The 112,832-nt window shown below is 69.0% G+C and carries 68 protein-coding genes, 1 tRNA gene and 1 pseudogene (1 of these 70 only partly in view); 33 read left to right on the forward strand and 37 right to left on the reverse strand.

Annotated elements, in window-relative coordinates:
* The 3 genes from KRR26_RS19735 to KRR26_RS19745 all read left to right on the forward strand — a co-directional run.
* Positions 1–833 carry the 3' portion of an esterase/lipase family protein gene (locus KRR26_RS19735; RefSeq protein ID WP_236068848.1) on the forward strand. The gene continues 217 nt to the left of window position 1, outside the view, so 833 of the gene's 1,050 nt are visible here — the last part of the coding sequence; its start codon lies off the left edge, out of view; it ends in the stop codon at positions 831–833.
* On the forward strand, positions 830–1,105 hold the full coding sequence (locus tag KRR26_RS19740) for a hypothetical protein (RefSeq protein WP_217080545.1): 276 nt from the start codon (positions 830–832) through the stop codon (positions 1,103–1,105). Before KRR26_RS19735 ends, KRR26_RS19740 begins: the two co-directional genes overlap by 4 nt.
* A gap of 118 nt (positions 1,106–1,223) precedes the next feature.
* Positions 1,224–1,604, forward strand: coding sequence for a hypothetical protein (locus tag KRR26_RS19745; protein ID WP_217080546.1), 381 nt, complete (start codon positions 1,224–1,226; stop codon positions 1,602–1,604).
* A 9-nt stretch (positions 1,605–1,613) separates the two neighbouring features.
* On the opposite strand, the gene KRR26_RS19750 is transcribed toward KRR26_RS19745, so the two are convergent.
* The 4 genes from KRR26_RS19750 to eno all read right to left on the reverse strand — a co-directional run bounded on the left by KRR26_RS19750 (position 1,614) and on the right by eno (position 5,725).
* Positions 1,614–2,528 carry a class I SAM-dependent methyltransferase gene (locus KRR26_RS19750; RefSeq protein WP_217080547.1) on the reverse strand — a complete coding sequence of 305 codons (915 nt, stop codon included), beginning with the start codon at positions 2,526–2,528 and terminating at the stop codon, positions 1,614–1,616.
* A 147-nt stretch (positions 2,529–2,675) separates the two neighbouring features.
* On the reverse strand, positions 2,676–3,566 hold the full coding sequence (locus tag KRR26_RS19755; RefSeq protein ID WP_217080578.1) for a peptidoglycan DD-metalloendopeptidase family protein: 891 nt from the start codon (positions 3,564–3,566) through the stop codon (positions 2,676–2,678).
* A 65-nt stretch (positions 3,567–3,631) separates the two neighbouring features.
* Positions 3,632–4,420 (reverse strand): 5'/3'-nucleotidase SurE, encoded by a 789-nt coding sequence (gene surE, locus KRR26_RS19760; protein ID WP_120203403.1) that lies wholly within the window; start codon positions 4,418–4,420, stop codon positions 3,632–3,634.
* A gap of 3 nt (positions 4,421–4,423) precedes the next feature.
* Positions 4,424–5,725, reverse strand: a complete 1,302-nt coding sequence (gene eno / locus KRR26_RS19765; protein ID WP_120203401.1) for a phosphopyruvate hydratase — start codon at positions 5,723–5,725, stop codon at positions 4,424–4,426.
* Between the two features lie 79 nt (positions 5,726–5,804).
* Between eno and KRR26_RS19770 the strand changes: the two genes are divergently transcribed.
* Entirely contained in the window at positions 5,805–6,875 is a 1,071-nt protein-coding gene (locus KRR26_RS19770; protein ID WP_120203399.1) for an ADP-ribosylglycohydrolase family protein, read from the forward strand.
* A 95-nt stretch (positions 6,876–6,970) separates the two neighbouring features.
* On the opposite strand, the gene KRR26_RS19775 is transcribed toward KRR26_RS19770, so the two are convergent.
* From KRR26_RS19775 to KRR26_RS19810, 8 genes are all read right to left on the reverse strand, one after another.
* Entirely contained in the window at positions 6,971–7,150 is a 180-nt protein-coding gene (locus tag KRR26_RS19775; RefSeq protein ID WP_120203398.1) for a hypothetical protein, read from the reverse strand.
* 335 nt (positions 7,151–7,485) lie between these two features.
* A complete protein-coding gene (locus tag KRR26_RS19780) occupies positions 7,486–7,911 on the reverse strand; it encodes a type II toxin-antitoxin system RatA family toxin (RefSeq protein ID WP_120203396.1) in 426 nt (141 codons plus the stop codon).
* Positions 7,912–7,944: 33 nt separating this feature from the next.
* On the reverse strand, positions 7,945–8,910 hold the full coding sequence (glpX, locus tag KRR26_RS19785; protein ID WP_120203394.1) for a class II fructose-bisphosphatase: 966 nt from the start codon (positions 8,908–8,910) through the stop codon (positions 7,945–7,947).
* A gap of 59 nt (positions 8,911–8,969) precedes the next feature.
* Entirely contained in the window at positions 8,970–9,371 is a 402-nt protein-coding gene (locus KRR26_RS19790) for an acyl-CoA thioesterase (RefSeq protein ID WP_120203393.1), read from the reverse strand.
* A 223-nt stretch (positions 9,372–9,594) separates the two neighbouring features.
* A complete protein-coding gene (gene nadC, locus KRR26_RS19795; RefSeq protein WP_120203391.1) occupies positions 9,595–10,479 on the reverse strand; it encodes a carboxylating nicotinate-nucleotide diphosphorylase in 885 nt (294 codons plus the stop codon).
* 8 nt (positions 10,480–10,487) lie between these two features.
* Positions 10,488–14,078: a valine--tRNA ligase gene (locus KRR26_RS19800; RefSeq protein WP_217080548.1), complete on the reverse strand. Its 3,591-nt coding sequence runs from the start codon at positions 14,076–14,078 to the stop codon at positions 10,488–10,490.
* A gap of 56 nt (positions 14,079–14,134) precedes the next feature.
* Positions 14,135–15,385, reverse strand: coding sequence for a response regulator (locus tag KRR26_RS19805; protein ID WP_217080549.1), 1,251 nt, complete (start codon positions 15,383–15,385; stop codon positions 14,135–14,137).
* A gap of 116 nt (positions 15,386–15,501) precedes the next feature.
* Entirely contained in the window at positions 15,502–16,317 is an 816-nt protein-coding gene (locus KRR26_RS19810) for a chemotaxis protein CheW (protein WP_120209747.1), read from the reverse strand.
* A gap of 53 nt (positions 16,318–16,370) precedes the next feature.
* On the opposite strand from KRR26_RS19810, the gene KRR26_RS19815 reads away from it, so the two are divergent.
* Entirely contained in the window at positions 16,371–17,741 is a 1,371-nt protein-coding gene (locus KRR26_RS19815; RefSeq protein ID WP_120209866.1) for a GGDEF domain-containing protein, read from the forward strand.
* 2 nt (positions 17,742–17,743) lie between these two features.
* Here KRR26_RS19815 and KRR26_RS19820 read toward each other — a convergent pair whose 3' ends face one another.
* On the reverse strand, positions 17,744–18,130 hold the full coding sequence (locus tag KRR26_RS19820) for a demethoxyubiquinone hydroxylase family protein (RefSeq protein ID WP_120209748.1): 387 nt from the start codon (positions 18,128–18,130) through the stop codon (positions 17,744–17,746).
* Positions 18,131–18,290: 160 nt separating this feature from the next.
* Here KRR26_RS19820 and sinK point away from each other — a divergent pair, with 160 nt between their 5' ends.
* Positions 18,291–19,805: a hybrid histidine protein kinase/response regulator SinK gene (sinK, locus tag KRR26_RS19825; protein WP_158611567.1), complete on the forward strand. Its 1,515-nt coding sequence runs from the start codon at positions 18,291–18,293 to the stop codon at positions 19,803–19,805.
* Positions 19,802–20,938 carry a signal integration modulator SinM gene (gene sinM, locus KRR26_RS19830; protein ID WP_120209749.1) on the forward strand — a complete coding sequence of 379 codons (1,137 nt, stop codon included), beginning with the start codon at positions 19,802–19,804 and terminating at the stop codon, positions 20,936–20,938. Before sinK ends, sinM begins: the two co-directional genes overlap by 4 nt.
* 73 nt (positions 20,939–21,011) lie before the next feature.
* On the opposite strand, the gene groL is transcribed toward sinM, so the two are convergent.
* Together groL and KRR26_RS19840 are read right to left on the reverse strand one after the other, a co-directional pair.
* Complete coding sequence (gene groL / locus KRR26_RS19835; RefSeq protein ID WP_120209750.1) at positions 21,012–22,658, reverse strand: chaperonin GroEL; 1,647 nt, start codon at positions 22,656–22,658, stop codon at positions 21,012–21,014.
* A gap of 157 nt (positions 22,659–22,815) precedes the next feature.
* Positions 22,816–23,172: a response regulator gene (locus KRR26_RS19840; RefSeq protein WP_120209751.1), complete on the reverse strand. Its 357-nt coding sequence runs from the start codon at positions 23,170–23,172 to the stop codon at positions 22,816–22,818.
* A gap of 93 nt (positions 23,173–23,265) precedes the next feature.
* Between KRR26_RS19840 and KRR26_RS19845 the strand changes: the two genes are divergently transcribed.
* Together KRR26_RS19845 and KRR26_RS19850 are read left to right on the forward strand one after the other, a co-directional pair.
* The gene (locus KRR26_RS19845) at positions 23,266–24,342 is read left to right on the forward strand and encodes a metallopeptidase family protein (RefSeq protein ID WP_120209752.1); all 1,077 of its coding nucleotides are present in this window, start codon (positions 23,266–23,268) and stop codon (positions 24,340–24,342) included.
* A 65-nt stretch (positions 24,343–24,407) separates the two neighbouring features.
* The gene (locus KRR26_RS19850) at positions 24,408–24,674 is read left to right on the forward strand and encodes a hypothetical protein (protein WP_233577420.1); all 267 of its coding nucleotides are present in this window, start codon (positions 24,408–24,410) and stop codon (positions 24,672–24,674) included.
* Between the two features lie 15 nt (positions 24,675–24,689).
* Here the strand turns inward: KRR26_RS19850 and KRR26_RS19855 are convergent, their stop codons facing one another.
* Positions 24,690–27,044, reverse strand: a complete 2,355-nt coding sequence (locus tag KRR26_RS19855; protein WP_120209753.1) for a DUF3857 domain-containing transglutaminase family protein — start codon at positions 27,042–27,044, stop codon at positions 24,690–24,692.
* A 173-nt stretch (positions 27,045–27,217) separates the two neighbouring features.
* On the opposite strand from KRR26_RS19855, the gene KRR26_RS19860 reads away from it, so the two are divergent.
* The 7 genes and pseudogenes from KRR26_RS19860 (at position 27,218) to KRR26_RS19895 (ending at position 33,066) form a co-directional block, all read left to right on the forward strand.
* Positions 27,218–27,316 (forward strand) — tRNA-Sec (locus KRR26_RS19860).
* A gap of 229 nt (positions 27,317–27,545) precedes the next feature.
* Positions 27,546–28,586 carry a hypothetical protein gene (locus KRR26_RS19865; protein ID WP_217080550.1) on the forward strand — a complete coding sequence of 347 codons (1,041 nt, stop codon included), beginning with the start codon at positions 27,546–27,548 and terminating at the stop codon, positions 28,584–28,586.
* 54 nt (positions 28,587–28,640) lie between these two features.
* Complete coding sequence (locus KRR26_RS19870) at positions 28,641–29,408, forward strand: AHH domain-containing protein (protein WP_217080551.1); 768 nt, start codon at positions 28,641–28,643, stop codon at positions 29,406–29,408.
* Positions 29,409–29,414: 6 nt separating this feature from the next.
* Complete coding sequence (locus tag KRR26_RS19875) at positions 29,415–29,999, forward strand: imm11 family protein (RefSeq protein ID WP_217080552.1); 585 nt, start codon at positions 29,415–29,417, stop codon at positions 29,997–29,999.
* Positions 29,996–30,796: an immunity 49 family protein gene (locus KRR26_RS19880; RefSeq protein ID WP_217080553.1), complete on the forward strand. Its 801-nt coding sequence runs from the start codon at positions 29,996–29,998 to the stop codon at positions 30,794–30,796. Before KRR26_RS19875 ends, KRR26_RS19880 begins: the two co-directional genes overlap by 4 nt.
* A gap of 12 nt (positions 30,797–30,808) precedes the next feature.
* A complete protein-coding gene (locus tag KRR26_RS19885) occupies positions 30,809–31,879 on the forward strand; it encodes a hypothetical protein (RefSeq protein ID WP_217080554.1) in 1,071 nt (356 codons plus the stop codon).
* 164 nt (positions 31,880–32,043) lie between these two features.
* Positions 32,044–33,066, forward strand: a pseudogene (locus tag KRR26_RS19895) (IS5 family transposase).
* Positions 33,067–33,525: 459 nt separating this feature from the next.
* Here KRR26_RS19895 and KRR26_RS19900 read toward each other — a convergent pair.
* On the reverse strand, positions 33,526–35,805 hold the full coding sequence (locus KRR26_RS19900) for an RCC1 domain-containing protein (protein WP_236068850.1): 2,280 nt from the start codon (positions 35,803–35,805) through the stop codon (positions 33,526–33,528).
* A 304-nt stretch (positions 35,806–36,109) separates the two neighbouring features.
* On the opposite strand from KRR26_RS19900, the gene folD reads away from it, so the two are divergent.
* From folD to KRR26_RS19915, 3 genes are all read left to right on the forward strand, one after another.
* Positions 36,110–36,994 (forward strand): bifunctional methylenetetrahydrofolate dehydrogenase/methenyltetrahydrofolate cyclohydrolase FolD, encoded by an 885-nt coding sequence (folD, locus tag KRR26_RS19905; RefSeq protein WP_120209755.1) that lies wholly within the window; start codon positions 36,110–36,112, stop codon positions 36,992–36,994.
* A 475-nt stretch (positions 36,995–37,469) separates the two neighbouring features.
* Positions 37,470–39,716, forward strand: coding sequence for an RCC1 domain-containing protein (locus KRR26_RS19910; RefSeq protein WP_233577422.1), 2,247 nt, complete (start codon positions 37,470–37,472; stop codon positions 39,714–39,716).
* A gap of 67 nt (positions 39,717–39,783) precedes the next feature.
* Positions 39,784–40,047, forward strand: coding sequence for an acyl carrier protein (locus KRR26_RS19915; RefSeq protein ID WP_120209757.1), 264 nt, complete (start codon positions 39,784–39,786; stop codon positions 40,045–40,047).
* A 27-nt stretch (positions 40,048–40,074) separates the two neighbouring features.
* Here KRR26_RS19915 and KRR26_RS19920 read toward each other — a convergent pair whose 3' ends face one another.
* The 13 genes from KRR26_RS19920 to KRR26_RS19980 all read right to left on the reverse strand — a co-directional run bounded on the left by KRR26_RS19920 (position 40,075) and on the right by KRR26_RS19980 (position 86,898).
* Positions 40,075–42,906, reverse strand: a complete 2,832-nt coding sequence (locus KRR26_RS19920) for a type I polyketide synthase (protein ID WP_217080556.1) — start codon at positions 42,904–42,906, stop codon at positions 40,075–40,077.
* A 21-nt stretch (positions 42,907–42,927) separates the two neighbouring features.
* Positions 42,928–48,462, reverse strand: coding sequence for a type I polyketide synthase (locus tag KRR26_RS19925; RefSeq protein WP_217080557.1), 5,535 nt, complete (start codon positions 48,460–48,462; stop codon positions 42,928–42,930).
* A 9-nt stretch (positions 48,463–48,471) separates the two neighbouring features.
* Complete coding sequence (locus KRR26_RS19930; RefSeq protein ID WP_120209760.1) at positions 48,472–50,496, reverse strand: RiPP maturation radical SAM C-methyltransferase; 2,025 nt, start codon at positions 50,494–50,496, stop codon at positions 48,472–48,474.
* 20 nt (positions 50,497–50,516) lie between these two features.
* Entirely contained in the window at positions 50,517–53,354 is a 2,838-nt protein-coding gene (locus tag KRR26_RS19935; RefSeq protein ID WP_217080558.1) for a KR domain-containing protein, read from the reverse strand.
* 90 nt (positions 53,355–53,444) lie between these two features.
* Positions 53,445–53,876 (reverse strand): hypothetical protein, encoded by a 432-nt coding sequence (locus KRR26_RS19940; RefSeq protein ID WP_120209762.1) that lies wholly within the window; start codon positions 53,874–53,876, stop codon positions 53,445–53,447.
* Complete coding sequence (locus tag KRR26_RS19945) at positions 53,873–54,946, reverse strand: ArsA family ATPase (protein ID WP_217080559.1); 1,074 nt, start codon at positions 54,944–54,946, stop codon at positions 53,873–53,875. The genes KRR26_RS19940 and KRR26_RS19945 overlap by 4 nt, the downstream gene beginning before the upstream one ends.
* A gap of 46 nt (positions 54,947–54,992) precedes the next feature.
* A complete protein-coding gene (locus KRR26_RS19950; RefSeq protein WP_120209764.1) occupies positions 54,993–56,093 on the reverse strand; it encodes a patatin-like phospholipase family protein in 1,101 nt (366 codons plus the stop codon).
* Complete coding sequence (locus KRR26_RS19955; protein ID WP_217080560.1) at positions 56,093–60,403, reverse strand: non-ribosomal peptide synthetase; 4,311 nt, start codon at positions 60,401–60,403, stop codon at positions 56,093–56,095. Before KRR26_RS19955 ends, KRR26_RS19950 begins: the two co-directional genes overlap by 1 nt.
* Entirely contained in the window at positions 60,400–65,877 is a 5,478-nt protein-coding gene (locus KRR26_RS19960) for a type I polyketide synthase (protein ID WP_217080561.1), read from the reverse strand. The genes KRR26_RS19955 and KRR26_RS19960 overlap by 4 nt, the downstream gene beginning before the upstream one ends.
* A gap of 7 nt (positions 65,878–65,884) precedes the next feature.
* Positions 65,885–71,425, reverse strand: a complete 5,541-nt coding sequence (locus KRR26_RS19965) for a type I polyketide synthase (RefSeq protein WP_217080562.1) — start codon at positions 71,423–71,425, stop codon at positions 65,885–65,887.
* 7 nt (positions 71,426–71,432) lie between these two features.
* On the reverse strand, positions 71,433–80,339 hold the full coding sequence (locus tag KRR26_RS19970; RefSeq protein WP_217080563.1) for a non-ribosomal peptide synthetase/type I polyketide synthase: 8,907 nt from the start codon (positions 80,337–80,339) through the stop codon (positions 71,433–71,435).
* The gene (locus KRR26_RS19975; RefSeq protein ID WP_217080581.1) at positions 80,336–84,700 is read right to left on the reverse strand and encodes a type I polyketide synthase; all 4,365 of its coding nucleotides are present in this window, start codon (positions 84,698–84,700) and stop codon (positions 80,336–80,338) included. The genes KRR26_RS19970 and KRR26_RS19975 overlap by 4 nt, the downstream gene beginning before the upstream one ends.
* Positions 84,700–86,898 carry a beta-ketoacyl synthase N-terminal-like domain-containing protein gene (locus KRR26_RS19980; protein ID WP_217080564.1) on the reverse strand — a complete coding sequence of 733 codons (2,199 nt, stop codon included), beginning with the start codon at positions 86,896–86,898 and terminating at the stop codon, positions 84,700–84,702. Before KRR26_RS19980 ends, KRR26_RS19975 begins: the two co-directional genes overlap by 1 nt.
* Positions 86,899–87,038: 140 nt before the next feature.
* On the opposite strand from KRR26_RS19980, the gene KRR26_RS19985 reads away from it, so the two are divergent.
* Both KRR26_RS19985 and KRR26_RS19990 read left to right on the forward strand, forming a co-directional pair.
* Positions 87,039–88,172, forward strand: a complete 1,134-nt coding sequence (locus KRR26_RS19985) for an acyl-CoA dehydrogenase family protein (protein WP_120209870.1) — start codon at positions 87,039–87,041, stop codon at positions 88,170–88,172.
* Positions 88,169–89,662, forward strand: a complete 1,494-nt coding sequence (locus KRR26_RS19990) for an amino acid adenylation domain-containing protein (RefSeq protein WP_120209771.1) — start codon at positions 88,169–88,171, stop codon at positions 89,660–89,662. Before KRR26_RS19985 ends, KRR26_RS19990 begins: the two co-directional genes overlap by 4 nt.
* A gap of 22 nt (positions 89,663–89,684) precedes the next feature.
* Here KRR26_RS19990 and KRR26_RS19995 read toward each other — a convergent pair whose 3' ends face one another.
* Genes KRR26_RS19995 through KRR26_RS20005 form a run of 3 tightly spaced genes read right to left on the reverse strand, consistent with a single transcriptional unit; the run spans position 89,685 to position 94,811 of the window.
* On the reverse strand, positions 89,685–91,070 hold the full coding sequence (locus KRR26_RS19995) for a family 2B encapsulin nanocompartment shell protein (protein ID WP_217080565.1): 1,386 nt from the start codon (positions 91,068–91,070) through the stop codon (positions 89,685–89,687).
* A gap of 3 nt (positions 91,071–91,073) precedes the next feature.
* Positions 91,074–92,486 carry a family 2B encapsulin nanocompartment shell protein gene (locus KRR26_RS20000; RefSeq protein ID WP_120209773.1) on the reverse strand — a complete coding sequence of 471 codons (1,413 nt, stop codon included), beginning with the start codon at positions 92,484–92,486 and terminating at the stop codon, positions 91,074–91,076.
* Between the two features lie 48 nt (positions 92,487–92,534).
* The gene (locus KRR26_RS20005) at positions 92,535–94,811 is read right to left on the reverse strand and encodes a family 2 encapsulin nanocompartment cargo protein terpene cyclase (RefSeq protein WP_120209871.1); all 2,277 of its coding nucleotides are present in this window, start codon (positions 94,809–94,811) and stop codon (positions 92,535–92,537) included.
* A gap of 169 nt (positions 94,812–94,980) precedes the next feature.
* Here KRR26_RS20005 and KRR26_RS20010 point away from each other — a divergent pair, with 169 nt between their 5' ends.
* From KRR26_RS20010 to KRR26_RS20025, 4 genes are all read left to right on the forward strand, one after another.
* Positions 94,981–97,038, forward strand: coding sequence for a lipoxygenase family protein (locus KRR26_RS20010; protein WP_120209774.1), 2,058 nt, complete (start codon positions 94,981–94,983; stop codon positions 97,036–97,038).
* A gap of 164 nt (positions 97,039–97,202) precedes the next feature.
* The gene (locus KRR26_RS20015; protein ID WP_120209775.1) at positions 97,203–97,691 is read left to right on the forward strand and encodes an RNA polymerase sigma factor; all 489 of its coding nucleotides are present in this window, start codon (positions 97,203–97,205) and stop codon (positions 97,689–97,691) included.
* Between the two features lie 100 nt (positions 97,692–97,791).
* On the forward strand, positions 97,792–99,396 hold the full coding sequence (locus KRR26_RS20020; protein WP_147423067.1) for a vWA domain-containing protein: 1,605 nt from the start codon (positions 97,792–97,794) through the stop codon (positions 99,394–99,396).
* A gap of 196 nt (positions 99,397–99,592) precedes the next feature.
* Positions 99,593–101,443, forward strand: coding sequence for an SBBP repeat-containing protein (locus tag KRR26_RS20025; protein WP_217080566.1), 1,851 nt, complete (start codon positions 99,593–99,595; stop codon positions 101,441–101,443).
* A gap of 325 nt (positions 101,444–101,768) precedes the next feature.
* Here the strand turns inward: KRR26_RS20025 and KRR26_RS20030 are convergent, their stop codons facing one another.
* The 4 genes from KRR26_RS20030 to KRR26_RS20045 form a co-directional block, all read right to left on the reverse strand.
* Entirely contained in the window at positions 101,769–102,464 is a 696-nt protein-coding gene (locus KRR26_RS20030; protein ID WP_217080567.1) for a leucine-rich repeat domain-containing protein, read from the reverse strand.
* A gap of 356 nt (positions 102,465–102,820) precedes the next feature.
* The gene (locus KRR26_RS20035) at positions 102,821–104,161 is read right to left on the reverse strand and encodes a S41 family peptidase (protein ID WP_217080568.1); all 1,341 of its coding nucleotides are present in this window, start codon (positions 104,159–104,161) and stop codon (positions 102,821–102,823) included.
* 256 nt (positions 104,162–104,417) lie between these two features.
* Entirely contained in the window at positions 104,418–104,843 is a 426-nt protein-coding gene (locus KRR26_RS20040) for a hypothetical protein (protein WP_217080569.1), read from the reverse strand.
* Complete coding sequence (locus KRR26_RS20045) at positions 104,840–105,499, reverse strand: hypothetical protein (RefSeq protein ID WP_233577423.1); 660 nt, start codon at positions 105,497–105,499, stop codon at positions 104,840–104,842. The genes KRR26_RS20040 and KRR26_RS20045 overlap by 4 nt, the downstream gene beginning before the upstream one ends.
* A gap of 290 nt (positions 105,500–105,789) precedes the next feature.
* Between KRR26_RS20045 and KRR26_RS20050 the strand changes: the two genes are divergently transcribed.
* From KRR26_RS20050 to KRR26_RS20085, 8 genes are all read left to right on the forward strand, one after another.
* Positions 105,790–106,392: an RNA polymerase sigma factor gene (locus KRR26_RS20050; protein ID WP_120209781.1), complete on the forward strand. Its 603-nt coding sequence runs from the start codon at positions 105,790–105,792 to the stop codon at positions 106,390–106,392.
* On the forward strand, positions 106,379–106,762 hold the full coding sequence (locus KRR26_RS20055) for a hypothetical protein (RefSeq protein WP_120209782.1): 384 nt from the start codon (positions 106,379–106,381) through the stop codon (positions 106,760–106,762). Before KRR26_RS20050 ends, KRR26_RS20055 begins: the two co-directional genes overlap by 14 nt.
* Positions 106,759–107,502: an ImmA/IrrE family metallo-endopeptidase gene (locus KRR26_RS20060; protein ID WP_217080570.1), complete on the forward strand. Its 744-nt coding sequence runs from the start codon at positions 106,759–106,761 to the stop codon at positions 107,500–107,502. The genes KRR26_RS20055 and KRR26_RS20060 overlap by 4 nt, the downstream gene beginning before the upstream one ends.
* Positions 107,489–108,655 carry a hypothetical protein gene (locus KRR26_RS20065; RefSeq protein ID WP_321202796.1) on the forward strand — a complete coding sequence of 389 codons (1,167 nt, stop codon included), beginning with the start codon at positions 107,489–107,491 and terminating at the stop codon, positions 108,653–108,655. The genes KRR26_RS20060 and KRR26_RS20065 overlap by 14 nt, the downstream gene beginning before the upstream one ends.
* 173 nt (positions 108,656–108,828) lie before the next feature.
* Positions 108,829–110,874, forward strand: a complete 2,046-nt coding sequence (locus KRR26_RS20070; protein ID WP_328707175.1) for an ATP-binding protein — start codon at positions 108,829–108,831, stop codon at positions 110,872–110,874.
* Between the two features lie 147 nt (positions 110,875–111,021).
* On the forward strand, positions 111,022–111,429 hold the full coding sequence (locus tag KRR26_RS36910) for a hypothetical protein (protein WP_236068852.1): 408 nt from the start codon (positions 111,022–111,024) through the stop codon (positions 111,427–111,429).
* Positions 111,430–112,053: 624 nt separating this feature from the next.
* The gene (locus KRR26_RS20080) at positions 112,054–112,215 is read left to right on the forward strand and encodes a hypothetical protein (protein ID WP_217080572.1); all 162 of its coding nucleotides are present in this window, start codon (positions 112,054–112,056) and stop codon (positions 112,213–112,215) included.
* 78 nt (positions 112,216–112,293) lie between these two features.
* Positions 112,294–112,818, forward strand: coding sequence for a hypothetical protein (locus KRR26_RS20085; RefSeq protein WP_217080573.1), 525 nt, complete (start codon positions 112,294–112,296; stop codon positions 112,816–112,818).
* Positions 112,819–112,832 lie beyond the last annotated feature (14 nt).

The following is a 112,832-nucleotide window of genomic DNA, read 5'->3' on the forward strand; positions in this document are numbered from 1 at the left end:
CGCTCCAGCGCGCCTATCCGCGCGCGACGGGGCGGCTGGCGCTGTGGGTCCACGGCCTCGCGGTCACCGAGTCCATCTGGGCCTTTCCGGGCGACGCGACCCGCACGTACGGCGCGATGCTGGAGCGCGACGCGGGCCTCACCCCGCTCTATCTCCGCTACAACACCGGGCTCCACGTCTCCGAGAACGGGGCCGCGCTCGCGCGCCTGCTGGAGACGCTCGTCACCGAGTTCCCGGTTCCCATCGAGGAGTTGGTGCTGGTGGGGTACAGCATGGGCGGGCTCGTGGTGCGCAGCGCCTGTCACGTCGCCGCGCGGGACACGCTGACGTGGCTCTCGTACGCGCAACGCGCGCTCTATCTCGGCGTGCCCCACCTGGGCAGCCCGCTGGAGCGCGTGGGCAGCGTCGTGTCCTGGGTGCTGCGCACCATCCCCAATGCGTACACGCGGCTGGTGGCGGACGTGGCGGACCTGCGCAGCAACGGCGTGAAGGACATGGGCTACGCGAACCTGCTGAGCGAGGACTGGCAAGGAGCCGACCCCAACGTGCCGCTCCAGAATCGCCGGCACCCCGTTCCGCTGCTGCCCACCATCGCCCATCACCTCATCGCCGGAGCGCTGTCGAGTGACGAGCGCAACTGGGTCTCCCTGCTCTTCGGCGACGGCATCGTCCCCGTGTCGAGCGCGACGGGCCGCGCGAAGCCCGAGGATCGCAGCCCCGTCTTTCCTCAGGAGAACGTGAAGGTGGTGAGCGCGATCGACCACGTGGCCATCGCCCACCACGAACAGGTGTATGTCCTGATTCGGGAGTGGTTCGCTCCGGAGGCCCCATGAAGCGCTGGCGAGGATTGAAGGACCTGGTGCAGGACGCCGTGGACCACGGCGCGACGGCCATCGAGAAAGTGCACCGCACCAGCGCGGCGACCCCGTTCCAATTGCTGGAGCAGGTGCCCGGCCTCGAGCGGCCCGCGCGCGTGGCCCACGGCCTTCATGACCTGGCCCTCTCCGGCTCGTACGGGATGGTTCGGCTCGTCACGCGGCAGGTGGGCAAGGCGATCGATCAGGTGCTCGACGTGATGGAAGCGCCCTCGGCGTGCGAGCCCTGAACGCCATTACCTCGCGCGTCATCGCGGCGGTTCGGCCTCCTGCGTACAAGACCCCCATCGGCGCGACGGAAAAGACCGCGCGCCGAAGCGTGAACCTTGTCACCCGAGGACCCTCCCCATGACCACCCACGAGCTGACGCAGATCATCGACCTCTACTTCACCGCCTGGAACGAGCTGAACCTCGAGCGACGCGCGGTGCTGATCGCCCAGGTCTGGGACAAGGAGGGCCGGCTCATCGATCCGCCCCTCGCGTCGAGCGGACACATCGGCATCAGCGAGCACATCAGCGCGCTGCACTCGAAGTTCCCGGGCCACACGTTCCGGCGCTCCAGCGGCATCGACTCGCACAACGGGCAGATCCGCTTCGCGTGGGAGCTGATGACACCCCAGGGCACCGCGATGCTCACCGGCATGGACGTGGGCGAGCTCACGTCCGAGGGCAAGCTGCGCCGGGTGGCGGGCTTCTTCGGCCCGCTGCCTGAACTCACCCAGGCGTGAGCCCCACGCTCACGCGACGACGGCCGCCGCGAAGTGACAGTGATCGAACGCGCGGTAGCCGTCGGTCCGCCCCGCGAAGTAGCGCTCCTGGATATCGGCGGGCGTGAGCTGCTCGCGCGCCGTCAGCCCCACCGCGCGCAGCAGCGCAGGCAACTCCGCGGCATCCAGTCCCGTCCGCATCGGCTCGCCCGCCTGGCGCACCGCCGCCAGCAGGCGCTGCGCCCGCGCCGAGGCCCGCTCCGGCACGAAGGCGTCCGTGTCCAGATGATCGAACACCACCGTGCTGCCCCGCGCCGCCACGGTGGCGATGGACCGCAGGGTCCGCAGCACGCTGTCGCGCGACAGATAGTAGGTCACGCCCAACCAACTGAAGAACGACGGCACGCGCGAGTCGAAGCCCGCCTCGCGCAGCACGTCCTCGAGCGCGTCGCGCGAGAAGTCGATGGGGACGAAGCGAAGCAGCGAGGGCACAGTCCATCCGGCCCGCGCCACGCGCCGCCGCATGTCCGCCTGCGTGACGGGGTGATCCACCGAGAACACCATCACGTGGCTGGCGGACTCGGGGCACCGGAACGCGAACGTGTCCAGCCCCGCGCCCAGGATGACGTACTGCGAGATGCCCTGGGGCAGCGAGGCCAACAGGAGCGACTCGGTGTAGCGCGCCCGAGACAGGGTAATGGAGGCACCGAGCGCCCGCATCGAGCGAGCCAGCGCGACGGACGGATCCATCCCGGGCACCCACTCCTCCGGCGCGAAGAACGCGACCGCCGAGCCCAGGTGCTGGCTGAGGGTCCCCCACTCCTCGGGCGCGAACAGCTGCGCCGCCAGGGAGTCATCAAAGATGCGGGGCGTGTCGTTCCGGGCGTGGTGCGCGCGGGTGAATGCGCTGATGAGCGCCGTGACGCTCGGCGTGGATTCGCTCATGGGTCGGCTCCTCGGGAGCGCGAGACAGGCCTCGCGCAGGCACCTTCGAGTAGCACCCGGACTTCGAGCAGATCAACAAAACATCAATAATTTCGACACCTTACACCACTCGACCCCATCCTGTCAAGCCCGCCCCGGACGAGGCGCTCACGACGGCGGCATCGGCCCCAGGTAGTCGAGCGGCTCCACGGGCTTGCCGTCCACGCGGACCTCGAAGTGGAGGTGCGGCCCGGACGTCTTGCCAGACTCGCCCACCGTGGCGATGACCTGGCCTCGACGCACCTTCTGCCCCGTGCGCACGCGCAGGTCGCGGTTGTGGGCGTACAGGGTGATGAGCTGTGCCGAGTGCTCGACGATGGCGATGAGCCCGTAGCCCTTCTGCTCACCCGCGTAGAGCACCGTGCCTTCCTGCGCGGTCTTCACGGGTGTACCCGCGGGCGCCGCCAGGTCCACGCCGTCATGCGGCTCCTTGCCCTTCTTGCCGAAGCGGCCATACAGCACGCCCTTCAGCGGCCAGTCGAGCAACCCTTGGGTCGCCACGCGCGGACGCGCGGACGCCGAACCGGGCCGCCCCGACAGCACGCGCCCACGCGCGGGCGGGGGATCCTCTCGCCGCGCGACTGGAGGACGCGCACGACGCGGAGAGGACACCGGCGCGGTACCGGGCGAGGACAGCACCAGCTCGGGCTCCTCATCCGAGTCCACGTGGCCCGAGGACTCCATCTCCACCGGGCCAGACTCGGTGCCGGGGATGGTCAGCTCCTGCCCCACCGAAATCGCGCGCGCGTCCGAGATGCCATTGGCCTTGGACAGCTCCTCCACCGTGAGGCCGTACGTCTTGGCGATGCGGTACATCGTCTCGCCGGGCGCCACGGTGTGGCGCATGGCCACCAACTCGGGCTCCACGTGCGCGGGACGCAAGGCGAAGGGCAGCGGCGCCCCGGTCGCCCGCATCCCCTTCCCCGACGCCTCAGTCGCCTCGGGGAGGACACCGTCCCCCAGTCCACTGGAGGCCCGGGTCCCCGCGCAGCCGCCCATGAGCGCGGCCACGAGGAGGACCCGGAGCACGTGCTCCGTGCGACTGGTGCCCCGCCCCGGCAAACTCAGGCACCGTCCGGGTCGTGCCGCTGGAAGCCGTCCAGCGTCCAACTCGTGAGGCCTGCAATGCGCCCGTGGTCGGTCAGGTCCAGGTGCAGCGGCGTCACCGACACGCGCTTGTCCAGGTGCACGGCATTGCAGTCGCTGCCCTGGATGTCCTCGTGTTGGTAGTCCGTGCCGCCAATCCAGTAGTACTTCCGGCCGCGCGGGTCCTCTTTCTCCACGACGTCATATCCGTAGGAGTGACGGCCCAACCGCGTGACGATGTAGCCGTCCGGCTCCACGCCGCCGGGGATGTTCACGTTGAGGAGCATCCGAGGCGGCAGCGGGCGAGACAGCGCGGACTGCGCCAGCGACCGGGCGAAGCGCGCCGCGGGCCCGAAGTCGAACGGCCCCCGGGACACGAGGCTGAACGCGATGGACGGCACCCCGAGCTGGGCCGCCTCCATCGCCGCGGCCACCGTCCCTGAATAAGTGACGTCGTCCGCCAGGTTCGAGCCGTGGTTGATGCCGGAGACCATGAGCTGAGGACGAGCATCCTTCAGCAGGTGCACCAGCGCCAGATACGAGCAGTCCGTCGGGGTGCCGTCCACGGCGAACCACCGCTCGCGCACCTGCTTGATGCGCAGCGGCCGGTGCAGGCTGATGGCGTGGGACGCGGCGCTCTGCTCGCGGTCAGGCGCCACGACCCACACTTCCCCCAAGGGGCTCACGGCCTCGACGAGCGCATGGAGTCCCTCAGAGAAGTAGCCGTCGTCGTTGGAGACGAGGATGCGAGGAAGAGGAGCGCTCACGGCTCACTTCTTCTTCTTGGCCAGGGAGCGCATCGCGCCCATGCCCGCGTAGCGCGCACCGGCGCCCAGCTCCTGCTCGATGCGCAAGAGCTGGTTGTACTTGGCCACGCGATCCGAGCGCGACGCCGAGCCCGTCTTGATCTGCCCGCAGTCGAGCGCCACGGCCAGGTCCGCGATGGTGGTGTCCTCGGTCTCGCCCGAGCGGTGGCTCATGATGGACGTGTAGCCCGCCCGGTGCGCCATGCGCACGGCGTCGAACGTCTCGGTCAGCGAGCCAATCTGGTTCACCTTCACCAGGATGGAGTTGGCCACGCCGCCCGCGATGCCACGCTCCAGGCGCTCCACGTTGGTGACGAAGAGGTCATCGCCCACGAGCTGCACCTGATGGCCCAGCGCGTCCGTGAGCTTCTTCCAGCCGTCCCAGTCGTCCTCCGCCATGCCGTCCTCGATGGAGACGATGGGGTAGCGCTCGGCGAGGCCGCGGTAGTACTCCAGCAGGCCCTGGGCGTCGTACTCCTTGCCCTCGCCCTTGAGCTTGTACTTCTTGGACGCCTTGTCGAAGAACTCACTGGCGGCCACGTCCAGCGCGAGGAACACCTGCTCGCCGGCCTTGAAGCCCGCCGCGTCGATGGCCTCCATGATGAGCTTGAGCGCCTCCTCGTTGGCCGGGAGGTCCGGGGCATAGCCTCCCTCGTCGCCCACGCCCGTGGCCAGCTTGCGCGCCTTGAGGATCTTCTTGAGCGCGTGGAACACCTCGGCGCCCCAGCGCAGGCCCTCGGCGAAGCTCTTCGCGCCGGCGGGCACCACCATGAACTCCTGCACGTCCACGCGCGTGTCCGCGTGCGCGCCGCCGTTGAGGATGTTCATCAGGGGCACCGGCAGCGTGCGGGCCTGCAGGCCGCCCACGTAGCGGTACAGGGGCAGCCCATGCGCCTCGGCCGCCGCGCGCGCGCACGCCATGGACACCGCGAGGATGGCGTTGGCGCCCAGCTTGGACTTGGTGGGCGTGCCATCCAGCTCCAGCATGCGCTGATCCACCGCCACCTGATCCGCCGCGTCCTCGCCGATGAGGGCCGGGGCCAGCGTCTCCATCACGTTGGCGACGGCCTTGCGCACGCCCTTGCCCAGGTAACGCCCCTTGTCGCCGTCGCGAAGCTCAATGGCCTCGTGCTCGCCCGTGGAGGCCCCTGACGGCACCGCCGCGCGGCCCCGAGCCCCTCCCACCAGCTGAACCTCCGCCTCCACGGTGGGGTTGCCACGGGAGTCGAGCACTTCACGCGCCAGGATTTGAGCGATCTCAGTCATAGGCCTCCGGTTCTAGAAGGACATACCGGAGCGGGCAAGCACGCTCACGCGAGGGGCTGCTACACTGTCCACCCGCCGAATGCCTCCTCCCAGTCGCCGCGCCCGCGCAGGGCCTGATCCACTCCCCGGGCGCCGGGGCCGAGGCGCCCTCATGGGCCTGGCCGTCGGCAACGCCCTGGCCGTCCCCACCGCGGGGCGCGCGCTCTACGCTCCGGCCTTCCCCCAGCTCACCGACGGCACCTATCAAACGCTCGTGGGCGGCGGCCCTCACGCCTTGCGCAAGGGCCAGGTGACGGAGCCCACCCAGTTGGCCGTCTGCCTGGGCCTGAGCCTGCGCGAGCTCAAGCGCTATGACGCCCTGGACGCGCTGCGCCGCTATCGGGCGTGGCAGCCCCACGCCATCGCCGTCAGCGAGGCCATGAAGGAAGTCCTGGACGAGTGCCAGGAGTGCGCCCCGCCCTTGGTCTCCGGCGCGGGCCGGCGCGTGTGGGTGCGCCACTTCCGCAAGTCCACCGACGCGGGCGCGCTGGCGCGCACCGTGCCGCTCGGCGTCTACCTCGCCCGGAATCCCCAGGCGCGCACCCAGGCCTCGCTCGAGGACTCCGCCCTCACCCACTTCGCCCCGCTCAGCCAGCTGGCGTGCGCCGCCCTCAACGCAACCATCGCCCACGCGATGACGGGCGGCGCCGACCTCCAAGCCGAGGACCTCATCCCCGCGGCGGAGTCCGGCCTCTCGCTGGCAGGCGCCGCCCTGGGCCGCGCTGAGCCGGATGCCATCCAGGACATCGCCGCCGCGGCCGCCGCATTGCGGCAGGATCTGGAGCTGGCGCGCCGGGACGATCCCCAGCTCTACGGCCCCGAGGTTCACCTGCACCGCCCAGCCCACCACGCGGTGCGCGCCGCCTTCCGGCTCGCTTTCTGGGAGCTGCTGCACGTGCCCTCATGGGAGGGCGCGCTCCTGGACGTCATCCACCGAGGCGGCGACACCGAGGTGCATGCCGCCGTGGCGGGCGCCCTCCTGGGGGCCTTCCATGGCGACGAGGCCATTCCGCAGGACTGGCGGCGGATGGTGCTGGAAGTCCTGGCGCAGTCCCGAGGGCCCCTGTGGGACGTGTACCACCCGCGCCACCTGGTGACGCTGGCGCTCTAGGCCCGCCCAATGCGCGACGCCCGCGCGAGCGTCCCGGGGGACACTCAGCGCGGGCGTTGGAACACACCGAGGCCCTGGGGCCACGGCGACTCGCTTCAGACGCAGAGGTCGATGACGACCACGCCGCGCGAGGGCTTCTCGTTCTCGGTATCCGTCTTCCGATGCGGCCGGTCCTCGGGCATCGGCAGCGGCAGTTCCGCCACGGGTCGCTCGTATTCCTCACGGCGCAACCGCTCGCGGCGCTTGATCTCTTCGATGATGAAGGCGTCGAGCATGGGTTCGGTCTCTCCCTCAGCCTACGTACCCCGATGTACGCCCGCCGTCCCGCCCCAATACCAGTTCCAGATGCGTCAGATGCAAATTAAGAACCCTGGTTCCTCTCTAGGCACGCCGGAGCCATCCTGCATGGTTGCCCGTCCGCCAACCGACATCCCAGCCAGGGAGACCGTGGCGAGAATGTCAGGGGCCGCGCAACCTTCTGCGGATTCTAATAGCGCCGTCGCGGCCCGCAAGCAGCCCAACCCGCGGGCAAAGCCCAGCGATTCAGGCAGGCCCCTTCACGAGGAGGGGGCCCGCCTGCACGCTCGCCGGACACCGGGGTGGGAACGACTCAGGGCGCTTCCGCGCGGCGCTTGAAGGCGTCCAGCATCTTGGGCAGCGAGGTATCCACGAGCGCGTTGACGATGGACTTGGGCACGAACGCGCCCAGGGCCATCTCCACGTTGTACGTCGCGCGCGTCTTGCCCTCGCCCTCCGGCTCGAGCACCCAGCTGCCCCGGTTGTCCTTCATGACCTCGCCCTCGACGAAGGTCCAGGACATGCGGCGGGGGCGCTCCTCGGTGACGCGGATGGTGTAGCGGATCCGCTTCATCACCTCGACCTCGTAGTGCACCTCCACCGTGTTGCCCTGGCGCTTGGACGTGCTGACCTTCTTCACCTCCGGCAGGAAGTCCGGGTAGCGATCGAAGTTCATGACGACGTCGAAGACCTTCTCGACGGGGGCATTGATGGTGATGGTCCGCGTGGCGCCAGCCATGGATGACTCCGGGATGCGAGGGTGTGGGACGGATTACAGAGCGTAGCCCGGCTTCTTGTCGAACTTGTGCAGGGACTGGATGAAGCGAACGGTGCTCGTCTTGCTGCGCATGACGACCGAGTGCGTCTCGCAGCCGCCGCCGAAGAAGCGCACGCCCTTGAGGAAGTCACCGGTGGTGACGCCCGTGGCGGCGAACATCACCTCGCCCCTGGCCAGCTCCTCCGCCGTGTAGATACGGTGGATGTCGGTGATGCCCATCTTCTTCGCGCGCTCGATCTCCCCCGCGTTGCGCGGCACGAGCCGGCCCTGCATGTCACCGCCCGTGGCGCGGATGGCCGCCGCGGCGATGACGCCTTCCGGCGCGCCGCCAATGCCCATCAGCACATCCACGCCCGTGCCCTCGAAGCACGTGGCGATGGCGCCGGCCACGTCACCGTCCTCGATGAGCCGGATGCGCGCGCCCGCGGCGCGGATCTCCTTGATGAGGTCCGCGTGGCGCTCGCGCTCCAGCACCATCACGGTGAGGTCCTCGACGTAGACCTTCATCCGCTCCGCGATGGCGCGGAGGTTGTCCGTGGGGCTCTTGGTGAGGTCAATCGCGCCTCGGGCGCGCGGACCGACCACGAGCTTCTCCATGTACGTGTCAGGGGCGTTGAGCAGGCCACCCTGGCTGGCCATGGCCACCACGGAGATGGAGCCCGGCCGGCCGTAGGCGCACAGGTTGGTGCCCTCCAGCGGATCCAGCGCGATGTCCACCGCGGGCGCGCCCTCGCCGCGCTTGCCCACCCGCTCGCCGATGTAGAGCATGGGCGCCTCATCGCGCTCGCCCTCTCCGATGACGACCGTGCCGTCGATCTGCAGCGCGTCGAAGGCGCGGCGCATGGCGTCCACCGCGACCTGGTCCGACTCGTTCTTGTTGCCGCGGCCCATGAGGCGAGCCGAAGCGATGGCCGCCATCTCGGTGACGCGCACGGCCTCCATTGCCAGGTTGCGATCCATTGTGGTGCTCCTCGTGTTTCAGAGAATCCGGTGGGACGTCGGGTTCGGAAGTCGCGGGGTCAGGCGTCGGGCGGCAGCAACCGGTTGATGGCTTCGGGCATGCGGGTGGGCCGGCCGTCGCGCCCCACACAGGCATGCTTCGTGCGGCCCAGGCACAGCAGCTCCGGCGACTCGCCGTCGCGCAGCAGCTCGTAGGTGAACACGAGGGACGCGCGCCGCAACTCGCTCAGCGTCGTGCGGATGACGAGCAGATCGTCATAGCGGGCGGAGGCCTTGTACTGGGCGCTCGCCTCCACCACGGGCAGCATCAACCCCGAGCGCTCGAACTCGCGGTAGCTGCCGCCGTGCGCGCGGAAGAACTCGCTCCGAGCGAACTCGAAGTAGCGAAAGTAGTTCGCGTAGTACACGACACCCATCTGGTCCGTGTCGCCATAGATGACGCGCAGCCGTGCCTCGACCATGTGTGGGGCGCCCATATCAGGGAGCCCCGCCGTGTCCAAGGACGCCGGCCGTTTGATGGTGGCTTCTGACCATCCCCCTCCAAGGCCGCGCCTCTCGACAGCAAGGCCCACGCGCCAGAGCGGAGTCCCCCGCGGGGAGGCACCACGAAAAACGCGCCGCCATCGCTTGGATGACGGCGCGTCGTCCTGCGGTTCGAGCAGGGAGTGCAGGCGCTGGAGCGCCCTACCCCTGAGATGCCGCGGCGCGAGGCTTGCGCACGGCCTTCTTCGCGCCGGAGATCTCCAGCGACAGGTCCATCGCACGCGCCGAGTGCGTCAGCGCGCCCATGGACACGAAGTCCACGCCCATCTTCGCCAGCCGAGGCAGGCGATCCAACGTGACACCTCCGGAGACCTCGAGCGGGACACGCCCACCCGCGAGCTTCACCGCCTCGCGAATCTGTGCGTCGTCCATGTTGTCGAGCATCACCACGTCGGCGCCCGCCTCGATCGCCTCGGCGAGCTGCTTGAGCGTGGTGACTTCGATCTCGATCTTCACCAGCCGGGGACCATGGGCCTTCGCGCGACGGACCGCCTCCGTCACGGAGCCGCCCACCGCCGCGATGTGGTTGTCCTTGATGAGGATGCCGTCGAAGAGCCCGAAGCGGTGGTTGGTGGCGCCACCCAGCCGCACGGCCTCCTTCGCGAGCCCGCGCATGCCCGGCGGCGTCTTGCGCGTGTCGAGCACGAGGAGCTTCGAGCCGCGCACGGAGGTCATCGCCTGCTGCGCCAGCGTCGCGATGCCCGCGGCGCGCTGCACCAGGTTGAGCGCCGTGCGCTCGGCGGCGAGCAGGGAGCGAAGCCGACCGTGGACGCGCGCGGCGACCACCTTCGGCTTGATCTCCTCGCCGTCCCGCCGCAGCACCTCCACCTCCACCCGGGGATCGACCTTGTGGAAGACGCGGGTGAAGGCCTCCAGCCCCGCGAGCACCAGCTGCTCCTTGGCGAGCAACTCGCCACTGCCCTCCGCGTCGGCGGGGACCAGGGCCAGGGACGTGACGTCTCCCGCGGCCCCCAGGTCTTCGTCGAGCGAGAGGTCGATGAGTCGATCGAGGTAATCCTGCTGCACGTCTCCTCCTACCTACGAGCCTTGCCGGTCCGGGCCGGTGACTTGCCGCGGTTGACCTTCTTCGCCACGGCCTTCTTGGCCGGGGCCTTCGACATCTTCTTGGCCGGGGCCTTCTTGGCCGCCGACTTCTTCGCGGGCGCCTTCTTCGCCGCCGACTTCTTCGCGGGCGCCTTGGCCGCCTTCTTCGCCGCCGACTTCTTCGCGGGGGCCTTGGCCGAACTCTTCTTCGCCGCGACCTTCTTCGCGGGTGCCTTGGCCGCCTTCTTCGCCGCGGCCTTCTTCGCGGGCGGCTTGCCAGCCTTCCTCGCCGCGGCCTTCTTCGCGGGCGCCTTGGCCGCCTTCTTCGCGGGCGCGGCACGCTTCGGCTCGGCCACGGCCGGAGCTTCCGCCACGGCCGGCTTCGGCTCGGCCGAGACCTTCTTCTTCGCGGGAGCGGCCTTCTTCGGGGCGGGCGCCTCGCGCGCGTCGCCGCTCTCCTTGGCCCGGTCGAACTCGCGCATGGCGTCGTCGACGAGGCCCATGCTCATGTAGGCCACGCCCAGGTCATGGTGGTCCGCCGCGGAGAGCCCTTCCTTCGTGCCCTCGCGCAGCTTGTGGAGCGCCTCCTGGACCTGAGGATCTGCCGCCGCGGCCGTGGGCTCGCGGGTACTGGCTGCCTCTAATTCGCCCTTTAATTCCTGTCCCAGGTCCACCCCTCCCGCCGCCGGCTTGGCCTCGGGGGAAACCTTCACCTGGGCACTATCGGTGATGGGCTCGGTGCTGCCCATTGCAGACGCGGGTGTCTCCGACATGGTGGGCTCCGGGGCGATGCGCTGGAGGTGGTCCTGCAGCTTGGCCTTGCGCGCCTGGAGTTCCTCCACTCGGGCCTTGTCCTTCTCCACCACGTCGGGCGGAGCCTTGGCCACGAAGTTGGGGTTCTCCAGCTTGCGCAGCACGCCGGCGACTTCCTGCTCGGCGCGGGCAATCTCCTTCTTGATGCGCTCGCGCTCGGCATCCAGGTCCACGAGCCCGGCCAGGGGCACGTAGATCTCCAGGTTGCCACTCACGAACGCGGCGGCCTGCGCGGGCTTGGTGCCCGGCGGGCTCACCTGAACCTCGGACAGCCCGGCCAGCGGCATCAGGTAGCCGCGCCAGCGCTCGAGCAGCTCGCGCGTGCGGGCATCCGGGCTCTGCACCACGGCCTTCACCTTGGCCGCGGGCGACAGGTTGCTCTCGCCACGGATGGTGCGCAGGCCCTCGATGGCCGCCACCACCGGCGCCATCTCCGCCTCGGCGGACGGGTCCACCAGCGCCGCGTCCGGCTCCGGGTACGCCGCGATGCAGATGCTCGCCACCGGCCGAGTCATTGGCAGCTTCTGCCAGATCTCCTCGGTGATGAACGGCATGAACGGGTGCATCAGGCGCAGGATGCGATCCAGGCAGTACACCAGCACCGCGCGCGTCGTGTCCTTCGCCGCCGCGTCCTCGCCGTACAGCGAGCCCTTCGCCAGCTCGATGTACCAGTCGCAGAACTCCGCCCACAGGAACTGGTACAGCGTGGAGGCCGCCTCGGCGAAGCCGAACACCTCCAGCGAGGCGCGCACCTCTTCCGTGGCGCGCTGGAGCCGCGAGAGGATCCACCGGTCCGCCAGCGTCAGCGAGCGGCTGGACAACGGCCGGTCATCGAGCTGGAAGTCGCCCATGTTCATCAGGGCGAAGCGGCTCGCGTTCCACAGCTTGTTGCAGAACGCCTTGTAGCCACCCAGGCGGTCCATCGACAGCTTGATGTCGCGGCCCTGCTGGGTGAGCGACGCGAGCGTGAAGCGCAGCGCGTCCGCGCCGAACGCCGGCATGCCCTGCGGGAACTTGTTGCGCAGCGTGGGCGCGAGCGCATCCGCCTTCGCGCCGAGGATGACGTCCAGGGGATCGATGACGTTCCCCTTCGTCTTGGACATCTTCTCGCCCTTCTCGTCGCGCACCATCGCGTGCAGGTACACGGTGCGGAAGGGCACTTCCTTCATGAAGTGCAGGCCCATCATCATCATCCGGGCGACCCAGAAGAAGATGATGTCGTGGCCCGTCTCCATCACGGACGTCGGGTAGAACGTCTTCAGCTCGGGCGTCTCGCGCGGCCAGCCCAGCGTGGAGAATGGCCACAGGCCCGAGGAGAACCACGTGTCCAGCACGTCCGGGTCCTGCACGAACTGCGCGCCGCCGCACTTGGGGCACGCCGTCGGCTGCGAGCGCGCAACGATGGGCTCCGCGCGAGCGAAGTCCACGCCGCCCACCTTCACCGTGGGCGCATCGAGCGGGAGGTCTGTGTCATCGCCCTGCCGTGGGCTGCACGCCACGCAGTAGTACGCGGGAATCTGGTGGCCCCACCAGAGCTGGCGGCTCACGCACCAGTCGTGGATGTTGCGCATCCAGTGGAAGAACGTGTTCGTCCACGCCTCGGGGACGAACTTGGTGCGGCCCTGCTCCACCGCCTCGATGGCCGGCTTCGCCAGGGGCTCGATGCGCACGAACCACTGCGGAGACAGACGCGGCTCCACCACCGTGGCGCAGCGCTGACACGTCCCCACGTTGAGCTTGTGCGGCTCTTCCTTCTCCAACAGGCCGAGGAGTTGGAGATCCTCCAGCACCGCCTTGCGCGCCGCGAAGCGATCCATCCCCGCGTACTTGCCGGTGTCCTTCGACATCCGCGCCGCGTCATCCAGGATGGTGAGCATGGGCAGCTTGTGCCGCAGGCCCGTCTGGTAGTCGTTGAAGTCGTGCGCGGGCGTCACCTTCACCACGCCCGTGCCGAACTCCATGTTCACGAGTTCCGCGTCCGCGATGATGGGGATCTCGCGGTCGGTGAGCGGCAGCAGCACGTGCTGACCGACCAGCCCCTGGTAGCGCGGATCATCCGGGTGGACGGCCACCGCGGTGTCGCCCACGAGCGTCTCCGGGCGCGTGGTGGCCACCGTGAGCGAGCGGTCGCTGCCCTTCACCGGATAGCGGATGTGCCAGAGCGTGCCGGCCTTCTCCTCGTGCTCGACCTCCAGGTCGCTGAGCGCCGTGCGGCACGAGGGGCACCAGTTGATGAGCTTCTGGGCCCGATACATCAGGCCCTCTTCGTACAGCCGGACGAAGACCTCGCGCACCGCGGCCGAGGACTGCTCGTCCATGGTGAAGCGCTCGCGGCTCCAGTCCAGCGAGGCGCCCAGGTAGCGGTGCTGCTCGCCGATGCGGGCGCCGTACTTGCCCTTCCACGTCCAGACGCGCTTGAGGAACTCCTCGCGGCCCAGGTCGTGGCGGCTCTTGCCCTCGGACTTCTTGAGCTCCTTCTCCACCACCATCTGCGTGGCGATGCCGGCGTGGTCCGTTCCCGGCAGCCACAGGGCATTGAAGCCGCTCATCCGCTTCCAGCGGGTGAGGATGTCCTGGATGGTCGCCGTGAGCGCGTGGCCGATGTGAAGGCTGCCCGTGACGTTGGGCGGCGGCAGGACGATGCAGAACGGAGGCTTGGTGGAGGTGGCCTCGGCGCGGAAGTAATCGCGCTCCAGCCAGACGTTGTACCAGCGGGCTTCAACCTCACTGGGTTCGTAGGCCTTGGACAGTTCGGTGGTATCGGTCATCGCGAGCGGCCGGCCCTCAATGGGGCCGGCGGGGAATCAGTGGGTACTGGGGAACGTCAGTGCTGCGTTTCGCGGTCCTTGATGAGGCGCTCCAGCTCCTGACGGATGATGGTCTCCGCCAGCTGGGGAACGACCTCCCAGGCAATCTTCTCGATGACGTCGCGGGAGGCCTTGGACAGCGCCTCGCGCAGCAGGGCCTCTCCGCCATCGGCCGCCCGAGCGGTCGCGGCGGGCGCCGGGGTGCCCACGTCGAGCGAGATCTCCTCCGCGCCACTCGGCTCAGGCAGGGAGTCCTCGATGCTGATGCTCTCGACCGGAGCCGGACGCGCCGCCGCGGGCTGCCCCGCCGGCGAGCCCAGCCCGAACGGATCCCGAGCACGGGCCGCGGGAGGCGGCGCGGCGGGCGGCAGCGGCGAGCCCCCTGGCGGACGCGGGAAGCCCCCCGGGATGTTCGGAGCAGGAGCCCCGGGACGCGCGGCCATGCCCGGCGGAGGAGCCCCCGGAGCACCCGGACGCGGCGGCAGGCCCGCGCCACCCGGAGGCGGCGGAACTCCCGGCCCAGCGGGACGGGCACCCGCGCCCGGCGGCATTCCAGGCCCCGGAGGACGCGCACCCGGCGGCATCGCGCCCGGCGGCATTCCAGGGCCCGGAGGACGCGCGCCCGGCGGCATCGCGCCCGGCGGCATTCCAGGCCCCGGAGGACGCGCGCCCGGAGGCATCGCGCCCGGCGGCATCCCAGGGCCCGGAGGACGCGCGCCCGGAGGCATCGCGCCCGGCGGCATCCCAGGGCCCGGAGGACGCGCACCCGGCGCCTGCGGAACACCCGGACGAGGCGCGGCCACGGGCGCGGCGGCAGGGGCCGCGGCCGGCGGAGCGGCGACGGGCGTGGCAGACGGAGGAATCACGCGCGTGGCGGCAGAAGCGGGGATGGTGTTGGACTTCTGGCCGACCAGCGCCTTCACCTTGTCGAGCAGCACCTGGCTCTCGAAGGGCTTGGTGATGTGGTCATCGGCCTTGGCGGCGCGGGCGCGGCCCTCATCGAAGGCCTCGAAGGTGCCCGCCAGCAGCACGACCGGGATGCCCTGCGTGGAGGGATCGTTCTTGAGCGCCTCGCAGACTTCGTAACCGCTCTTGCCCGGCATCATCACGTCGGCGAGCACCACGTCCGGCCGCAGCTCGCGGGTGCGCGAGATGGCGTCCAGCCCATTGTCCACCGCGGTCACCTGGAAGTCCTCGGTCGCGAAGATCATCCCGATCACCTTCCGGATGGTGAGCGAGTCGTCGGCGACCAGCAGATTCTTGGGCATCGGTTCGGGCCTCGGGGGTGGCTTACCCCCTGAATTCGTTGAGATTTCAGACCCAGTCCGCCTGCCTGGCGGCCCGGTGTCAATCGGAGCAGCTTAGAATTCGCGCTCCAAGCCGATCAAGAAAACATGTGCTGCAGGTCCAGGAACATCACCGGCGCGGACAACCCGGGCGCGGTGAAACTCCCATGAGCCTCGGCGGGAGTGAAGCGCTGCATCACGCCGTGGACCCGGGAGGCCGTCAGTCCGACGCTCCTCCCGGCGAGTTCCGTCAGCACGAAGAAGGCCTCCGGCAACGCAGGCGCTCCCAGCAAAGCGGGAATCGAGCAGATGGGCCAGAGCACCTGGGCATGGGGGTAGATACCCGCCACGGGGCCACTTTGCACGGGCAGCACGCTGAACGAGTCCCCGCGCGGCACCACCTGGGACACCACGTTCAGCGGGACGCCAAAAAGCTGGCCCTGCGACTCGAGCACCAGCGAGCGGTCAGGCGGGGCCTCGGCCCAGTGCACGGGGCGCGGCGGCGCGGGCGCGGCGCGAGGCCCCACGCGGTGGGGCAACGCCTCGCAGATGAGCTCCAGGTACAGCCGCTCCTTGTGCATCACCGCGCCACGGCTCAGCGGTGCAAGGGAGTCCGCCAACCCCGGGGGCAAGAGGAAGAAGGGATCGCGCGCGACATCGGCGACCTCGACGACCGAGCGCACGCGCACCGCGAGCGTGGGGCTGACGTCCAGCACCACGACCATGCCGGGCGACTCCTCGAGCGCGCCCCCCAGCAGAGCCGACAGGTCCTTGACCTCCAGCACGCCGCGCAGGTTCGCGCCCGGGCCCCCGGGAATCGCGACCTCCATGACGGACGTGGCTTCCACCGCGTAGCGGGTCTCACCCGCCTCCACGAGGAGGCAGAGTCGGCGACCGCTTTCAAAGGGCAACACGACCCCGGACCCTAGCAGCGTTGCGCGGCTTGGTGGTAAGCCCGCAGCTCGCCATGGCGCGCATCCTCCTCGTCGACGACGAAAAGATCGCCCGGACGCTGTACGGCGACTACCTCACGGCCGCGCAGCACACCGTCACCGCCGTGGCCTCCGTGGCCGAGGCCAAAGCCGCTCTCGCCGCCGAGCGCTACGACGCGGTGGTGACCGACCTCATCCTCCTCGGCGGAGACGGCATGGAGGTGCTCCGCCACGTGCGCGAGCGCTACCCGGGCGTCGAGGTGGTCGTCATCACCGGCCTGGACAAGGTGGACCCCGCCGTGCGCGCCATCCAGAACGGCGCGGTGGAGTACCTGGTCAAGCCCGTGGCGCCGGAGGCACTCCAGCACGCCGTGCACCGCGCGCTCACCACGCGCGAGCTGATGCGCGAGAACGCCTCGCTTCGCCGACACGTGGCGCTCCTGGAGGCAGGGCAGCGCATCGCCACCACGCTGGATCGCGAGCGGCTGGCCCAGGTGACCCTCGGCGCGCTGGAGACGATGACCGAGGCCTCAGCGGTGCTGCTGCTGGAGCGCGACAGCCCGAGCGGCTTTCGGATCCACGGCGCGCGCGGCCTCTCATCGGACGCGCAGGAGGCGCTCGCCACCGCGCTGGCGGAGCGGCTCAGTGGCTCGCGCGCGCCGGGCGAGGTGACGGGACTGGAGGTGCCCGCCTCGCGCGTGTTCACCTTCCCTGCCCTGGAAGCAGACGTCGTGATGGGCCACGCGGTGCTCTTCTTCCACCGCGAGCCGCCCGACAGCCTCGCCGAGTCCGCCTGCTACCTCACGCGCAACTGGGCCCTGGCCCTGCGCAACCTGGGTCGCTTCGCCGCGGTGGAGGACCTGGCCTACGTCGACGACCTCACCCGCCTCTTCAACACCCGCTACCTGCACCTGGTGTTGGATCGCGAGGCGCATGACTCGCTCCAGATGCAGCGGCCCTTCAGCCTGCTGTTCCTCGACCTGGACCGCTTCAAGAGCATCAACGACACGCACGGCCACCTCGTGGGCTCCAAGCTGTTGGTGGAGGCGGCGCGGGTGGTGAAGGGCTGCGTGCGCGACCACGACGTGGTGGCGCGCTACGGTGGGGATGAGTACGTCGTGCTCCTGCGTGGCACGGACTCCGGAGGCGCGCTGAAGGTCGCCGAGCGCATCCGGCGCACCATGGAGACCCACCAGTTCCTCGCGCGCGAGGGCCTGTCGCTGAAGCTCACCACGTGCATCGGCGTGGCCAGCTTCCCCGAGCACGCGCGAGACAAGGCCATGCTGCTGGACCTGTCGGATCGCGCGATGTACCGGGGCAAGCGCGGCTCGCGAAACGTCGTCTACATCGCGGCGCAAGACCTGGAGGCGACGCCCGCCGAGCGTCGCCAGGGCGCCACCGGCTGAGCCTACGGGCGCAGGTTGCCCACGGTGAAGCGCTTGGGGAAGTTGGACTCCTCGGCGGGGGCCCCACCCTCCCCCACGGCTTCCACGGCCTCGTGGGACGCGCCCCTGGTGATGAGCTGATACTTGGCCGAGGCCTCGCGGTCATGCTGCGCCTGGGCCGGGTCCAACCGCGCGATGAGCTGCCAGAAGAGCGCCGCGTGCTCGCGCTCCTCATCCATCACGTGCTGGAGGATGGCCTTGGCCTCCGGGTTGTCCGTGGCATCCAGATGCGCCGCGTAGAGGTTGATGGCGTCCAGCTCCGCCTCGATGTTGAGTCGGATGGAGCGCGCCAGCTCCGAGTCCGTCAGCTTGCGAGGCGTCAGCGAGTGGAAGGGGTTCGTCTGCGGCATGAAGGGGGCCTCCCGGGGCCATCGATGCGGAGCCGTCCGCGCCCGAAGGCGGCGCTCGGCGTCCAAACCCGGAAAGCATCCGCGTGCCATGGGCACGGGTCAACGGATTCCCACCGGCTCGCGTTGCGCGGGAGCCACGGCCTCCGTCATGCTCGGGTCCATGGAGACACCCGCCTCGCTCGCTCAACTGCTCCAGGCCGTGGAGGCAGGAGACCTGCCCGCGGCCAGAGCGGCGGCCACGGCACTCCAGCGCGCGGGCGCGCAGACGACCCAACTGGCGGCGGAGGTCCTCCACGAGTTGCGCCAGCCCCTGCTGGGCGTCAAGGCGTACGCGCAGCTGCTCGCCGAGGAGGGGGCTCCGAGCGGACCGCTGCGCCTCCTGCTCGCGCAGGTCGAGCGCATGGAGCAGATCGTCTCCGACTTCACGCGGCTCGCCAGTGAGCGGCCCGCGCCCCAGCAGCTCCTGTCTCTGGCGGCCCCCATCTGGGCGGCGGCGAAGGTGTTCAGCGTCAACCCGGACTCGGCCCGCATCTCACTCGAAGTCGAGGCGCCCGAGGACATCACGCTCCAGGGAAACGCGCGCTTGGTGGAGCAGTTGACACTCAACCTGCTCAACAACGCCCGCGACGCCATGGCGGGCCGCGGGCGGGTGAAGGTGGTCCTCACGCGCGAGGGCGCCTCCCCCGTGCTGTACGTGGCGGACTGGGGCCCGGGCGTCCCGGAAGAGCTGCGCGAGCGCATCTTCGAGCCGTACGTCACCGCCAACAAACGGGGCACGGGCCTGGGCCTGGCCGTGTGCCGCCGCATCGCGCAGGAGCACCGCGCGCAGATTGGCCTCGCCTCACCGAGCCTGCTGCGCGACGTGCCCCCACCCGCCACGGTGTTCCGCGTGCTCTTTCCGCCCGTGGACGCGCCGCCCGCGCCGCGCCGCCGGCTCCTCGTGGTGGATGACGAGACCATCATCCGGCTCGTGTTCCGCGACCTGATGAGCAAGGAGTGCGAGGTCATCGAGGCGGCCAGCGGCGAGGAGGCCCTGGACCTGCTGCGCCAGGCGCCGGTGGACCTCATCGTCACGGACAAGAACCTGCCGGGACTCTCCGGCCTGGAGCTGGCGCAACAAGCGCGGCGGCTGCACTCGGGCTCGCGGGTCATCCTGATGACGGGCTACCCGTCGCTCGTGACGACGCAGCAGGCGCTGGAGCTGGGCGTGGTGGATTACCTGCTCAAGCCCTTCGATGACATCCGGCAGGTGCGCTCGCTCTTGCGCTCGGCCCTCACGACGCCGCCCGCCGCGCCGAGCGTGCCAGTGGGCACGGTGCGCCGGGTGGACGTGCTGGAGGACAACCCGGCCATGGCGCGGCAGCTCACCGAGGCGCTGGCGCTGGTGGGCCTGGAAGCGCGCGTGGTGCCCACCGCCGACGTGACACCGCTGGAGCCGCCCGTGGGCGTGGTGGTGAGCTGGGACTTCGCGCCAGCCTACGGCCGCAAGGCCCTGGAGCTGGCGCGCGCGCTGGGCCAGGGCGCGCCCTTCGTCGTGCTGGCCGAGCACCTCACCATGGAGACGGCGCTGGAGTCGCTGCGCGCCGGGGCGGCCGCGTGCCTGCCGAAGCTCTTGTCCGACACCTCGGCGCTGAGTCGCGAGTTGAGCCGAGCCTTCAAGAAGGAGGTCCCATGAGGTTCGCGCTCCTGTCCGCCTTGCTTCTGTGTGGTGCCTGCTCCAACAGCAAGCCTCCGCCGGAGGGAGAGGGACCGGACGCGAGCGTCCCCCGCGACGCGGGGACGGATGACGGAGGGTCCACCAAGGTCGATGGGGGCCCGGACAATCCCGACGCGGGCTGCGTGGCGACCTCACTGGTGCAGCCCACCTCCGTGGCACAGGGCCTCAACACGCCGCGCCGGCTCGCGCAGGACGCGACGGACCTGTACATCTCCGAGACGCACTCGCTGAACCCGACCAAGAGCGACGGCGTGGTGCTGCGCGCCTCCAAGGCGGGCGGCGCGCCCACCGTGTTCGCGCAGGGATTCAGCGTCCCGGACGCCCTCGCGGTGGACGCGACGTACGTCTACGTGCTGGACGCGATGGGCCTGTGGCGCGTGCACAAGGCCTCGGCCCAGAAGGGCGACCTGCCCATCGACGCGCGGCTGGGGACGACCATCGGCGCCACGTTGGGCGGCACGGACCTGCTGCTCACCACGCTCCAGGGGCGCGAGGTCATCGTGGTGGCCACCACGAGCCGCCTGCTCGTGCGGTTAGATCGCGACGGCCAGACGCGGCAGGTCCTCTTCGACGGCGGCGCGGGCTCACAGGTCCGCGGGGCCCGACTCGTGGGCACCGACGTGTGGTTCCTCGTCGCCGCGGGGACGAACCCCAACGCGGAGCAAGGGCTCTACCGCGTGCCGCTCGACGGCAGCGCCGCCGCCACGCGGGTGGATGACAACATCGTCGCGGGGACCTCGCTGGAGGTGTCTCCCGTGGGGCTCACGCCCACGCACCTGCTCATCACCGAGGGCGGTGGCGGCTCGGGCACCTTGAAGCGGTGGGCGCTGTCAGGCGGCAAGACGGAGGTGCTCGCCTCCGGCCTCCAGGGCCCCATGTTCCCGGTGGAGGTGGAGGGGTCGCTCTACTTCAAGGAGTCGAGCGCGGGCACGCCGGACTTCCTGCGCCGCGTGCACGCCTGCGCGCCCGGCGGCTCCGAGCCCGTGGGCCCGTCCGGCACCGGCCCCGGGGGACTGCTCGTGGACGGCTCGCGGCTCTACTTCACGTCCCAAGAGGCGGGCACGGGGGGCGCGGTCGGACGCGTCCCCTGACATGACACGGCCCCGAGCCCTTCCCGTGAGGAAGGAGCCCGGGGCCGCGAACGTCAGAGACGGGAGGACTGGCTCAGTAGTCCATGTCGTCGCCGCCGTAGTCCGGCATGCCGCCGGCCCCGGCTCCGCCGCCCTTGGCCTTCTTCTTGGGGCGGTCGGCGATCATCGCCTCGGTGGTCAGCAGCAGGGACGCCACGGACGCGGCGTTCTGCAGCGCGGTGCGGGACACCTTCGTCGGGTCGATGACGCCGGCCTTCTCCAGGTCCTCGTACACCTCGGTGCGGGCGTTGAAGCCGAACGCGCCCTGGCCGTCGATGACCTTGTTGATGACCACGGCGCCCTCGACGCCCGCGTTGCTGGCGATCTTCCGCAGCGGCTCGGTCAGCGCGCGGCGGATGATCTCCACGCCGAACGCCTGCTCACCACCCAGCTTGAGGTTGTCCAGCGCCTTGAGGCTGCGCAGGTACGCCACGCCACCGCCGGGGACGATGCCCTCCTCGACGGCCGCGCGGGTCGCGTGCAGCGCGTCCTCCACGCGGGCCTTCTTCTCCTTCATCTCCGTCTCGGTGGCCGCGCCGACGTTGATGACGGCCACGCCGCCCACGAGCTTCGCCATCCGCTCCTGGAGCTTCTCGCGGTCGTAGTCGCTCGTGGTCTGCTCGATCTGCGAGCGGATGAGCTTGATGCGGCCCTCGATGGCGGCCTTCTGGCCCGCACCGTCGACGATGGTGGTGTTGTCCTTGTCGATGGTGATGCGCTTGGCCCGGCCCAGGTCGTTGAGGGTCAGGTTCTCGTACTTGTGGCCCAGCTCCTCGCTGACCACCGTGCCGCCGGTCAGGACCGCCAGGTCCTCCAGCATGGCCTTGCGGCGATCACCGAAGCCCGGCGCCTTCACCGCGGCCACGTTCAGCACGCCGCGGATCTTGTTCACCACCAGGGTGGCCAGGGCCTCGCCCTCCACGTCCTCGGCGATGATGAGCAGCGGCTTGCCAGAGCGAGCCACCGCCTCGAGAACGGGGATCATGTCCTGCATCGACGAGACCTTCTTCTCGCTGATGAGCAGGTACGGGTCCTCGAGGACCACCTCCATGCGCTCGCGGTTCGTCACGAAGTACGGGGACACGTACCCGCGGTCGAACTGCATGCCCTCGACCACGTCGAGCGTCGTCTCGAGGCCCTTGGCCTCCTCGACGGTGATGACGCCCTCCTTGCCGACCTTCTCCATCGCGTCCGCGATGGTCTGGCCGATGGTCTCGTCACCGTTGGCGGAGATGGTACCCACCTGGGTGATGGCCTTCTTGTCGGACGTGGGCTTGGAGAGCTTCTTCAGCTCCGCCACCACGACCTCGACGGCCTTGTCGATGCCGCGCTTGAGGTCCATGGGGTTGTGCCCCGCGGCCACCAGCTTCAAGCCCTCCTCGTAGATGGCGCGCGCCAGCACCGTCGCGGTGGTGGTGCCGTCGCCAGCCTTGTCCGAGGTCTTGGACGCGACTTCCTTCACCATCTGCGCGCCCATGTTCTCGAACTTGTTCTCGAGGTCGATCTCCTTGGCGACCGTCACACCGTCCTTGGTGATCGTGGGCGAACCAAAGCTCTTCTCGATGACCACGTTCCGGCCCTTGGGCCCCAGCGTCACCGCGACCGCGTCCGACAGAACGCGAACGCCACGCAGGATGGCCTCACGGGCGGACTGGTGGAAGAAGATCTCCTTCGCTGCCATCGCAACCTCCTGGAATAATTAGGGGAATTCGTATTGACGACGATGACCGTTAGCACTCGGCCATGGCGAGCGCCAACATAAGGGCCCAACCCAGGTTGTCAACGGAAAGGGGCGCGGGTGTAACCCGGTGGACGCCTGGAACCTGGGTCCTGGGGGGTTACTCGGCGAAGCGCACGAGGTTGAGCAGCTGCCCCAGGTCCAACGGCTTCTGGAGGGTCATCGCCACGCCCTTGCGCAGGCCCCGGTCCGTGATGTCGGTGTCGGTGCTGGCCGTCATCAGGAGGACAGGCACGGGCTGGAAGCGCGGGTCCGCCTTCAGCATCTCCGTGAAGTGGATGCCGTCCAGGTGGGGCATCAGGTAGTCAGTGATGACCAAGCCCACGGAGTGGCGCTCGAGGATATCGAGTGCCTGCAGCGCATCGGCCGCCGAGTAGACCGTGTACCCATGCGTCTCCAGGAAGCGCGAGAGCACGGTGCACAGTTCGAGATCGTCATCGACGACAAGGATGTTCACGGGACGAGCGGCGGGGGGTCTCAGCCGGCGCGCAACGTAACAGCCGCTGCCGGCGTTGACAACGCGCAGCACGGCTTCTTAGCTCCTCGACGCATGGTGAAGCGCACAGCGAAGCGAGGGGGGGCGGTGGACGCGGGGGCCCGCCTGGAGGGCGTGGCGGATGCCTTCGAGGACGGAGACTTCGCCCAGGCGCTGCTCGGGGCCGAGGCCCTGTTGGCCCAGGAGCCAGACCTACCCGAGGCCCTCCACTACCGAGCCGCCAGCCTCGTGGAGTTGGGTCGCCTGGAGGACGCCGGCCGCGCCTACGGGCAAGCCCTGCGTGCGGCCCCGGACGACCTGGAAATCCTGCTGAGCGCGGCCGACTGCATGGTCTGCCGGGTGGGAGACGACCGCGAGGCCCTGGAGGAAGGGCTCACGCTGTGCGCTCGCGGACGGAAGCTGGCCCAGAAGGCCGATGACGTGGAGCTGCTCTACGAGTTCCTCCTCCTCGAGGGGATGGGGCTCAACCAGCTCGGAGAGTGCGAGCGCGCGCTGGCGAGCCTGGACGCGGCGCTCGGGCACATGCCGCGCTCGGTGGACGCGCAGTTGGAGCGCGGCATCGCGCTCTTCGAGTCCTGCCGCTTCCCCCACGCCCAGGAGTCCTTCGAGAGGGTCCTCAAGGAAATGCCAGACGAGCCGTGGGCCCACCACTACCTGGGGCTGATGGCCGAGCGCCGGGGCGACGCGAAGGAGGCGAAGAAGCGCTTCCAGCGGGCCCAGACGCTCGCCCCCGAGGAGTTCCCTCCACCGGTGGCGCTGGAGGAAGAGGCGTTCGATCGCGCGGTGGAGGACGCGGTGAAGGCGCTGCCCGCCCAGGTGAAGCAGTACCTGGATCACGTGACGCTGGCGGTGGAGGACCTGCCCTCGGACGAGGACCTGCTGGCGCAGCACCCGCCCTTGTCGCCGAGCATCCTCGGCGTGTTCCGAGGGACGCCCGTGGGTGAGCGCAACACGGTGATGGGCGGGTTCGATCCGTACCCGGCCTCCATCGTGCTGTACCAGAAGAACCTGGAGCGCTTCGCGCGCACGCGGGCCGAGCTGCTCGAGCAGATTGGCATCACCGTCATGCACGAGGTGGGTCACCTCATGGGCCTGGACGAGGACGACCTGTGGGAGCGAGGGCTGGACTAGCTGCCCCCTCCCCTGCCCTCATGCGGGGCATGAACGGACTGGCGAGAGGCGTCCTGGTGGCGGCCATGGCCTGGCTGTCGTCGTGCACGTTCGACGGGGAAGGCGGCAACGTGACGTGCGACCGCGTGACGGTGTTCGCGCGGCCCAGCGCCGGCGGTGGCTGTCAGAGCTTCGACAGGCCCTGCGACGTCCCCGGCGACTACGTGCAGTGCTGTGGCGGATTCCTGGGCGGCTGCCCGGGCCGCACGGACAACGCGAAGTGCGTGGATGATCCCACGGACTCGTGCAACCCGTCATCGGGCGGCGCGGACTGCCCCGGAATCTGTCACTGACTCCAGGGCACTTGCTCAGGCGGCGCGCTCGGAGGTGTCCTCGAAGTAGACGCGGCGCTCGCGCTTGCACTGCGCGCAGTGCCACTGCGCCAGGACGAGGCTCCGCTCGCCGAGCGAGATGACCTCGAAGCTCAAATCCGGGGAGCTTCCCGCGCCGCTCTTGCCGCAGGCGCAGCGCACGGTCTGCATGTACTCGCGGATCTGCCCCGCGCCCGACACGCGCAGGGGCGCCTGCGCGTTCTCGCCGGCCGAGGCCGTGAACTTGCGAGCGAAGGCGCGCCGCCGCCAGTACGAGCGGAAGTCGCGCCACAGTCGAAGCGGGGAACGGTTGATGAAGAACCAGACCGTCCCCGAGAACACGAGCGCCGCGAGCACGCCTTGCCAACCGAAGCGAATCGGCTCCGTGCCGGGCCGAGGCGCCCTGTAGACCTCTTCTCCCACGGAGACCTTGTAGCCAATCTGGTTCTCCACGCTGCGCACCGCGTCCAGGTGCTCCTTGAGCTTCGCGGGTTCCACGACAGCGCTCAGGCTGCGGTACTCGTAGTCCAGCGTGAGCCGAGGGCCATCCGCCTCGACGCCAAAGTCGACGCGGAAGGCGGGCCCCTCCACGGCGGAGTGCTCCGAGGAAATGGCGAGGACGTGCGGCGCCTCCACGACGATGCGGTGGTGCACATGAACGGGATGCGAAATCTCCAGCGGGTGGATCCGCTGGGTGATGGTCGGCTCCCACAACTGGGATGACACGATCGCGCCGGCGAACTCGTGGCTGGCCCCGTCCACCCAGAAGTTGTCGATGAGGTAGTGCTCGCGCGTGATGTAGACATCGCGGCTCGCGTCATCCTCCACCACGACGGGAGAGCCGAGCCGCAGGTTCGCGTGCCGCTTCGCTTGAGCGTTGAGGGAGGTGCGGGACAGCTCGGCCAGCGTCATGGACGCCATCGCCCGCCGCATCCGCACCGCATCCGGCCCCTTGAGAGTCCGGGTGATGCGCAGCTCGGCCGCGCCGTAACGCTTGGTCGCGCTGTAGTTCTCCTCCACGAACGTGCTGGGCTCATCCACCTTGGGCTGAGGAATCTCGACCAGCCCCGTCGTTTCAGGAGCCACGATCAGGGCCCGCGCAAACTCGGGAGGCTGATACGAGGCGAGGCTCCATCGCTCCTGCGACTGGGTGGGATCCACCCAGTAGTCGCGGCCACCGAGGCGCGCGCGCACGATGGCGTGGTTGAAGGCATACGCCGAGGCCTGCCAGTCATCAAGGTAGCGCTGGAGGGAGGTGTGCACCAGGGCGGCCTTCGCCTCGATGCCCAGGCCTTTCAGCAGCGTGACGAGCAACAGGGACTTGTCCTTGCAGTCGCCGAAGCGCTGCGCGAGGACATCATCGGGCGCGTGAGGCTGGTGCGAGTTCGGGCCCAGCTCGATGCCGAGATAGCGGATCTCATCCTGGACGAAGTGGAGCGCGGCGAGGAAGCGCGCCTCCTCGGTGGGCTCACGCGCCAGGCGTTGAATCTCCTCGTCGAGCGCCTTCGACTTCGCGGGCACCCTGAAGAGCGTGGAGGCCCAGCGCGCCACCTCCTGCCAGGAGGCGAACTCGCTCAACTGGAGCCACGGGTACATGGCGATGCCCACGGGGACGCGGTCTTCCGGAACCACGGCGGCGAGCTGCTGGCGCTCCCATACGAGCGTCCGGATGCCATTCGCGCGCGACTCCGTGAACTGGGTCTCGGAGGTGCCATGGGTGCGCATGGCGAGGGGCCGCGGCTCCGGCCAGAGCAGCACATAGCGCCAGTGGAGCACGGGGGTGTAGTGCGCCAGCGGAACCGCGGATTGGAATCGGCCCTCGAAGACGGGATTGGAGCCCTCGATGGTGTAGGCGTACTCGAGGGTGTCCCCGACGCGAACGTCGCGCAGCAGGGGGATGACGGAGAGGTCCCCGTTGTAGAGCTGGGAGTCGAGATCTTCTTCCTGCTGAAGCACCTTCACATCCGAGGTGCGGAGGATGTCCTCGCGATTGCCGTCGCGGCTGCGCCAGATGCCGTGCAGGGTCAGCGTCTGGTAGGCGGGATCGAACGAGATGCGGATGTCCGTGGCATCACGGATGCCACCCTGCGAGAGGATTCGCATCGCGCGGTGCATGAAGCGCTGCGCGGAGGGGCCCACCACCCGCTCCTGCTGTTCCCAGAGAAGCTCGACGGTCCCCGCGGAATCCGAGGCACTGCTGGGCGCGGCCGAGTCCGCGGGGAGCGGGAGCGGGGAGACCCAGCTTTCGGCGGGCCCCATGCGATACGGGCGCTCCGGAGACTTCGCGGGTGCGGCGCTCGAGAGCAGACAGAGCGCGACGGAGAAGACCAGGGTGGAGACGTAGGAGTTCAAGCAGAGGGAACGACAGCGCGGCGAGCGCGAAATAGAAGTCGCGCATCATGGGCCCGCGAGAATGGCGGATGCAACGCCACTCCGAGGCCGCCGAGGCCCGACTCCGCGAGAATCTCCAGAGGTCCACGGGTCTTCAGGGGACTTCAAGCCTGGGGTCCCCTAGGATTGAAAGCGGTAGAGCCTCCGGACCTGGTGGCCGGCTCGGTCTTCAAAACCGATGAGAGGCTGTGAGAGCAGTCTCTGGTGAGTTCGATTCTCATGCTCTACCGCCAACGTTCTTCTTGAGTGATTTCAAGTTCACGTGGCCAACGAGCCCCAACGTGAATGGTGTGCGCAGGCGCGCAGCCCAGACGCAGCGCGGCAATCTCATGGCAAGGCTTCCACTGAGATGTGACCGCTCAACGAAATAGACAGCCACAGCCACGGATAGCCCGGCCTCGGCGACCTTGGCTATAATCCGCACAACGCGTCGTGTCACGAAGTCTCATGCCAAGTGGAACCATGCTGAAACTCGACACCCTGACCCGCGAAGAGCTCCTAGGTGCAGGCATTGCCGAACTCGTCGCGGGCATCGTGGCTCGCCAGCCCGACGAATTCAACGAACGGCTTTCCTCGTGCGATCCATCCCACGCACGAGCTCTGCTCGAGACCTTCGAGAGAACGTTTGGGTGGACACCTCCGGACGAGTTCCAAACGTGGCTCGCCATCGAAGAGGCTCTGGGGGTCGAAGAAGGCAACGAAGGCTTCTGGGGTTCCGGCGACCGGTCATTGTTCCTCGACTTCTTCAACTCCGATACGCCCCAAGCCTCCGACGCGCTCCGGACGGGAAGCTATCTTCCACACAATGCAGAGGAACTACTCACCGGGCTGTTCAAACTGAGTGAGGACGCCGCAGGAGATCGAGTCCTCGCCAGTCTCCTCCCGGATGAACTGGGCCTGCTCAGCGTACACAAAGTCACGCACGGTCGCGGAGCCCTCGACAAACCCCAGAGCCTCAAGACGTTCCTGCTCACCACATGGGTCTCGGACGAGCGTCCCGATTCGGAGCAGGCACCGGGCGCAGTCGGAATCGCGCGGTACGAGGAACTCATGGCGCTGGCCGATTCAGTCGACTCAATACTGGAGACCCAACGCCAGCGTCCAGCACAGACAACACCGGACAGCAAGTCCCTCTACCATCGCGCACAGTGGCTCATTCGAATGACCTGGGGGCATTCGAATCCTCTTCTTGCGCAGCATCTCGCTCAAGCCCCGACAATGGCTGATTGGGCTTCGGAGCAGGCGGTTCTCCTGAGCATGCCTGTGCTCACAAATTATTGGATGCTCGCCCATTACTTCTTAGGAAACAGCACTGCTTGCACTCAAGCCATTGCAGCGGGAAGACAATCCCCGGGACTGCTCACGCGACGACTCGCGGAACAGATTGACGCCCTCCTCACCGCCCCCGAGGTCACGCACCTCGGCGACCTATCCCCGGCGAGGCTCTCCGAGCTTCGGCATCTCGCACGCGAGGCGGCAAGCCCGGCTCAACTCTCCAGCTAGACACCACACTCAAGACCTCAACCACACCAGAAGCAAATTGCCAGGGGGACAGACATGAGCAGCAAAGACCACCTTGTCGACTGGAAGGAGAATGAACACAAGACCAGCCCCACCACAACGGGATGCCTGTGGCGACATGTCGACTACGGAGCCAAGGACTTCCCACGTTGCAACTATCGGAAGAACGCTCACGACTACTCAAAGGCGGCGGAGAAGAACATCTACAACATTCCCAACTTCCGTTCACCAGAGCGCTGGGTCAACATTTGGTTGGATCGCCTCGGCCCAACCCTCACGAAGAGAGGAACCGCCGTTGCGAAATCTCATCCCTCTACGCCGGCGAGCGGCGCCTGGGACATTGACCGCGGCGACAATTTCACCGAATGGAAGACTCCGTACTGGCACAACACACATCACGTGATCGCGTGCGGTGAGATCCAGGAGGCATTTCCTGACGCTACCGAGCAGGCGATCATCCTGGCATCACGCTGGAACATCAACGAGATGCCCAATGTCATCATCTTGCCCAAACAGTACACGGTCGCGAGGATTCTGAAGCTCCCAACTCACGTCCCGCCCGATGGTCCCGCCGAGCACGCAGGATACAGCAGGGAGTTGGGGAAACGCCTCAACGAACTCAAGGCCAAGCTCGCCAAGAACAAGAACCAGACAGATCACAAGCTGACTGACGCAAACAAGGATGACTGCAGGAAGGAGCTCGAGAAAGCCTCGTCTGCCATCCGGCAATTCATCATTGACTCGGGCGAAAAGAACCCCGGCATCAATCTCGACAACCTAAAGCTCGACAGCATCAACTGGTAAGCAGCCATGGCTGAGTACTTCATCCTCACTGCGGAGCCCCTCCGTGATGGCTGCGTCATTGATCGCTTCCCCGAGGGCACCGACGATATCTGGCAGGCGACCGAGGGGGTACTCCTCGGAAGCTCCCTCACCCGCGAACCGCTCCGCCTCTCTATGTCCAAACGAATAGGAGGGAAAGCGATTTCTGACGCGATCGAAAACACGCTCGGATATCTCATCATCTCGGAGCGAGTACGAAACATACTCGAATCCTACGCAAACGCAGCCATTGAGTTCGTCCCCGTCCGGCTCATCAACCACAAAGGACGAGAGGAACCGCACAAGCTCTTCATCGCCAACATCCTACGAACTACGGATTGCGTGGACCGCGAAGCAAGCCTTTACGAAGAAAGCGCCCTTGCGCCCGGCCAGTTCACCCGTATCACCAAGCTTGTACTCGACCCCACCCGCATCGACCTGAGCGACGACATCTTCCGTATCGCCAGTCGTCCTCGCATCATCATCGTCACGACTCGCCTCGCCGCTGACTTGCGCGCAAGTGGTGCCGTCGGCCTCGACCTTCTTCCGTCCACCGCCATGGTGAACCTGTGACGGGACTCGACCTCGCAACGGAAACGCTGGAGATCTTCATCTCCATGCTCCTCGAGGGGCTGCCACCCGAGGGGAGCTTTCCTCCCGACGATGAGGGGCACCTGACGAACCTCTCCCTCTATTATCGCCTCCGTGCCATTGCACACTTCCTGCAGACCGGGGACACGACGAGCTATATTTCCGACCTCCATCGCTCGGGTCAGACTCGCCTCTACTATTTGAAAGGAAGCAGCACCAGCGAACGCTTCCATCGAACCTCACGCAACCGCGCCTTCTTTGATTGCATTGCCATCAACGACCTCAACACAGCAGAACTCCTTGCCGAATACTGTGACGAGCGCTGGGTCGCGAACCTGGAGTACGAGGACGACTTCTTGTTCATTCAATTTCTGCAAACGCGATTCCTGGCCCTTCATGGGCGACGCACACCGAGAGATTGTGACCTCGTCCTGAACCGACTCAGCCACGTCGTAGCCGCAACCGACAACCCTTATCTCAATCTTTGCCACGCACTGCAGGAGCGAAACTCCAACAACACGCAGAATGCCCTCCACCAGATTATAACTCGTCGGGCGGCGAACTATTCGCGGGCGGCAGAACTCGGAGACCTCCACTCGGTCTTCCTCCACACGGAGCGCTTCATCGACATTCAGGCCATTGCGATTGTCCGCATCGCGGCGGACCTAGGAATGCAGACGAGAACCTGGAACTTCCCACGCGTGCCGAGTGAACTCATTGAGCTGGCAAGTTCGCGGAACAGCTACCCTGGACTCACATCTTGGCGTCGTGGGGCTTGACAGTTCTCCGATATGTCTGCATTTCCAATCACCTTCTCCGGTCTTGGTCTCATCAGCTCGGTGGGCCTGTCATCCGAAGGGACATGTGCCGCCATCCGTGCGGACATCGTCCGGCCAAGTCCCATCGAGACCTTCCGTACCTGGGACATCGACTCACAGGACGAGGTCGCACTCACCGGGCACCCTGTCAGGGGATTCACCGACGGTTTCCAGGGCATCGGGCGCTGGTCTCGCCTGGGACGACTCGCACTCTCTGACATGCTTCGCCACAGCGGCATGCTCGAAGCCCGAGAGAGATTCGCACAAGCCTGTGGCTTCATTCTCTGCACGCCAGAGATTTCAGGGGACCGATTCCAGTTCGCGTCAGACGAGGTACGTCTGCTGGCTCTCCGCCTCATCGCAGCCGCCGGACTCCACATCTCCAGCACAGATACTGTCACCCTCTCCACGGGCATCAACTCGCCACTCCAGGCGCTGCAACTCATCCAGCAGAAGATTGCAGCTGGCGCCTGGCAGCGGGCGATCATCCTCGCGGTTGACAGTCTCACCGACGAGGCATCCCTCCAATGGCTTCACTCCGCCCATCGACTGAAAACCCCATCAAGCGCGATCGGAATCATGCCTGGGGAGGCAGGCGTCTGCCTTCTTGTTGAAGGGCCGAGGCGCCTGAGTCCACGCACTGAGGCAGTGCTGGAATCAGTTGCGATCCAGGAGCGAGCGGCGCCCAGGGCAACAGCCATTCAACAGGGGCTCGTTCTCTCGGCTGCCATCAACTCAGTCCTGGCCGAAAGCCAAGCCGCTCCTGTCGGCGATATTCTTGGCAATCTGAACGGTGAGGAGCGAAGAGCACTCGCCTGGGGTATGGCACGCGTACGTATTCCACCGCAGCGGCTGAGCAACACCGTGCGCGAGACCTGGCCCGCGACCTCACTGGGCGATACTGGAACTACCAGCGCGGCCATCTCGCTGTGCCTGGCCGCCCGCGCCTTCGTTCGAGGATACGCACGAACCGACGCCACCCTCATTTGGACCCTCGCGGATTCGGGAGCAGCAAGTGCCTGTGTTATTCGCAAGTGGTCGTAACACGGGACGCGCCTCGGACCAGTCAACTGTCCCTGGCGTCAACCCAAGGCGCGATAGACGCGATCGCAGAGGGTTGATCTTCCCTGGGGGTGAGCGAAGGACATCCCTCCCCGGAGAAGCTGCGACGGGCCATCGTGCGGGCCGTCCACGACGGGGCCTGTCGTATGCGCAGATTGCCCACCTGTTGGGAGTTGGCGAGGCGACGGTCAGCCGCGTCTTGCGGCTGGCTGTACCGCGAGACAGGAGACGTCGTGCCGCTGCATCGACCGGGCTTCTCACACAGAGAATTCCTTCGCCGCCTGCGAGCGCGACGCTCCGCCAAGCCTCTGGCGCAGGCGTGTCCTCGGCGCTCTTTTGGTAACCGTCCGGCGAGTGACGTGTGGAGAGCGGTTGAAGACGGATGGGTGCCGTGTTCGGCGAGCGCCGCGACCGGAAGGGTGTTCAGGGCGGAGGTAGGAGGTGCGCCTGGGGTGCCCGACCGACAAGCCCCGGATGGGATTCTCCTGGTGCTGCGCCCAGGGATGCAGAGGGGCGCGTTGAAGGCCACGGGCCTATGCCATCCGTCCTCCGCCTATAGACGCTTCCGGGAATGGTTGGCCGCGGGCGTCTTCCGCGAGTTCTGGCGCCAAGGGTTGATTGCCCATGACGGCCTGGCGGGGATTGATTGGCGCTAGCTGGCGCTGGACGGGACCCAGGGCAAAGCGCCGCTGGGCGGGGGAAAAACCGGCCCCAATCCCACCGACAGAGCGAGGCGGGGCACCGAGCGCAGTCTGCTGACAGACTCGCGCGGCGTCCCCCTCGGCCTCGTGGTCGCTGGAGCCAACACGAACGACTTCAAGCTGGCGCGCTCCACGCTTGAATCGATTCCCGTCCGAAGGCCCCTGCCAAGCCGGGGTCGTCGCCAGACGCTGTGTGTCGACCTGGGGTATGCCTTTAGGCCCGTGCGCGAGATGGCCCTGGAGTATGGCTTTACGCTCCGGCCCCCCAAACGACGCTCCCAGGTGAGGCCTCGGTGCACACAGCGTCGACGCCCTTCGCCGCGATGGGTCGTCGAGCGAACCCACCCCTGGCTCAACCGCTTCCGCCGTCTGCTGGTGCGCTGGGAGAAGCGAGAGGACACCTACGTTACGATGCGCCACTTCGCGCTGGGCATCATCACTTGGTTCCACTCGCTCCTACCGAAATAGGTGCTCAGGCTCGGCCAGGATACGTGGCGCGGGATCTCGATTCCGAAACCAGCTCAGAAAACCAAGCCCCAGGAAGGGACGTTCACCGAAGACGAGTTGCGTCGCGCTCGCGCGCGCCACGGACAAACTACGAGATGCCCCCACTGCAACAGATCTGGCGACATCGACGACCTCTTCGGATGGCGGAGGATGCGCCCAGAAGATTCCGAGATCGGTCCTCAGTCGTGGTGATTCAAATGCCGGTTCAAACAAGAGTGACCAATAAGCGTCATTCAGGAGGTGTCGGCCGTCCGCGCGCCGAGCTGCGAACGAAGAGTCCCGCGCCCCAGGCACGCCGTCAGCCCCCTTGAGTCAGGACACTCGTCCGGCGGCGGTGCGACCGCGCACCGTGAAGCCCGTACTCACTTCGCCGCGGGCCCCACGGCGCGGATACTCATGCTGTGACTCAGCCGCGGTGACTCACCACAGCTGCACGGGGACTGGCGTGAAGCCGGACTTGTTGTTCCCGACCTGACCGTAGAGGTTGTCACCCCAGGCCCAGACCGAGCCGTCCGACCGCAACGCCAGCGAGTGGTGGTAACCCGCGGACAGCGCCGTCACTCCCGCGACGCCAAAGACAGTCGCCGGCGCCAGCTGGTTGCCGCGCGTTCCGTCGCCCAATTGGTACCAACTGTTGGCGCCCCAGGCAGACACCGTGCCGCCCGCGTTCAGCGCCAGTGAATGGGTGTCTCCCGCCGCAAGCGCCTTCACGCCGCCAATCCCCACCACCTGCACGGGCGACAACCTCCGCGTCACCGTGCCGTCACCCACCTGGCCGTAGGTGTTCGTCCCCCACGCCCAGACCGTGCCGCCCGACTTCAGTGCCAACGAGTGCTGCGTGCCCGCCGACACCGCTGTCATTCCCGTGAGGAGCAGTCGAACCGGTGCCAACCGCTGGGTGGTCGTCCCATCTCCCAACTGACCATACGAATTGGAACCCCAGGCCCAGACCGTGCCGTCCGACTTCAACGCCAACGCGTGGTCCGCGCGGGCCGAGGTCGACACGGCCGACACTCCCGTCACGTTCAACACCTGAACCGGGACGGCGCTGCTGAGCCCCGAGCCATCTCCCATCTGCCCACTCGTGTTGAGCCCCCAGGCCCAGACCGTGCCGTCCAACTTCAGGGCCACCGAGAAGTCACGGCCCGCCGCCACGGCGGACACGCCGCTCAACCCCAACACCTGGACCGGAACGAGGCGCGGCGTCAGCGTCCCATCCCCCAACTGGCCCTGCGAGTTGTCTCCCCAAGCCCAGACCGTTCCGTCTGTCTTCAAGGCCAGCGTGTGGGTCGTGCCCGTGGACACCGCGCTGGCTCCCGTGAACGTGGGGACCTGCGTGGGCGACTCGCGTCGCGTCGTCGTCCCGTCGCCCAGTTGCCCCACCGTGTTGTATCCCGAGCCCCACACCGTGCCGTCCGCGAGCTGCACCAGCGAGTGATACATCCCCGCCGAGACGCGCTGCGCGCCGGTGAACAGCGTGGCCGAAGGGACCGTGCCATCAGACTCCGCGAAGGTTCCGTAGCGGAAGTCGTCGTGAAGGCCCCAGGCCCAGGCCGTGCCGTCCGTCTTCACCGCGGTCGCGTGGTAGCGCCCCGTCTTCAGGACGGCCACGTCCGCGAGGCTCGTGACTCGCGTGGGAGACAGCCGGACGCCAGGCAACTCGTTGCCCATCAGCCCATACTGATTGTACCCCCATGCCCAGACCGTTCCGTCTGTCTTCAGGGCCATCACATAGTGCTCGCCCGCATCCACGGAGACGATGCCCGAGAGGCCAGGGATCTGCGTGGGCGACGACCGCGAGGCCATCAGCTCATCCCCAATCCCGAGCACGCTGTTGTAGTTGTCTCCCCAAACCCAAACCGTGCCATCTGCTTTCAGGGCATAGGCGCTGGAATGCCCTGCCTTCACGAACACCACACCGGTGAGCCCCGGCACCTGCGCCGCCGTCGCGCGGTTCGTGGTCGAGCCGTTCCCCAATTGCCCCGAGGAATTGTCGCCCCAGGTCCACACGGTGCCGTCCGCGCGCAGCGCCATCCCGAACGCGTAGCCCGAGGAGACCGCCGTCGCCTGAGTGAGTCCCGCCACCCGCGTGGGCGACAGTCGCTGCGTGGTCGTCCCATCTCCAATCTGGCCCGAGCCGTTCGAGCCCCATGCCCACACCGTGCCGTCCGACTTCAACGCCAGCGAGTTCATGAAGCTGCCCGACAGCGCCACCACGCCCGAGAGCCCCGGGACTTGAATGGGCGTCAGCCGCCCCGTCGTCGTCCCATCTCCCAGTTGCCCGTAGGTGTTGTAGCCCCACACCCAAGCGGTGCCATCCGCGCGGCGGGCCATCGAGTGGTTGTCTCCTGCCTCCACCGCCGTCACGTTCGTGAGGCCCACCACCTGCCCGGGCGTGCGCCGATGCGTGGTCGTGCCATCACCCAACTCGCCCCCGAAGTTCGTGCCCCACGCCCACACCGTGCCATCCGACTTCAGCAGCAAGCTGTGCGACGACACCGAGAGCATGGACGGCGACAGCAGGCTCGCGCGGTGCGTGCCGAGCGCCCCCTGGCCTTCGGGCCCCACTCCGTTCGCGACGGCCTCGCTCCCGGAGGACCCACGCGATTCCGGGCCTCCACAGCCGAGCGCCGCCACCACCACGCACAACCGCCAGATGACTCCGAAGGCAGAGGATACAGCGTGCTTCCTTGCTCCCATGGACTCCCTCCTGGATGTGAGGAAGGCGACTTCGTAGATCAGCGACACCTCGGACCAAATGAATTTCTCGAATTTCAACTTATGCAGATATCAACGCAATGAGGTGGATTCAGGCGGATTGAACGAACGGCCCCGCCGTGGAAAGGGCCGCGCTCCATGGCGGAGGGCCCCGGAGAGGCGGAGGACGTGCCACTCGGGCCTACCTTGTTCCGGAGCGACGAAGCGCCTGATGGCTTGCACGCAGAGCGCGGATCCCGAAGAAGCGGTGCGTCAGCCCACGCGATCTGGCGTATGAAGCGCGCGCATGGTGCGGACCCTGGATGGAACCGAGCTGAGTCGAGTGATGCGGGCCGAGATGGCCCAGGATGTCGCGGCGCTCCAAGCCGCGGGGGTCACCCCTGGCCTCTCCGTGGTGTTGGTCGGTAACAACCCCGCCAGCCAGGCCTACGTGGCCAGCAAGACCCGAGCATGCGAGGCACTCGGCATGCGGGGGCAGACGCTGAACCTGCCCGAGGACGTCTCCAAGGATGAGCTGTTCGCGGTCATCGATCGCTTGAACCAGGACCCCACGGTCCACGGCATCCTCGTCCAGCTCCCCCTGCCCGCCCACCTGCCCTACAAGGCCGTCCTCGAGCACATCCGCCCCGAGAAGGACGTGGATGGCTTTCATCCGCTCAACGCGGGGCTCGCCTTCGTGGGCGACCCGCGCGCGTTCGTGCCGTGCACGCCCGCCGGCATCATGGAGATGCTCCGCCGCGAGAACGTCCCCACGCGCGGCAAGCACGTCGTCATCGTGGGCCGGAGCCTCATCGTCAGCAAGCCGCTCGCCTCGCTGCTCATGGCGCCGGGCCCGGACGCCACCGTCACCCTCACCCACCGGCATACGCCTGACCTCGCCACGTACACTCGGCAGGCGGACATCCTCATCGTCGCGGTGGGCAAGCAGAACCTCATCACCGCCGACATGGTGAAGCCCGGTGTCGTCGTCATCGACGTGGGCCAGAACCGCGTGCCCGATACGAGCTCGGATCGCGGATATCGCATGGTCGGTGACGTGGACTACGACGCCGTCCGACAGGTGGCCTCGGCCATCACGCCCGTGCCCGGCGGCGTGGGTCCCATGACGATCACCATGCTCCTGGCCAATACGATCCAGGCCGCGCGGCAGACTCACGCGAAGCAGGCCTGACCCAGACGAAGGCCACACTCCCGCGGGAGGCGGCGTGTCTCCCCGCCCCTCCCCTTCCGGCGCAGCTCCCAGAGCCGCTGGCGAGACGGGGTGCGACGAAACAGAACCTGGTGAGTCCGCGTACAACCCACGCGTGGCCCTCTCGCGCCCTGCGACCAGCCCGCGACGCCCAGATGACTCACACAACGCAGTAATGCGGATGCTGCGGCCTGCATGCCCGTCCTGTCTTGCCACTCAATCCCTCTCATCTCCGCGCCCCGCTTCGGCATCCCTGCTCCCGGGCGCTGCCTTTTCGCGCATTCACAGACACCCATCGCGCACCCACACCGTCACATCGCGGAGACACCCGGCTCAACCTTGACAACTCATGCTCCAAGCCGCCCAGAACGCCATCACTGTTTTCCATGAATTATTCGTTAGCCCCGCCAGCGACATTGGAGTACGCCAGGGCCGCTGTCTCACCTGGAGGGTGTTCATGAGCGCGAGGCGTCCCGCCGTATCGGAGGTATTGAGGTCCGTCTGGCTGTGGTCCGTGGTGATGGCGTGCGTGGGCTGCTCGGGCGAGGGGCCCGCGCCCACCGCCGAGCCCCTGGGTACGGCGGAGTCCGCCCTGGTGACGCGCGAGAGCGTGGCGCTGGGCATCGGGCATTCCGTGGTGGTGAAGGCGGACGGCACGGTGTGGGCGTGGGGCGACAACGTCTCCGCGCAGTTGGGCGATGGGTCGTACACCAGTCGCGTGACGCCCGCGCAGGTGCCAGGGCTCACCCAGGTCACCGCGGTCGCGGCGGGCAACCTGCACAACCTGGCGCGCAAGGCGAACGGGACGGTGTGGGTCTGGGGCACGAACAACTACGGCCAGCTCGGAGATGGAACCATCACCGTGCGATGGCTGCCCATCCAGGTGCCGGGCCTGACCAACGTGGCGACGGTGGCGGCCGGTTACTGGCACTCGCTGGCGTTGAAGTCGGACGGCAGTGTGTGGGCCTGGGGTGACAACTCCCTGGGCCAGTTGGGAGATGGGACGACGACTGCGCGTCGCTCACCCGTCCAGGTGTCGGGGCTGAGCAACGTGGTGGCCGTGGCCGCGGGCTATGGGCACTCGCTCGCGCTGAAGGCGGATGGCACCGTGTGGGCCTGGGGTGACAACACCGATGGACAGGTGGGCGATGGCACGCTCACCCAGCGGCTGACGCCCCGGCAGGTGCCCGGACTCACGGGTGTGTCCCTCATCACGGCGGGCTACCGGTTCTCGTTGGCCGTGAAGTCGGATGGCTCCGCGTGGACGTGGGGCGACAACGCCGCGGGACAGCTCGGTGATGGCACGACGACGGATCGCACCTCGCCCACGCTCGTGCCGGGCCTCACCCAGGTGACGGGCCTCTCCGCGGGTGACGACTACTCACTGGCTCTGAAGTCGGACGGCACCGTGTGGGGCTGGGGCGCCAACGGACAGGGGCAGCTGGGCGATGGCACGACGACCCAGCGGCTGACGCCCACGCAGTCGCCGGGCCTCACCGGCGTCGCGGTGGTGACGGCGGGCAACTTCCACTCGCTGGCGCTGAAGACGGATGGCACCGCCTGGGCCTGGGGCCGCAAGGATACGAACCAGTTCGGTGACGGCACGCCGTCCCGCTTCCTCTCTCCCACGGCCTTCCCGCTCACGGGGGTGGCGTCCATCGCCCTGGGCAACCAGCATGCGCTCGCCCTGAAGACGGACCACACCGTCTGGGCCTCGGGTGAGAACCGATGGGGACAACTCGGAGAGGGGAGCAACGCGCGGCGCCTGACCATGACGCAGGTCTCGGGGCTCACGGATGTGCAGACGGTGATTGCCGGTGACAGCCACTCGCTCGCGCTGAAGACAGACGGCACGGTGTGGGCCTGGGGGCGCAATGACTACGGACAGCTCGGCGACGGCACCACCACGTCGCGCTCCGTGGCCGCGCCGGTGCCGGGCCTCACGGGCGTGAAGGCGGTCGTGGCGGGCACGCACCATTCGCTGGCGCTGAAGCTGGATGGCACGGTCTGGGGCTGGGGACGCAACGACCTGGGGCAGATTGGCGATGGAACGGGCACCCAGCACCTGACGCCCACCCTCCTGCCTGGACTGGCGGGCGTTTCGTCGCTCGCGTCGGGCGCGCACCACGCGCTCGCGCTCCTCATGGACGGTACGATCTGGGGCTGGGGCTACAACGCCTATGGCCAGGTGGGCGATACGACGACCACGAACAAGCTGGGGCCGACGAAGCTGACGAGCTTCGGGACCACGCCGGGCGTGACGGCGCTGGCCGCTGGCGCGGAGCACTCGCTGGCGCTGAAGGCGAACGGCACCCTCTGGGCCTGGGGCTACAACATGTATGGCCAGATTGGCGACAACACGACCACCCGGCGCGCGCTGCCCGTGCAGGTGCAGAACCTGACCGGCGTGACGGCGATGTCCGTGGCCTCCATCGGGCGCTACGCACTCGCCATGACGGGGGACGGCACGTACTGGGGCTGGGGCAACAACGCCTCCGGGCAGATTGGCGATGGCGGAAATGGCAGTCGCCTGGTGCCCAGCCACGTCCTGTACTTCGCGGATGTGACGAGCGTGTTCGCCGGGAATCAGAACTCGGTGGTGATGACCTCGGATGGCCGGGCCTGGTTCATGGGTGACAACTTCTACGGCCAGCTCGGCAACGGCCGCGCCGGCTACGAGATGACACCCGTCCAGGTGTGGTGAGACTCATTGCAATGGGATTGGCGATGATTGGATTCTCTTTGTATTCTCTCCACGGGGGTCCAACGCCATGAATCCAGAGCAAATCCTCGCCAGCCTGACTCAGTATGTCGCGCATGAGATTCTCGAAGACGCCGCCGAGGATCTCACGTCCACCACGCCACTGCTCGAGTTGGGAGTCCTCAACTCCTTGGAGACCGCGCGCATGATGGCTTTCGTCGAGAAGCAGTTCGGCATCACCGTGCCCGCGGATGCGATGAGGGTCGAGAACCTCCAGACCCTCGCCGCAATCACAGACATGGTGTGCGCGTGCGCGCGGGTGCGCACGCCCTGATACTTCAGGGAGGACTCCCCCACTCCGTCAGGGGGAGTCCTTCTGAAGTCCCAGCAGCGCCTGGACTTGCTCGTCCGAGAGCTGCTCCAGCATTTCGAGCTGTCCCGCCAGCGCATCCGCGTCCTCCGCCAGTGCCCCGACGAGCGTGTCCGCCACTCGGGGCGCGGGCGGTGCGGGCTGCTCGAACCAGTAGCGGCTGCGCTGGAAGCAGCTCGTGGGGAGCACGACCTTGTCGCGGCGCTGCTCGCGATAGAGGTCCTTCCAGGAGACCTCCGCGCCGAGCGCCACCAGCCCTCCCAGACAGGCCATGAGCGCCGCCCGGCCGTCCTGGCCTCCTCGCATGGGGAAGACGTTGGGCGGGTCGGAAACCAAGCGGAGCCGCGCCGCGAGGGGCGCCCAGCCCGTGCCAGTCCCCAGCTCCACGCCGCCGCTCAGCTCCTGTCGGCGCAGCTCCTCCACGACGGGGGTGAGCCGCGCCAGGGCTCCGGCTCGCGCGACCCAGGAGGGGCCGACGAGGAACGAACTCCAGGGCGCGCGGGGATGATCCGCGCCGTTCGCGCGTGCGGCCGCGAAGAGTGCCTCACGCGCCGCGCCCCAGACCTCCGGGCTCCAGGCGTGCGAGGACTCACGCAGCTCGAACGACGCGCCTCGGCTGCGCAGGTCGGCCGCGAGCGCATCGACTTGCGCGCGCTCACCCGAGAAGTGGCCTCGGCCGTCCACGGACACGCCCACCCAACTGACGTCGGGATGCAGGGCCAACGTGGCCTCGTGCGACTCGAAGGCTTCGAGCGTCAGCATCGCTCCCGGCGCGGAGCGCTCCAGGCGTTCGGCCAGGGCCGCGACGTGGCGCATCCCGTCCTCCCACGACATCGCGCCGGCCGCGCACGCTGCCGCGAACTCCCCCGCGCCGATGCCCGCGAGGCATGCGGGCGTGATGCCCCAGTCCTTCCAGAGGCGCACGAGGCCGGCCTGCAACGCGAACAGTCCAGGCAGGGCGACTCGCGGAGGAAGCGTTGCGGAGTCCTCGCCCCTCGCGGCGAGCAGCGCGTCGAGGAGGGGCCGCCCCAGCGCGCTCTCGCAGCGCTTCACGGCCTCGCGGAAGGATGGTTCGGACTCCAGGAGCGCGCTGCCCCACTCCAGCCCCTCCCCGTTCGCGCCCCCGAAGAGGAAGAGGAGCCGAGGGCGTTGCCTGCCGGTGCCTGCCCATCTCCCCGCGCCAGCCTCGGTGCCGTCGATGAAGGCCGCGAGACTCCGTCGGGCCTCGGCGGCATTCGAGGCCACCAGCGCGAGTCGATGGCTGAACGTCACGCGCCCGGTGTTCGCGGTGAAGCAGACGTTCGCGAACGGGGCGGGCGAGGCATCGTCCGGGGACAGGTGCGTCACGTACCGCTGCGCCAGCTCGCGCAGCGCGGGGGCCGTCCTCGCCGACAACGTGAGGAGCTGCGTCGCGGGAAGCTCCGCCGACGGCTCGCCTTCCAGGGTGGGAGCCTCTTCGATGAGCACGTGCGCGTTGGCGCCGTTGAAGCCGAACGCGGTCACCCCAGCGATGCGCCGCTGCGCACCCCGCGTCCAGGGCGTGGCGCTCCGGGTGACGCTCACGGGCAGCTCGCTCCAGCGGATGTTGGGGTTGGGCGTCTCCAGGTTGAGGTGCGCGGGGAGTCGCTCGTGCTGGAGCGCGAGCACGACCTTGATGATGCCCGCGACGCCCGCCGCGCCCTCGGTGTGACCGATGTTGGTCTTCACCGAGCCGACGAGCACGGGGTTGTCGCGCGTGCGCCCAGGGCCGAAGACGCGACCGAGCGCCTCCATCTCGATGGGGTCGCCAATGGCCGTCCCGGTTCCGTGCGCCTCCAGGTAGCTCACCTGGGCGGGCTCGACTCCGCCGGCCTGGAGCGCGGCCCGCATCACCTTGGCCAGCGCGGTTCCGTTGGGGACCGTGAGGCCGCTGGACTGGCCGCTGTGGTTCGTCGCGGAGCCTCGGACGAGCGCGAGGATGGGGTCGCCATCCGCCAGCGCGTCCGAGAGCCGCTTGAGGACGAGCATCCCGCAGCCTTCGCCCCGGACGAAGCCATCCGCCCCCGCGTCGAACGTGCTGCATCGGCCCTTCACGGAGAGCATCCGCATCGCGCAGTTCACCACGGAGGTGAGCGGCGAGAGGACCAGGCTGATGCCACCCGCCAGCGCGAGGTCGCACTCGCGCGTGCGCAGGCTCTGACACGCGAGGTGCACGCTGACCAAGGAGGACGAGCAGGCCGCGTCCACCGCGAGCGTCGGGCCTTGGAGCCCGAGGATGTACGCGAGCCGCCCCGCCGCGACGCTCAGCCCGGAGCCCGAGGCGGTGTGCAGATCAATCTGCGTCGCGTCCTTCATCAGGTGCGAGAAGTCCTCGTTCATCATCCCGACGAAGACGCCGGTGGAGCTTCCCTTCAGGTCGGTCGCGGACAGGCCCGCGCGCTCCAGCGCCTCCCAGGAGACCTCCAGGAGCAACCGCTGATGCGGATCCATCCGCGCGGCCTCGCGGGGCGAGATGCCGAAGAACTGCGGGTCAAAGTCCTCCACGCCTTGGATGAACGAGCCGTGGCGGGTGTACATCTTCCCAGGCGTGCCCGGCGTGGGGTCGTAGTACGCGTCCAGGTCCCAGCGCGACGCGGGGATGGTCGAGATGGCGTCGCGACCCTGGTCGAGCAGCTCCCAGAAGGACTCGGGGGTGTCCGCTCCGCCGGGGAAGCGCAAGCCCATGCCGATGATGGCGATGGGCTCGCTCAGCGCGAGGGCCAGCTTGGGTTGGAGCTTGCGCGCCGCCAGCGCCAGCTTGAGCGGCGGCAACTCGGAGATGCGAGGCGAGGAATCCGTCGTCATGGGTGTCTTTCGAGGCGAGGCTCAGCGGGAGCGGCGCAGCATGGCCTGCACCTGCCCGTCATCCAGGTCGTCCACGTCCGCGAGCAGTGCGTCCACCTCCGCGTCCTCGGCGACCTTGCGTTCCTTCGAGGCGTCGCGCAGGCCGAGGACCTCGACCGCGAGGTGCTCGGTGAGCGCGTTCACGGTGGGGTTGTCGAACGCCACGGTGGCGGGCAGCGAGGCCCCCAGGCTGCGCTGGAGGACGTTGCGCAGCTCGACAGACATCAGCGAGTCCATGCCGAGATCGAAGAAGCCCTGGGCAGGGTCGAGCGGTTCGAGGGCGGGCCGGCCCAACACCCCATTCACCAACGTGCCCACATGGGCCCGCAGCGCGGCGCGGCGCTCATCGGGTGGCAGGCGATCCAGTTTCGCGCGCAGGTTCTCCACCGTCGCTGCTGCCGCGGGCTGGAGGAAGCCCTCGTAGAGCGGCAGCCGGCCATGGCGGCCCAGCACCTCCCAATCCACTGGGAGGATGCCAAGCTGCCCGCGCAGCGACAGGGCTTGCTCCAGCACCCGAAGGCCCTCCTCGGGAGGGATGACGCCGAAGCCCAGCATCTCCATGCGCCGCTGGAGCTGGGCCTCGGAGGCCGCGCCCACTTCCGCCCAGGCGCCCCAGTTCATGCTCAGGCCCGGTAACCCCGAGGCGACGCGCAGCTGCGCCAGCCCGTCCAGGAAGGCATTGGCCGCCACATAGCCCGCCTGCCCCGCCGAGCCGATCAACGAGGCGGCCGACGAGAACAGGATGAAGAAGTCCAGCTGCGTCTCGCGAAGCGCCTGGTGCAGATTCCAGCCGCCAGCGACCTTCGCGGCGAAGACCGTCGCGAAGCGCTCGGGCGTCATCTGCATGAACAGGCCATCGTCGATGACACCCGCCGCATGCAGGACCCCGCGCAGTGGCGGACGGCCCTTCAGGCCCGCATCCAGGCACTGCTGAAGCGACTCCGCCCGCGACACATCGCATGCGAAGACGTGGACCTCCACGCCGCGCGCCTTCAACGCGTCGAGCCGCGCGCGCGCTTCCACCTGAGGCTCGCGCCGCCCGAGCAGGACAAGGTGCCGCGCGCCCCGCTCCGCGAGCCGCTCCACCACGGCCAATCCCAGACCTCCGAACGCCCCGGTGACGAGGTAGCTCGCGTCTGGGCTCAGCGTGGGCTCCGGCTCGGACATCGCCACGCGGCGACTGCGCGCCAGACGGGCCACGCGACGCGACTCTCCGCGCCACACAATCTCCTCCTCCGCGCCGCTGCCGAACAGCTCGGCCTGGAGGTGCTCGACGTCGCGTTCGGAGGCTCGCGGACTCAGGTCCACGCGGCGGCAGTGAAGCTCCGGATGCTCGCGAGCAATGGCCTTGCCCAGGCCCCACAGCGCCGCGCCCTCCAGATGCTCCACCGATTCACGCTCCAACACGGACTGCGAGCCGCGCGTCACCAGCCAGAGGGACGTCGGCGCCTGCTTCTGCGCCCGAATGAGTGACTGCGCGAGCTTCAACACCCGCGAGCCCTGCGCCAGGACAGCGTCCGGAACAGCCGAACCTCGCGCCGCATCCTCCAGGCTCCACAGGTCAATGACGTGCAGGGGCGACGTGGCGTCTCGCTTCGCGAGCAACGCCTCCACGCGCGCCTCGTCGGACTCGGTGGCCGTGGCACCTCGCGCCACGGTCACGACACGCCAACCCTTTGCTTCGAGCCGGTCGGCCAGCGCGCGCCCCAGACCTCGCGCCTCCGCGAGGATGAGGCACTGCGCGGGCTCGGGCGGAGTCGTGGTCGCGGCGAGAGGAGCTTCCCGCCACGCCAGCTCATAGAGCCAGTTGCGCAGGCGCTTGCCGCGCGCGCCCAGGAACCCCTCGCGGGTGACTCGCCGCAGACGCAGGCGCTCGACCTCCGCGACGCGCTCGCCCTCCGGAGTGAGCAACACGAGGTCGCAGGCGTACCCCGGCCCCGAGGGCTCGTCGGTCCGCGAGACCTTCGCGTGCACCCACACCTCCTTCGCACCCGGGTTCCACACGCGCACCGCGCCGACTCCGGCGGGGAGGTAGGCCGCGTCCGCCGACTCCTCCACCACGGCCCCCACCATCTGGAAGCACGCATCGAGGAGCGCGGGCGGCAAGGCGTAGCGGCCCGCGTCCGCGATGGCCGCGCCCTCCAGTGCAAGCCGCGCGAGCACGGCGCCGTCCCCAGTCCACAGGCCCCGGATGGCGCGGAAGCTGGGGCCATAGGCGAGCCCCGCGCGCTGGAGCTTCGCGTAGTAGCCCTCGACGTCCACCTCTTGAACAAGCTCGCCTTGGAGTCGTGCGAGGTCCACGCGAGCCCCCGACGCAGCGGGCGTCGAGGACAGGCGTCCGTGCGCGTGGAGCGTCCAGGTCGGCTCGGGCTCGCCCTGAGAATCGTCCTGACTGAAGATTTCAAATCGCCCCGCGCGATCGCCCTCGGGGGTGTAGAGGAGTTGCAGGCGTCGCTCCGTTGCATCCGCGAACAGGAGCGCTTGCGCGAACGTCACCTCGTCCAGCCGTGCCTGCCCCGCGCCCAGCACCGCCGCGCCGGCTGCGAGCCCCATCTCGACATACGCGGCCCCTGGCATCACGACCTGACCGAAGACGCTGTGGTCGCGCAGGAACGCGGGCCGAGATGGCGCCACGAAGGACTCGAACGCGCGCACCTGTCCTGGCGAAGCCTGACGACGTCCCAGCAAGGGATGAACCTGCTCGGTCCCTGCGGTGTCCCGCGCACGCGTCCCCTGTCGATCCCACTCCGTACCCGCGAGCTCCATCCAGTACTTCCTCCGCTGAAAGGGATAGGTGGGAAGCGCTGCCTTGCGCCGATCCCATCCTTCATCGAGTCCCGCCCACCGCACCGGTGCGCCGGCGACATAGAGGGACGCCAGTCCCTCCAACATCTGCTTCCAATCCGAGTGCTCGGGCCGAAGGCTGGCCACCCACTTCGGGCCTTCGCGCGAGAGGCACTCCTGCCCCAAGGTCAGCAGCGTGGGACGAGGCCCCAGCTCCACGAAGCACTGGATGCCCGCGCGCTCCAGCGTCTCCATGCCGCGCGCGAACAGCACGGGCTGGCGCAAGTGGTCCACCCAGTACCGAGGCCGGGTTACTTCCTGCCCCGCCTCCTCGCCGCTCACATTGGAGATGAGCGGAATGGACGGCGGCTGTAGCCGCACCTTCGCCACCGCGCGCTCGAACGCATCGAGGATGGGGTCCATCCGCGCGGAGTGGAACGCGTGAGAGACCCGCAGCAGCGTGCCTCGCTTGCCGTCGCGCGCCAGCTCCGCGAGGCAGTCGCGCACCGCGTCCTCGTCCCCCGAGAGCACCACGCTGCGCGGACCGTTGATGGCGGCGAGCGACACCCGCCGGCCGTGCTTGGACAGCAGCGCCTCCGCCGTCACCGCGTCGGTGGAGACCGCGGCCATGGCACCGCCCGCCGGCAACGACTGCATCAGCCGGGCGCGCGTGGCGATCAGCTCCAACCCTTCTTCCAAGGTGAAGACGCCGGCCACACACGCGGCCACGAACTCGCCCACCGAGTGCCCCATCACGGCCTCGGGCGTCAGCCCCCACTGCATCCACACCTGGGCCAGCGCGTACTCGAGCGCGAACAGCGCGGGCTGCGTGCACCCCGTCTCATCCAGCCGGGCCCGGGCACGCTCGTCCCGCGCGGCGGGATAGAGCAACGAGGTGAGGGATTGCCCCAGCATCGGCGCGAGCACTTCGTCGCACCGGAGCAGCGTGCGCCGGAACAGCGGCTCGGTGCGGAACAGCTCCTCGCCCATGCCCAGCCACTGCGCGCCCTGCCCCGTGAAGAGGAAGGCGCAACGAGGCGTGCCCTCCTGCTTCCCCTGGAACATCGACGGCGCGGGCTGCCCCTGCTGGAACGCGCGCAGTTGCTCGCGCATCACCTCGCGCGAGGCGCCCACCAGCGCGAGCCGATGCCGGAAGTGGGTGCGGCCGGTGTTGGCGGTGAAGCAGACGTCCTCCAGCGGCTCGGACGAGGGCGCGCCGAGCGCCTCCTCGTAGCGCTGGGCGAGTGCGCCGAGCGCCTCCGGGCTCCGCGCGGACAGGGTCAGCACCTGGACGGGGCGAGGGTTCGGCTCGGGCTCACGCGGAGCCTCGGCGGGTGCCTCCTCGACGAGGACGTGCGCGTTGACGCCGCTCAGTCCGAAGCCGCTGATGCCCGCCACCCGGGGCGCCTCGCCCGCTGGCCACGGGGTCAGCCGCGTGGGGATGGTGAGGCGCAGCCGGGCCCAGTCCACCGCGGGGTTGGGCTGACGCAGGTGGAGATGGGGCGGCAGCTCGCCATGGCGCAGCGACAGGGCGACCTTGATGAGTCCGGCCGCGCCCGCCGCGGACTCCAGGTGCCCCAGGTTCGTCTTCACCGAGCCGACCTTCAGGAGCCCCTCGGGCCCGCGCCCCTCGCCGAGTACGGCGTCCAGGGCACGCAGCTCGATGGGGTCGCCCAGCGGAGTCCCCGTGCCGTGTGCCTCGATGTACTGCACGTCCGCGGGCTTGAGCCCCGCTGAGTCGAGCGCCTTGCGCAAGAGCTTCTCCTGCGCGGGGCCGTGCGGCACGGTGAGTCCGCCGCTCGGCCCATCATGATTCACGGCCGAGCCTCGGACGAGCGCGAGGATGCGGTCCTTGTCGCGGCGGGCATCCGACAGCCGCTTGAGGACGAGCACGCCGCACCCCTCGCCGCGCCCGTAGCCGTTGGCCGAGGCGTCGAACGTCTTCGAGCGCCCGTCCGGCGCGAGGGCCCGCATCTTCGACAGGACGATGTTGTTGTCCGGATGGAGAATGAGGTTCACCCCACCCGCGAGCGCCAGGGAGCACTCGCCCTGGCGCAAGGCCTGCGCCGCGAGGTGCACGGACACGAGCGCGGACGAGCACGCCGTGGCCACCACCATCGAGGGGCCTTGCAATCCCAAGACATACGAGACACGGCCCGCCGAGAAGCTCAGCTCATTGCCGGTGCCCATATACGGCAGGTCCCCGGTCTTGATGGCATTGAAGGGGACGCGGCCGTAATCACTGCTCAAGAAGCCGACATAGACGCCGGTCTCGCTGCCCGCGAGCGAGCCTGGGGCGATGCCGGCGTCCTCCAAGGCCTCCCACGCGACCTCCAGCATGAGCCGCTGCTGGGGGTCCACGTAGCTGGCCTCGCGGGGCGAGAGCCCGAAGAACTCGGAGTCGAACCCCGCGATGGGCTGCGCGAGGAAGCCCCCCTCCCGCACGCTCATCTTCCAGGCCGCGTCCGGGTCCTGGGCGTAATAGGCGTCCGCATCCCAACGATCCGCGGGCACCGGCCCCACCGCGTCGGTGCCCGAGCGCAACAGCTCCCAGTACTGGCGCGGACTGTCCGCGCCGCCCGGGAAACGGCAGCCCATCCCGATGATGGCGATGGGCTCCGAGCGTGCCTGTTCCAGGCCCTCCACGCGCGCGCGGAGGGTCTTGATGGCCAGCGCCGCCCGCTGAAGGGGCGTCATCGCCTCCGGCGAGGAGGAGGTCGGATCGTTGGGCATCGTGTCGACCTAGTGTCCTGCGGTGGCGAGTGCAGGCCCCGGGCTCACGGCTGGACGGGCGCCCATGCTCTTCCAGTCAATCGTCCCGAGCTGCGCGGCGATCTTCAGGTCGATGATGCGCTGACGCTCACCTCGGTCCAGGACGATGCTGAGGTAGCGCGCGCCCTCGCTGATGATCCAATTGCGCTCGACGAAGCTCGCGAGCAACGCGTCGAAGTCCGCCTCCGACAGCGGCCCGCCCTCGCGGCCCTCGTTGACGTGCGCCAGCGCGGAGCGCGAACTCTGGATGGAGTCCATGAACTTGAGCAGCCGCAAGCCGTCCGCGGTCAGCGGTGTCTCGCGCGACGCGCCGTCGCGCGAGTCGAGGATGAACGTCTTGCTGCCCTCGGTCTTGAGCTCCAGCGTCACGCCTCGGCTGTAGCCGTCGCGCCACTGCTCGGTGCGCTTGAGGGTGTCCTGGAGATAGACGGTCGGGTCGCGCTCGTCCTCGTGGTCGTAGTCGAAGTAGTAGGCGATGCGGCGCCGCTCCTCGGGGGGGAGCTGCGCGTAGACGTAGTCGTAGGACCACTTCTGGCGGACGTTCTTGAGCTTGTACTTCTCCGGGCTCTTCCAGTACGGCGCGAAACGATCCAACCGGATCTTCCCGGCTCCGCCCGGCGGCGGCAGGTGAAACAGCGAGGGCATCAGCTCCGCCATCGCCGCGTACTCAGACGGCAGCTCTCCCGGGAAGCCGAAGAGGATGTTCCAGTTGACGTTGATCGCGAACTCCTCGCACCACTTGATGAGCTGGATGTTCTGGAGACGGGTGGTCCCCTTGTCCATCAGCTCCAGCACCGCCGTGCTGAGGCTCTCGATGCCCGGCTGGAGTTCGGTGACGCCGCCCGCGACCATGAGCTCCAACTGATCTTTGCGCAGGTTGCTCTTGGTCTCGTAGAACATCGTCAGCTCATCACCTTGCGTGATGAGGGCCGGGAACACCGACTTGATGTATTTCAAGTCGAGGATGTTGTCGGCCATCATGAAGAAGTTGAAGCCATACTTCCGAGACAGCGTGCGCATCTCCTGGACGAAGCGGCCCGGGTCCTTGCTGCGATAGGCCATGCCAGAGCCGTTGAGGCCGCAGAACGTGCAGTGCGCCTTGGCGCCCCACCAGCAGCCGCGCGACGACTCGGCCGTGAGGTTGGCGCGCTTCGCCATGGGCATGTCCTTGATGGCCGCGAAGTAGTGATCGAAGTCGGGCATGGGCAGTGAGTCCATGTTTTCGATCTGCGGCGCCGCCACGTAGCGCGGCTGGGGACGCCCTCCGCTCTTCTCCAGCACGTTCTGCACGAGGCTCAGGATGACGCCCTCTCCCTCGCCGGACACCACGTGGTCCATGAACGGGAAGTTGTCCGCGAGGGCCTTGCCCATGTCCGCCTCGCAGTTGGCGCCGCCCATGATGAGCGTCAGCTCCTCACGGGGCCGCAGCCGACGCAGCTCCTTGGCCAGCGCCAGCGACGCCAGGCTCTGCTGGAAGGTGGACGTGAAGCCGATGACGCGGGGGTTGTCGCGGAGGATCTCCTGCGCCCACTGCTTCACGATGCGCGGGCTGTCCTCGCGCAGCGCGCGGATGAGCTCGCGGGCCCGGCCCCAGTGCAGGGCCTGCTCGCGGCGCGCGCCACCGCCCGAGCTGGCGCCCTCCGTGTGTTGTTTCACCTCGAGGAGCGGCGTGAGCCGGTCCGCATACTCCTCCCAGTTCGACGCCGCGTCGCCCCAGAGCGCCGGCGCGAAGACCATCTCCCCCAACAGCAGGTCCGGCGACGCGGGGAGGAAGGCCATCTCACCGGCGAGGATCTCCGGGGGCGTGGCGTAGGACAGGTAGTAATACAGCTCCCAGCCAATCTGACGCATGAACTGCACGTTCAAATACTGCACATCCGCGCGGATGCCGTTCTGCTGGAGGAGGCTGAGCATCGTGCTGACGCCGAGGGCGGGCTGATGCTCGGGGAGGAACGGCGCGACGACGAATCGGACTTGAATGGAATCACCAGACACATCCAGCTCCTTTGAAGGATTCAGCGCAGCGCCAGGTAGAGGGAGTCCGCCAGCTCGCCGATGCTCTTGCCGGCCAGCAGCTCCTGGAGGGGAAACTCGACGCGAAGCTCGCTGTGCAGCAGCTTCTTCAACTCCACGCCCATCAACGAATCGAGGCCCAGCTCGTGCAAAGTCTGCTCGGGCTCGGGGAGCTGGGAAGCGCCCAGCTCGAGCACGCGAGCCACCCGTGCGCGGAACCAGTCGAGCACCGCCGCGCGACCTTCGTCTCGCGAGCCGCTCCGCACGCGGCGCAGCAGCTCGCGACGCCCACCCGCGTCGCTTCGGGCCGCGTCCGTGCCGCCCCAGAAGTCCTCGAACAGCGGCGGCAGCGCGTCGCCCGGCAGGCCGCTGATGAACGTGGGCCAGTGAATGGGCATCACCCCCACCGCCGCCGGCACGGGCCCGAAGATCTGCTCCAACACCGAGAAGGCACGCGCCGCGGGCAGCATGCCCACGCCCTTCTTGCGCATGCGCGCATCCAGGGCCTGGAGGGCTTCGTCACCCGGCTGCATCCACGCGCTCCAGCTGGAGCTCTGGGCATGTTGTCCCAGGGAGCGGCGGTACTCCGCGAAGCCATCCAAGAAGGCCGTGGCCGCCAGGTGGTTCGTCTGCCCCGAGCCGCCCAGGAGCGACGTCGAGGATGACAAGGACAGGAAGAAGTCGAGAGGCCGGCCCGCGAGCCAGCGGTGGAGGTTCCACGCGCCGGCCACCTGCGCCGCGAACACGCGCCCCATGCGCTCCCGCGTCTGGTGCACGAGGATGCCGTCATCCACCTCCATCGCCGCGTGGATGACCCCGCGCAAGGGAGGCATGCGCTTGGAGATGCCGGCCATCACGAAGTCGAGGTCCGAGTCCACCGAGACGCCCGCGAGCGAGACGATGGTCGCGCCTCGGGCGCGCATCTCGCCCACCTCCTGGGTGGAGACGTCGCTGGCGCGCTTGCGCCCGAGCAACACGAGGTGGCGCGCGCCGTGCTCCACCATCCACCGGGCCACCATCAACCCGAGACCGCCGAGTCCGCCCGTCACGAGGTAGGTGGCGTCCGCGCGGAACGCCCCTCGCCCCACGCCCTCCCAATCCCACTGGCGATGACGCATGAGCCGCAGCACGTGGCGGCCCCCGTCGCGGAACAGGACCTGATCCTCGCGCGAGCCGGCGCGCAGCTCCGTCCAGAGCGCGAGCGCGGCGGACTCGGCATCCCGGTTGGGGTCGAGGTCCACGCGACGGCAATCCAGCTCGGGATGCTCATACGCGATGGCCTTGCTCAGCCCCCACAGCGGAGCGCCCAGCAGGCCGGGCAGCTCGCCCCGCTCCTCCAGGCGCTGCGCGCCGCGGGTGACGACCCAGAGCGAGGGTGACGCGGCGCCGCTCTTGAGCAGCGCCTGCGTGAGGTACAGCACCGCGCCGCACCCATCGAGCGACTCATCCTGAAGCTCGAGGACCGACATCGCTTCTGGCCGGGGCGCATCCAGGTTCCACAGGTACACCGCATGCGACGGCGCGATGCCGGCCGCGGTGAGCGACGCCATGAGTTGATGGAAGGACTCGGGCGCTCGCGCGGAGACCTCGTGTCCACCCGCGCCATCCGCTCGGTACGCCGCACCAGGGCGCACGAGCGTGCAGCGCCCGCCGGCGGCTTCGATGTGTCGGGCCAGCGCCTCCGCCACGCCGCCCCGGTCCGCGAAGAGCAGACAGTGGACGGGCGTGGGCGCGACCTCCACCTCGGGCTCGCGCGCGCGCTCGGAGGCGGGCCGCCAGCGCGGCGCGTACAACCACGTGTGCGGCAGCTCCGCGTAGCGCGGGGCATGCATGAGCCGCTCGCGGTTCTGCGCTTCGAGCTGGGACGGCTCCAGCGAGGACTGCTTGCGCGCGGTCAACAGCAGGTACGAGACGGCGTCTCCCGCGAGCAGGCCCGCGAGCGCCTCGTGGGCCCGCGCGACCTCGGTCCGGACGTCATCCTGGGCCCAGCCCAGTCGCTGCAGCTGCGCGTCCAGCCCCGGCGCGTGGAGGTAGTTGGCGGCCTCGCGCGCCGCGTCCACGCAGTCCTCGATGAGGAAGCCCTGGGCCGAGAGGTCCGCGCACAGCTCGTCGAGGAGCGGCAGCCCCAGCCGCTCGACGTGAGGCAGCGACAGGCGGGTGCGAAGGAAGAGGTCGCCCAGGACAAGCTGGCCCCCTTCCTTCACCCGCCCGCCCAGCGCGGCGAAGAGCGCCGAGCGGTCCTCTGTCTGGCGCAGCGCCTCCAACCCGAAGGCCAGATCGAACGGCTCCCCCGCGCGCTCCCCTCCGAGCGCCTCGGTGGTGATGGCGACGCGCTCCTCGAGGCCGTGGCTGCGCACGAGTTGGCGCGTGGCCTCCACCTCGGCGGCGGAGGAGGCCTGACCGACGAGGTGGCGCGTCGCCGTGCGGCGGGCGAGCGCGACGAGTTCCTGCCCCTGCCCTGCTCCGAAGCCCAGGATGCGCTCGCAGCGCGTGAGGTCTACGTTGCGGAAGAGCGCGCCCCGCAGCTCTCGGTGGGCTTCCGCCAGAAGCACGGCCTGCGCCCCCGAGGCCGCGCCGCGCGCCGCATCCAGCCAGGAGAACGCGGGGATGACCTCCCCGAGCAAGGCGAGCGTGGGGAACGCGCCCACCGTGCCGCCGCCCTGCTCCGCCTGGGCGCGGAAGAACGCGTCCAGCGTGAGCGCGCGGCCCCGAGCGCTGGGCGCCTCGTTGGACGTCGCGGTCCCGCGAGACTTCAGCGCCAACTCCAACAACGCGCGTCTCTCGGGTGATAGCGCGGCGAGCCGCTCCGCGAGAATCCGGCCCGTTCCCTCGTGTGCCATCCCGACTGCCTCCTCACTGGACGCCTCGCGTGGGGCGCAGGGCTCCCACGGGGCGAAAGAACGTCGTGGTCGTTCAACAGCGCGCTGGCGCTAGGTGAGCTTGATCTTCTCCGGCGCGGTGGCCGGAACAGGCGCGGCGGGCTTCGGCTGCGCCGGGGCTTGCGCCTGGGGATGGGCCTCGCCCTGCTTGGGCTCCTGGCCGCGCGCGCGCGTGGCCTCCTCCATCAGCTGCTTGAGGGTCTTCATGCGAGGGCTGAGGCGCCGATCACCGCCGGCCTCGCTGCCCTGCGAGCGCGCGTCATCCTGGATGGCCGTGTCGATGTGCTCCAGCTCGTGAATCTGCGCGTCGAGCAGGTGCGACACCCCCTGAAGGAAATCCCGCTTGGCGCGATAGAGCTGCTGCACGAAGCCGCGCCCTCCTGGGATGACAGCGTCGACGAAGCCGGCGACCTGCGCCCCTTCCTCGGGCTGGGTCTCCAGTCGAAAGAACCCCTTGGGCAAACGCTTGTTCTGCGAAGTCATGTGTCTCTCCTCTCGTGTTGAAAGCTCACCGTCAGTCTGTTCCCTTCCAGCCGGGCTCCCGTGGTTGCCAACGAGGCAATCATTCGCGGAAGCAAGACATTTCGCCGGAAGTCACCCACCTGGATGACCAGCTCCGACTCACGACGCGAGAGATTGATTTCGTCTCGGGTCGTGAACGGCAGATGGATCTCCAGGCAATACACATCCACCGCGTCCTTGCGGATCCCCAGCGCGGGCGAGGTGACGCGGGCCCCGGTGGGGTCCTCGTCCGCGTGCAGCAGTCGCGCGAAGGCCATGAGCGCGTCCGGGCCCACGACCTCGGCGGACTGCCGGGGCACTTCGACGACTTGCAGCGGCTCGACCTGCGCCTGAAGCGCCCGAGCCAGGCCCTCCGCCGGAGCCGCGCCGAGGTGGTTGACCACCAGGCCGTCCACGCAGAGCCCCTGGAGACAGAAGGCCGAGTACGCCCGACGCACCTCCTCGACGGCGCCGGCGCGGGGGGCCGTCACGAGGCGAAGGGTGGTCACCTCGGGGTCGCGCAGCAGCACTTCGAGCGCGCTCAGGCGGTCGCGAACCCGGGCGAGGGCTTCGACATTGCCCCGAGCCCAGCGCACGCTCCGCTCCGGGCCCGCCCAGCGCCGCACGAACCAGCTCAGCGAGGCCGGGCCGCTCACGAAGCGCAGCGCCGCGCCGAGCGAGGGCCCGTCCACGATGATCAACGCGTAGCGCCCCGAGCGAACGTGCTCCTCCAGGAGGAGCAGCGCGAGCAGCTCATCCAGCCCCGGCGCGAGCGCCACCTCGTCCGCCGTCACCCCCTCCAGGCCCCCACCCAGGAGCGTGGCGATGTCGCCCCGCCCCTCGTTCCAGCCACGCGCCAGCTCGGCGTGGACGTCGAGGGTCTGGATGTCCAGGTGCGCGTCCGGGCCGAGCACGTCGCGAAGTCCTCGCGATTGATCGAAGGACAGCACCAGCGTCCGCGTGCCTCGGCGCGAGGCGGCGAGGCCGGTCGCGGCCGCCACGGTTGTCTTTCCGACTCCGCCACTTCCCGTGACAAGGATGATGCGCGTCATTCCACGGCTCCTGTGTTCACTCACGCTCGGGGACGGTTCGCGGTCTTCAGCCCACCGCGGGCGCGGGTTGGGTCCCCGCGGCGGCGTCTCCCAGCCAGCCGGAGCGCTGCAACCACTGGCGCGTGCGCTGGAGGAGATCCTGGGTGGACTGCTGGCTCAGCAGTTGGACGAGCACCTTGTCGACCTGCTCCAGGTCGGTGGCGGACAGGCTCTTCTCCACCGGAGGATTCAGCCGGAGGTACTGCTTCCGGAGGATCATCCGGCACTGGTAGTGCACGGCGTCCGAGCCGGCATCGAGCAGCATCTTCACCAGGACCATGGGGTCGCGCAGGTCGAGCAGCCACTCACTGAAGCCCCAGTTGGCCGTCCCGTCCCGGAACTTGGGGTCGAGGTAGCTGGGCATGACGCCATTGCCCATGGACAGCAGCAGGATGTTGCTCAGGTCGGGCGCCTCCGACTCCAGCGTCTCCAGCTTCTCGTGTTTGCTCTTGCGAGACGCGTCGTTGATGACCTGCGCGAGCCCGATGAGCGAGGGGTTGTTCGCATACACCCCGCCATCCACGTAGCCGCTGCCCTTCTCCCGGAGGCCCTGGTAGATGGGATACGACATGGGCGGCGAGCCGCTGCGCATCAAGACATCCACCACCAGCTCGTTCATGTCCGGGTCGTTCTCCGAACCCGTGTTGTGAAACACCTTGGCCTTCCAGGCGCGCACGACACCCCGGTTGCCGTCGAGTTGGAACGAGGGGATGACGACCTTGCGCTTCAGGTCCCCCAGCTTCAGGTTGGGCCCGAAGTAGCTGGAGAAGAAGTCGCGCATGTAGCTCGAATCCAACAGCGAGCTGCCTCCCATCAGCGCCCGGACGGTGCGAGCCAGGGAGACACCCTTCTTGTTCATGGAGACGACCTCACCCCAGAACTGGAGACACTTGTCGAAGGCGCGGTCCGGGTCCTGCTCGCTGGCGAAGAACGCGGCGTTGAACGAGCCCGCGGAGGTGCCAACGAACATGTCCACCTGGTTGAGCAGTGCTCGTGAGTCTCCACTCTCGTCAAGCAGCTGGCGCAACGCGCCCAGCATGCCTGCCGAGACATACCCCTCGCCCCCAGACACGGGCGTTCCATCCAATGCGAGAATCCGGTGCGGCATCACGCGACCTCCTTCGAGGAAGAACCGGTCCACTGAGTCAAGGTGGGCTCGGTGCGGCGGGGTTCTTGTCTGGCGAGCGCGACGGCCACCTCATCCAGACAGTTCTGCAGGTGTTGCGCGAGGACCGTCACGTTCCGCTCATCCATGATGAGTGTCATGTGATTGCCCGGCACGCTGATGACTTCCACGCCGGAGCGCGCGAAGCGGCGCACGCTCTCGACGAGTGAATCCTTGCCCGGACGCGACGGCCCCGCGCGGAACAACGTCGCGTGGCCTTCGTACGAGGAGAAGGTGTACGAGCGCTCCGCCCGCAGGGTGACGAGCATGTTTCGCGCGGTGCGCCGCACGTCGCGGAGGAAGCGCCGGAGGTAGCTGCGATGGCCGTCCGAGTCGCGGCGGAGCAGCTCGCCTGGAGCGTCCGGCAGGCTGATGCCCATCCACTCGCCCACCAGCTTCAGGCTCGCGTAGTCCCGCGGCAGCGGCGTCTGGACCAGCACCTTCACGAGCTGAGAGCCCGTGCTGACGGCTTCCTTCACATCATGGCTGTCCTGAGCGGCCTTGCGGTCCAGAGAGGCGCCGTCAATCAAGGCCAGCAGCGCGACGTGCTCACCCTGGGCCTCGAGTTGACGCGCCATCTCGCAAGCGACGATGCCGCCGTAGGACCACCCCGCGATGCGGTACGGCCCTTGAGGCTGGACCTGCCGCATGCCCGCCACGAAGAGCGCGGCCGTCTCCTCGATGGAAGCCAGGGCCGGCTTCTCGTCCGTGACGCCGGGCATCTGAAAGCCATACAGCGGCTGCTCCGGAGACAGGTGGCGCGCGAGTGAGACATACACGGCGGGACTGCCCGCGGACGGCGGCGTGCAGAAGATTGGCGACTTGCTGCCCCAGGGCTTGAGCGCGACGATGCAGTCGGGCAGTCGCACCGCGAGCGCGGTCGGGCGGTCCGCGCGCGTGAGCCACTGCGCGAGGCCCTCGATGGTCGGGCGCTCGAAGATCTCGTTGAGCGGCACGTCCACGCCGAGCGCGCTCCGGATGCGCGCGATGAGCTGGATGGCCAGCAGGGAGTGTCCTCCCAGCTCGAAGAAGCTCGCATCGGGGGCCACCGCGTCGAGCCCGAGCAGCTCGCGGAACAGCGGCTCCAGCTGGCGCTCCATCTCGGTGCGGGCCTCCGAGCGAACCCCCAGGCTGGCATCGCGCGGACGGGGCGCAGGCAACGCCTTGCGGTCGACCTTGCCGCTGGGCGTGAGCGGCAGCTCCGGCAACACCAGGAAGCTCGACGGCCACATGTACTCGGGTAGCTGTCCCTGGAGGAATCGGCGCAGCGACACATCCAGGTCCTCGGCGTCGCCCGGCCTCGGAGGCGTGGGCTGGACGTAAGCCACCAGGCGCGGCGACTCCCCCGTCGCGCGGTGCAGCACCACCGCCGCGTGGACCACCTGCGGATGACGGGCGAGCGCGGACTCGACCTCGCCGGACTCCACGCGGTGGCCGCGAATCTTGAGCTGATCATCCAGCCGGCCCAGGTACTCGATGTTCCCGTCAGGCAGGTGCCGCGCCACGTCACCGGTGCGGTACAGGCGGGAGCCGGACTGCCCGGGCAGCTCGCCTGCGAAGGGATTGGGGACGAACCGCTCGGCCGTCAGGTCCGGACGCCCGAGATAGCCTCGCGCCAGTCCCGCGCCCGCGATGTACAGCTCACCGGGCACGCCTGGGGGCACCAACTGTCCGTGGCGATCCAGGATGTAGAGCTGGGTGTGGGTGATGGGACGGCCAATGGGGATGCGCTCCGGAAGCGGCGCGCCCGTGGAGGGCACGTCGTAGAACGAGCAGGCCACCGCGGCCTCGGTAGGGCCGTACTCGTTGATGACGCGCGTGGAGAGGCCCAGCTCCCGCCAGCGCGCGAGGTCCCCGCCGTGGAGCCCCTCGCCGCCGAGGACGACCGCGTGCGTGCGCTCCAACACCTCGCGAGCGCGGCCCAGGCCCTCGAACGCCCTCAGGTGCGAGGGCGTCATCTTGATGAAGCTCAGCCCCTGCTCGGGGTACTCGCGCGAGGCCAGCAGCTCCAGCTCCTGTCCGCGAGGGAGCAGGAACAAGGCGCGCCCCGTCAACAGCGGCGCGAAGAGGCTGGTGAGCGTGCCATCGAAGCTGATGGAGCCCAGCACCGGGCTGCCCGCCCCCCGGGGGAGTCGGTACGCCTCCGCGCTCCATCGCAGGTAATTGACGATGCTCGCGTGCGTCACCTGGGTGCCCTTGGGCTGCCCGGTGGAGCCCGAGGTGTAGAGGATGTATGCGAGGTTCTCCGCGGTGACGTCGCGGCGCAGGCGGCGCCCCGTGGCGCTCGGCAGGCCCGTGCCCTCGTCATCGAGGTGAACGACCGTGAGGCCTTCCGCGCCGGGGACTTCGCCCGAGGTGAGCAGGACGTGCGGACGCGCGTCCGTCAGGATCCGGCGCAGACGCTCAGGGGCTTCGTCAGGGTCCAACGGGAGGAACGCGCCGCCGGCCTTGAGCACCGCGAGCAGGCCGACGATCAGCCGAGGCGCGCGCTCCAGGCAGACCCCCACCACCGCCTCCGGCCCCACGCCCAAGGTCTGCAGATGCGCGGCGAGTCGATCGCTCTGCTGATCCAACTCACCATAGGTGAGTTCCCAATCCCCCATGACCAGGGCGCACGCATCCGGGGTGCGCTCCGCGCGGGCTTCGAAGAGCGCGTGCAGGCACTCCGCGCGAGGCGGCGCGGCGCGGGTGTCGTTCCACTCGAGGAGCACGCGGGCCCGCTCGGCCACCGGCAACAGCGGCAGCTCGGTGACCGGGCGGTGCGGCTCCGTCACCAGCGCCCGCATCAGCGTGAGGAAGCACGCCACGTAGCGCTGGATGGTGTCCCGCTCGAACAGCTCGCGATTGAAGACGATGCGCCCGGTCAGTCGTTCGCCGTGGTCCTCGGCGAAGAAGTTGAGGTCGAACCGCGAGGCCGTGGTCTCGAACTCCAACGGCAGCATCCTGGCGCCGGCTGGGTTCGTGAACCCGCCCGCCTCTCGCGTCCACGAGAACACCGTCTGGAACAGCGGATTGAAGCCCAGGTTGCGCGGCGGCTTGAGCTCCTCGACGAGCAAGTCGAAGGGAAGGTCCTGGTGCGAGAACGCGCCCAGCACCACTTCGCGAACGCGCTCCAGCACCGTGTGGAAGCTGGGCCGTCCGCTCAGGTCCACGCGCATCACCAGGTTGTCGACGAAGAAGCCGACCAGGGGCTCCAGCTCCGGGCGTCCGCGGTTGATGGAGTTGGCGCCCAGGGCCAGGTCCTCGCGGCCCGACAAGCGGTGGAGCAGGACGAAGAACGCGCCCAGCATGCTCACGAAGGGCGTGGCGTTCGCCGCGTGGCCGAGCGCCTTGAGCCCCTCGGCCAAGGCGGGCTCGACATCGAAGCGGACCTCGCCTCCCGCGAAGGACTGAACGCGCGGGCGCGGATGGTCCGTGGGCAGCTCCTGCAACGGGGACAGGCCCGCGAGCTGCTTGCGCCAATAGTCCACCAACCCCTGGCGCACCTCGCCCACCAGGTAGCCGCGCTGCCAGACCGCGAAGTCCGAGTACTGGAGTTCCAGCGGAGGCAGCGGCGACGGCTCGCCTTGCGAGAACGCCGCGTACAACATCATCAGCTCGCGGATGATGATGCCGCGCGCCCACACATCCGCCGCGATGTGATGCATGCAGACCTGGACGAGCTGCCCTTGGGTCCCCTGCGTGATGACGAGCACGCGCAGCATCGCGTCGCGGCTCAGCTCGAAGGGGCGTTGCCCCTCGCGATGCAGGTAGGCCTCCACCCCCTCGGGGCAGAGCGCGAGCACCGTCTCCTCGGAGAGCACGCGGAACTCGAGCCGAGGGTCGGGGTCCACGATTTGAACCGGAACGCCCTCGTCCTCCGCGTAGTACGTGCGGAGGATTTCGTGGCGCTGGACGATCTCCGCGAAGCAGCGCTCCAGGATGTCGGTGTCGAGCGCGCCCTCCACGCGCATCGGCAGCGCGAGGTTGTAGGTGGAGCTGCCCGGCTCCAGCTGATCCAAGAACCACAGCCGCTGCTGACCAAAGGAGAGCGGCGCCGGCTTGTCGCGAGGCGCGCGGGTGATGGGCTGCACCTCGCGGACCCGATGCCGCTCGCGCAACAACTCCAACAGCTCGCCCTTGTGCTCGGCCAGTACCTTGCGCAGGTCGTCCCCCGCGGCGCCCTTGGGGCCGCGCAGACGCAAGAGGTCACCCTCCGCCCAGACCTCGAGTCCTCGCCGGTTCAGCTCGGCGAGCAGCTCGCCCATTCTCATAGCGTCAGCTCCTCGACCTCGGTGGCGGGGATGGGCGTGCGCGCGAGCAGCTCGCTCAGTTCGAGCTGGGCGTGCAGCGACTCGACGATTCCGTCGATGCCCGTTCCATCGATGAAGCGCGACATGGGCAGGTCCACCCCCAGCTCGCGACCCATCCGGTTCTTCAGTTCAACGGCGCGCAGCGAATCGAGCCCCATCTCGTTGAGCGAGATGCGTCGCTGGAGCACCTCATGCTCGGGCGAGAATCCGAGCAGCGGGGCCAGACGGTCCTGCACGTAGTGGGTCAGCAGGCCGCGACGACGTGCGGCATCCGCGCGCTTGAACTCCTCCAACAGGCCCGTCAGGCGCGCCGCGCGAGCAGGCGTTCCCGCCGCGAGCGCGGAGAACAGACGACCGTGGCCCGGCGAGGGCGGCGCCTCCATGGATGTCGCGCTGAAAGGCAGCACGCCCACCTGCGTGGATTGTCGCGCGAGCAACGCCTCCAGGACTTCGAGCGCGCGACGCGGGGGGAGCACCGAGGCGTCCTCCGCGCTCCCCTGCCCTCGGCCGCGCGACCGCTCCGCCATGCCCGCGCCCGCCCATCGCCCCCAGTTGACGCTGAGCGCGGGCAGCCCCTGGGCTCGCCGATGATGGGCGAGCGCGTCCAGGAACGTATTGGCGGCCACGTAGTTGGCCTGTCCTGCCACGCCCACGAGCGATGCCGCGGACGAGTAGACGACGAAGAAGTCGAGTGGCAGTTCCGAGGTGACCCGGTGCAGGTTCCACGCCCCCAGGACCTTGGGCTCCAGCACCCGCGCCAGGCGGGCCGGGTCCTGATGAGGCAACACACCATCGTCGAGCACACCCGCGGCGTGGATGACTCCGCGCAGCGCGAGTCCTCGGGCAGCGACCTCCGCCACGACGCGCAGGAGGTCCTCGTGGCGCGAGGCATCTGCTCGGGCCACCGTCACCTCGCAGCCTCGCTCGGCCAACGCCGCGAGCCGCTCCTTCGCGTGCTCGCCCGGCTCACCTCGACCCAAGAGGACGAGGTGACGGGCACCCGCGTCCGCGAGCCACGCGGCGGTCTCCAGGCCGAGCGCGCCCAAGCCCCCCGTGACGAGGTAGGCCCCGTCCGCGTGGAGCCGCGGAGGTTCGGACTTCGCGCCAACCCTGTCCGCGCGCAGGAGCCTCGCCGCGAGGAGCTGCTCCCCGCGCAAGGCCAGCAGGTTCTCTTCGAGCACCGCTCCGAGCAGCGTCAGGAGTCGTGCGGGGGCCTCCGCGCTGTCGTCCAGGTCCACCAGTCGGCAGCCCAGCTCGGGATGCTCCAGGGCGGCGGCGCGCCCCAGTCCCCACACGGGAGATTGCGCAAGACCGCTCACGGTGTCGCCGGGCCGCGCGGCGACCGCGCCACGCGTCACGAACCACAGCGCCGGACGACGCGCCCAGTTCGCCCGCGCCATGGCCTGCACGAGGTGCAGCGCCCCGAGGGCTCCCGCCATGGCCGCGTCCGCCAGCGATGCGTCTGCGCGCTCCACGCGACGCTCGAGGCCCCAGAGCCAGACCACCGTGGTCGGCTCCTTCTGAATGGCCAGCTCGCGGAAGACGGCGTCAAAGCCCGCGGGGTCGCGAGGGTCCACCACGTACCGGTTCGCGCTGTCCTGCGCGGAGCGCTCCCCTGGAGTCACGAGGATGCAGCGACGCGACGGGCCCTCCAGCCGCTCGCGCAGCGCGTCCGTGACGGCTCCCTCTTCGGCCACCAGCACGTACCGTCCACCCTGGGGCAGAGGGCCTCCCTGGCGCGGCGCGGGCTGCTCCTTCCAGGCCATCTCCAGGAGCACCTCGCGCGCGGCCTCCGGGCGCGCCGAGAGGACAACCTGCCGATCGATGCGCTTGAGTTGGAGTCCATCCACCTCGGCGATGACCTCGCCGTCCTCGCCCAGGAGGCGCAGGTCGATGTGGAGCATCTCCACCGAGGGGTCCGCGTTCCCGTTGTTCCGCGCGTGCACCCAGATGGCGCTGGTGGGCCGCCGGAACCAGCGCAGGCGCTGAATGGCGACCGGCATGCGCTGGCGGTGGGACGTCGAGCGCTGGGCCTCCTCCATGAAGAGGGCCGCGACCGTCTGGAAGCAGGCATCCAGGATGAGGGGATGAAGCCGGTACGCCTCCATGCCGAGGACGTGCTGATCCGGCAGGCGGATCCGCGCCAGGCATCCGCTCGGCTCGAAGCGCAGCTCCTCGATGGCCTGGAACGACGGGCCATACTCGAGCCCATGCTTCGCCATCAGCGCGTAGAGCGGCGCCGCGGAGCTGGGTGCCCCGAAGCGCGCGAGGAACCGCGCATCGAGCGCACCCCTGGTCCCTGGCGAGGGGAGGTCCCCGATGAGACCGCGCGCGAGCCGCTGCCAATCCTGCCCCTCGGCATCTCGCCCGTGGATCTCGAAGCGCGCGCCGCCGTCGTCCGGGGTGAGGACCGTCTGCACGTCGCAGACCGAGCCGTCGCCGAACACCAACGGGCGCTCCAGCTCGAAGGACTGGAGCTGAAGTGGATGCTCGCGCTCCGTGGGAGGCAGCGCGGCGCTCAGCGCCATCTCCACGTAGCAGGCGGCGGGAAGAACGGTGGATCCAAACACGCGGTGCTCGGCGATGAAGGCCGGCGAGGAGGCGCTCAAGCGAGCCGAGAGCCGCGTCTCGCGAGAGCCCGCGAGGGGCATGGGCACACCGGCCAGCGGATGGGACTCTCCCTTCGCGCCGCCCGACTCCGCCACGTAGCGCCCCGGGCCCACATCCAGCCAGTAGCGCTCGCGCTGGAAGGGATACGTCGGCACGTTCGTCGGCCGTCGCTCGAAGGGCGCATCGAAGCCGGCCCAGTCGATCTCAAAGCCGCGCGTGTACAACCCACCGAGCGTGGACAAGAGCTGCGCGGCCTCGCCCGCCGAGGGCCGCAAGCTCGGCAGCCACGCCAGCGCGTCCTCTCCCGCGAACAACCGGCGTCCCAGTCCCGCGAGCACCGGCGCCGGCCCGACCTCCAGGTACGTCCCGTGCTTGAGGGCCCGCATGCGCTCCAGGCCCTGAGCGAAGCGCACGGGCTCGCGCAGGTGGCGGCTCCAGTACCCCGGCCGCGTGAGCGCCTCGGTGACAAGGCCCCCCTCCAACGTCGAGACGAAGGGCAGGCGCGGCGGCGAGAGGGACACACCTTGAACCGAGGCCTCGAAAGGCCCCACCACCGGATCCATCAACGGCGAGTGGAACGCGTGGGTGACCCGCAGGAGCTTGCACGTCACGCCCTCGCGCTCGAGCGCGCCGGCCAGGTCGGCGATCGCGGCCCGGCTCCCCGAGACGACCACTTCCTCGGGGCCATTGATGGCCGCGATGGACACGACCTCCGCGAAGGGCGCCAGCACGCGCGTCGTCACATCCTCCGACGCGGTGACCGCGAGCATCGCGCCGTCACCCGGTGCATCGCTCATCAGTCGGGCGCGATCGACGACGAGCCGCAGCGCGTCCTCGATGCTCATGACGCCCGCGACCACGGCCGCGGCGTACTCCCCCAGGCTGTGCCCCATCACCGCCGAGGGGACGATGCCCCACGATGCCCACAGCTCGCAGACCGCGAACTCGAGCGCCACCAGCGCGGGCTGGGCGCAACGTGCGTCCTCTTGCAGCCGCGCCGCCTCGTCCCCGAAGAGGATGTCCTCCAGGCGGGGGACGATGAGGCCCGCCAGGACGGCCGAGCAGCGTTGCAGGGCCTCGCGGAAGACGGGCCAGAGGTCATGCAGCTCGCGCCCCACGCCGGCCCGCAGCGAGCCTTGTCCAGTGAAGAGGAAGACGGGCCGCGGACTCTCGATGCCCCGCCGGGGTTCGCGTGGGAGCGCCGCCTTCTCGTCACGCAGGCGCTTCAGCGCCGCGCGCAGCTCCGCGGTGGTGGCGCCCGTAACGGCCGCGCGGTGCTCGAACTGCGAGCGCCCCACGTTGGCCGTGTAGCACCAGTCCCCGAGCGCCGCGTCGTCACTCGGCAGCTCCTCCACGTGGGTGGCCAGGAGGGCATCGAGCGCGGCCTCCGTCTTCGCCGAGAGGGACAGCACATGGAGCGGACGCTCACGCGCGGGCACGGGGCGTTCGAGGACAGGGGACTCCTCCACCAACAAGTGCACGTTGGTGCCGCTGAAGCCGAAGCTGCTGACGCCCGCGATGCGGCGCGCCTCGCCCCGAGGCCACGGCTGCGCGGAGGTGGGGATGGTGACGGGCAGATCATCCCAGCGGATGTTCGGGTTCGGCGTCGCGAAGTGCAGATGCGCGGGGATGCTCTCGTGGCGCAGCGCCAGGATGACCTTGATGAGCCCCGCGACGCCGGCGGCGGCCTCCAGGTGCCCGATGTTCGTCTTCACCGAGCCCACGAACAGCGGACGCTCGCGCGTGACGCCCCGGCCGTAGACGGCGCGGATCGCCTCCATCTCGATGGGGTCGCCCAGCGCGGTCCCGGTCCCGTGCGCCTCGATGAAGCCCACCTGGTGCGGCTCCACGCCGCCGTTCTCCAGCGCCATGCGCAGGACGCGCTCCTGCGAGCGCCCGTTGGGCACCATGAGCCCGCTGCTGCGCCCATCGTGGTTGAGCGCCGAGCCTCGGATGACGGCGAGGATCTGATCTCCCGCCGCCAGCGCATCCGACAGCCGCCGCAGGACGACGACGCCGCACCCCTCTCCGCGGCCAAAGCCGTCCGCCGACGCATCGAAGGCCTTGCACCGGCCATCCGCGGACAGCATGCGGTTCTGGCACTCGAACATCATGGTCAGGGGCGCGAGGCTGAGGCTCACCCCTCCGGCAAGCGCCAGATCGCTCTCGTCATTGCGCAGGCTCTGACACGCGAGGTGGACCGCCACGGCCGAGGACGAGCAGGCGGTGTCCACGGTGAGCGCCGGCCCCTGGAAGCCCATCGTGTGAGCGATGCGCCCCGCGGCCATCGACGGGTAGTTCAGCGACGCGGACTGCATCTCCACGCCCGCGGTGATGCCGAGCACGTTGTAGTCGTTGTGCATCAGCCCCACGAAGACGCCCGTGCGGCTCCCGACGAGGCCGCCGGGAGGGATGCCCGAGCGCTCCAGCGCCCGCCAGCACTCCTCCAGCAGCAGCCGCTGCTGCGGATCCATGTCCTTCGCGTCGCGCGGCGGGATGCCAAAGAAGCTCGGCTCGAACAGGTCCACGTTCTCGATGAACGCGCCGCGACGCGTGTAGACCTTGCCCCTCACGCCCGGGGTGGGGTCGTAGATGTCGTCGATGTTCCATCGCTCGCGCGGCACCTCGCGCGTGGCGTCTCCTCCGTCACGGAGGAAGCGCCAGAAGGCCTCGGGCAGCTCATCGCCGCCCGGGAAGCGACAGGCCATGCCGATGACCGCGATGGGCTCCGCGGCCAGCACGTCCTTCTTCGCGCGGAGCTGGTTCGCCAGATAGGCCAGCTTGACGACCGGAAGCTCCGAGATGCGTGTCGGCAGTTTCGCCATCGGGTCCTCAGCGCGTGAGCGCGCTCTCCAGTTCCTGATCGATGAGGGCCGTCAGCTCCTGCTCGGACAGCCCTTGAATCTCCTCCGCCATGACGTCCTGGACCGGGCGCCCCGTGGGCTCGGACTTGGGCGCGGCGTCTCCCAGCCCCAGCTCTTCCCCGAGGTGCGCCACCAGCCCGCTCACCGTGGGGAAGTCGAAGACGAGCGTCGTGCGCAAGCTCCGGCCCAGACTCGTCGCGAGGCGGTTCTTGAGTTCGACGGCGAGCAACGAATCGAAGCCCAGGTCGAACAACCGCTCGCTGCCCGTGGGCGCGTCCGCCTCCGCCAACCCCAGCGTCGCCGCCACCTGCCCCGCCACGTGCTGGCGCAGCAATTCCAATCTCCGCGCGGGAGGTGCGCTCTCCCAACGCGCGCGGAAGGCGGGCGCCTGTCTCCGACTCCCTGCGGGAAGCTCCAGCAGGCCCTGCACGAGCGATTGGCGCGCGAGCCCGGGCAGTTGCTCGGCCAGACGTGCCCAGTCGACCGGGAACACGCCCACCTGCACCTGCGCCCGGCCCAGCAGTCGCTCCAGGAACGCCAGGCCCTGCTCGAGGGTGAGGGCGCCAAAGCCCAGCGCCCCGGAGGGCGGCGCGTCGGCCGACCTCAGGCGCGCGGCCATGCCGGCCTCGCCCCAGGAGCCCCAGTTGAGCGTCAGCGCGGGGAGCGCCAGCGCGTGGCGCAGATGCGCGAGTCCATCCAGGAACGCATTGGCGGCGACATAGTTGGACTGCCCCGGCGTCCCGATGAGCGAGGCGACGGATGAGAAGCCGATGAAGAAATCCAGCGCGGCATCCCGCGTGAGCACGTGCAGGTTCCACGCACCGAGCACCTTGGGCGCCAGCACCTCATGGAAACGTGCGGGCGACTGCGAGCCCAGGGTGCCGTCGCGCAACACGCCCGCCGCATGGATGACGCCGCGCAACGGCGGCCCGGCGCGCAGCCCTTCCAGCACCGCCGCGACCTCCGACCGCACCGAGAGGTCCGCGAGGGCCACGCGGACCTCGACGCCTTGCTCGCGCAGGGCTGCGATCCGCACGCTCGCCTCCTCGGAGGGCGCGTGCCTTGCGAGCAGGACCACATGGCGCGCGCCCTTGCGCGCCAGCCACCCGGCGAGGTGAAGCCCCAGACCACCGAGCCCGCCCGCGAGGAGATAGGTCGCGTCGGGTGACACCCCCACGTCGCGATTCGGCGCCGAGCGGGGACGGATCCGCTCCAGTCGTGCCGTGTGCAGGCGCCGCTCGCGCACCGCCACCTGGGCCTCGGACTCGGGCAGCGAACAGGCGCGCAGCAACAGGTCGAGGTCCTCCGCGACCGGCTCAGCGGGGAGGTCCACGCGAAGGCACTTCAGCTCCGGAGCCTCGGTCGCGATGGCCTGCGCGAAGCCCCACAGCGGGGCCTGCGCGACGTTCGGCAGCTCGGACTCCATGCCCAGCCGTTGCGCCCCCCGCGTGACGACCACGAAGCGAGGCGACGCGCGCCAGGGAGCCCGCAGCAGTCCTTGAACCAGGAGCAGCGGCGCATCGAGCGCATCCAACCGCGGCTCGGCGTCGCGTGGCGCGTCGACGTCCCACAGGTAGAGACAGACCTGGGGCGGCGCATCCGTCCAACGCGCCAGGAGTGCCGCGATGGACTCCGGCGAGGACGGGTCCACCGACAGATGCTCCGGGGCGGTGCGCTGTTCCGAATCTCGGTGCACCCACGTGACGCGTGCGCCGCGCGCGGTGAGCTGGCTTGCGAGGAGGTCCCCCGCCCCACCCGCATCCGCGAACACCGCCCAGTGCTGACCCACGAGCCGCGTCACCGCGAGGTCCTGCGCAAGGCTCCACGCCGTGCGATAGACGCAATCCGGCAGCTCGCCATCCAGCCCGCGAAGCAACGCGTCGCGATCCGCCTTGCGGACCGTGAGGCCCGTGAGCGTGGCCACCACGGAGCCGTCCTCAGCGCACACCGTGAGGTCCGTCACGGGCAGTCCCGCCGCGCCCGGGGCTGAGCGCTGCGTGGCGTGCGTCCAGACGCGCGCGGGCAGCGGCTCGTACAGGTCGATCCGCTGAAGCGCGACCGGCAGGAGCAAGGGGTCCTCGGGCGCCAACGGCGTGACGGCGGCGGCCGTCCTCAAGCACGCATCGAGGAGGGCCGGATGTGCGCGGAGATTGTCGGGCCCGGCCTCCACCTCGCTGACAGAGAACGCGGCCTGCCGCCCACGGTGCAACGATTCGAGGACGCGCAGCGACGGGCCGTAGTCCAGTCCACGCTCGCGAATCGCGGCGGTGAAGTCCTCCACCGAGACCTGCTCCGGGCAGCTCCGCTTCCACGCGTTGCGATCGCCCCGCGGCCTGGGCGCATCGAGCACCGAGAGTCGGCAAGTGACATGCGTGCGCCAACCCGCCGATTCGCTCGCCCCCTCCTCGGCGCCCGCGTCCTCCTTGCTCACCAGGGTGCAGACCCAGCCCGCCTCCCCGCGCTGCTCCACGAGGGTCTGCACTCGCGTGGCGCGCTGCTCCGAGAGCACGAGCGCCTGATGCAGCGTGAACTCCTCCAGCGAGAGGGACTCCGAGCCGAGCACCCGCGCCGCGGCCGAGGCCACCATCTCCACGAAGGCCGTGGCGGGAACAACCGCCTTGCCGTGCACCCGGTGCTCACGCAGGAAGGGCAGCGACCCGGCCCGCAGCTCCCCCGCGAAGACCGTGGTGCCTTCGCGCAGCGCCATCGAGTCCCATCGCGCCCCGAGCAGCGGATGCGCGGATGCACGCGGCGCCTGACGCGCCCACGGCGCGGGCACGTCCAACCAGTGGCGCTGCCGCTCGAACGGATAGGTGGGCAGCGACACGCGCCGCCGCGCCGGAGCGCCATCGAAGCGGGCCCAATCCACTTCGGCGCCCCTCACGTACAGCTCCGCGAGGGACCGCAACAGGCCCTGCCAGTCACCGCGGCGGGGATGCAGCGTCTCCAGCCACACGGCGTCGTCGGGCACGCGGCCGTCTCGCGCCAGGCCCACGAGGACAGGCTTGGGCCCCACCTCGATGAAGGCGCGCACGCCGCGCCGCACGAGCGTCTGGACTCCCGCCGCGAACCGCACTGGCGCGAGCACGTGCCGCGCCCAGTAGCTGGGACGCGCCATCGCCTCTCCGCCCTCTTCGCCGTCGAGGTTCGAGATGATCGCAATGCGCGGCGCCCGCATGGCCACCCGCCCCGCCGCGCGCTCGAAGTCCGCGACCATCGGCGCCATCAGGGGCGAGTGGAAGGCATGCGAGACCTTCAACCGTCGACACTCGATTCCCTCCGCGGCCAGCGACCGTGACAGGGCATCGAGCGAGGCCGCGTCCCCGGACAGCACCGTGTTGCGCGGACCATTGAGCGCCGCGCGAGTCACGCGGGGATGACCGCTCAGCAACGGGGCCACGCGCGCCTCGTCCGCGAGCACCGCGAGCATCGTCCCGCGCTCCGGCAGGGCGTGCATGAGTCGCGCGCGCTCCGCCACGAGCGGCAGGCCCTCCTCGGGCTCCATCAGTCCCGCGAACAGCGCCGCCGCGTACTCACCCACGCTGTGCCCGAGGAGCGCGTCCGGCTGGAGCCCCCACGCCTGGAGCAACCGCGCCAGCGCCAGCTCCAGGGCGACGAGCGCGGGCTGGGTGAAGCGCGTCTCGTCCAAGGCTCCGTCGCGAGACTCGAAGAGCACCTGCGTCAACGGGCGCTCCAGGTGAGGCCGCAGGATGGACTCGTACCGGAGGAGGTCGCTCCGGAAGTCCGGATGCGTGGCGAACAGCTCACGCCCCATGCCCACGTACTGCGCCCCCTGTCCGGAGAAGAGGAACGCGAGGCGCGGAGTCTCCAAGCCCTTGCGTCCCTGCACCCAGGCGCCAGGGTCCGTGGGCTGTCCCGCCTGGAAGGCATGCAGCGCCTCGGCCATGGACGCGGGGGTGGGCGCGATGAACGCCGCGCGCTCCTCCAGCGACGTACGGCCCAGGTTGGCCGCGTGGCACACCTCCGCGAGCGTGCCCGTGTGCTCCGCGCCGAGCACCTTCGCCACATCACCGGAGAGCGCGCGCAGGCTCCCCGCCGTTCGGGCCGACAGCCCCAGCAAGTGCCAGGGCCGCTCTTCGCGCTCCACGGACTCCGCGGGCCGCGGCGCGGACTCCAGGACGAGGTGGGCGTTCGTGCCGGAGAATCCAAAAGAGCTGACCGCGGCGAAGCGCGACTCAGCGCCCTGCCAGGCCCGCAGCGTGGTGGGCACCTCGATGAAGAGGCGGCTCCAGTCCACGTGAGGAGAGGGATTTCGCAGGTGGAGGTGCGCGGGAATCCGCTCGCGAGACAGACACAGCGCGGACTTGATGAGGCCGGCGATCCCCGCCGCGCCCTCCAGGTGGCCGAGGTTCGTCTTCACCGAACCCACGACCAGCGGCTGACTCCGCGCGGACTTGTCGCCATACGTGGCGGCCAGGGCCTCCAGTTCGATGGGGTCTCCCAGCGCCGTGCCCGTCCCGTGCGCCTCCACGTAGCCCACCTGGGACGCGTCCACGCGCGCATCCTTCAGCGCGTCCTGGATGACCTGCCGCTGCGCGAGCCCGTTGGGGACCGTGAGCCCGCTCGTCCGGCCATCCTGGTTGACGGCCGAGCCGCGCAGCACCGCGACGATGGGGTCACCGTGCGCGAGCGCATCCGACAGCCGCCGCAGGACGATGACGCCGCAGCCCTCGCCTCGACCAATCCCGTTGGCCGACGCGTCGAACGCCTTGCAGCGCCCATCCGGCGACAGCATGTGGGCGCGCGACTCAATCAACGTCGCCACGGGCGAGAGCACGAGGTTCACGCCGCCCGCCACCGCGAAGTCCACCTCTTGCTGACGCAGGCTGCGCAGCGCGAGGTGCACGGCGACGAGCGACGACGAGCACGCCGTGTCCACCGTGAGGCTGGGCCCCTGGAAGCCAAACGTGTACGAGAGCCGCCCCGACGCGACGCTCGCGCCATTGCCCGCCCCCGTGTGGGCATCGATCAGCTCGGGGGACTGCGTGGCGATCTGCGTGTAGTCCTGCCCCATCATCCCGATGAACACGCCGGTGCGCGTGCCCTGCAAGGAGGTGGGGTTGCGGCCGGAGGCCTCCAGCGCCTCCCAGGTGCACTCGAGCAGGAGCCGGTGCTGCGGATCCATCCGCGCCGCCTCGCGCGGAGAGATGCCGAAGAAGCGCGGCTCGAACTCATCGATGCGCTCCAGGAATCCACCGAAGCGGCTGGACACGCGGCCTGGCGCGTCTGGGTCCGGGTGATAGAAGCGGTCCACGTCCCATCGCGAAGCGGGGACCTCCGTGATGGCGTCCCGCCCCTCGCTCAACAGCCGCCAGTACTGCTCGGGCGTCGTCACGCCCCCCGGGAAGCGGCACCCCATCCCGATGATGGCGATGGGCTCGTGCTTCGCACGCTCATGGGCATCCAGGCGCGACTGCGCCTCCTGGAGCTTCAGGAGCGCGCGCTTCATCAAGTCGCCGTAGCCGGTATCGCTCGGGTGCGCGGACATGGCGGGCCTAGTTCATCTTCGTGAGCTGCTCGGAGAGCAGGTGCGCGAGGTTCGCTTCGGTCAGCCCCTCCAGCGCGGGCGCGCTCGCATCGCGCGCCTCGGGCCCGGGCTCCGCTTCCACTTCGAACTCCAGGGGGATGCAGTCCTCCGCGAGCCGCGCCGCGAGCTTCTCCGTCGTCGGGTAGTTGAAGACGAGGGTCGCGGGCAACGTGACGCCGAAGCCCGTCTGTAGCCGGTTCTTGAGCTGCAACGCGGCCAGCGAGTCGATGCCCATCTCCTGGAACCCTTGCCGTGGATCGATGGACTCACCCGAGCCCAGGCCGCGCATCCACGCCACCTGCTCGCGCAGGTACTCCATCAAGAGGCGGCGACGCTGAGCGACCGGCGCCCTCGCCAACGTCTCCACGAACGTCGCGCGCGGGCCCACCTGGCCTCGCGCTCGCTCGCGCAACGCCTGGTCATACGGGGACGAGCGCCCTCCGCCGAACACCGCCCAGTCGATGGCCGCCACGCCGACCTGCGTCGCGCGCGTGGTGAGCAGCAGCTCCAGCGCACGAAGTCCCTGGCGCGCCGGCAGCGCATCCAAGCCCGGCGTGCGCGCCTGTTCGCTCACGGCCACGCGGGCCCCGGCGTCGCCGGCCCACACGCCCCAGTTGATGCTGAGCCCAGGCAGACCCTCGGCGCGGCGGTGGTGCGCCAGCGCATCCTCGAAGGCCGTGGCGGCGCAGTGGTTCGTCTGTCCCGCCGAGCCCACCAGCGACGCCACCGACGAGAAGAGGACAAAGTGCTCCAGCGGCAGGTGGGCCGTCAGGCGGTGCAAGTTCCACGAGCCGCGAACCTTGGGCCGCAGCACGGACTCGAAGCGCGCCCAGCGCTGCTGTCGCAGCACGCCGTCATCGAGCGCGCCCGCGGAGTGGAACACCCCACCCAGTGGCGCGAAGTCACGAGCCACCTCTTCCAGCAGCGTCGCCAGCGCGGTCGCGTCCGCGATATCGACCTGGCGGACTTCGACCCGCACGCCCTGACGACGCAGGCGCTCCAGGCGCTCGACCGCGCTCGGGGTTGCCTCACCTCGCCCCGTCAGGACCAGGGTCCGCGCGCCCCGCCGTGCGAGCAACTCCGCGGTCAGCAAGCCCAGCCGGCCGAGCCCGCCCGCGATGAGGTAGCTGCGATCCGCCCGGAACAGCTCGGGCCGCTCCACGCGCGAGGCGAGCAACGCACGGGCCTCCGTCCTCCGCAGCCGCGCGACGTGACGGACGCCGCGATAGGCCACCTGGTTGTCGCTCACCTCGCGACGCGCGCCCAGCTCACGAAGGAGCGCCTCCACCTGTGCATCGAGGTCGGCCCGCGGGTCCAGGTCGACGCACCGGCAATCCATCTCGGACGACTCGATGGCGAGTGGGCGCGCCAGTCCCCAGAGCGGCGACTGCGCGATGCCCGGCACCGCGTCACCGGGGGCCACGGACTGCGCACCGCGCGTGACCAGCCACACCGCCTCCGAGTGGCCTCGCTCGATGAGGTAACGCAGCACGCCCAGGGCGCTGCCGCAGCCCCGCCGCGTGGCGTCCTCCAAGGGAGCATCCGACAGGGACTCGGTGGTCGCGCCGTCGAGTCCCCACAGCACGACGACATCCGCGAGGCCCGTCGGTAGCTCCGCCTCGCGCAGCGCCGCGGGGAGCGCATCCGGGTCCTCCGGCAACTCGAAGCGCCGATCCCCCAGCCCGCGGAACGCCAGTCCGCGCGTCGCCACGAAGCAAGCACGCCCCGCCTCGCTCAAGGTCCGCGCGAGCCGCTCACCCACGCCCGCGTCATCCGCGAGGATGAGGCAAGCGCCCTCCCCGCCTCCGCGAGCACCCGGCACGATATCCCCCAGCGCGGCGGGCTCCCAGACGCGCTCGTAGAGGAGCGGATCCAGCTCCGAACCCGCGACCAGTCCCAGCGCCTCATGCGTCGTCCGCTGGAGCTCCAATCCCTCCACGCGCGCGCACCGCCGTCCTTCACTGGTGAAGACGCTGACGTCCGCGCGCAGCCGCTGCCGGCCCTCGTCCAGGGGTCGCACCACCGCGTGGCTCCACACGCCGGCCTCGAGCCCTCCCGACAGCACGAGGCTCTCAATGCGCATGGGCACGTAGACCTCGGACTCGGCCAGCTCGGGATAGGCCCCGCCCACGACCTGAAGGCAGGCATCCAGCAAGGCCGGGTGCGCGAGGTAGGCGCCCGTGCCTCCGAGCGTGGCGGGCTTCTCGATGCGGGCGAGGACCTGCTCGCCCTGCTGGCGCAGCTCGGTGATGCCTCGGAACTCGGGGCCGAAGTCGACGCCGGACTCCAGGGCCCGCTGGTAGTAGTCCTGAAGCAGCGGCGCGGCGCGCAGCCCCTCCAGCACCGCATCGAGTCCAGGCTCGCCGCGCGCCTCGTCTCGCTCATGCCAAGGCGCGAGCGTCGCGGTCGCATGGAGGAGCCATGCTTCGTCCCGGTCCGAGGTGGCGCGGCTGAAGATGCGCACCGCCGCGCGCCCCGCGTCTTCCCCCCTCACCGCGACCTGCACGCGGCGCTCGCCGTCCGCCGGGAAGGTCATCGCGGCCAGCAGCGACAGCTCCGACAAGCGCAGCGCGGACGTGCCGAGCATGCGCGCACCCGCCGCGAGCGCCATCTCGACGTACGCGGTCGCCGGCAGCGTGGGCGTCCCGAAGACGCGGTGCTGCCCGAGGAACGCGTGCGCCGAGGGCCCGAGGGTCGTCTCGAACAGCAGCGCGCCGCCCTCCAACAACGCCAGGGGCACTCGGGCACCGAGCAACGGGTGCTCCTCGCGTGCCGTGCTCGCGCCGTTGGGGCGCTGGAGCCCCGCGCCCTCCTCCCAGAACCGCTGCCTCTGGAACGGATACGTGGGGAGCGTCACCTTGCGGCGCGCATGGCCCGCATCGAGCGCGGCCCAGTCCACCTGAACGCCTCGGAGGAACAAGCCCGCGGCACTCTCCAGGAGCTGCTGCCAGCCGCCGTCCTCCGGCTTCAAGCTCGGCAGCAGCGCGCACTCCCCCTCGGGCACGCACCGCGCCGCCATGCCGAGCAACGTGGCCTTGGGGCCAATCTCCACGAAGACGCGCGCGCCGTCCTGATAGAGCCGCTGCACGCCATCCGCGAAGCGCACGGGCTCGCGCAGCTGCGCGCACCAGTAGTCAGGCGTCGCGATGGCGTCGGTGATGGGCTCGCCCGTCATGCCCGAGACCATCGGAATCCTCGGAGGCGAGAAGCGCAGCGTCCGGGCGACCGCGCGGAACTCCTCCAGGATGCGCTCCACCATCACCGAGTGGGCCGCGCGCGGGATGTTGAGGCGCTTGACCTTGAAGCCGCGTGACTCCATCGCCTGCGTCACCGCGGCGAGCTCCTCGGGAGGGCCGGAGACGACGACGTTCTCGGGCCCATTGAGCGCCGCGACGCCAATGGCCCAGCCCCCCTGAGCGAGGACCTCGCGCACCTGGGCCTCACCCGCCGACACCGCGAGGTTTCCGCCCTCGGGCAGCTGGTGCATCAACCGGCCGCGATGCACCGCCAGCTTCAGCCCGTCCTCCACGCTCATCACGCCCGCGAGGCACGCAGCCGCCAGCTCGCCGGTGCTGTGACCGAGCAGGACATCCGGCATCACGCCCCAGGACATCCACAGCTCACCCAGCGCGTACTCCAACGCGAAGAGCGCGGGCTGCGCGTGGTCGAATTGATCGAGGACCGAGTCCTCTCCAGGCGCCGGGTACAGCACGGACTGGAGCGAGCGCGTCCACGTCCCGCTGAGCAGCACATCGAACGCATCGAGGCGCTGACGGAAACCGGGGTGCGTCTGGTACAGCTCTCGCGCAACCCCGACGTACTGAGAGCCCTGCCCCGAGAACAGGAACGCGACCTTCGCGGCCTGCTTGAGGTCGGGCACGCCACGAAGAAGCCCGGGGCGCTCCTCCTGCCGCTCCGCCGAGCCCAGCAGCGTGGACAGGTGCGCGCGATCCACGCCCACCACCGCGAGCCGATGCTCGAAGAGCGTCCGCCCGGTGTTCGCGGAGAAGCAGAGGTCCGCGAGCGCGTCCTCCGTGGAGTCCAGCCGCTCGCGATAGCGCCCCGCCAGCTGACGGAGCGCCGCCTCGCTGCGCGCCGACAGCGTCAGGAGGTGGCGCGAGCGCTCGGCGCGGGCATCGGAGGCTTCCGCCGTCTTCGGCGCGGGCGCCTCTTCCAGCACCACGTGCGCGTTGGTGCCGCCAATGCCAAACGAGCTGACCCCCGCTCGCAGGGGCCCCTCCGTCGAGATCCACGGCTGATTCTGAGCGACGACGTAGAAGGGACCGCCCTGGAAGTCGATGCGCGGGTTGGGAGACTCGAAGTGGAGCGAGCGCGGCAACATCCGGTGCTGAAGCGACAGCACGACCTTGATCAACCCGGCGATGCCCGCCGCGCTGTCGAGGTGCCCCATGTTGCTCTTCACGGAGCCGAGGCCGCAGGTGCGCGATCCCGCTTCACCCGCGAAGGCCCGCGTGAGCGCCGCGACCTCGATGGGATCGCCGATCGCGGTCCCCGTGCCGTGGGCCTCCACGTACGAGATGGAGTGTGGCTCCACCCCGGCCCGCTGATGAGCCCGGCGCACGACGTCGGCCTGGCCCTCGACACCGGGCGCCATGAAGCCCACCTTGCGGTGACCATCGTTGTTGATGGCCGTGCCCTTGATGACCGCGAGGACCGTGTCGCCGTGCGCACGCGCGTCACTGAGGCGCTTGAGCACGACGACGCCCGCGCCACTCCCTGGGAGGGTGCCGTTCGCTCGAGCATCGAACGGCCGGCAGTGGCCATCGCCCGAGAAGATGCTGCCCTCCTCGAACAGGTAGCCGACCGCGTGCGGGACCTTGATGGCCACGCCCCCCGCGAGCGCCACGTCGCAGCTCCCGTTGAGCAGCGCGTCGCAGGCCATCGACACGGCGACGAGCGACGTCGAGCAGGCCGTCTGGACGTTCACGCTCGGGCCGCGCAGGTCGAGCTTGTAGGACGTCTGCGTGGCCAGGAAGTCCTTGTCCTGCGAGATGAGGTCCTGGAAGAAGTTCAGCGGGCGCGTCAGGTCCGGATACGGGTAGCGGTAGTGGCTGACGCTCTTGCCCGCGTAGACGCCCACCACCGCGTCTCCCTTTCCAGGCTGCAAGCCCGCGTGCTCCATCGCCTCCCAGGCGCACTCCAGGAAGACGCGCTGCTGCGGATCCAACGCGCGCGCCTCGCGGGGCGTCAGGGAGAAGAAGTCGGCGTCGAAGGTGTCATGCCCCTCCAGCACCGCCGAGGCCCGGACGTAGCGCGGATCACGGAACGCCGCCGCGCTCACGCCCGCCGCGCGCAGCTCGTCATCGCTGAACGCGGCAACGGACTCGACGCCGTTCACCAGGTTGTTCCAGAACGCCTCCAGGGACGGCGCCCCAGGCAAGCGGCAGCTCATGCCGACGATGGCGATGTCCCGCTCTCCCGACGCGGGCACCGAGGCAGCGGTGCTCGCGGCCGCGGCCCCCTCCTCCACTCCCGAGGCCCCCAGGTGACGGGCCAGCGCCCGGACGGTGGGGTTGCCGAAGATCTCCACGACGGGAACGGAGACCCCCAGCGACGCCTTCAGCCGCAGGTGGAGCTGGATGAGGTGCACCGAGTTGGCGCCCAGCTCGAAGAAGTTCCGATCCGGATGCACGGGGGGCACGCCCAGCACTTCGCCCACGGCCTTGGCCAGCCCCGCCGTCAGCTCACGCGCCTCGCCCGAAGCGACCCGCGACACCGGCGCGGGCTCCGAGGGACGCAGCGGGCGCGCGACCGCGTCCGGGTGCGGCAACCCACGGCGATCCACCTTCCCGTTGCGAGTCAGCGGCAGCTCATCCAGCACGACGAAGGTCGCCGGCACCATGTGCTCGGGCAGCGAGCGCGCCAGGGACTCGCGGATGCGACGCGTGTCGACGTCCTTGTGGCCATCCGCCGGGACGACGTAGGCGACGAGCCGCTTCTCGTGATGTTCCCCCACCGCTCCGACCACCGCCGCGCGCAGGCTCGACTCGCGATGGAGCGCCGCCTCAATCTCGCCCGGCTCGATGCGCTGCCCGCGAATGGACAGCTGGAAATCAACGCGGCCGAGGAACTCGATGGTCCCATCGGGCAGGTATCGCCCCAGGTCACCCGTTCGGTAGATGCGCTCACCGGTGCGCGGATGAACGGTGAACTTCGCGGACCCAGCCCCCGCGCCCACGTAGCCGAGCGCCACGCCGATGCCCGCGCAGCACAGCTCGCCGGGAACCCAGAGGGGTCGCTCCGCCAGCCGCTCGTCCATCACGTAGTATCGCGTGTTCGCGATGGGCTTGCCGTAGGGGATGCTGCGTCGGCGCTCGTCCAGCTCGTCCACCGGGTGGGTGATGTTCCACAGCGACGTCTCCGTGGGCCCGCCCACGCTGATGAGCTTCACGCCGCCAAATCGAGCCCGCAGCCGCGCGGGCAGCGTCACGGGGATCCAATCCCCGCCCAACATCACCAGCCGCAGCGGACACCCGAGGCGGACGTTGCCGCCCTCCAGGTACGTCAGCAGCATCTCCATCATCGCGGGCACGGTGCTCCACACCGTGACGCCGTGACGGGCCATCAGCTCGACCCAGTGCGCGGGGTCGCGGCGTTTGGCGGCGTCCGGCAACACGATGAGGCCGCCCGCGCTGAGGGTGCCGAAGACGTCGTAGACGGAGAAGTCGTGGTGGAGCGCGCTCAGCGCGATGAGCCGGTCATCGGGCCCCACGCCAAAGCGGCGATGGGTCCACTCGATGGCGTTGACCATCCCCGCGTGCGAGAGCATCGCGCCGTTGGGCTGCCCGGTGGAGCCCGACGTGTAGAGGATGTGCGCGAGGTCCTCGGGGCGCTGGAGGGTCGCCAGCGGCGTGTCACTGTGCCTGGAGAACGCGTCGGGCGTGAGCGTCAGGACCTGCACGCCCTCGGGCCACTCACGCGCGGTGAAGCGCGGCTGGGTCACCACCAGCTCGGCGCCGCCGTTGCGCATCATGTACGCGCGCCGCTCGGGCGGCAGCCCCGCGTCAATGGGCAGATACGCGGCCCCCGAGCTGAGGATGCCGAGCACCGCGACGACCTGCTCCCAGCCCTTCTCCATCACCACGGCGACGACGCGGTTGGGCGCCGCGCCCCGCTCGCGAAGCTCACGCCCGAGTCGACTCGCGCGGCGGCTCAGCTCGCCATAGGTGAGCGTGCCCTCGGACGTCGCCAGCGCGGGGGCGTTGGGCCGCTCGGCGGCGTTGCGGAAGAACCCCGTGTGCAGGAGCGCGCCGCTCAACGGGAGCGCGTTGTCGTTGACGCGGGCAACCACCTCGCGCTGGCGCCAGGGGATGACCTCCAGGTCCTTGCGCGACCACGCGGCGTCTTCCTCCGCCAGTTGGTGCAGCAGCGCGCGGAAGGCGTTGAACATGTCCTCCAACATGCCGGCCGGGAACAGCTCCTCGGCCACGTCCCAGTTCAGGAAGACACCACCGCGCTGGTAGACAATCTGCAGGTCGATCCACACCTGCGGCGTCTGCGTCAGCGCCTCGACGAGCCCCCCGAAGGACTCCGCCAGGAAGTCCACCCAGTGCGAGTCCCGGCTCTTGGAGTGGGAGGCGAAGCTCGTCATCACCACGGGCATCAGCGCGCCAGAGATGCGGCCCTGGGCTCGGAACAACTCGCGCAGCAACTCCACGCCGCTGACCTCGCGGTGCTCCAGCGCGAGCAACAGCTCGTCCCGGATGGCGTGGGCGCGCTCGGTGAACGTGCGCTCCGGACGGTGGTCGACCTCCACGAGCGTGAAGCTGGCGAACGTCCCGATGATGTCGTTGACCTGCGGATGGATGGGCAGGCGGTTGAAGTGCGGGACGTTGAGGGTGAAGCGCGGGCTGCGGCTCCAGTGCGCGATGACCTCCGCGTAGGCCGCCAGCAACAGCTCCGGCTCCGTCAGCCGGCGCGCCCGGGCCCGCTGCTTGAGCCGCTGCCACTCCTCCGCCTCCACGCGCGCGAACCAACGACGGAAGCGCGGGCGCCGCAGCGTGCGCGGCTCCTTCTCCATCGGAAGGTCGGGAGCAGGAGGGAGCCGAGCCAGTCGCTCGCGCCAGTACGCCAGCGAACGGGCATGACGGGCCCCCCGAGCACCGTTCAGGGCGAGCGAGTAGTCGCGGTATGACAACGCGAGGGGCGGCAGCGTGAGGACCGCCTCGGGGTGCTGATAGAAGTGCACCAGCTCGCGGTAGAGAATCTGGAAGCTGTACCCATCGATGAACGTGCCATCGATGCTCATGAACAGGCGCGCGCGGTCATCGTCGAGCAGGCACACCCGCAGCTCGAACAGCGGCCACGTGTCCAGGGAGTGCACCTGCTGGGAGAGGCGCTCGCGGATGGCGGCGAGGCGCGCCTCCGTCTCCTCGGCGCCGCGCCCGCGCAGGTCCTCGACGGGGAGCGCGTAGCGCGGAACGCTGGGGAGGATGCGCTGCTGGAAGCCGGGCACCTCCACCGCGCGCAGCATCTCGTGGCGCGCCACGACCTGGTTCCACGCCTCCTCGAACCGGGCCACGTCCAGCGCCACGCAGTCCAGCTCGTTGTACGCGTGCATGGACGCGTTCAACTCCAGCTCGGACTGACGGCCCACGCTGTAGGCCTGCTGCAGCTCGGTCATCGGAAACGGCGCGTGCCGCTCCTGGGGGCGGGCCACCACCTCGGGTGGGGCCTCCGGCGCGCGGCCCTGGCGAGACAGCAGGGCCAGCAGCTCCGCCTTGTTCGCCACGAGCTGCTCGCGCAGCGCGGCGGGAATCTCGCCCGAGGGCGCATCCACCGCGAGCCGCTCACCCTCCACGGCCAGGGTGATGCCGTGCGCCGCCAGCGCCTGAAGGAGTGCGTCCAAAGTCATAGCAGCACCCGTTTGGTGTCCGTGCGCTCCGAGGTCCCCGCGGTCAACACCCGCGCCACCGCGAGCCGCTCCAGAAGCTCCCCCACCACCTGCGCGATGGAGTGCTCATCCACGAAGCTCTTCAGGGGCAGCCCCACGTCCAGCTCGGCGAGCACCAGGTCCCGCATCTCCAGGGCCATGATGGAGTCGAAGCCCAGCGCCTCGAACGAGTCGGTGGACGACAGTCGCTCGGGTGCCACGCGGCTGACCTCCGCGATCATCTCCTTGAGCCGAGCCTCCAGCGCGCGGGCGCGTGCGTCGCCCTCCAGCGACAGCAACACCTCGCGCAGCTGGCGCGGCGCCACGGCCCCGGCGCCCTCCTCCGCCCTCGGCAGCAGCTCCCGGAACAGCGAGCTGCCCGCGATGGCGGGATAGGCATGCGCCCAGCGCTTCGGCTCGAAGCGCGCGATGCCTCGGTTGGCCGGTGCGTCCGCGAGCGTGACCGCCATCAGGGCGAGCGCCTCGTCGACGGACATCGGCGACATGCCACGCTCTGCGAGCCGCTCTCCGCGCCGCGCGTCGGTGGCGGCCATGCCCACCTCGCCCCAGCTGCCCCATTGCAGGCTGAGCGCCGGGAGCCCCCGCGCGCGACGCAAGCGAGCCAGGGCATCGAGGAAGGCATTGGCGGCAGCGTAGTTGCCCTGGCCGGGCGAGCCCACCAACCCCGCGGTCGACGAGAAGAGGACGAACTGCTCCACGGTGGCGTCCGTGGCCAGCGTGTGGAGGTTCCACGCGCCATCCACCTTGGGGCCCATCACCGTGTCGAACGCCGCGGGCTCCAGTTGCAGGAACGACGCGTCCGCGAGCACGCCCGCGCAATGGAAGACGCCCCCCAACGGAGGGCCTCCGCGCCGGAGTCCGTCGAGCACGTCCGCCACGGCGTCGCGCTGCCCCACATCCACCCGGCACGTCTCCACGCGAGCGCCCGCCGCGCGCAGCGACCCGAGCACCTCGCGCGCCTGCGCGCTCTCGCCCGACCGCCCCCACAGCGACAGGTGACGCGCGCCTTGCGAAACCAGCCACTGCGCGAGCCGCAGACCGATGCCGCCCAAGCCCCCCGTGACGACGTAGCTCCGATCCGCGCGAGGGCGGAACGCTCCCGTGGCGCCCGCGGCGCGCTGCCCCGGGATGAGCGCGGAGACGAATCGCTGACCGCCTCGGTACTTCACTTCGTCGTCGTCACTCGCGGCTGGGATCGCCAACTCCCCGGGGAGCACACGCAGCGCCTCCACGCCAGAGCGCGCATCCAGGTCCACGCGCTTGCAACGCAGCTCGGCGTGCTCGTGCGCGAGGACGCGGGCCAGACCCCAGAGCGATGCCCCCGCGAGCGACAGCGACTCTTCCTCCGCCTGTGCGCCGCGCGTGACGAGCACCAGACGGGGCGCACCGGGCAGCGCGGTGCGCGCCATCGCCTGGGCCAGGAACGTGAACGCCACGGCCTGACGCCGCGCGGACGCGCCTCGGGGTGCGGATTCATCCACCGGGTCCTGACTCGCCAGGAAGAGCACGCCCCTCAGCGGTTCCCCCGAGGCCGCCACCTCCTCCAACAGCTGCGCGAAGGACGCGCCCTGACCGAAGTCGACCCGATGCTCGCCCGGCGTCGCGCGCGCGGAGGTTGGCCCCGCGCAGGCCACCACCAACTCTCCGTGCGGTGAGCCCCAGGCTTCGCGCAGGGGGCGCGCCGCCTCCAGGTTCTCCGTCAAGGCAAGCCACCGCCCTCCCCGACCCGCGGATTCGGGCACGGCCTCGCGGGGACGCCACGCCAGGTCCCAGAGCAGTCCTTCCCAGCGAGCGGACACCTCGGGAGGCGGAGGCGCCAGGAGGCGCGGCGCCTCACGCTGCCCATCCCACCAGTAGCGCTCGCGCTGCCAGGGATACGTCGGGGCAGAGGCCTTGCGCGCCTCGGGGAACAGGGAGTCGAAGCGCAAGGTGAGCCCCGCGCAGTACACGCGCGCGGCCCGCGTCAGCACGCCCTGGAGCACCTCGCCGCCATCTCGCGGGTCGGCCTTGAGGACGAACACCTCACGGCCGCGTCGCCGCGCGGAGGCATCCAGCGCATCCGCGAGCGCTCCGCTGCACGCGACCTCCAGGAAGGTGGAGGCGAAGTCGCGCGCCACCAGATGCTCGGCCACGAGGTCCCAATCCGGAGCCTCGGAGGCCACCGCCTCGCGCACCCACCTGCCCGAAGGCGGCATGGCACCTTCGGAGAGCCAGGACTCCTCCGCGAAGGAGAAGAAGTGGCAGCGCGCGGTGCGCGCCAGGAACGGCTCGGGATCCGGCAAGCGCAGCGCCAGGCGGATCGCCTCTTCTTCCGTGAGCAGCCCGGCGACGACCGCCGCGGCGATGCCACCCGTGCCATGCCCCGCGACGGCCAGCGGCTCCACGCCACACGCGCGCCACCACGCCACCAGCGCGAGCTGGCACGCGAGCAGGACACCCGCGCCGCGCGCTCGCACCTCCGCGGCCTGGGGCCCGCGACTCCCGCGCGCCAGATGCTCGGAGACCGACCAGCCCGCCACCCGGCGGAACGCGGCGTCCAACCCCTCGAGCTGCCGCATCGACGCAGGGTCGCGCGCGAGCAACTCCCGCACGAGGCCATCCACCTGTTCGACGTCGTCGCCGAAGATGAAGGTCGCGCCCTTGGGTGGCGCGCCCGTGAGCGAGCCGCGGTGGATGCCGGTGCCGCTGCGTCCCTCGGCCGCGCTGCGCAGCAGGGCGCGCAGGACCTCGGGCGTCTGGGCCACGAGCGCCATGCGCTGCTCGTGATGCGAGCGCCCCGCGCCCGCGGTGAAGCACGCGTCGCGCAGGTTCGCGTCCGGAACCTCGGTGAGCTGGCGCAACCATGCGCTGGCCAGCTCCCGCAGGCCCGCCTCGCTCCGCGCCGAGAGTGGCAGGAGGTAGGGCCCCGCATCGGTGCGCGCCGAGGGGGCCTCGCGATAGGACTCGACGATGGCGTGCGCGTTCATGCCGCTCATGCCAAAGGAGCTGACAGCGACGCGGTGCGCGCGCCCCTGGGGCGTGAGCGGCGTGTGCTCCCGGACGACAGCCAACCCCGAGCCCGCCCAGGAGAACTCGGGCGTCGGATGCTCGAAGTGGAGCGAGGGAGGAATCGTGCCGGACTGGAGGATGCACACGGCCTTGATGAGACCGGCGATCCCCGCGGCCGCCTCCGTGTGGCCAATGTTCGGCTTGAGCGAGCCCATCCACAGCGGGTGCTCGGCCGAGTGAGCGGCGCCATACACCCGCGCCACGCCTTCCAGCTCGATGGGGTCACCCAGCCGAGTGCCCGTGCCGTGCGCCTCCAGGTAGTCCACCTGTCCGGGCTCGATGCCGGCGCGCTGGAGCGCGAGGCGATAGAGCGACTCCTGGGCCCGGACGTTCGGGACCGTGAGGCCTCCGCTCGCGCCGTCGTGGTTCATCGCCGTCGCGCGCAGCGTGGCGAGCACGCGGTCTCCATCCCGCAAGGCATCCCGGAGGCGCTTGAGGATGACCACGCCACAGCCTTCGCCCTGCACCATGCCGTCCGCCGCGGCGTCGAAGGCGCGGCACCGCTGCGTGGGAGACAGTGCTCCCGCCTTGGTGAGGAACACGCTCAGGTGCGGGGCCAACAGCAGCTTCACGCCCCCCGCGATCGCGACCGTCGACTCCCCCGCGTGCAGGCTCTGACACGCCAGGTGCACGGCGACGAGCGACGACGAGCACGCGGTGTCCACCGCCAGGCTCGGACCTTCGAGCCCGAGCAGGTACGACAGGCGTCCCGGGACGTAGCTCGCATCCACTCCCGAGGAGTAATGCGGACCGACCTTCTCCAACCCGCCCTCCGCGATGAGCGCGTAGTCCCGAGCATGAACGCCCGCGAACACGCCGGTCCGAGTGCCGCGCAGCGCGTGCGGGGGAAGCCCCGCGTCCTCCAGCGCCTCCCAGCACACCTCCAGGAAGAAGCGCTGCTGCGGATCCATCCCCTCCGCCTCGCGCCGCGAGATGCGGAAGAACTCCGCGTCGAAGCGCTCGACGCCCTCCACGAACGCCGCCCGGCGCAACGTGGACTTGCCGGGGGCCGCGGGGTCCGGATCATGAATGCCCTGGAGCGACCGCCGCTCCGCAGGGACCTCCATCACCGCCTCGCGCCCGCCCCACAAGAGCTCGCGGAACCGCGACGTCCCCGAGGCCCCGCCCGGGAAGCGACACCCCATGCCGATGATGGCGATGGCGTCCTCGCTCCCCGAGGTGACCGAGACCAGCTTGCGCTGGAGCTTCTCGATGGTGAGCAGGGCCTGCTGGAGCGGGGTCAGCTCCGAGCCCACGCCGTCCTTGCGATTCATCATCCGACCTCGATGGTGAGTTCCGCCAGCTTCCGGGCAATCAGTTCGCGCGCCTGCTCCTCGGACAGCCCCGCGATGCGCTCCACCAGCGCCCACTCCTCGCCGCGGGGGACCTCGGGAACAACCGCCGCCGTGTCATCCATCAGCGCGCGCAGGCGCGACGCCAATGCGTCCAACCGGGGGTGCTCGAAGAGGACCGTCGCCGACATCGCGATGCCCAGCGCCCCGGTGATGCGCGCCTTGAGCTGCGCGACCCCCAGGGAGTTCAGCCCCAGCTCGAAGAAGGTGCGCTCGCGCGTGTCCATCGCCTCCAGCTCCAGCACCGCCGCGAGCTGCACGCGCAAGAAGTCCGCGAGCCGCGCCTCACGCTCCGCGGGAGTGCCCGCGCGGTAGTCGACCGCGCTCGGCCGTTCGGAGACGGGCGGCGCCTCGGACGCGGGCGCGTGGACGGCGCCGGGCGCACGAGAAATCGCCTCGGGCGTCAGCCATTCCGGCCACAACCGCTGTCTCTGAAAGGGATGAATTGGAAGACTCACGCAGGCCCCGCCACCCACGAGAAAGACTTCTCGCGAAACATATCCCGAGTCAACAAAGGTCTTTGACGCCTCAACCAGTGAGGTTGGTTGTCCTTGCTCCACCCAACACGTCCGCGTCGGATTGAGTAGGAAATCCTCGAGCCTCAAGACCAATTCCGCACGGCCCGTCCCCACCATCGCCACGCGATTCCGGTGGTGTTGGCGTTTCAGGGCCGCGGTAAAACAAACATCCACGAGCCGCGCTTCGGCCTCACCCGTCTCCACAAGGAAGTCACGAAGCTGTCGCGCGCGCGCGATCAGCCCCTGCGGCGACTGCGCCGAGAACACCAACAGGTGGGCCGCGACGGAGACATCGGGAGACGTCTGAGGTGGGCGGGCGGGGGCCTCCTCCAACACCAGGAAGGCATTGGCACCGCCCAACGAGGTGGACACGACACCCGCGCGTCGCGGCTCACCCTGGGGCGGGACAGGCCAGGGCTCGCGCCCGGTCTGGATGCTCAGGCCCAGCTCCTCGAAGGGAATGAGCGGGTTGGGCGCGTCCACGTGGATGGTGGGCGGCAGCGTCCGGTGCCAGAGCGACAAGCAGACCTTGATCAACTGGGCGATGCCCGCCGCCGCGCCCAGGTAGCCCAGGTTGTTGCTCACCGCGCCCAGTCGGCACGGCGCCGCGCGCTGGCCAGCCAGCACCTGGCCAATGGCGAGCGCCTCGGCCGCGTCTCCCTTGAGGAAGGAGGAGCCGTGCAGCTCCACATAGTCGAGGCTGGCGGGCGACACCCCGCCCCGCTCGCAGGCCTGCCGGATGACATCCGCCTGCGCCTCCACGCTCGGCGCCATCAGCCACTCGTTGCGACCGTTGTGGTTCACCGCGCCGCCGCGGATGACCGCATAGACGCGCTCACCCGGCGCCACCTGGGACAGGCGCTTGAGGACGAGCATCCCCGCGCCCTCGCCGCGCACGTAGCCGTCCGCGCCCGCATCCAACGTCCGGCACTGTCCGGTGGGAGACAACACCCCGGCCTGCGACAGCATGAGGGTGCTGTCGGGCGAGAGCATCAGCTCCACCCCGCCCGCGAGCGCCAGCTCCACCTCGCCCAGGAGCAGGCTGCGGCAGGCCTCGTGCACCGCCACCGTGGACGAGGCGCACCCCACACTCGAAGTGGTGCTCGGTCCTCGCAGGTCGAACGCGTAGGAGATGCGGTTGGCGGCGAAGGCGGGCGTGGTGCCCAACAAGGAGTAGCCATCCAGCGCCGCCCAGTCGCGGGCCAGCATCCGCTGGAAGTCGTTGAAGTTGCTGCCAACGAAGACGCCCGTCCGACTGCCCCGCAGGCCATCCAGCGGCAGGCCCGCGTCCTCCAGGGCGTGCCACGCGCACTCGAAGAGGATCCGATGCTGCGGGTCCATCTGCCGCAGCTCGCGCTTGGAGAGGCGAAAGGCATTGGCATCCACGGCGTCCACGTCTGACACCAGCCCCGCGCGGAGTCCTCGCATCCGACCCGCGACGTCTGAATTCATGAATTGAAACAGCCCGACGTCCCAGCGCTCTGGCGGGACGTCACCAGTCACATCCAACCCCTCACATAGGCTGTTCCAGAGAGTCCGAGGAGAATCCGCCCCAGGAAGTCGGAATCCCATCCCGACCACGGCAATTGACTCACACCGCATGGGTGTGGACTTCTAATGCATCATCATTTATCACGTCAAGGATTCACTGTTTTCCGGCCTTGCCGCTGAAAAATAACCGCACATCTCCTCTGCAAGACAATTGCTGACTGGCCAACAATCCACAGACAGGTCGGATGCGCATGGACTTCGATTGGACTCGCGAGCAGACGGATCTCTATGAGCGTGCCCTCGCCTTCGCGAAGGCGCGGCTGACGGATCCGCGGTCGGGACCGGGGCTCTTCCTCGAGCAGTGGCGCCACTGCGGAGCGTTCGGCTTCCTGGGGCTCCCCATCCCCGAGCGCTATGGCGGACTGGGGCTGGATGCGCTGACGACGGCGCGGCTGATGGAGGCCCTGGGTCGTGGCTGCACCGATACGGGGCTCGTCTTCTCCGTCGGGGCGCACCTGTTCGCGTGCGTGCTGCCCATCCTCGAAGGTGGTAACGACATACAAAAGGCACGCTACCTGCCGCGTCTGTGTTCAGGGGAATGGGTGGGCGCCAATGCCATCTCCGAGCCGGAAGCGGGCTCGGATGTGTTCGCGCTCCAGACGCGCGCCCGGCGCACGGACTCGGGCTACGTGCTGGATGGCACCAAGAGCTACGTCACCAATGGGCCCATCGCGGATGTCTTCCTCGTCTACGCCGTCACGGCCCCATCCCACGGGTACATGGGCCTGAGCGCCTTCCTCGTGGAGAAGGGCACGCCGGGCCTCACGGTGGGCAAGCCGTTCCAGAAGATGGGCCTGTCCACCTCGCCCATCGCGCCCATCTACCTGGAGGATTGCCACGTCCCCGAGGCGGCGAGACTCGGCGCGGAGGGTCAGGGCGCGCCCCTCTTCAAGCGCTCCATGCAGTGGGAGCGCGCGTGCCTGTTCGGCGGCTACGTCGGGCTCATGGAGCGCGTGCTTGAAGAGACGGTGGGCTTCGCGCGCGAGCGCAAGCAATTCAAGCGCGCCATCGGCAAGAACCAGGCCATCTCGCACCGCCTCGCGGACATGAAGCAGCGCCTGGAGGCCTCGCGCCTGCTGCTGTACCGCGCGTGCTGGCGGATGGACCGCGGGGAGGACGCGGCGATGGAGGTGTCGCTGGCGAAGCTGGCCATCAGCGAGGCCGCGGTGCAGTGCGGCCTGGATGCCATCCAAATCCATGGCGGCATGGGCTACGTGGCCGAGACGGGGATCGAACGGGTGCTGCGAGACACCATTCCCAGCACGCTGTTCTCCGGCACCTCGGAGATTCAGCGGGACATCATCGCGAGCAACCTCGGCCTATGAGACTCGACGACATCGTGCGCCGCTCCGCCGAGCGGTTCCCCACGGCCGTCGCGGTGAAGGGGCCGGACGAGACGCTCACCTACGGCCAGCTCGACGCGCTCGCCAACCGCGTGGCCCGGGCGCTCCTCGAGCTGGGCGTTCAGCGGGGCGATCGCGTGGGGCTCTGGACGGAGAAGTCCGCGCGCGCCGTGGCGGCCATGCAGGGCATCGCGAGGCTCGGCGCCGCATATGTGCCGTTGGATCCGCACAGCCCGGCCTCGCGGACCCTGCGCATCGTGGAGGACTGCGGCATCCAAGTGGTGGTGACGTCCGCCTCGCGCGCGGGCGACTTGAGCGCCGAGGGCCGCGCGCCTCCGCGGCTGCTCCTCGTGGATGACGCGGGGCCAGGGTTCGCGTGGGGACAGCTCTCCGCCTGCTCCGCGGAGCCAGTCCCCCCCCACGCGCTGGAGGAGGACGCGCTCGCGTACATCCTCTACACGTCGGGCTCCACCGGGACGCCCAAGGGCGTGTGCATCAGCCACCGCAACGCCCTGGCCTTCATTGAGTGGTGCCACGCGCTCCTCGCGACGACGCCCGAGGACCGCTTCAGCAACCACGCGCCCTTCTACTTCGACCTGTCCGTGCTGGACCTCTACGCGGCGTTCCTCGGCGGCGCCTCGGTGACGCTCATCCCGGAGGCGCTCGCCTTCGCGCCCCGGAAGCTGGTCGAGTTCGTCCAGAGCGAGCGCTTCACCGTCTGGTACTCGGTGCCCTCGGCCCTCATCTTGATGATGCGCGAGGGCGGCCTGCTCGAGCACGCGGACCTGCCCTTCCGAGCGGTCCTCTTCGCGGGCGAGCCCTTCCCCATCAAACACTTGCGCCCGCTCCGCGAACACCTGCCCCGCGCGCGGCACTTCAACCTCTACGGTCCCACCGAGACCAACGTGTGCACGTTCCACGAGGTGACGGACATCGCCCCCGAGCGCGCCGAGCCCGTCCCCATTGGCCGCGCGAGCTGTGGAGACCGCGTGTGGCTGGCGCGCGCCGAGGGCGAAGAGTTCGGTGAGCTGATGGTGGAGGGGCCCACGGTGATGAGGGGCTACTGGGGACACCCACCGCAGGGAGCGCGCCCCTACGCCACGGGGGACCTGTGCCGTGAACTGCCGGACGGCGCCTTCGAGTACGTCGGGCGGCGCGACAGCATGCTCAAGGTGCGCGGCCGGCGCATCGAGCCCGGAGAGATTGAAGCGGCGCTGCTCACCCACCCGGACATCCAGGCGGTGGGCGTGGTCGCGCGAGGCAGCGGCCTGGAGGCGCGGCTCGTCGCGTGCGTGGTGAGCGCGCGTCCGCCGTCCCTGCTCCAGCTCAAGAAGCACTGCGCGGAGCGCGTGCCCCGCTACATGATCGTCGACGAGGTCCGCGTGATGCCGGAGCTGCCGCGCACGCAGAACGGCAAGCTGGACCGCCGGGCGCTGACCGAGCGGGTCCAGCGGCCGAGCGCGGAGGATTGACCGCGCTCGGCCACAGAGCGTCTCAGTTGCCCAGCGACACGTTCTCCAGGACCCCGAGCGCGTCGGGGACCAGGAGGGCCGCGGAGAAGTACGTGCTGACCAGGTAGGACGTGATGGCCTTCTCACTCACGTCCATCCGGCGCACGGAGAGCCCCGGCTCCACCTCGTCCGGCAGGCCCGTATGGTGCAGGCCGATGACGCCCTGGTCCGCCTCGCCGGTGCGCAGCACCAGGATGGACGTGGTGCGCGCCTCGGTGATGGGCAGCTTGTCGCACGGCAGGATGGGAACGCCCCGCCACGCCATGACCTTGCGGCCCTGGACGTCCACCTCCAGCGGGTAGATGCCCCGCCGGGTGCACTCCCGCCCGAACGCCGCGATGGCGCGCGGGTGGGCCAGGAAGAAGCGCGACTTCCTGCGCCGGCAGAGCAGCTCGTCCAGGTCGTCCGGCGTGGGCGGGCCCGAGCGCGTGTGGAGCCGCTGCTTCAGGTCCGCGTTGTGCAGCAGGCCGAAGTCGCGGTTGTTGACGAGCTCGTACTCCTGCCGCTCGCGCAGCGCCTCGATGGTCAGGCGGAGCTGCTCCTGCGTCTGGTTCATCGGACCGTTGAAGAGGTCCGCCACGCGCGTGTGCACGCGGAGCACGGTCTGCGCCACGCTCAGCTCGTACTCGCGCGGCTTCAGCTCGTAGTCCACGAAGCCGCCGTGCAGCGCCGGCTCACCCGCGTGCCCCGCGGCCATCGGAATGGCGGCCTGCCCCATCTTGTCCTGGGGCTTCTTCAGCCGCTCCTTGAACTGCGCGATGTGCGCGCGCAGCGCCGGCGACTGGGCGATGAGCGACTCGAACACCTGCTGCGGCAGCGCCAGCACCGTGCACGCGGTGGTCGCGCGAACCGTGAAGGGCCACGTGTCGTTCGACTCCACCACCGCCGCGTCGCCGAAGTGATCGCCGTCGCCGAGCATGTCCAGGGTCACTTCATCCCCGTACTTGCCCTTGCTCACCTTGCGCGCCTTGCCGTGCGCGATGAGGACTACGTGCTCCGCGGACTGGCCCGCCTCGACGATGGGCTCACCGGCCCGGACCTCGCGCTGCACGAAGCGCCCCGCCAGCGCGTTGAGGACCTCGGGGTCTCCATCGAAGCCGCGCAGGAGCGGCAACTTGGAGAGTTCCTGCGGAGCGACCTCCACCTTCGCGCCGATGTTGCTGAACACGAGGCGGTCATCACCCGCGGTGTACGTCAGGCGCCGGTTGACGCGGTACACGCCGCCGGACACCTGCACCCACGGCAGCATGCGCAGCAGCCAGCGGGGCGAGATGCCCTGCATCTGCGGCGCGGACTTCGTCGTCGTCGCGAGCTGGCGCGCGCCCGCGGTGCTCAGACTGAGCTGAGAATGATCTTCGGAGTGGGCCATGGCTCAGTCCTGGTTGCGGCCAATCTCAACGCTCTCGAGGATGCCGAGCGCGTCCGGGATGAGCACCGCCGCTGAGAAGTAGCTGCTGACGAGGTACGAGATGATGGCCTTCTCGTTGATGCCCATGAAGCGCACGTTGAGGCTCGGCTCGATCTCATCCGGGATGCCGGCCTGGTGCAGACCGACGACGCCCTGGTTCTTCTCTCCGGCGCGCATGAGCAGGATGGAGCTGGTGCGCGAGTCGGAGATGGGAATCTTGTTGCACGGGAAGATGGGCACGCCGCGCCACGCGGGCACCATGTTGCCGTTCATCTCCGTGCTGGTGGGGTAGATGCCCCGGCGGTTGCACTCCTGGCCGAACGCAGCGATGGCGCGCGGGTGGGCCAGGAAGAAGGACGGCTCCTTCCACACGGTGGCCAGCAGCTCGTCCATGTCGTCCGGCGTGGGCGGGCCCGAGCGCGTGTGGATGCGCTGGCTCAGGTCCGCGTTGTGGAGCAGACCGAAGTCGCGGTTGTTGATGAGCTCGTGCTCCTTGCGCTCCTTCAGCGCCTCGACGGTCAGGCGCAGCTGCTGCTCCGTCTGGTTCATCGGCTCGTTGAAGAGGTCCGCCACGCGCGAGTGGATCTGGAGGACCGTCTGCGCCACGCTCAGCTCGTACTCGCGCGGCGACGTCTCGTAGTCCACGTACGTGCCGGGCAGCACCGGCTCACCCGAGTGGCCCGCGGCCAGCTCGATGGCGGCCTGGCCCGAGGTGTCCTGCTTCTTCTTCGAGCGGGCCTTGAAGTCCTCGATGTGCTTCTTCAGCGAGGGAGACTGGTCCACCACCGCCTCGAACGCGGACTGCTCCAGGATGAGCACCGTGCAAGGGGTGACGGCCTTGGCCGTGAACTGCCAGTAGTCCTGAGACTCCAGCAGCGCCTGGTAGCTGTAGTGGTCGCCGTCCGCGAGCACGCCCAGCACGGTCTGGTCGCCGTACTTGCCCGCGCCCAGCTTGTTCACCTTGCCGTGCGCGATGAGGCAGATGGAGTCCGCCTCCTTGCCCTTCTCGGTGATGACGTCGCCCGCCTTGAACTCCTTCTGCACGAAGCGGTTGGCCAGCGCGGTGAGCACCTCCACGTCGTCGTAGCCACGAAGAAGCGGCAGCTCGCACAGCTCCTGCGGAATCACCTGCACCCTGGCGCCGGTGGTGGTGAACGTCACGCGGCCATCGCCCACGGCGTAGGAGAGGCGGCGGTTGACGCGGTACACGCCGCCGGACACCTGCACCCACGGCAGCAGCTTCAAGAGCCACCGGGACGAGATGCCCTGCATCTGCGGAACGGACTTGGTCGTCGTCGCGAGCTGGCGCGCCGCCGCGGTCCCGAGGCTCAACTGCGAGTGCTCCTGCTCACTGCCCGGCTTCATCGAATTGGCCATGACTCACCTGGTGTCACTGAGGGAAAGGGTTGAGGGCTGCGGGAGAAATCAAGGGAGGCGGGGACCCGTGCGGCCCCCACCGAACAGCGAGGCGATGCGCGCGGCGGAGGTGCCCAGCCCCGTGGGGCCGACGTACCGGAGCGCGCGCCCACGCGCGGCGCGCAGCTCGAACTCCTTGTAGCGGTCCACCGTCTGGTGCCACTTCAGCACGCCCGCCATCCACGTCTGGAGCTTGGTGACGTACCGCTGCAACTTCTCCTTGGCGTCCGCGTCCAGGTTGAAGTTGCGCACCAACTGCGACAGCTCCGTGGCGACGATGTGCTCGAACTGCTTCATGCGCGCGGTCATCAGGTCGTTGACGACCTCCACGGCCCGCGCCTTGTCCGTGTCCAGGAAGCGCTGGACCACGAGCACGCCGTTGTTGAGCTCGCCCTCGAACTCGATCTCCTTCTGGTAGGAGAAGACGTCGTTCGTCAGGCAGGCGTAGTCGGCGGCCGAGTTCTCCAGCGCGCGGATGGGCCGGGTGTGGAAGATCTCCATGGGGATGGCATCCCCATGCGCCAGCCGCGACAGGCTCATGGTCAGGTCCGAGCCGAACGTCTTGCGCCGCATCTCCACGTAGTCGACCGGATCCGGAATGCGGTTCTGGATCTGATTGGCCAGCTCCCAGAGCCAGCTCTCGGTCATGTCCTGGATGGCCTTGCGGAACAGGCGCTTCGAGTTCGGCGTCAGCGTGGCGACCGTGCGGGCCCACAGGTCCGCGAGCCCGCGCTCCACGGGGTTGGTGGCCACAGCGCCCTGCGTCGACGGATCATCCGGCATGAACGCCGTCAGCCGGGCGTTGAACACCTTCGCGCCGGCCATGTCCTTGGAGTGGCCGTAGAGCGCGGGGAAGTAGTCATCCGCGTAGGTGCCCCACACCAGCCAGCCCGCGGTGAGGTTCAGCTCGGTGGGCGACGCATCCGGGTGGATGAGCGCGCCGCACAGGGCCACATCGGCCACGTCGAAGATGTGGTCGTCCCAGATGACGGCGCCGGGCACCCCGGGCAGCGCGTCCAGCATCCCCATGCTGCGCGCCCACTCCTTGGAGTGCCGGCGCGCGGCGTCCAGGTGCGGACTGGGAGACGTGGTGTACGGCATGTGGAACTTCGGGAGCGTCACCGGGCCCACGGGCAGATAGGGCGCGTGGGTGAAGGCCTTGATGCGGCCGAGCCCCAGCGCGCCCGGCGTTCGAGGCAGCCGCGCCGCGGAGAGCCCCAACCCCGAGAGCCCCAGGGGCAGCGCCTCCTCCTTCTGGACCGCGCCCTTGTTCATGTAGCGGCTGGAGCGCAGGTGCCACTCGTGCCCGCCGGACTGCCAGTCCTGGAGTCCTCGGACGTAGGTGAGGACCTGGGCCTGCTCCACGGGCGTGATGGCGTGCTCGGCGAACAGCGACGGCAGCTCCGTCACCACCGTGTTCTCGAACTGCTGGAGCCGCGACGTCAGGATTTCATTGACGAGGTTCGCCGAGCGCTGCGTCTCCGTGCCCAGGAAGCGCTCCACCACGAGGACGCAGTTGGCCAGCTCGCCCTCCTCCATGATCTCCCGCTCGTAGGAGAACAGGTCGTTGCGCAGGTGCACCGCGTCCGAGAACGTGTCCTTCAACACGCGCATGGGACGGCTGGCCGCGATGCGGTCCGGCACCTCGGCGGACACCGCGTGCTCCACCAGGTCCGCGGACCACGGCGCCCCGCCCACCTTGCGGCGCATCTCGATGTACTCGATGGGGTTCGAGACCCGGCGCTCGCTGATGTTGGCCAGCTCCCAGGTGGACTCGTCCAGCAGGCTCTGGGTGCTCTCGAAGAAGCGACGGCGCCAGTCCACCGAGCGGCTGGGCACCGTGCGCGCCCACAGGTCCGCCAGTCCGCGCTCCACCGGGTTGCTCGGCGGCGGAGAGGCCACTGACAGGTCCACCGGCATGAACAGCGGCAGGCGATCCAGGTAGGCCTTCGCGCCCGCCTGATCGCGCGTCTTCTTGTAGACCTCCAGGAAGTGGTCGTCGAAGTAGAAGACCCAGACGTACCAATCCGTGATGAGGTCCAACTCCAGACTGGGCGCCTCCGGATGCGTGTAGGCGCACAGCAGGGCGTAGTCCATGGCATCGAACTTCGCCTCGCTCCAGATGACCGGAGCGCTCCCGTCCGCTGGCGCCCCGATGATGCCCAGCTCGCGCGCCCAGGCCTTCGAGTGCACCCGCGCCGCTTCCAGATGCGGGTTCAGTCGCGCCGGCCACGGGACGTAGAAGTCCGGAAGTTCAAAGGGTTGCTTCGATCGCGGCTTGGCCATGGCCACCTCTCGCAGGAAAGCGGCGCCGTTGTAGAGGCGTGAAGCATTGAACTCCACGTCAAAATTGGGTTCACAAGCTTTTCCAGAATCCAAGAAATGACCCCACGGCTGGGTAGACGGGCACCTCAGGGAACGTCAGAAAAGGAACGTGGGGTGATACGGTTCCGCCATGTTGCGCCGCGTGTTGAATTGGATGGGCTTGAAGAAGGGCCACGCCGCCGAGGAGCCTCTGTTGGAGGCCGACGAGCTGGCCCGGTGGTATGCGCGCCTCCCCCTCGAACAACGGCGGGAGCTCAGCCGTGAGCTGGCGAACCGGGTGCGTCCTGAACCGCCCCCTGGCTCACTTGACGCGCTGCCCGCGGTCGCGACAGGCCGCGTGGTATTCGAGCATGACGGCCCCACGGGCCCCATTCCCTTGCACCACCTGAAGGTCGAGCTGTGGGACCGGGACTTCGGCACACCGGATGATTTCCTGGGCGAGGGTTTCACGGACGCGGAGGGGCGCTTCGCGGTTCGGTACGACCCTGCCAGCGCGGGCGTGGGCGATCTCCCCGACCTGGAGCTGCGCCTCTTCGAGCCCCAGCACACGTTCGCGAAGAATGGCCGCGTGGTGGAGCACTGGCGGCGAATCGGAACGGAGCGGGGCCCGGACGACTTCGCCGGCCTGGAGTACGACTTCGGCACGCTGCGGCTGCCATACTGGGAATACGATCCCACCACGCCCCTGGCTCGACTGCTCGTGACGGAGGAGGGCACGCCGCCCACGGCCTACGCGCCGGGCCGCGCGCTCGCGATGGTCAAGGCCGTGGCGCCCATCGAGCTGGTCAAGCGACAGCACCTGCTCCAGAGCCGGCTGGGCAAGTCCCCCAGCCTCGAAGCCATCCAAGGGGACTACCCCGAATCCATGACGCGCCGATTGGAGCGCGAGTCTCCGGGCTCCACCCGCACGGATGCCTTCTTCGGAGAGCGCCTGCTCAACGGCATGTTCTCCACCCTCTTGGACGGAGACCCCGAGCTGCCCGGAGACGCGAGCGCCTTCCGTCTGTACTTCCCGTGGAATGCCTACGAGCAGGATGGCAGTCATTGCCTCCCGGACGTGGACATCCGTCTGCGATTGGAGGACGGGCGGCTGCTCCCCACGCGCATCATCCTGGGGATGCGCGAGCCGGGGGCCACCGCGCCGGGCTCGCCGGTGACGCGGCGCACGTTCACGCCCCAGGACGGCGCGGGCTGGGAAGCCGCCAAGCGGATGGCGCGCGTGAGCGCCACGCTGGACACGGAGCTGGGCAATCACCTGGGCCAATGTCACTTCAACGTCGAGCAGTACGCCATCGCCGCGCATCGCAACCTGCGGCTCAATCCCTTGCGGTGGCTCTTGCTCCCCCACCTGCGCGAGGTGGTGCTCATCAACCACTCCGCCAACGGCTTTCTCATCGGCCCCACCGGCTACATCACCCGCGCCAGCGCGCTCACGCCGCGCGCGGTGGAGACGCGGCTCGTCCACCTGCTCGGCAGCTACGACTGGAAGGGCTTCACGCCCAAGACGCCCGTCTGCGAGGGCCACCACTACGCCCACTGCGCTCACCTCTTCTGGCGACTCATCGGCGAGCACGTGGACGCCTTCTTCGCCGAGCATGGCGCACAGCTCGAGGCCCAGTGGCGCGAGGTGCGCCGCTTCTCGGACGACCTGGTCGCCCACTCCGCGCCCGCCTTCATCTGCCGCTACCTGCGCGCCACCGTTCCCGGCAAGCCCGCGCCCTGGTTCGCGCGCAGCGAGCGCATGGACCTGGACGCCAAGGCCGCCGAGCCGCCCCCGCGCGCGGTCAGCCCGGTGACGCACACGGACACGCCCCAGCCCGGAGAGATGGACGCGCTCCGGCAGTTGTGCTGCTACGTCATCTTCTTCGCCACCTTCCGCCACGCGTGGGCCAACAACCTGCAATGGGAAGACGCCGGCGAGGTGCTCTACTCCTGCCTGGGGTTGCGCTGGGGCAAGGCCGGCGCGCTCTCCTCCGAGGCGGACCTGGACGTGGCCCCACCCCCCGATGACGCCACGGAGATGCTGTGGATCTCCTGGATGCTGTCCAAGACACGCTACGGCTTCCTGCTGGCCAATGAGGAGGAGGACGTGCATCCGCGGTTCGTGGAGTTGCTGCGCGCCCATGCCAGCGACTTCGCCGCGCACGGCCTGGACATCCGCACGGTCAGCTCGCGCATCAACATCTGACGCCGCGGCGCGGTGTTGTCCATTCAACACTCGCCCGGCGAGCGCGTCAGGGGAGTCTGACAATATTTAGCGCGAAGACTCGCGATAGGGTCCGTTTGGCTTCGCGAGCGCGGGCCTGACGCCTTTCCCGTCGGCACTCGTCTTGGATTGAGGGGGAGCAGCCCATGCAGGGCATGGAGTTGACCGACTTGTACGGCCGCTTCGGCGCGTCCGTGTACCGGAGGGCGTTGCTCCTCCTCGGAAACGCCGAGGAGGCGCGCGACGTCACCCACGACGCCTTCGCCTCGATGGTGGAGCAATGGGGGCGCCTGCGAAGCCATCCCGCGAACCCTTCCCTCCTCCACCAGATGGCGACCTGTCTGGCCATTGATCGCCTGCGCCAACGCGGCCGGTGGCGAGATGGTCAGCCCTACACCGAGCCCTCGCATCCCGGGGACATGCGGCGCGCCGAGGCCGCCAAGGACCTCGCCCTGCTGCTGCACGGCGAATCTCCCCAAACCCTCTCCGCAGCCGTGCTCCACTTCGTGGACGGGCACAGCATCACCGAGGTCGCCACGCACCTGGGTCTGTCTTCCAAAACCGTCCGCCACCAACTCCGACGCTTCGTGGACCGGGCCCGGAAGCGCAGCGTGCGCCTCGACGGCAAAACTTAACTAAGCTGAAATTCATGAATTGATAGAAATAATCTTCCCATTGCTCGGGCCTCGGTCGATCCCTCCACCGCAGTCCACCCAGAGGTCCCGAGGAGTGCACGTGAAAAGAACGCTGCTGCGGTTGGTGCTGTCCGTGCTCGCCGTTCCCATGTTTGCCGCCTGTGGCCCCGAGTCCGAGCAGGCGCTGACGCGCCCCGCCGCTCCTGACGTGGCGATGGAGGCCCAGGCGTTGGAGGCGCAGGCGTTGAACGCCGTGGCGCTCGCGGACGTGAGCCCCAAGGGGGAGCGCCCGCTCGTCCGGTTCATCCAGGCACCTGATGCGAAGGCCTCCGCGGATGGCGACGTGAAGTCCGTGGGCCCGGAGCGCTACGGTCTCCTGCTCATCGATCGCTCGGGCTCGATGACGGCCATCCGGAGCGCCACGGGCAACAGCCGCTGCAAGGACGCGAAGAAGCAGTCCCTGATCGAGCTGGAGAAGATCTTCGATCCGACTGGTGGCAACCGCACCCGCGTCGCGGTGGTCAGCTTCGCGGGCTCGCTCGTCAGCAAGCTCACCGTCGGTTTCGTGGACAAGGCCACGGCCAAGGCCGCGTTGGAAGCGCTGGGGGACGAGACCTGCTCTGGCCTCACGCCCCTGGCGGACGCCATGTGCTTCGCCATCGATTACGTTTCCAGCCAGGACGCGGGGAACTCCACCACGATGTACATCGCTACGGATGGCGAGGAGAACGCGAGCACCGGCGTCTGCAGTGGCACGTGGGGAGATCCGGTCACCGACCCCGCCTCGTGGCAGTACAAGGTCTACGCCAAGGCCACGTCGTCCCTGGTGAAGATGGACACGGCCTATTGGACGGGCTCGTCGGTCCTCACCCTCCTGCCCACGAATGACGCGCCGTCCGCCGCGGCGACCGGGTGCACCAGTGCCATCCTCTGCGAGGACAAGCTCTTCTCGTCGCTCGCCACCATCTCCGGGGGTGAGTATCGCCGGGCCAAGGACACGAACGCGGCCTATCCCTGCGCCGCGGGTGCCTGCCCGGCGCCCTTCGCGGGCACGCGAGGCAACCTCTTCGCCTTCAACGTGCAGGGCACCAGCGGCGGCACGGTCAACACTGCCAACACGTCCATCTACCTGCGCCAGGGCGAGACGCTCAACGTGGGCACGTGCGGCGTCAACGGCGCCACGGGCACGGGCGATACGACCATGCGCCTGTTCGCCCCGGGCGGCGCGCAGGTGGCCCTGAACGATGACGGCTGCGGCCTGCTGTCGAAGATCACCTACGTCGCGCCCACGACGGGCACGTATCAGGTGCGCGTGGGTTGCTTCGCCAACAACCCCTGCGGCGGCACGGTGGCGTACACCATCGGCTCGTCGTTCACGTTCAACGTGAGCAACACCAATGGCGGCACCGCGAACACCGCCAACGCGAAGATCTACGTGCGGCCGGGCCAGCGCGTGCAGGTGGGCACCTGCGGCCTGACGGGCGCGAGCGGCACGGGCGACACCATCCTGCGCCTCTTCGATCCGGCCACGCCCCCCGCGCAGGTGGCGCTGAACGACGACGCCTGCGGAGGCAGCCTCTCCAACCTCGTCTACAACGTCGCCGACACCATCTGGGGCGACGCGGAGATTCGCGTCGGCTGCTACTCGACCACGGCGTGCAGCGGGACCGTGAGCTACGTCATCACGGACGTCGCGGCGCCGTGATGCGGGCCTGATGACTCCCGCCCGGGATGCGCCGGTCCTTCTCTGGAACCGGTTCGTCCCGGGCGTGGAGGGTTTCGTCACATCCCGCGCCTCGTGCACCTCCGCCCCGGTATCCCTGCCGACGACTCGGGAGGCGGCGCTCACGCGCGGCCCCGAGACGTCGTGCGCATGTCGCGCGCTCGCAGGGAGCGACACCATGATGCAGTGGAAGGCCATGCAGCGGCGCATGTGGACCGGGGTCCTCGCCCTGGGCCTGCTCGCCGGCTGCCAGGGAGAGAATCTCCCTGACTCCCAGGCGGAAACGTCTGGCTCTCAATCGCAGGCACTGACCTGCACCAACCTCATCCCGGTGATGACCTCCGCGACGACTCCGTCCGGCATCGCCAGCGCCTCCGGCAGCTTCAACTCGACCTACGACGCCTGGAAGGCCTTCGACGGCAATTATTCCTTCTGGCTCTCCCCACAAGGGCAGACGCCCGCCTGGCTCGCCTACCAGTTCACCGACGGCGCCAGGACCGTGCGCCGGTACGCAATCACCTACTCCAACGGCGACCTCGTCACTCGCGCCCCCAAGGACTGGACGCTGGAGGGGTGGACCGGCTCGGCCTGGGTGGTGGTGGACACGCGCACCAACCAGACGGGCTGGCCCAGCGCACAGGCCCAGCGCCGGGAGTTCGACGTGGCCACGCCGGGCAGCTTCGTGAAGTACCGGCTGAACGTCACGGATGACAACGACCCCCGCACGGGCAACGTGGTCGTCTCCATCGGGGCACTCGAGCTGATGAGCTGCGAGGAGCCCGTCACCGTCTGGACGAGGACGTCAGGAGGAGCCCACGGCGAGCCCCTGGCCTATGGCATCGCAGGGACACCTGCCGGACGCACCTACCTCACGGGCTTCACCAATGTGGGACTGGAGGGCACGCCCACCGCGACTGGCCCCACCGATGGGTTCATCATCGCGCGGGACTCAAGCGGGACCGTCCTCTGGTCCAGGCAGTTCGGCTCGCCCACGTCACAGGTGTGGCCGTACGCCATCGCGACGACCAAGACCTCCGGTCAGGTGCTCGCCGCGGGCGCGATGCATGGTCCGTTGGATGGCGCCCCTCAGATGGGAAGCTATGAGTCGTTCCTCACGAAGTACAGCGACACCGGCGTGCGCCAGTGGACCCGCCTGCTGGGCACGACGAGCGGTGACACGGGCGCCTATGGCGTGGCCGTGGATGGCGTGGACAACGCATTCCTCGCGGGCAGCACCTGGGGCAGCCTGGACGGCAACACGCGCATCGGGTTGCACGACGCGTTCGTGAGCAAGTACGACAGCGCGGGCAATCGCCTGTGGACGCGGACGGTCGGCGCGACGGATGCGCGAACCGAAGCCCGGAGGGCCAGCACCGACAGCTCGGGCAATGTCTTTATCTCGGGCTGGACGACCGGCGCGCTGGACGGCAACTCGAAGACAGGCCCCAGCGACGCCTTCGTCACCAAGTTCGATACCAACGGGGTGAAGCAGTGGACCCGTCAAACAGGGACGACATCGGGCGGCGCGACGGCCTGGGACACCACCACCGATGCGAGTGGGAACATCTATCTCACGGGTAGCAGCATGGGCGGGATGGATGGCGTTCCCCTTCCTGTGAACCCGGACCGAAACGTCGCCTTTGTCGCGAAGTACTCGCCCGCCGGCGTCAAGCTGTGGGTCTGGGAGCTGAAGTCAGGCTCGGCCTCCGCCGCGACGGGAATCTTCGCCAGCGCGGACGGCATCTACGTGAGCGGTGGAGGGGTCGCGGACGTGGCGCGGCCCGATGACACCAGCGGCGGCAGGATCCACAACTTCGTCGCCAAGCTCGACTTCAACGCCAGCTTGAAGTGGGTGGTGCAGCAGCCTCCGCCCACCATCAACGGAGCATTCACCGACATCCAGCCCTACGGCCTCACGGTCGACGCAGCGGGCAGCCCTTATCTGGGCGGCTTCCTGTATGGCGACTTTGACGGAAACACGCTCAAGGGCCGCCCCGACGCGTTCGTGACGAAGCTTTCCCCCCGGTAGTCGCGAGATCAGACGGCACATTTCGGGTGGAGGTGTGCCGCCTGTTTCACGCCGGTCCCGGCTTGGAATGGGTTCATCACAGACCAACCCCTGAGCTTCTTCCCCATCGTCGAAACCTCTGGCCGCGGCTCGGGTCCCGGCGTTCGCGCTGGGCCCCGAGACAGCGTGCGCCTGTCGCGCGCGCTCGCAGGCATTGACCTGCCCCCACCACCTCACGACTCCTCCTGGCTGTCTCCTCAAGAGAGGCAGCGACGAGCACGTCGCCTTCTGGTCGTGGCCAGTGGCGTCGGCGCGCGATCCCTCGAGGTCGATGAGCCAGCACGCCCTAGGAAAGCACCACGCAGCCGCGCTCCCGGAGCCCGGGGGGAGGGGCCAGCCCCGTCCAACGCAGGTCCAGCTTCTCGAGGGCGGGCAGCTCGGCCAGCCCGGGCGGCAGGCGCTGGAGTGGATTGGCGCGCAAGTCGAGGCAACGAAGCCGAGGCAGTCGTGCCATGGCGTCGGGAAGCGCGGTGAGGCGATTCTCCCGCAGGTCGAGGTGGCGAAGCTCGCTCAGCTCGCCGATTGCCTCGGGGAGCGCGGTCAGGGGGTTGCCGCGCAGGTGCAGCTCACGAAGGGACGCGAGCCCTCCAATGGCCGCGGGGAGTTCCTTGAGCCCCGCATGGAGCAGGCGCAGCTCAATGAGGCTGCGCATCCGTCCAATGGCCTCCGGCAGTTGGGTCAACGGATTCTCACCGGCATTCAGGTACGTCAACGCGGTGAGTTCGCCGAGCGAATCGGGAAGCTGGGTGAGGCGGTTCTCATGGACGTAGAGGACCTCGAGCTCGCGCAGCGCGCCAATGCTGTCCGGCAACGCGTTGATCCGATTGTGCCCCAGGTCCAGTGTCTTCAGACGAGTGAAGCCCCCAATGGCCTCGGGCAGGACCTCCAGGCCGATCTCGTGAAGGAAGAGTCGGTCGAACTCCGCGAACTGCGTTGCGGCGGCCTCCAACAGGCTCGGTTCACGCGCGACGGCATCTCGCAAGGCGGCGAGGGTCTTGTCGCGGTGGCCTTGACGCTCATGAAGAAGTGCCAACCTGAAATGCAGGGCAGCACGCTCCGGGCGCTCACGAAGGCCCTGCTCCACCAGCGCCTGCGCCCGCTCCGGCTCGAGAGCGAGAAGCGCGTGGAGGGATAGGAGGTCCGCTTCGTGGGCCTGCTCCGGGTGCTTCGCGACAAGGACTTGCAGTGACGGGTCATCGGACATGGGGCGCCTGGGCTGTTGACGCGGATTACTAGGGGCCGGCCCTGCTCGATGCAACCCGGGATCGCCCCACGTCGTGACGTCGGACGACGCACGGCACGGCGCGGTGCGCCGTCCAGCGAGTCCTCGCGGCTGCATCACCCGCCCGCGTTCGCTCGCTGCAGGGCGGCCTGGAAGATGCGGTCGGTGCCCTGCCCGAAGCCTGCGCCGTCGAAGGGGACCTCCACGCCTGGCGGGATGCCCACACGTTCGTAGATCTGCTGATCCGGCGCGGTGTACAGCTCGACGGAGAGCCCGAACTCCCAGCCATTGGGCAGGTGCCGCGTGGGCACGTCGGACAGCGCGCCCATCGTACGCTCGCCCATCACGGTGACGTTGGGCAGCCCTCGCATCGCCATCGTGAAGTTCTCCGCGGCGCTGGCGGTCACGCCGCTGGTCAGCAGGTAGATGGGCCGGGTGAATTGCCGAGCCCCCGCGGGAGCGAAGCGGAACTCCCGTTGCGGGGTGAAGCCCGTCAGGGTGCGCGTCTTCTTGTAGAAGCCGGTCCGTTCCACGTCGGTGAAGCGGCCCGCGAGGGCCAGCGACACGGCATCGTATCCACCGGGGTTGAAGCGCACGTCGACGAGGAGGGCTTGCTTGGTGGAGAGCGCGGCCAACGCCGTGTCCAACGCGTGTCCCGCCGCGGCGACCTCCGCCGCGACACCGCTCTCCGGATCGCCGGTGAACTTCTCCATCCGCCCCAAGAAGATGTACCCGACGCGCTCGTTGAGGGATTGCCACGCCACGCGGTTCTCCGCCGCCGTCGTCACGCCGGGGCCGCCCAGATAGTGGGACAGGACGTACGGGCCAATGTCGGAGAAGTGGTCCTCGAAGTCCGCGGGGAGCGACTTGGGATTGTACACCTCGTCTCCCGCGACGAGGCGGATGTGGCCGTCGGTGAGCGGCGCGAGCAGCTCGGACAGGAGCGCGAACAACTCGGCATCCGTCGTCGTGGCCGTCACACGCGGCCGGAACTGCGTGTAGCGCGCTTGCCAGTCCACGCCATACAGGTCGAACAGGGCGTACTGCTCGGCGAAGGTGCGCCAGAAGATCTCAAAGTTGAGCACTGGATCATTCGGCTGTGCCACCGGCTGCGAACAGGCCTCGGGCAATGGCGCGCGCTGTCCGGTGACGTGGACCGTGCCCGGATCCTCGATGAGCAGTTGGTGGTCCGCGACGCGGAAGTGGAAGCCCGCGTCCGGAAGAGTCCCGTCCACCAGCGCTCCCGAGATCCACGGCAGACAGCTCGCGGAGGTGATCTCGAAGAGTTCCACCTGTCTCCCCTGGACACGGACCGCGAGGCCATACCCATCCGTGCGCCACGTCCCCTCCAGGGTGTCATCGGATGCGGGGTGCTCACCGCCCTCCGGTTCATCCTTGCCGCACGCGAGAGACAGACAGAGCAATGCCAGGGGAAGAACCACGGGGTAGCGAGACATCGGCACCTCGAAGCCAGCGAGTTGTCAGGCTTCAACACCGACGTCGCCGCGCACTGCTACTCATGCCGCGCGAGGCCGCGGCCCGGGAGGAAGACACGAGCCTCTCCCACGCGAGCGGGATCGACCCGCAGGCCCGAGACCGCCGAGGAGGTAACCACCCGGTCCGGACGCCCGTCCAAGGGAGCGGTCCCAATGGTCCGCGAGCCAGAAGTCGAGGGTTCGCCAGGTTGGACGATCGCAACGCAGGGCATTCGCGCTACCGCTGCTCCGCGATGATGAGGCCGCGCTTCGGATCAACGGCGTAGAGCCCTCCCACGTCATTGGAGAGATCATTCGGGTCGCAGAGTTCGGTGCGCGCGTAGATGCCCACCAGGATGATGCCGTCCGGCAGCGGCTCGACAGCCACCTGGTAGATGTCGCGCCGGAGGAGGCAGTCCTCCATCGGGGTTGTGTTCTTCAGAGGCTTGCGATCCAGCGGAAGGTAGTCATCCATCGCGAGCTGAATGGCCGTGGCCACATCGCCCCCCAGGAGCGTCGTTCTCCCCTCCTGAAACGTGAGGGTCGGGAACACGAACTTCTGGGCCTCCTCGGGCGGCGCATGGGGGGGACGCTTCGAGCGCTGAAAGAGCGAGCACCCCGTCAATGCAATGAGCGACAACGCCAGCAAGGCTGACCGCCTCATGGAGTGCCCCCCGGCACCGACAAGATGACGCCATTCATCTTGTCCTTGACCTGACCGATGAGCTGCCAACGATGCCCCTGCCGCACGTAGACCTCTCCGGGACGCGACTCGCCAATATGGGGGATGTACATCTGAACCGTGCAGGTGGGATCCATCTGGATGCGGAAAGAGTATCGCTGATGTGACTGCCAGCGGTCCTGGAGCGACATCCGCGAGTACCTCCAGGGATGCGTGTGGTAATCCGCGAGAATGGCCGTCCGGCCACGTTCGTCCACCACCCGATACGGAAGCCGGCAGTCTTTGAAGTCCTTGTTCTCCTGACTGACGCGCAGACTCTCGATGGCCGCAGGCCAGGAAGCATAGTACGCACCCTCCTGCGAGTAGATGACGCCACAGTACTCCTGGCCATACTCCCCCCGAGCCGGCGCCGCGGCCGGCATCTCCATGAGCGGCGCACAGAGCTGATCGATGATGTCATCCGCCTTCAGGGACGAGTGGATGGCGGGCCATGGCCCCCGCACCCAGGTGACCTCTCCGCCGTTGCGCTCCTCCGTGCCGTAGTAGGTGCCCCTGCCCTCCCGAAGATACGAGTAGCTGCCGCACGCCCCCAGCAGCGTGAAGGCGACCAGCCAGCTCAACCACGACACGAATCTCATCGGCTCCCCCACTGCGAAATGGCTTCCCGGCACCCGTGAGTTCACCGGTGCTGGGTGACAACAGTGCACGGGCGCGTCGCGTCTGTCTTTCCCAGGCGAGTGGTATGCCGCACGCGACCTGCCCTGGGGGGCTACCCACCGAGAGGGACAGACACGCGAGCCGTTCCCCCGCAACCTGCCGGGTACATGCCCGCAAGACGCCCATGTCGAACTCCGCGAGTCCGCCACGAAGGAGCACTCCAGACACATCCCGCCCACGCGCGGGCGGGTGAACCTGGCGAGGAGTGGCGATGAGATACCCGTCACGGACGGTGGCAAGCCTCCTTCACGAGCGCATGCTCCAACGAGACCCCGTGGCCACCGTGGACGTCCTCCAGTCCTTCATGGACCCGATTCGCAAGGCCCTGGAGCGCCGCCTGTCCTGCTCGGCCGATGACGCCCACGACTCCACCATCGACGCACTGATGTCCTATCTGGCCGCCCCTGAACACTTCGATGCCAGCCGCGGCACATCCCTGGGTGCGTACCTGACCCAGGCGGCTCTCAAGAAGGCCGTGGACCGGTGGCGCAAGGAGACGGCGCGAGGTCAGCGCGAACTCAAATTCGCGAACGTCGTCGAACTCCAGGCCCGGGCTCCGAATGACCTGATGGAGCGCTATGTGGAAGCCAGCCAGGCCGTGACCAGACTCGCGCCGCCTCGGATGCCCGAGAGGGATTGGGCGCTCCTGCGCGACGTTCTCCAGGGGGAAAGCTCCACCCAGGAGATGGCGGTGGTGCTGCGGCTTCCACTCGGTCCGGAACATGAGCGGCGGCGGGAGGTCAAACGCCACCGCGACCGGGTCATGAAGCGGGTGGCACGCCTGGGAAGAGAGGACCGCGATGACGAATCCTGACTGGCTGGCGGACGCCGCGCGGCGCAGCGAAACCCAACCCTGGGCGCTCGGCCGCGTGCTCGCGAACTACCGCCGAGTGGAGCAGTGCACCGAGGAGGCGCTTCAAGCGGAGCTGGGGTGCTCCCGCGAGACGCTCCAATGGCTGGCATTGTGCCGCTGCCCCGAGGGCAAGGCCTTCGCCGACGATGCCTCCCGCATCGCCAAACGTTTTGCAGTGGATCTCTCGGCGCTCATCCGGGTGCTTCGGCACGTCCAGGTGATGAATGCTCTGGGTTCTCGAGGAGGAAGCGGCGACGCGTCGCGCCGCGACGCCTCCTCGCTCCAGATGGCGGCCCGAGACCGCACGCAAGACGACCCGGACGACCCATGAGCGAATCCTGGCTGAAGCAAGCCGTCGCGGTCAGTGGCCTGATTCCCCCCAAGACCTTCCCACGAGACCTGATGCTCGAGGCGCCCCATGTTCTCCCCATCACCTTCGTGGGGCTGCGCGGACTCACCGTCGCGGGCATCGAGCAATGGCTCGCGCGGCGGGGGTTGAACTGCCCCGTGGGCAGCACGTCGCGCAAGGTGCATGGACTCATGGTGTCGCATCGGGGCGCGGGCATCCTCTTCCACGACCTCGATGACGCCGAGGACGAGCGGCGCTTCACCGTGGCGCATGAGCTGGCACACTTCGTCCTCGAACAGCGGCTGCCCCGCGCTCGCGCGGCGCGCCGGTTCGGCCCGGGCATCCACGCCGTCCTCGACGACCAGCGCCCACCCACGCCCGCGGAAAGTGTCTCCGCGATGATTGACCACACCCCGCTGAGTCCGCAGCTCGATCTCCTGGAGCGAGGCGCGCAGGGAGAAATCCTCCAGGGTCACATCCGGAAGGCCGAGCGGCGCGCGGACCAGTTGGCGTTCGAGCTCCTAGCGCCCGCGAACCGAGCCCTCGACGTCGTCAACGGAACGTCCGCGGACGAAGGCGTGGCGAAGCTCACGCAGACCTTCGGACTTCCGCGCGAAGCGGCCGAGCGCTACGCGTGCCTCCTCCGCCCGAGCCTCCACGCGCCGCGATTCTCCATGGCGGAGTTCCTGAACGGGACGGAGGATGACCATGACCGACCCTGACGTTCTCGACGAAGGTGACGACGACTTTCGCAAGGCCTTCGGCGCGGACCTCGCGAGCCTGCTCGACCTGGAGTCCTGGTCCCAGGACATGGACTTGGGACCTGTCATCCAGAGCTTCCGCAAGGAGGTCACCCAGGCGGTCAACAAGGAGGACTACCTGCGCGAGTTGGTCCGCCGCGAGCTGCTCCCACGCATGCAAGGCCGCCCCGGAGGCCCGCCCGAGGCGGGGCTGTACCAATGCACGGAAGAGGAGCTCACGGACATCCAGCAGGGCCTGCTCTTTCGCGGCAACGTGGACGCCGTGTGCGGCAGCGCGGTGTCCCACGACAACCTGTCCCTGGGCATCACCCAGTTGGGGCTCGTCATCGCGAACTATGGCGGCACCTCGGGCTCGCTCTCGCAGCGGCTGTTCCGGCGCGAGGTGGCGGACACGCACGCCAATGCCTTTCAGGAAGCGTGCGACTTCATCGAGCGGAGACAGAACAGCCCCTATGGGGAACGGGACAGTTTGTCGAAGCTCGCGCGCCGCTGCATCCGCCCCTATGCGGAGCGCGCCCTGCTGGTGCACCGTGCCGAGGCGGAGTGGCGCATGGGGGTGGGCAATCCCTGCACGCGGGAGCTGGTGACCGGCGCGGGCTATCACAGCCTGCTGCACGCGTCGCTCGACGTGCTGCGCAGGCTGGTGACGGAGCATCCGAAGTTCGTCTTCATCTCGGACGACCTCGAGGAGCGCGGGCTGCTCACGCTCGGGCACGCGCTCGATTCGCGCGAGTACCTGGTGCTGGAGACGCTGGAGCGCGAGTGCCACCAGTACGTCGATGAGTGGGAGTTCCGGAACCAGAACAGCCCCCGAGCGCGCCGCTTCGTCCAGGACTGCTGCCCGCTCATCCTGCGAGGCGTGTATCGCGTCTCGACTCGCGCGGCGCCGCGACTCTTCTATGCGCATCGCGACCATGTGCACCTCGCGGTGCGCGTCGCCATGGCGGACAGCCACCTGTACCCCGAGCGCGGACTCCCGATGTTGCTGGGCGTCGCGGCGGCGACCTGTCGGTCTGTCTTTGGCGAAGACGGGTTCCTCGGACTCGTGCAGGACGCCTATGCGCAGGCGGGCGCGAGCCTGCGGTATCTCCACGCGCCCTCGCGGCGCCGGTAGTCATCAGTTCACGCAGTCATCAGGGGGGCAACGTCATGGCGGATGAGGGAAAGACATCACCAGGCCCGGGGGTTCCCATGGCACGCGGTGGCGCGATGCGCGCATCCCCCGTGGACGAGGGGCCCAGTCCTTATGGCGCAGCGAGGTCCGCGCCCCGGACCTCGACCGCGACAGTGAGTCGGGCGCCCTTCCCCTCCGGAGCGGGCGGCCCGCGCGGAGAGCCGGCCCGGCCTCCCCCACCCGTCCAGGAGCCTCCGCCTCGTCCGAATGTCCGCACGCCCACGGCGCGTGCGCCCCTCGTCCGACCCACGCCGCCCGAGGCCCTCCAAGCGCTCCTGGAGGTGAAGGAGCAGGCCCAGGAGGCTGCGCGACTCGACCCCGAGGTGGAGCATGCCGTGGCCTTCACGCACTTCGACACCTCGGGGAGCGAGGACAACCACATCACGCTCCTCATCACCCGCGAGGACGTCCCGAAACTCGCATCGCAATCGCTCGTGCGAATCCAATCGCGGGCCGATGGCCGGACGTATCTGGGGATCGTCGTGAGGGGTCCCTTCGCGGAACCCAACGCAGTCCCTGCCAATTCGAGCATGGCGGTGGGCGTGGTGACGCAGGGAAAGAAGCTGGCCTACACCTTCGACTTCCACGGCCGCGCGGAGGTGGAGCTGTTAGGCGAGGAGGTTGACGGCGCGCTCGAGCCGCCACGCTTCCGTCCGCAACCGCAGAGTCCTGTGTTCCTGCTCGACGAAGCGGAGAGCGCCCGCGTGCTCGGCGTGGGGGGCGACCTGTGTCTGGGGCGCGTGGTGGGCTACGAGCGGATGGAGGCCCGCGTGAATCCCCGGGACAAGGCACTGCTGCCGCGACACACCGGCATCCTCGGGACGACAGGCGGCGGCAAGTCCACCACCGTGGCCACACTCATCCACCGGGCCCAGGCTGCTGGCATCGCAACCATCGTGTTCGATGTGGAGGGCGAGTACACGCGCGTGGATGAGCCCGCGGATCACCCCGCGATGAAGGAAGCCCTGCGTCGCCGAGGGCAGACGCCCCAGGGGGTGCGCGACCTCCACATCCACCACGTGCACGGGCGCAAGAGTCGCAACCCTCGGCATCGGAACCTGCACCCGTTCTCGCTCCAGTTCTCCCGCCTGTCGCCGTACGCAGTGGCGGAGATCCTCGACCTCTCCGAGGCGCAGTTGGAGCGCTTTCTCAGGGCATATGACGTCACGAAGCTGCTCTTGGAGGACTTCGGCATCTTCCCCAACCCCAAGAACCCCAATGACTTGAGGATGGCGCTCGACGTGGACGAACACACGACTGGCTATCCGCACATGACGCTCCAGCACCTGTTGGACGTGGTCAGCGCCTACCTCTACAGCCTCAGCGACGAAGGCCGCGCGGAGGCTCGGCCCCGAGCACGCGGAGCGGCGCGCAGACAAGGCGCACTCCTGGACGGCATCGAGGCGGACGACGCAGCCAATCCCGTCGAAGAGGCCCCAGCGCGGGCGCAGGGCCTCCAGCTCTACAGCGAGTTCCGCACCGACTCGCGCAAGGTCATGGCCCGGGTCATGGCCCAGGCCAGCCGGAATGAAATCAGCTGGAAGGCGCTGGCGGGAAAGCTCTTCCGACTGCGCCGCATGCGGCTCTTCGACACTGGCAACGCCGGGGTGAACTACAGCACCCTGATTCACGCCGGACGGGTGTCCATCATCGACTTGTCCGACACGGAGTCGCCCCAGCTCAACAACCTCGTCATCGCGGACCTGCTGCGCGGCGTCCAAGATGCGCAAGAAGAGAGCTATGAGCGCTCTCAAGCCCAGGACACCCCTGTCACACCCGTGCTCCTCATCATCGAGGAAGCCCACGAGTTCCTCTCGCACAGCCGCGTGACGAAGCAGATGAAGAACCTCTTCGAGCAGGTGGCCGACATCGCCAAGCGCGGTCGCAAGCGGTGGCTGGGACTCGTCTTCGTGACGCAGCTCCCGCAGCATCTTCCGGACGAGGTGCTAGGACTCATCAACCAGTTCGTCATCCACAAGATGACTGACAGTGGCGTCATCTCCCGGCTGAAGAAGACCGTGGGTGGCATTGACGAGAGTCTTTGGAACAAGCTGTCTCGCCTGGCCCCAGGTCAAGCCCTCGTCTCGTTCAGCAGCTTCACCCGCCCACTACTGGTCGCGGTGGATCCCGCCCCCATGAAGCGGCTGCTCGTGGACTGAGCAAGGCCGAGTCATCCCCCGCGCCGCGCGCCCGGCTCAAGCGAGGACGGTGCGCGGAGCCCCTCTCGTAATCAGCGGTCCGAAGAGTCCAGGCAGGTCACTTCCCGCCATGTACTGCAACACAACCTGCGCTTAGACCGGCCCCCAATGAAACACTTCATTGACCTCGTCAAAAAGTATCACCCTGGCTTCTCTCAGAGAATTGAACCGGCAGACAAATATGACATATCCACTCTTGAGAGACGTGCGGGCTCGCTGCCAGGTGCCTACCGTCGCTTTCTTGAGACGATGGGAACGAGCATGGGAGATGTTGAGCTTGCCGAGGCCTCTCTCTCGATTGAGGGGGCACTCAACGCCTACACCCTCTCTTGGCTCAAAGACGACCGGTACATCCTCTTCGGTGGAGATAACGGACTCTCCAGCCGACATTGGTTCCTTGATCGCAAGAGTCCGCATGGAGCCGACGATTGCATGGTCGTCCGCAGGGTATTGGCAGAAAACAATCCTCCAGAGGCAAGCACTCCCCAGTACGTAGGCCTAGAGGAATTCCTTTGATACGAGGCCTTCAAGGAGCTTCGCCTGCCACAGCTCCCCTTCCGGCGAAAGTTCTCCTCACCGGAAAATGCCGATGCCGCGGCCCTCTGCCGTTCGGACGGAGTCACGGCACTGGCCGAGGAGCAGGGATTCAAACGCATTCCGCCTGCCGAACACTGCTCACTGTACGACCGAGCAGACGCCGCGCTGCTGCTCTACCGTCATCCAACTCAGCCCACCTTCTCATTCATCCTGGGCTGCGAAGACTCGGCGGAGATGGCGCGACTGACCCAGGAGTTCGAGACACGAACGGGGCTGAAGAGCGTCATTACGCGGTAGGCAAAGCCAGGATGTCCTGACACATATCCAGAAGGACGCGGCCCCCGCGACACCAGCCAGCGAGCGGGTGATGAACACCCACGTGGATGAATTCGTCCGCGAGGCTGCTGCGACAAGCATCAGGTGGAAGCGCTTTCTCACCCCGTGCGCTCCAGCGACACACAGGGGGTGGCCCGCGCCATGAGGTCGAGCGCACACCGCCTTCCGCACCAGCGTCCGTCACATTCTGTGCGCAGGTTCGTGCACCGCCGCCGAGGGGAGTCACTGCCTTGGCCTGGACTGGGGTCCTGAGGCCTGAACCCTGGAATGAGCTACACCCTGACCTGCATCGTGGCGCGCTGCCATGACTCGCGAGAGGCCGATGCCATCCTCGACGCGGCGGCGACCTCCTTCCGGTTCGCCGCGCGGCGCCGGTTGGAGACGCCGTTCAAGGGACTCATCGTCGCCTGCGACTTCCAGCAACTTTAGGAGGACTACGAAGCACCTCCGGAGAAGTATCCCTTCGCGAACGAGGACGATGCCTACGAAGGGCTGCACTCCGACCAGATGAACCTGGACCTCCTCGAGTTCAGCCGGCGCTTTCCCCAACAGCGCTTCGGGTTCATCGACGTCGATTGCTTTGGGGGAGTCCGTAAGGACGACGGCCACGTGGTGCACGGCGGCGAGGTCCTCTTCACGACGCCGACCGCGGCGATGAATGGTCATCAACAGGTGTTTCAGCAGCTCGGTCTCGCTTCGCCGGCGTGGTACTTCGAGCCCTTCACCCGGGGCTACTTCGAGTCCGGATATCAGCCCCCCGAGCCCAAGTCCCGCGAAGTCACTGGCGCACTGCGCGGGCGCATCGAGGGGGCGAACGCCAGCGCCCTCTGTCACCTCTTGCGGATGGAGTTCAAGTCCCCCTGGCGGGTCTGGACCATGATGAACACGTGGATGGTGAGCCACATGGCGACGTGGACGTCTAAACCGAGGGTCGTGATTCGCGATCAGGTTGAGGGGCGGGCAAGCGCGAGACGAGCGGGAAGAAAGAGCAGGGGCACCTCTCGTTCGGCTCTGTGTGCGCAGAAGACCTGAGAGCGAGAAGGCCC

Origin of the sequence: Citreicoccus inhibens (genome assembly GCF_019039035.1) — a bacterium.
GTDB classification, from domain to species: domain Bacteria; phylum Myxococcota; class Myxococcia; order Myxococcales; family Myxococcaceae; genus Citreicoccus; species Citreicoccus inhibens.

What these genes read in the sequence shown, in the direction of transcription:
- KRR26_RS19935 (WP_217080558.1), bottom strand. Translation starts at nt 53,354, where the DNA reads ATGGCACACGAGGGAACGGGCCGGATTCTCGCGGAGCGGCTCGCCGCG.
- KRR26_RS19955 (WP_217080560.1), bottom strand. Translation starts at nt 60,403, where the DNA reads ATGAGAATGGGCGAGCTGCTCGCCGAGCTGAACCGGCGAGGACTCGAG.
- KRR26_RS19985 (WP_120209870.1), top strand. Translation starts at nt 87,039, where the DNA reads ATGGACTTCGATTGGACTCGCGAGCAGACGGATCTCTATGAGCGTGCC.
- KRR26_RS20050 (WP_120209781.1), top strand. Translation starts at nt 105,790, where the DNA reads ATGAGATACCCGTCACGGACGGTGGCAAGCCTCCTTCACGAGCGCATG.
- KRR26_RS19915 (WP_120209757.1), top strand. Translation starts at nt 39,784, where the DNA reads ATGAATCCAGAGCAAATCCTCGCCAGCCTGACTCAGTATGTCGCGCAT.
- KRR26_RS19990 (WP_120209771.1), top strand. Translation starts at nt 88,169, where the DNA reads ATGAGACTCGACGACATCGTGCGCCGCTCCGCCGAGCGGTTCCCCACG.
- KRR26_RS20015 (WP_120209775.1), top strand. Translation starts at nt 97,203, where the DNA reads ATGCAGGGCATGGAGTTGACCGACTTGTACGGCCGCTTCGGCGCGTCC.
- KRR26_RS19910 (WP_233577422.1), top strand. Translation starts at nt 37,470, where the DNA reads ATGAGCGCGAGGCGTCCCGCCGTATCGGAGGTATTGAGGTCCGTCTGG.
- KRR26_RS20045 (WP_233577423.1), bottom strand. Translation starts at nt 105,499, where the DNA reads ATGAGATTCGTGTCGTGGTTGAGCTGGCTGGTCGCCTTCACGCTGCTG.
- glpX (WP_120203394.1), bottom strand. Translation starts at nt 8,910, where the DNA reads ATGGATCGCAACCTGGCAATGGAGGCCGTGCGCGTCACCGAGATGGCG.
- KRR26_RS19900 (WP_236068850.1), bottom strand. Translation starts at nt 35,805, where the DNA reads ATGGGAGCAAGGAAGCACGCTGTATCCTCTGCCTTCGGAGTCATCTGG.
- KRR26_RS19770 (WP_120203399.1), top strand. Translation starts at nt 5,805, where the DNA reads ATGCCTCCTCCCAGTCGCCGCGCCCGCGCAGGGCCTGATCCACTCCCC.
- KRR26_RS20055 (WP_120209782.1), top strand. Translation starts at nt 106,379, where the DNA reads ATGACGAATCCTGACTGGCTGGCGGACGCCGCGCGGCGCAGCGAAACC.
- folD (WP_120209755.1), top strand. Translation starts at nt 36,110, where the DNA reads ATGGTGCGGACCCTGGATGGAACCGAGCTGAGTCGAGTGATGCGGGCC.
- KRR26_RS20025 (WP_217080566.1), top strand. Translation starts at nt 99,593, where the DNA reads ATGATGCAGTGGAAGGCCATGCAGCGGCGCATGTGGACCGGGGTCCTC.
- KRR26_RS19925 (WP_217080557.1), bottom strand. Translation starts at nt 48,462, where the DNA reads ATGCCCAACGATCCGACCTCCTCCTCGCCGGAGGCGATGACGCCCCTT.
- groL (WP_120209750.1), bottom strand. Translation starts at nt 22,658, where the DNA reads ATGGCAGCGAAGGAGATCTTCTTCCACCAGTCCGCCCGTGAGGCCATC.
- KRR26_RS19980 (WP_217080564.1), bottom strand. Translation starts at nt 86,898, where the DNA reads ATGCGGTGTGAGTCAATTGCCGTGGTCGGGATGGGATTCCGACTTCCT.
- KRR26_RS36910 (WP_236068852.1), top strand. Translation starts at nt 111,022, where the DNA reads ATGAAACACTTCATTGACCTCGTCAAAAAGTATCACCCTGGCTTCTCT.
- KRR26_RS19885 (WP_217080554.1), top strand. Translation starts at nt 30,809, where the DNA reads ATGTCTGCATTTCCAATCACCTTCTCCGGTCTTGGTCTCATCAGCTCG.
- KRR26_RS20060 (WP_217080570.1), top strand. Translation starts at nt 106,759, where the DNA reads ATGAGCGAATCCTGGCTGAAGCAAGCCGTCGCGGTCAGTGGCCTGATT.
- KRR26_RS19845 (WP_120209752.1), top strand. Translation starts at nt 23,266, where the DNA reads ATGGTGAAGCGCACAGCGAAGCGAGGGGGGGCGGTGGACGCGGGGGCC.
- KRR26_RS19875 (WP_217080552.1), top strand. Translation starts at nt 29,415, where the DNA reads ATGGCTGAGTACTTCATCCTCACTGCGGAGCCCCTCCGTGATGGCTGC.
- KRR26_RS19820 (WP_120209748.1), bottom strand. Translation starts at nt 18,130, where the DNA reads ATGCCGCAGACGAACCCCTTCCACTCGCTGACGCCTCGCAAGCTGACG.
- KRR26_RS19790 (WP_120203393.1), bottom strand. Translation starts at nt 9,371, where the DNA reads ATGGTCGAGGCACGGCTGCGCGTCATCTATGGCGACACGGACCAGATG.
- KRR26_RS19940 (WP_120209762.1), bottom strand. Translation starts at nt 53,876, where the DNA reads ATGACTTCGCAGAACAAGCGTTTGCCCAAGGGGTTCTTTCGACTGGAG.
- KRR26_RS19965 (WP_217080562.1), bottom strand. Translation starts at nt 71,425, where the DNA reads ATGTCCGCGCACCCGAGCGATACCGGCTACGGCGACTTGATGAAGCGC.
- KRR26_RS20085 (WP_217080573.1), top strand. Translation starts at nt 112,294, where the DNA reads ATGAACCTGGACCTCCTCGAGTTCAGCCGGCGCTTTCCCCAACAGCGC.
- KRR26_RS19995 (WP_217080565.1), bottom strand. Translation starts at nt 91,070, where the DNA reads ATGGCCCACTCCGAAGATCATTCTCAGCTCAGTCTGAGCACCGCGGGC.
- KRR26_RS20065 (WP_321202796.1), top strand. Translation starts at nt 107,489, where the DNA reads ATGACCGACCCTGACGTTCTCGACGAAGGTGACGACGACTTTCGCAAG.
- KRR26_RS20005 (WP_120209871.1), bottom strand. Translation starts at nt 94,811, where the DNA reads ATGGCCAAGCCGCGATCGAAGCAACCCTTTGAACTTCCGGACTTCTAC.
- KRR26_RS19945 (WP_217080559.1), bottom strand. Translation starts at nt 54,946, where the DNA reads ATGACGCGCATCATCCTTGTCACGGGAAGTGGCGGAGTCGGAAAGACA.
- KRR26_RS19920 (WP_217080556.1), bottom strand. Translation starts at nt 42,906, where the DNA reads ATGACGACGGATTCCTCGCCTCGCATCTCCGAGTTGCCGCCGCTCAAG.
- KRR26_RS19975 (WP_217080581.1), bottom strand. Translation starts at nt 84,700, where the DNA reads ATGAATCGCAAGGACGGCGTGGGCTCGGAGCTGACCCCGCTCCAGCAG.
- eno (WP_120203401.1), bottom strand. Translation starts at nt 5,725, where the DNA reads ATGACTGAGATCGCTCAAATCCTGGCGCGTGAAGTGCTCGACTCCCGT.
- KRR26_RS19755 (WP_217080578.1), bottom strand. Translation starts at nt 3,566, where the DNA reads ATGGGCGGCTGCGCGGGGACCCGGGCCTCCAGTGGACTGGGGGACGGT.
- sinK (WP_158611567.1), top strand. Translation starts at nt 18,291, where the DNA reads ATGGAGACACCCGCCTCGCTCGCTCAACTGCTCCAGGCCGTGGAGGCA.
- KRR26_RS20035 (WP_217080568.1), bottom strand. Translation starts at nt 104,161, where the DNA reads ATGTCTCGCTACCCCGTGGTTCTTCCCCTGGCATTGCTCTGTCTGTCT.
- KRR26_RS19745 (WP_217080546.1), top strand. Translation starts at nt 1,224, where the DNA reads ATGACCACCCACGAGCTGACGCAGATCATCGACCTCTACTTCACCGCC.
- KRR26_RS20000 (WP_120209773.1), bottom strand. Translation starts at nt 92,486, where the DNA reads ATGGCCAATTCGATGAAGCCGGGCAGTGAGCAGGAGCACTCGCAGTTG.
- KRR26_RS20080 (WP_217080572.1), top strand. Translation starts at nt 112,054, where the DNA reads ATGAGCTACACCCTGACCTGCATCGTGGCGCGCTGCCATGACTCGCGA.
- KRR26_RS20040 (WP_217080569.1), bottom strand. Translation starts at nt 104,843, where the DNA reads ATGAGGCGGTCAGCCTTGCTGGCGTTGTCGCTCATTGCATTGACGGGG.
- KRR26_RS19850 (WP_233577420.1), top strand. Translation starts at nt 24,408, where the DNA reads ATGGCCTGGCTGTCGTCGTGCACGTTCGACGGGGAAGGCGGCAACGTG.
- KRR26_RS19780 (WP_120203396.1), bottom strand. Translation starts at nt 7,911, where the DNA reads ATGGCTGGCGCCACGCGGACCATCACCATCAATGCCCCCGTCGAGAAG.
- KRR26_RS19750 (WP_217080547.1), bottom strand. Translation starts at nt 2,528, where the DNA reads ATGAGCGAATCCACGCCGAGCGTCACGGCGCTCATCAGCGCATTCACC.
- KRR26_RS19950 (WP_120209764.1), bottom strand. Translation starts at nt 56,093, where the DNA reads ATGCCGCACCGGATTCTCGCATTGGATGGAACGCCCGTGTCTGGGGGC.
- KRR26_RS19775 (WP_120203398.1), bottom strand. Translation starts at nt 7,150, where the DNA reads ATGCTCGACGCCTTCATCATCGAAGAGATCAAGCGCCGCGAGCGGTTG.
- KRR26_RS19740 (WP_217080545.1), top strand. Translation starts at nt 830, where the DNA reads ATGAAGCGCTGGCGAGGATTGAAGGACCTGGTGCAGGACGCCGTGGAC.
- KRR26_RS19865 (WP_217080550.1), top strand. Translation starts at nt 27,546, where the DNA reads ATGCTGAAACTCGACACCCTGACCCGCGAAGAGCTCCTAGGTGCAGGC.
- sinM (WP_120209749.1), top strand. Translation starts at nt 19,802, where the DNA reads ATGAGGTTCGCGCTCCTGTCCGCCTTGCTTCTGTGTGGTGCCTGCTCC.
- KRR26_RS19870 (WP_217080551.1), top strand. Translation starts at nt 28,641, where the DNA reads ATGAGCAGCAAAGACCACCTTGTCGACTGGAAGGAGAATGAACACAAG.
- KRR26_RS19815 (WP_120209866.1), top strand. Translation starts at nt 16,371, where the DNA reads ATGGCGCGCATCCTCCTCGTCGACGACGAAAAGATCGCCCGGACGCTG.
- KRR26_RS20010 (WP_120209774.1), top strand. Translation starts at nt 94,981, where the DNA reads ATGTTGCGCCGCGTGTTGAATTGGATGGGCTTGAAGAAGGGCCACGCC.
- KRR26_RS19800 (WP_217080548.1), bottom strand. Translation starts at nt 14,078, where the DNA reads ATGACCGATACCACCGAACTGTCCAAGGCCTACGAACCCAGTGAGGTT.
- KRR26_RS19970 (WP_217080563.1), bottom strand. Translation starts at nt 80,339, where the DNA reads ATGACTTTGGACGCACTCCTTCAGGCGCTGGCGGCGCACGGCATCACC.
- KRR26_RS19960 (WP_217080561.1), bottom strand. Translation starts at nt 65,877, where the DNA reads ATGGCGAAACTGCCGACACGCATCTCGGAGCTTCCGGTCGTCAAGCTG.
- KRR26_RS19805 (WP_217080549.1), bottom strand. Translation starts at nt 15,385, where the DNA reads ATGCCCAAGAATCTGCTGGTCGCCGACGACTCGCTCACCATCCGGAAG.